Here is a 115,343-nt window from a genome sequence, read left to right as displayed (position 1 = left end):
GCGTCCTTACCCTCAGGTGTTGGAGGAGGTCGCGCAAGTTCTGACCCGCGCGCTCGGCAACGGTATTCCCGTGGTGGCGTTTAATGCAGGGTTTGATCTGGGCCTGATGGAGGCCGAGCTTGCCCGCATGCAACTACCCACGCTAACGCAGCGTTTAGGTGAGATACGCCCGGTCATTGACCCGCTGGTACTCGATCGCGCACTTGTTCCCAGGCGGCGCGGTAAGCGTACCCTGGCAGACCTGATGGAGGCCTACGGCGTTAGTGCCGATGAGTCTTTGCACGACGCGGAGGTGGACACGCGTGCAACTTTAGATCTGCTGAAGCAAATGATTCGCAAGCACCCTCGCCTGGCCATGTACAGCCTGAACAGTCTGCACGAGTACCAAAAGCAGGCGCACGCGGTTTGGGCCGCTGATTTTGAGGCTTTCTTGCATAGCAAAGGCCGGGAAGCCAATATCAACCGCACCTGGTTGGTTTAGCTTCCCGGCCTGCTTCTACGCTAGTTCAGCTTAGCTGCCAAGCGATTCTTTGCCCGCTACCCCTCGTTGATGTGGTAGTTCGGGGCTTCTGACGTGATCTGAATGTCGTGCGGATGCGATTCGCGCAGGCCTGCTGAGGTTACGCGAACAAACCTGCCGTTCTCCTTCAACTTCGCAATGGTAGGCGCGCCAAGGTAGAACATCGACTGGTGTAGGCCGCCAACCATTTGGTAGATCACTGCGGCTAGCGAACCCGAGTAGGGCACCTGGCCCTCTATGCCTTCGGGAACGATCTTGTCATCCGAAGACACGTCCGCCTGGAAGTAGCGGTCCTTCGAGTAGGACTTGCGTCCGCGCGAGCTCATTGCGCCAACGGAACCCATGCCGCGGTAACGCTTGTACTGCTTACCGTTGGTGAATACGAGGTCACCGGGAGATTCCTCGCAGCCGGCAAGCATGGAGCCAATCATCACGGTGTTAGCGCCCGCAACGAGAGCCTTTGCGATGTCGCCCGAATATTGCAGGCCACCATCAGCGATGAGCGGCACACCCGCCGGCTTGCAAGCAAGCGATGCCAAGTAGATCGCGGTTACCTGAGGGACGCCAACGCCTGCGACCACGCGCGTGGTGCAAATGGAGCCGGGGCCTACGCCCACCTTCACCGCGTCCACGCCCGCATCGATCAGCGCCTGCGCGCCTTCGGTGGTGGCAACGTTTCCGCCAATAATGTCGATGCCAGCAAAACGCTCATCGGACTTGATCCGGCGAATCATGTCCAGCGCCAACTGTGCGCCGCCGTTTGCGGTATCAACAACGAGGACGTCTACGCCTGCTTCCGCGAGCGCCACTGCGCGATCCCACGAGTCGCCCCAGTAGCCCACTGCCGCGCCAACTAGAAGGCGACCCTCGCCGTCTTTTGCCGCGTCCGGGTATTGCTCGGTTTTAACGAAGTCTTTAACGGTGATGAGGCCGGCTAGGCGCCCCTGGTCATCAACGATGGGGAGCTTCTCAATGCGATTCTTAGCGAGGAGTGCTTTCGCATCTTCGCGGCCGATCCCAACGGGCGCGGTGATAAGCGGCGTGGGAGTCATGTGCTGTTCTACCGTTGCGGTTGCCCATTCGCTCGGAGGAATGAAACGCAAGTCGCGGTTGGTGATGATGCCGTGAAGCTTGCCGTCCTCGTCCACAACGGGCAGGCCGGAAACTCGGTAGTGGCCGCACAGTTCGTCCAGCTCCTCGATGGTGGCTTCCTTGTGGATTGTCACTGGGTCGCTAACCATGCCGGATTCGGATCGCTTCACCTGGCGCACCTGCTGCGCTTGATCTTCGATAGACAGGTTTCTGTGCAGGATTCCGATGCCGCCCTGGCGAGCCATCGCAATAGCCATGCGCGCCTCGGTAACGGTGTCCATTGCCGCGGACAGCATCGGGATTTTAAGAGTGATGTTTTTTGTTAGCTGCGCGGTCGTGTCAACCTCGGAGGGCACAACGTCTGTGATTTCAGGCAGTAACAAAACGTCGTCATACGTTAGGCCGGTAAGGGAAAAAGGATTATCGATCATTTCGCTCACGCGACCAGTTTAACGCAGGACGCGCGATGGTCTCACCCGCGCCCGCATAGTGACAAAACTTCTTATCGCCCAAAATCCGGACGGCGTAGAGGTTGCCCGCCGGACGCAGTTAACCTCCTCCGCCTCGCAGCGGGCCAGCCTCTTGATGGACTCAGGCCTCAATCGGCGAGATTCACCCTGAGGGTTGCAATCTCAAACGGGTCCAGATTGAACTCGAACGCACCCGAAACTTCACGCACCTGCACACCCAGGTCCGAGTCTCGGTAGCGCAGATCTTGGCCGCGCACGCTCGCCGCTTCGGGCCAGACCAGGCGCGCAAGAGCGCGGCCGCCACTCGCCTCGTATGCGCGGATAATCACGTCACCGGAGCCATCGTCTACCATGCGGACCGACTCCACTACGGCGCCATCGAGGGTGAACAGTGGGCTGATCTGGCCGGGCACCTCGCGCTGGCCAAGGTTCAGCATTTGAGCAAGCGCCACTGCCTGTTCAATGGATGCGGCGGGGACGAGCTGGAAGTTCCACTCGTGCACGCCTTGATCTTGATGCGGGTCGGGGAAGCGTGAAGCGCGGGCCAGCGATGCACTAACTTCGCTCCACGTCCCCCGCTGCCCACTGGAGTGGCGCGCAACGCTCCACCCGTACGTGGCGTCGTTGGTGATAGCCAGGCTGGCGCTCGTATCCGCCAGGCGCAACCAGCGGTGTGCGCTGACCTCAAACTTGTAGGCCTCCCACGAGGTGTTCTCATGAGTTGGTCGCGTAATGTAGCCCATCTGCGTTTCGTACTGCGCGTGATCAGTGTGGATGTCGACCGGCATGGTGAGCTTCAAAATCTTCTCACTCTCATGCCAATCCAGGCGTACGTGCACATCGAGGGAGCGCGATCCGGGTTGCAGAGTCCAGGTGACCTCGGCCTTCGAGTTAGAGAACTCGGCTGTTGTACGCACTCTTGCGGCGCCGTCAGTGCTTTCATAAACAGCGTTCTTTGGCACAATCACCTGCTTGGATCCGCGGTAGAACGGGTCGAGATCCCACGCGTCCCACTCATTGGGGAAGTCTTGGAATAGGTGCAGTTCCCCGCCGCGTTGGCCCGCCGGCACGTACTCGCGCCCCGTTTCTTTCTGTACTAGCGAGGTCAGCAGGCCCACCTCGTCAAACTGGGCACGTAGATATTCATTTTCGAGGAGGTGCCCTCGTACCTGTACCGGTTCTACCTCAGCTGGGGCGGTAGCGGAAAGGGCGGGGACACCGTTTGCGGTAAAGTTCGAAGCATTAGTTAGTGCCGGGGTTTCGTCCTCGACTAGTGCCGCGAGCGAACGAGCGATGATGGCTTCGAGACGCTCTTGCACGCGCTCGTAGATGGCCGCAACTTCGCGGTAAACCCATGCAACGGAGGTGCCGGGCAGGATGTCGTGGAACTGGCACAGCAGCACGTCACGCCACACAGCTTGCAACTGTTTGTGGGGGTATTCCACACCTGCCCGCACGTTTGCCATCGTGGCCCACAGCTCGGCCTCGCGAAGTAGCGATTCGGCGCGGCGATTATTGCGCTTGGTTTCAATCTGAGAAGTGAATGTGCCGCGATGCAACTCAAGGTAGAGCTCGCCCACCCACACGGGCGGATTCTTGTACTCGGCCTGGGCGCGTTCAAAAAACTGCGCGGGTGACTCGATGACGGTACGGGCAGCGCCAGCCAAGTCAGCAAAGCGTTTGATTCGCTCCATCATTTCACGAGTGGGGCCGCCTCCCCCATCGCCGTAGCCAAACAGTAGCGCCGAGCTGTTGGCGCGCCCCTTGTCCTTAAAGTTCGAGGCGGCGTGGGCAAGGTTTTGCCCGGTAACCTCCGAACCGTAGGTGTCTGCGGGCGGGAAGTGCGTGAAAATGCGCGAGCCATCAATCCCCTCCCACATCAGAGTGTGGTGCGGGAACGTATCAACTTGGTTCCACGAGATTTTTTGAGTGAGGAAACGGTCAATCCCAGCTAGCCGCGCAATCTGCGGTAGCGCGCCCGAGTAGCCAAATGAGTCGGGCAACCAGATCTCTTTGCACGTGGCGCCCAGTTCAGATTCGAAGAAGTCCAGACCTTCGGTCAGCTGTCGACACATCGCTTCACCGCCGGGCAAAACCGCGTCCGGCTCCACCCACATGCCGCCAACCGGAACGATAGCTCCGGCCTCCACCTGCTTCTTCACCCGTGCAAACAGATCCGGGTCTTCTTCCTTCAGCCACGCCACGTGTTGCGCGGCAGGAAGGGCGAAAATCAAGCCTGTTCCGTCCTCGATCAATCGCACCACGTTCGCGATAGTGCGCGTGACCTTGCGGCGCGTTTCGCGGATAGGCCAAAGCCAAGCCGAGTCGATGTGCGCGTGCCCCATTGCAGACAGGCGATGTGCATTCGCGTAGGCCGGCGTGGCCAGAATCGCCTTCAAAACTTCAGACGCGGCGCTCGCGGTTCCCGCTACGTCATCAAGATTTATGAGGTCGAGGGCATCGCTCATCGCCAGCAATATTTTCCAACCCCACGGGTCATCTTCTGCGGTAGTTTCGGCCAGTTCTACAAGAACCGATAGGTCCATTGCGAGACTATAAACATCTGCTCGCAGTATCGCTAGGTCTGCACGTGCCAGCCTGTACTGCGACTCATTCCCACTGGTGAGCTTGTCGCCATCCTCGGTCATGGGGAACAGTGGGAGCGGGAGGATAAATGGGTTTGCGGCGGCTTCAACATAGAACACGTGCGAACCCACGTCGGGCACAGGAATCCAGTTATTGCGCGGGTTGAGGGCTTTCACAATCTGACCGCTCTCGCTGCGCACAAGCGCCTCGCACTGAAAACCGGCAAACTTATCCAGCCAGCCGAGGTCAAACACAACCTCCAGGCGATCCTCGCCCTTTAACGCGAGCGGCGCAGCATCAACCTCCAGGCGGAACCACACGGTCTCCCACGGCTTGCCCCACCGGGAGCCAACCTCAATCGGTTTATACGAGGCGATTTTCGCCTGCTCGAATGCGACGGGTTCACCAACTGCGTCGCCGCAAGCCGGAACCACCCAGTGGCTAACCGACACACCAGCTACCGTCTCGTACTGGGCGGGGATAATCCTTTCGCGCAGCGTACGGCGAGCGCGGTTTAACAGAATTTCGCGATTGTCGTGCATGGAACCTCCACAACTCGTCGTTGAGCGGCCTTCACCCTACCACTTATGCGCAGGGCTCCCCCTCTGATTCTTTCGCTCTTCTTGGCCCAGCGGCGGCGTTCTACGCGATCGCTTCCTTGATCGCGCGCGCAAACGTGGGCGCAAGTGGAAGCTCGGGTAGCAGCAGCATTTGCGCCACGTGATAGGCGTCCGGTTTGCCCGGCCAGGTCAAGGTGGATGGCTGATTGTTCTCATCCAGCTCATGCCACCAGCGGCCCGACTGTTCAATCAGGTAGCGCTCGCAGTACTCCCACCAGGCCTCAGCGCGAGCTTTCAGATCTTCTGCCTTCGCGGCGTCGCCGGCCGCAAACCCGTCGTTTCCTTCGAGGGCGCGCGCCAGCGTCACGGCCGCCCCGATCGCTTCACACGCCACCCAGTGCATGCGCTCGCGCGCCACGGGCTTGCCGTTTTGATCAATGGTGTAAACGAATCCGGGGGCGCCGTCCACGTTCCACCCGTCCACTACTGCGCGGTCAAACAGTTCGAGGGCGCCCTCTAGCATCCAGTGCGGCACTTTTTCTCCGCTACGCGCCAGCTGCGCCCCAGCGTGTACGGCAAGGCGAGCCCACTCAAACCCGTGCCCCGGTGTGAAACCGAACGGACGGAACGGATCCTTGGGCCGATCCCGGTTGTAGTCCGGCAGCACGTTCCAGTTCTCGTCGAAATGCTCGGGCACGCGCCATTTGTTCTTTGAGGCTTCTTCAACAACCCAGTTGAGTATCGCCACCGCACGGTTTAGCCACTGCCTCTCATCCGTCGCGTCATATGCGGCCAGATAGGACTCAACGGTGTGCATGTTCGCGTTAACGCCGCGATACTTCTCGCATTCCACGAACTCGCGGTCATAGCTTTCGCGCACCTTCGCCTGGTCGCCCTCCCACCAGAACTCGTCTTGCACGGAAAGCGCTAGGTCCAAAAGGTCCGAGGCCCCCTCGATACCCGCGATTTTTGCCGACGAGGCCGCTAAAACCACAAACGCGTGCGCGTACGCCATTTTTGTGCCATCAACAATCTGCACGTTGTCCGCGTCATGCCCAATGGCTGAGAACCAGCCTGAATACTGCTGGTCGTAGAAATATGTGGCCAGTGCTTTCACGCCGTGGGTGGCAAGCACATTTGCTTCTAGGTCGCCCATCAGGGATGCCAGTGAGAACAAGTGCGTCATGCGGCAGGTAATCCAAAGTTCTACGGGGCGTGAGGAGTCAACGGTGCCGCTCGCGTCCAGGTAGCCAAAGCCGGTTGGCACCTGGGAGCCTTTTGCAAAATCGATTAGGGCATCAAACTGCGCGGCGCGCGTATCCGAATCGAAAGTCATCTGGCATTACTCCAATCAAAGCAGAGGAATAATATTAGTTAACCCCAACGCTTTCAGGGATGGAGCAGTTTCGAGCTGAATCCACGGCTTCCTCTACGCATGCGGTGAGTGTGCGCAAGCGCGTGGCACCCGGGGCAGAATCCAACGGGCAGTGCCGGCCAACCAGAATCAGGTTTGAGCACTCATCGTCCACGCCCTCGACAACTTTTTCATCGGCTGAAAGCAGGCCGATGAGGATGAGGACGTGCGCGCCAAAACTGTCGCGGTATTCTTTGATCGCTTCGCTGACGTCTTGGGGGCAGATGTCGGGGCCTTCCGCAGGCGCGGTAACGGGGACGATGCGGGCGGGCACTCCCTCCCATTCGAGGGCCACGCCAACAATATGGGCACGTAGTTCATGCGCAGCGTCGCAAACAACGAGGACGGGGCACGCGTCCGGGAATCCGGCAGAGTGTTCCGGCGCCTGCTTGGCCACTTGGTAGACGGCATACAGTGTGGCCTGCGTGATTAGCGACCGGGGGGCGATGCCGGGTTTATCCCCTTTGGGTGGATAGTAGGTGCCACGCATAGCGGGGCCGATGTACTCGTGCCAGGTATGGAGTAGGCCGTCTCGGGAGATCAACACGTCAAGATTGCGCTGGAGGGAGTTGAAGTCGCCTCGGCGCGCGGTGTCAAGGATTGACTCAACCGTAATTGCAGCTTCACTATCGGCGAGTACTTCATCGGAAGATTTGATCGCTTGCGCGGCATCCGAGGGGAACACGCCGGAACGGACTAGGCGAACCATTTGTTCAAGCCGCTTGAGTTCAATCTCGTTATACCTTCTGCGTTTGCCCGGTTCGCGTTTTGGCCCTAGCCCGTAGCGGCGCTCCCACGTACGGATCGTAGACGCGGAAACTCCCAGGCGCTGCGCAACCGTTGCGATGGTTAGCGGCGCGGGATTCATGTGCGCGCTTAGATCTGGGCGGGGCATTGTTCATCTCCAGTTTGGACAATTTCCAGAAAAGTTTAAGGTACATCACCTATTAATATTGTTACGCCCGAAGAAGCGAAGCGCCACCGGAGCCTAACTTCTTAAAAGTTTCGAACAATATGCGGAAGGGTCTTGAACAACTTTTGCATAACTAATAATATAGGTTCTGGTCGCAGACAGAGGCGATATGAAAGGAAGCAGAAGGATGACAGATATCTCCAGGCTTCCCGGTCCCGTAGCGGATCGGTGGGATTGGCAATACCTCGGCGCGTGTCGCGACATGGACACAGAACTTTTCTTCCACCCGGAAGGTGAGCGCGGCTCAACTAGGCGCCGCCGCGCGGAGGCAGCCAAAGCAATTTGCGCCTCTTGTCCCGTACTCGAGCAGTGCCGCGAGCACGCCCTGCGCGTACAGGAACCATACGGCGTATGGGGCGGCTTGACCGAAGAAGAACGGCGCGAAATTATTAACCGCAAGAAGCGCTTCCGCGTAGCATAAACGCAGGTAGCTTAAGCATCACAAAAGCATCCCACGCCAATGGCGTGGGATGCTTTGTTAGAAGAGCTAGTTACTTCTCAACGATCGCGAGGACATCGCGAGCCGAGAGAATCAAGTACTCCTCACCGCGGTACTTAACCTCGGTGCCGCCGTACTTGGAGTAGATAACAACGTCACCTTCGGAAACATCCATCGGAACGCGGTTACCGTTGTCATCAACACGGCCCGGACCAACTGCAACAACGGTGCCCTCTTGCGGCTTTTCCTTCGCAGTATCAGGAATAACAAGGCCTGAAGCCGTAGTCTGCTCGGCCTCAACCTGCTGGATCACAATACGATCCTCAAGTGGTTTAATGGAGATCGACATTGGCCAACTCCCTTTCACATTCGTAGTTGAACTGCACGCATTTGCTGCATCCGCCGTCGCGGGTGGTCGGATACGGTAAGCGTTACACATACAAGATTAGATCCTCGATTAGCACTCTTGCAAGCTGAGTGCCAAAAGCTGGATGAAGGAGCCTCGTGAGTGTTTCTCCCGTTGAACTGGTTCTAAGGCCACTCCCCTGGCAGGTTTTGGGTGACCTGCAAGAGATCCCCGAAGCTGAGCGGGAAAGCGCCCTCGCAAATTTTGAGCTTGAAGCGGGAGAACGCGCGGCTGTGCTCACGCAGCTGACCTTGCGCAGCCAAGCCGAAGATAAGTTGGGCGAGTTTGCGCGCGCCATGATTTTCACGCGCGACGGCCTTGAACAGGCAACGAGGTTGCAGGTGGCCGCGATGCACGCCGCCCGGTTCAAGGACGCGGGAATCACCACGGTTGCGGACCTGGGTTGTGGTATTGGCATTGATTCCCTGGCGATGGCCAGCCTGGGCTTGCGCGTGCGTTCGTGGGATATTAATCCAGAGGCCGTTGCCTGCACCAAGGTTAATCTGCGGTTTATGCCCGACTGCGAGGCCAACCTGGGGGATGTAACCACCCTCGATATTGAACATTTGATCAGTGAGGGCGTGCAGGCAATCTTTGCTGATCCGGCCCGGCGCACGGGCGCTGCGGCTGGCGGGCGGCGCATCAGCTCCCCCGAGGAGTGGTCCCCTTCCCTCCCTACCGCGCTGTCTTGGCGCGAGCCGCTTCGCCAGGGCGGCTTTGACGCGCTGGGCCTCAAGGTTGCGCCAGGCTTGGGCTACGAGCACATCCCCTCTGATTTTGAGGCCAACTGGGTTTCCGTGGACGGGCAGCTACTGGAGGCGGGCCTGTGGAGCCCGGCGCTACAAAGCCACGGTCCGGGCCGCTCCGCCACAGTAGTTAGGGGTAGCGAAGCGTTTACTTTCAGGCAGGCTTGCGACCCCTCGGAGCCGGCCAAGCAGTTGGAAAGCGCGGGCCTGGGCACGTATTTGTGGGAGCCTGACCCGGCGGTAATTCGCGCTGGCCTCATCGCTCAATTTGTAGACAACACGGCGCTAGAAGGCCCGATTTCGCCATCTATTGCCTACCTGACTTCAAACGAGATCGTTGCGGGGAAGGAAGCCAACGCGCTTAGTGGATTCGAAGTGCTGGACGTGACGCAACTGCGGCCGAAAGCCATCTCGAAGGCACTGCGCGCCCTCGAGCCAACCAGCGTGGAGGTAAAGAAGCGCGGTGCGGACATTAACCCCGCGGCCCTCCAAACGGCCTTGAAACGCATTTTGGTGCCAAGAACCAACTCTTACGAAAACCCCGTAACCGTCATTGCAACAAGGGTTGACGGGCGTCACCAGGCAGTCATCGCGCGCCGCCTCGACCTTTAAACTAGGCTCGTAACAGAGAGCAAGCGACCAACATAGGATAACCATGCATTTCAACGAGTCCGAGCGCGGCCTGATTGGCGTGGAGTGGGAACTCCAAATGATCGATAAGGACACGGGCGACCTCAGACAAAGTGCCGATGCCGTCATGGACATCGTGGAGTCTTTGGGCGACGTGCCAAACATCCACCGCGAAATGCTCCTAAACACCATTGAGATAACGTCAAAACCGCGCCGCCACGCCTCCGAATGTTTGGACGACCTGCTTGAGAGCATTGCGATCATCCAGCCGGTGACTACGCCTATGCGCATCGACCTGGCAACCGCGGGCACACACCCCTTTGCGACCCCCGCATACCAGCGCGTTACCGACACGGGCCGCTACAACGACCTAGTGGAAAGAACGCAGTACTGGGGCAGGCAAATGCAGCTGTACGGCGTTCACGTGCACATCGGCATTGAGGACGCCGCCAAGGTTCTGCCAATCCTCAACGCCCTACTCACGCGGTTTGCGCACCTGCAGGCGCTGTCTTCTTCCTCGCCATACTGGGCGGGTGAAGACACCGGGTACGCGTCTAACCGCGCCATGTACTTCCAGCAGCTACCCACCGCAGGTATTCCGCGCCAGTTTGAGCAGTGGGACGACCTCGAGCGTTACGTTGAGGACGTGACGCGAACCGGCATTATCAGCGACTTCTCTGAGATTCGCTGGGATATTCGCCCCTCGCCAAAGCTGGGAACCATTGAGATTCGCGTTTTTGACGCAGCCACGAACATTCGCGAGGTGGGCGTGCTCGTTGCCCTCACGGCCACGCTGGTTGAATACTATTCGCGCATGTACGACCGCGGCGAAGAACTACCCCGTATTCCCGATTGGTATGTTGCGGAGAACAAGTGGAGAGCATCGCGCTACGGCATGGAAGCTAACCTGATCGTTGACGAGGCCGGCAACCAGGAAGACGTGATAACCACGATCCGAAACATGCTTCCCGAGCTACTCCCCATTGCAGAGGAGATCGGCTGCCGCGACGAGCTTGAGCATATTCACGAGATTATGCGCAAGGGAGCGGCCTACCAGCGGCTCGCGATCGCGGCTGCGCGACACGAGGACGGCCCGCGAGCGATGGTTGAACTTATGCAGGCCGAGTTCAAGGCCGGCCACTCGATCGACCCGCTTACCTTCCTGGCCAGCAAACCCAACGAGCTCAAGAAAGAAGTGCGCAGGCAGTAGGAGCCGAGGCTATCCGATAGCAACTATTTAGGGTAGGGAAAATAAAAGTAGTTGGGACAAGAACTGGAGGTTCTTGTCCCAACTACTTTGGATTCCAGAGGTAAGTTTCCTTACTCCTTTGTTTTACTGGTGTGCGGTGAACAGCTCAGTCCACTTAGCGACAACCTCATCTCGGTGTTCGGTGAGCCACTCAACATCCCTGTCTACCCACTTGATGGTGTCGGACTTCGGCAGGAATTCAGATTCGTACGGTTCCTTGGTTGTCACGCGAACGGTGCCAACTCCTTCAGCGAAAGCAACCTGACCTTCAGGGCTCATAATGTAGTTGATGACTCGCTTAGCAAGATCTGAGTTCGGACCGCCCTTGATCACCGCTGTTCCGAACGCGGTAGCACTCGTGCCTTCCTCCGGGTAAACCATGCGGATGTTGTCGGTGCCCGACTTCAGCAGCGACGCAATACCATCCTCATAGGTCAGTCCCACAACGTACTCTCCATCTGCTACTGCAGTGAACGGAATAGATGACGAGGATGCGATCACGAGGTCATTGCTCAATAGGTCATCGATGTACTTGTACGCCTCATCACTACCATTGCCGAAGACGGACATGATGTTAGAAATGTTGTTCCAGGCCGACGAAGACGAAGTGGGATCCGCCATGGTGATGCGGCCCTTTAGCTTCGGATCAAGCAAATCGGCGTAGCCCTTGATATTCAGCCCTAGCTCTTTTTCAAGGTCGGTGTTAACCGCAAATGCCACAGTAGAGAGGTGGTCTACGTTGTAGAAACCGTTTGGCGAGTGGTAGGCATCTTCAATGGTGTCTTCATAATCTGACAGCCAGTGCTCGAAAATGTCGGAGTGTGCATCTCCGTTAGAGACGTCCAAACCGCCCCACATCATGTCTCCCTGCGGGTTACCCGCTTCCGACTTGATACGTGCAGTCAGTTCGCCAGCAGAGCCATTCACGATCTCAATATCGATTCCGGGAAACTCTTGCTCTAGAAGATCCGAGAGGACATTGAGGTCATTCTCCGTCATCGAGGAATACAGCACGAGGCGATTATTCTCCCCGTCCGCAGTTTCACCTCCTCCACAAGCTGCTAGGCCAACACTAGCCAATGACAGAGCACCGGCCACGGCGACGGCTTTTCTGAAACGCATTGTTACTCCTTATAGTTTTGCGGATATTTGAAAATCTCTAAAGCCTGACGTCTTCTTCCTTTGTGAACTTCAAGTACACAATGAGAATGACAGCTGTTATAAGCGTCAATACCGCAGAGAATGCGGACGCAAGCCCGTAATTTCCTCTTGTGATTGCCACATATGCAGACATCGTCAGGGTTATCGTCTGGTTGTTGTACAAAATAATTGCGGCTGACATTTCAGTCACGATGGTTACAAAGCTCAAGATCGCACCCGATGCAATCCCGGATCCCATTAGGGGAACGGTGACCTTCCAGAAGGTCTTCAGCTTAGATGCCCCCAAGCTGCGCGATGCCTCTTCCATCGAAATCGGCTGATGCATCAACGAGGCCGTTGCAGAACGGATCGTGTATGGCATACGGCGAATAACCAGAGCAATGATCATAATGGTCATGGTTCCGGTTAGGGCAAGTGGAGCCGAGTTAAACGAGATCACAAGAGCAATACCGATGACCGCGCCAGGCATGATGTAGGGAATCATAGACGTGGTGTCGATGAAGTTATTGATCGCGCTAGGTCGGCGAACCACAAGGTATGCGATGAGAATCGACAACACAATGATGATTACCATCGAGATTGCTGCCAGTACGAGCGTGTTGTAGATCGAGCGCTCAAGCAGACGGTTCGCGGCCTGCCGGTATGAATCCAGGGTGTAGCCCGGCAAGAAACGGGATTGGGAGTTCTTGCGGAATGACAGGTACACAACATAGAACTGCGGGAGCAACGCAAATGCGATCAAACCATACTGGTAAATGTAGATGAGGGCACCGCCGATGCCACGCGGCTTCTTGGGTTGGATCGGGCGACTGGAGCGCAACTGGAAGTTAAACTTTCCAGCAACGTACTTCTGAATCAGGAAAACAATAGTCGTGACGATCACGCCAATGATTCCAATTGCTGCCGCAAAGTTGTGGTTCTGTCCTGTTTCACCTAGGTACTGGTTGTAAATCTCAACCGTAAATGTCCGATAGTTTTGTCCAAGAAGTAGTGGAGTACCAAAGTCGGCGAATGTGCGCATGAACACGAGCAGGGCGGCTGCGAGTAGCGTCGGAATGGTGAGGCGCAACATGACCTGCCAGATCCGTTTTAGCCCCGTGCTTCCCATCAAAGATGCTGCCTCAAGCAAAGATGAATCGATGCTTCTAAAAGCAGCGTTCATGTATAAAGACACAAGAGGAAATAGCTTCAGACTTAAGACAATAACCAGGCCCCAGAATCCATAGATGCTAGGTGGCTCTATGCTAAGGGTTTGCTTAAAGAACTGCGTGATCAGGCCATTTCTGCCGAGTAGCAAGATCCATGCGTACGCGCCGATGAAGGGGGCGGACATGACGGACAGGACCGCGCCAACGAAGAGTACCTTCCGCCCTTTCAAGCTAAAGAAAGAGTAGAAGTAGGAAAACGGCACACCAATTAACAGTGAAACCACGGTGACGGTAATACTCAGCACGAAGCTATTTTTGATGGTCTGAAAATAGTACGAGTTCGCAAAGAAGCGGTAGAAGTACTCTAGGGTGAACTCACCTTCGCCATTAACTATCGATTCGCGCAGAACGTTGAATAGCGGATATACAAGGAAAAGACCAAATAGCAGAAGTAAAGCAAGCGAAACGCCGCTCCACATATCCAGCTTTGGCAACCGCCTACGCTTTTGTTTCACTGCCCCGCCGGCGGAGACCGGGCTTGTAGAAATATTCGCGCTCATTAGTTTTCCTCACCACCGCGCGCGGCCACTGTAAGCAGGTTGGTAGAGCCGTCTGCCGAGAAAAGATTAACCTTGTTGATTTTGATATCGACGTTAACTTTTGCGCCGTCAGCGTAGGAGTCATCTAGATCCGACTCTTGCTCGGCCTCGATAGCAGTACCATCTTCTAGTCTGAGGAAGTACCGGATGGAGGCACCCAAGTACACCGAATGCTCAACTACAGCGGGGACACTCGTAGACGTGGGTTCGGGGGTAATTTCCAAGTGCTCAGGCCGAATGGAAGCAATTACCCCTTCGTCCTTGGCCGCCATCAAACTTTGCGCAAACGGTTGGGGCAGATCAATGGTTTGGTTAGCCAGGTGAAGCTTCAGGTTGTCTCCAACATGCTCCAAAGTTCCAGAAACCTCATTCGTTCTGCCAATGAATCCCGCAACAAAGGTGTTGGCCGGGCGGTGGTACAGTTCGCGCGGGGTTCCAATCTGTTGGATTACGCCTTCTTTCATCACCGCAATGCGGTCAGACACCGCCATTGCTTCTTCTTGATCGTGCGTAACGTAAACGGTGGTAATGCCTACACTTTGTTGGATCTCGCGAATCACTTCACGCATCTCTACACGAAGCTTTGCGTCCAAGTTCGATAGGGGCTCATCCATTAGGAGCACGTCGGGCGAAGTAACCAGCGCGCGGGCAAGCGCAACGCGCTGCTGCTGGCCGCCCGAGAGATTATCGGGCATTTGGTCAGCCCATTTATCTACGTGCACTAGATCAATGTATTTTTGGGCTCTATCGTGAATGTCTTTTCTGGGGAACTTAATATTCTTTAGTCCAAATTCCACGTTCTTACGAACCGAAAGGTGGGGGAAAATGGCATAGTTTTGAAACACCATGCCAATGCTGCGCTTGGCGGGATCTACGTCGTTGATCCTTTGATCATTAAAGTAAATGTCACCATCCTCAATGGAGTTAAAACCGGCGATCATACGCAACAAGGTGGTCTTACCGCACCCGGAAGGTCCTAATAGGGTGAAAAATTCACTTTCTTTGATTTCCGTTGTAAGACCGGGGATAACAGTCACGTCCCCAAAACGTTTCACAACATCATTTATTTTTATAGTTACGCTCACATCTACTCCTGTTGGCCTTCTGTGATTGTGAATGCGGCCGCAAGCAAGTTACTCACTGCTTGAACAATTAGGGAAAGCGGCTTTGCCTTCACGAATAAGTTCCTTGGAATGAACCAAGTTTACCCAATGTTAACCTCGAAGTGATGTCACAGTAACCAATTTGTAACCTTTGCGATACCAAGAGACCTAATAAACTATTCGCAACACCTCTTAACGCCCATTTTCGACAGCTATAAATCATACACTGGCAAACTAACCGAGCTTGAGGATGTCCCCCGGCTGGCATTGGAGGACCTCACAGATTGCGCTGAGCGTAGAGAACCGAATCGCGCGCGCCTTGCCCGTTTTCAGAATCGACAGGTTAGCCATCGTGATTCCCGTGGCCTCTGATAGTGCGGTGAGCGTCATACCTCTTTGCGCAAGCACAGCATCTAACGTCACCTCAACGCGGTGCGGCAATGGTTTAGACGACATAGTCGAGCTCCTCCCGCATGCGCGCCCCCTGCCTAAACGCCGCCCACAGCGCCAGCGCCAACACTCCTGCAAAGAACAGCGCCATGGCAAGCAGCGGCTTCTCCCCCACGACGAGAGTGCCGGACCCCGGGTGCACGGCCTCTTGGAACGCAATCAGGTCCTGCTGCAGGGCAGACCTAGCCGCATCGGAGACAAAACCACAGACAACCCCACCTAGCGCAAGCACTATGCCGGTCACCCCCATAAGCCGCACGGTGCGCCTCTCAAAAGCGCGGCCCTTACTGATTGCCCGGATAACCGCAGTACCAATAATGAGGCCGGCCGCGACAACTACAGCAACAAGCGCGGCCTCAGCAATAGCAAGCTGAATGCTAGTGGCAGAGACGTAGCTTAGCGGAACCTCCGATTCGCCCTGCAAACAGAAATTCGGCAAGTCGCAGGCGCTAATTGGAGCGCCTCCAAATAAGCGTTTCCCACTTGCCAGTTCAATAACCGTCACCGCCTGACCGGCAATCACCAGTAGCGACAGCACCCACACCAGCGCAACCGCGAACCAGAACGGCACTTTTTCAAATCTAGACATCATGGCCCCCTTATTGTTTATCGATATTATTGTTTAACGATAAATCTAGGTGGCGTCAAAGTCAATATCCCAAAAGACCAGTTACTGACATTCACCGTGCGACGCCGCCATCCAAGTTCATGGCACTCCGTCAGCAAAACCGCAGAATGTAGGCGTTTATTCGCGGTTCCAACTATCCTTTCTGTGGCTGACATAGACACAAAGGGGAAGCATGACCGCCGCGCAAGAGCTAACGCCCGCAGAAGAGAAGAAGAAAAGCGGCCTGGCCGCCATCAACGAAGACGAGTTTGACGCCCTCACCGTCATTGGCGGCTGGCGCGTGCTCGTTGAAGCCGTTGTCCCCACGATCATTTTTCTTGTTGGACTGAACATCACGGGAGACTACCTGCTCCCCGCGGGCCTGGCTCTTGGTTTCACGTCGATCGCCGCGCTCATACGCCTGATTCAGCGACTTCCCGTGCGCCCTGCCCTCATCGGAGTGCTCAGCATGACCGCCTCGGTATTTGTGGCGTGGAAAACGGGACAAGCCGTCAACGTGTTTGCCATCTCCATCTTGAAGAACACGTTCTACGGCTCACTCCTGCTGATCTCCATCCTGGTGCGCTGGCCGCTACTCGGCGTCATGCTCGGAGCAGTGCGCGGAGAGAAAACCCGTTGGCGTAAAGGTGAAGAGTGGCAGCTCACCCGCCTGCGCTACTACCAGATCACGTGGATATGGTTCTTCGTGTTCGTTGCCCGCCTCAGCGTTCAAATCCCGCTCTACTTCACCGATAACGTGCAGTGGCTGGCACTCATGAAGCTGTCTTTGGGAATGCCCGCGGACGTCGTAGCCGCATACTTTTCCTGGAGGCTTTTGCGTACGCTACGCCATCGCCATCTCGTCTAGCGACATCTGCGAGTCCGGCGAGAACTGCAAGGTTGAGGGCTCCACACCATTTCGCACCAGTTGCGAACCCATTGCCGCGATCTGCGCCCCATTGTCCGTGCAGAAACGGATCGGCGGAATTCGAACCTCAACGCCAGCCGCATTTGCGCGCTCAGTCAACAGCTCACGCAAACGCGAATTCGCGGAAAACCCGCCTCCAACCACAATCGTCTTCACATCGTGGTCAAGCGCTGCCTGAACAGCCTTAGCCGTCAGCGAATCATTCACGGCCTCACTAAAACCAGCGCAAATATCAGCCTTGCTGATCGACTCACCGCGAAGTTCCTTGGCCTTCACGTAACGCGAAACCGCGGTCTTCAAACCCGAGAAAGAGAAGTCGTAACGGTAGCGTTCCTTGTCGCGCCCACCCGAAAGGCCGCGCGGGAACTTAATCGCTTCCTTATCGCCCTGCTGCGCCAGCCTATCCACGTGCGGGCCACCCGGATACGGCAGTCCCAGCAGACGACCAACCTTGTCGAACGCCTCGCCGGCCGCATCATCGAGCGTGCCACCCAGTTCACGCACATCGGTTGCAATGTTGTTTACGAGCAAGAGGTTAGAGTGCCCGCCCGACACAACCAGCCCAATGAACTTATCTGGAAGCGGCCCGTGCACCAGCTCATCAACAGCCAAATGCCCCAGCACGTGATTCACCCCGTACACTGGCACACCCAAGGAGGTGGCCAGAGCCTTACCAGCGCAAATCCCAACCGTTAGCGACCCCCCCAGCCCGGGCCCTGCCGCAACAGCCACAGCGTCCACGTCTGAAAGCTGAACTTCAGCCTCGTCTAACGCCGCTTCAAGAGTGGGTAAGAAAGACTCCAGGTGCGCGCGCGAGGCTATCTCGGGAATAATGCCACCGTAACGCGCGTACTCGTCCATCGACGTGGCTGTACGATCAGCCAACAGCTGCCCGCCGCGAACCAGGGCCACGCCAGTTTCGTCACACGTCGACTCAATACCTAAGACCAAAGCATCTTTCATTTCCATCACCTCAAGCATTCTAAACCCTGAGCGGCACAATCCCACACCAGAGCCTATTGCCTGCCCGCTCCGTTAGTGTGAGACGATAAAAGTATGAAGAGATTAGTATTCCTCGATCTTGATGGAACCGTTGTTACCCAGCATCAAATCGTCCCCGATTCTGCGCGCGAAGCGCTTCAGAAGGTGCACGATAACGGGCACACCCTGTGGATTTGCACGGGCAGGTCAGCACCCGAGATCTATCCGTGGCTGTGGGATCTAGGCTTTCAAGGATTCATTGGCGCAAACGGCGCTCACGCCCGCCTTGACGGGGAGGACCTTTTTGATCACCGACTTTCTAAAGAGTTCATAGAAGAGGCTGAAGCTTACTTTCGTGAACACGGCATTGTGAGCCTGTGGCAAACCCCTGATGCGCTTCATCCAGCTGAGGGGTTTATGGAAATGTTTTTCCAGTCCACTCCCGAAGCAGTTGAGCGGTGGAGCGCCTACATTGACCAGGTCACCCCGTACGTCAAGAAGGGACTTCCAGTGGGCTCATCTAAAGGGATGATTACCATTCCCCCAGCCTCGGGCCTCACGATCGAAGACGTTAACGAACACCTTGGCCCGCAGATCCTCATCATTCCCGCTTCGGTTGATACCGGCGTGGCAAATACGGGAGAGGTGATGCTATCGGCGTACAACAAGGGCACAGGACTTAAGGAGGTGGCCGAAGTGCTTGGCTTCCCCATTGAGCAAACCGTAGCTGTTGGAGATGAATTGAATGACCTGCAGATGGTCTCAACAGCCGGCATGGGCATCGCCATGGGCAACGCCGTTCCAGAAGTGAAAAAGGTAGCGGATTTTGTCTCTACCCACATCGAAGAGGATGGCCTCGCAAACGCCCTCAAACACGCGGGCCTGTACTAACCGCTGCACTACAGCAACAAAAAGGTGGCTTCGAGATAATTCTCGAAGCCACCTTTTGCTTGGCCAATACGGCTTGGGTTACACGCCCTTCAGGACAGCCTTTCCAAGCTGGCGGTTCAGCGTAGAAATAACATCCAGCGGGATCTGCTTCGGGCAGACAGCCGCGCACTCACCAATGTTCGTGCACGTGCCAAAGCCTTCCGCGTCATGCTGGTTCAGCATGTTCTTCACGCGCATAAGGTTCTCCGGCTGGCCCTGCGGAAGCAGGTTCAGGTGCGTGACCTTAGCCGAGGTGAACAGCATTGCCGAAGCGTTCGGGCAGGCAGCCACGCAAGCACCACAACCGATGCAAGCGGCGGCCTCGAACGCGCGGTCGGCGTTCTGCTTCGGAACCGGCGTAGCGTGAGCGTCCGGAGCCGCACCCGTGTTCACGGAAATGTAGCCACCGGCCTGAATAATGCGGTCCAGAGCCGAGCGGTCAACAACCAGGTCCTGAATAATCGGGAATGCGGTTGCTCGCCACGGCTCGATGGTGATCGTGTCACCATCGTTGAACGAACGCATGTGGAGCTGGCAGGTGGTGGTGACCTCCGGGCCGTGTGCAACGCCGTTGATTACAACGCCACACTGGCCACAGATGCCCTCACGGCAGTCCGAGTCGAATGCGATCGGCTCTTCGCCAGCCTCGAATAGTTCCTCGTTGAGGATGTCCAGCATTTCCAGGAACGACGAGTCTTCCGACACGTTGTGTACCTGGTATTCGTGCATCGCGCCAGCATCTTCGGGATTGGCCTGGCGCCAAATCTTAAGGGTGATGTTCACTTGTAACTCCGCTGCTTAAGCTCGATGTTGTTGTAAATCAGGTCTTCCTTGTGCAGGGTCGGAACGCCGTCGGCGCCAAACTCCCAGGCAGCCACGTAGGTGAACTTGTCGTCATGACGAAGTGCTTCACCTTCAGGCGTCTGGTGCTCTGCACGGAAGTGGCCACCACAGGACTCCTCGCGGTGCAATGCGTCAATACACATCAGTTCACCCAGCTCGAGGAAGTCGGCAACGCGGCCGGCCTTTTCCAAAGACTGGTTCATCTCGCCCTTGGTCTTACCCGGAATGCGCACGTTGTTGTAGAACTCTTCGCGAAGCTCACGAATCATTCCAATAGCCTTCTTAAGGCCTTCCTCGTTACGCTCCATACCGCAGTACTCCCACATGATGTGGCCGAGTTCCTTGTGGAACGAGTCAACGGAACGGTTACCGTCGATCGACATGAGCTTATCGATACGAGCCTGCGTGGAATCCAACGCCTCCTGAACGGCAGCCGAGTTCTCATCAAGCTTCTCAAAGCCGAACGCACCAGCGAGGTAATCGTTAATCGTGTTCGGAAGAACGAAGTAGCCATCGGACAGGCCCTGCATGAGCGCGGAAGCACCCAGGCGGTTAGCACCGTGATCCGAGAAGTTAGCCTCGCCAGCTACGAACAAGCCCGGCAGGTTGGACTGCAGGTCGTAGTCAACCCACAGGCCGCCCATCGTGTAGTGAACAGCCGGGTAGATACGCATTGGAACTTCGTACGGGTTGTCGCCTGTGATGCGCTCGTACATGTCGAACAGGTTGCCGTACTTAGCGGAAACCGCGTCCTTGCCCATACGCTCAATAGCTTCTGCGAAATCCAGGTAAACGCCGCGTGCAACGCCGTTAATCTCCGGGCCTACGCCGCGGCCATCGTCACACATGTTCTTCGCCTGACGCGAAGCAATGTCACGCGGAACGAGGTTACCGAACGACGGGTAGATGCGCTCCAAGTAGTAGTCGCGATCCTCTTCCGGAATATCGCGCGGATCCTTCTTGCAGTCCTCAGCCTTCTTCGGAACCCAAATACGACCGTCGTTACGGAGCGACTCTGACATTAGCGTCAGCTTTGACTGCTGGTCACCGTGCTGCGGGATGCAGGTTGGGTGAATCTGCGTGTAGCAGGGGTTGCCAAAGTAGGCGCCCTTGCGGTGTGCACGCCAAACAGCCGTACCGTTACAGCCCATCGCGTTGGTGGACAGGAAGAATACGTTGCCGTAGCCACCCGTTGCCAAAACAACAGCGTCAGCCGTGTAGGTCTCCAGCTCACCCGTTGCCATGTTGCGAGCAACGATACCGCGAGCGCGGCCGTCCGAAACAATGAGCTCAACCATCTCGTGGCGGCGGTGCTCCACCACCGTGCCGGCCTCAACCTGACGCTCAAGCGCCTGGTATGCGCCAATCAAAAGCTGCTGGCCTGTCTGGCCACGAGCGTAGAACGTACGCGATACCTGTACGCCACCGAACGAGCGGTTATCTAGCAGGCCGCCGTATTCACGAGCGAATGGAACGCCCTGGGCAACACACTGGTCGATGATGTTTGCCGAAACCTCAGCGAGACGGTAAACGTTGGTCTCACGAGCACGGTAGTCGCCGCCCTTAACAGTGTCGTAGAACAGGCGGAATACCGAGTCGTTGTCGTTGCGATAATTCTTCGCAGCGTTAATACCACCCTGCGCAGCAATGGAGTGGGCGCGGCGGGCGGAATCCTGGTAGAAGAATGCGTCAACGTGGTAGCCCATTTCGCCAAGCGAAGCAGCGGCAGCGCCACCTGCAAGACCGGTACCTACGATGATCACCTTGAGCTTGCGTCGGTTAGCCGGGTTCACGAGCTTTGCGTTGAACTTACGGGTTTCCCAACACTGCGCTAGGGGCACATCCAAAGGTGCCTTGGTGTCCGCGATTTTCTCGCCTTCGCGGTAGAGGCCGTGGATAAGCTGATCAGTCATTTCACGTTCCTCAAGAAATAAAGCCGAATGCGATAGCGACCGGCGGCAGCATGAACATCACGAACACGATTGCAGCAACAATGCCACCGATTACAACAGTGATGTGCTGGGTGTTACGACGGAGCCAGCCCATGGACTGTAGAGCCGACCAAATGCCGTGACCGATGTGCATTGCAAGGGTTCCAACAAAAACGGCGTACAGGACAACCAGGGCCGGGTTAGAGAAGGCTCCAACCATCCTCATGTACGGGGACATCTCGCTTGCTTCGAAGCCAGCGGGAATCGTTGCCGTGGTGAAGTGGAGAATATGGAACACAATCATGAACAGCAAGATCACTGCGGATACGCGCATGGTGCGCGCAGCGTAGGAGTCTGCAACGTTCTTCTTAACCGAGTAGCGGTCGGCGCGTGCCTTCTTGGAAACGTACCAGGTGTGGAACGCGGCGAGGATGTGCACGAGCGCGAACAGAATCATCGCCGTGCGGAATACAACGATCAGTCCACCTTCAGGCAGTAGCGGATAGAAGGCGTCCCCCTTCAACCAGTGAGCGTAGTGATCGTACGCCTCCTGGCCGAGGAACATCTTCAAGTTTCCGTACGCGTGGACGATAACGAACATGACGAAGAAGAGGCCGGAAATTGCCATTAGTTGCTTCACGAACACGTTCGTGTTCCAGGCGCGGCGCTTCCTCGTTTCGAGATTTTTATTGGCCATGTATTCAAGGGTACATACGTGAAACGCAGCTCATGTCGTATACGATCGTCACGCTGGTGCAGGACCCTCGCACATATTCCTACTTTTGGGCTATATGGCGCGAAATAGCGGGCTTTGTTCTGTCACCCCGACCGAGAGGTTTGAGGCCACTTTGCGCCTTGTTAACGTCATAAAAATATGTCTATTAGGCAACACTTGGGTTTCATAATGACCGATCGTCGTCAAACCTGTCGCCACCAACTGGTTTTTACGCATTACGAGATTGCAATTGGGGCAGTGTTTACCTGCCCACCTATAGGCCCAGCTCCATCACGACGGCTTCTTCGCTGGGTGCGCGATAGTAGCGCGGAATCCTTGCGATCTGCTTGAAACCGCGCGATCCGTATAACCCGATCGCGCTGGCATTAGATGCGCGGACCTCCAGCATCACGCGACTAACCCGGCGCTGTGAGCGCTCTATGCCCGCCACGGATTCGCTGACATCCTCGCTCGACGTGTCGCCGCTGGCAGGATCTGCCATCGTGCGATCACCCTCCAAAGGCATCAGGTAGTGCACCTGGCTCGGCGTGAAAAACCGGGCGATTCTAAGCACCTGCAACAGGTGATCGAGTAGTGCGCCCGCTATCCCCCGGCCCTGGTATTCTGGTAGCACGCCTATGGTCAGCACATCGGCCACCTCGTTTATGGAAGCCCCCGCGGCGGCAATCAGCACGTCGCGGTCAAACATTCCAAAGTGGATGCGATCTGGGCTAGAGAGCTCCGCGGTCCAGCTGGCGCGGCTCCACTGGTCGGCTTTTGGAAAAACCTGCTGTTCAAAGTGCAGCACCTGTTCTAAGTTCGCCGCGGTTAAAACCACCGGGGCGGGCTCCAGGCTCACTTCTTTTCGCCGTGAATATCCGGGCGGCGCAGATACTGCGGATCTACCGGAAAGTCCTCCACCCCATTTTCAAGGCGAGCGCGCACAATCCGCGCAGCCACAGCCACGTCAAAACCTTGAGCGTCGCGAGTGCTCGGCAAAGCGTCGGAGTAAATCTGGCAGGCCGGGCCCGCGAACTCAACGCCGCTACCTTGGAACTTATTGGCCACAAAATCTGCGGTGTTTACGGCAGGGCCTTCAAGTATCTCAACGTCGTTTGGGCCAGCTGCGCGCACGTGCGCCCAATACACCTCGTGACGGCGAGCATCGGTCACCACCACAATCTCGGCGCCTGCGGGCATGTCATCTAGGTAAGAGCGAGCCAAAACCTCGAGCGAGCCAATCCCGCGCACGGGGATCCCAGCCACGCGGCCAATCACTCGAGCGGTTACGAGGCCCGCGCGAAGCCCCGTGAATGGAGCCGGCCCGGTACCGACGATCACCTGATCCAGGTCCGCCTCTTTTGCTGTCTTGCCAAGCCCCGCCTCACTGATCGAAAGCGAGATGAGTTCGGCAAGGCGCTCAGCGTGAGCGCGAGAGTTGGGCTCCGTATTTACCGTTGTCCCGGCCTCGGTTACAACCGCAACTACCGCACCGCCGGAGGTATCAATGCACAGGTCTTTCATGCGTATGCTCCCTCAACTGCCTCGCGAAGCGTTTCTTCAAGCGCGTCCTCACCGGTCCAACGCGGACCGACCGGGTTGAAAGTGACCTCACGAATGTTGGAATCAGCGTGCTCCAAGTTTTCACTCAACTCGTCCACGGCGGCCGGGTTCTTAAAAGTCACTTCAAGGCGGTTCGGGGAAAGCGACTCGGTTTTACCTTCGCCCCACTCCACCACAAGCACGGACTCCTCCAGCGCGGTGTCAAGATCCAAAGTTTCTAGATCGTCAAGATCCTTAATGCGATACGCGTCCACGTGCACCAAATCCGGATTGCCCTTATGCACGCGCGCAATGATGAACGTGGGGGAAGCAACGCGGCCCTTCACACCCATAGCGCGGCCAAGCCCCTGCGTGAACGTGGTCTTACCCGTCCCCAGATCGCCGGTGAGCATAATCATGTCGCCCCCGCACACAAACCGGGCAAGAGCGGCCCCCAAGCTACGCGTATCATCCGCGCTTCTTGCAGTAATCGTAAACATGGTCTTCCTTTACGTATCAGCGCCGCTCTAAGAGTACGCTCTTGGCACGCGCGCACCCAACCGAGTAATGATCTCGTAGTTGATAGTGCCGCACGCCTGCGCCCAATCATCCGCAAGCGGACACCCGGGCGTGGTTTTTGAGTTGGGATTGCCAAACAGCACCACGGTGTCGCCGGCCCGGGCGGGAGGCTCATTGCCCTCCGCGGGCCCAAGGTCGATCACAAACTGGTCCATGCACACGCGCCCAACTACGTGCGTGTCGATCCTCCCCGCCTGCGTATAGACGCTGACCGGGCCTTTGCCCGCAGCGTGGCGCGGGATACCGTCCCCATATCCAAGAGGAACCAGGCCGAGCCAGCGATCCGTGGGAGCAACCCACTGTCCTCCATATGACACGGTTTGACCCCGCGGGACGCGCTTGACCTGCACCAGGTCAGCCTTCAACGTCATCACCGGTTGCAACCCCAAGTCCAGCGAGGGCGTGTTCTGCGGGTCTGGCGAAAGTCCGTACAACCCAATGCCGTCTCGCACCATGTCGAAATGAGTGTCCTCATGCCAGATCTGGCCCGCCGTTGCCGCAAGGTGGCGCTCAAAACCGGCCAGGCCAGCCTCTACAGCCGCCTGCACTGCCTCGTTAAAAATCTTGATTTGAAGGCCGGTGGCCCGCTTGCCTTCCGCACCGGCTTCGTCCGCGCGCGCCAAATGCGACCACACGCCCACGATCTTCGCGTGTTTTGCCTTGCTTGCCGCGAGCGCGAGGGCAGGGAACTCTGTGGGGATCGCTCCTCCGCGGCCCATCCCCGTGTCCACCTTCAGATGAATACGAGCTGGCAAACCTTGACTCTCTATCAAGTGAAGCTGGTCCAGGTTAGACACGGACAGTTCAATGTCAGCTTCAATCGCTTGGCGAATGGCGGCTTCGTCAGACACTGGCAGGATCCAACTGAAAATACTGACCCCATCAATGCCCTCTTGTTTGAGGAAACTACTGAGATCAAGAGCCTCGGCAAGCTGGGCGATACCCAAAATGTCGTAGCCTGCGCGGGCAAGCGCGCGAGAAACCTCGTGGCTACCGTGCCCGTAGGCGTCAGCTTTCACAATCCCCAGGTGGCGAGCCTTCCGAGCGAAAGTGCGCATGCGCGCGGCATTTGCCACAAGCGCGGCAACATCGACCTCGACAACCGCCGGATAGTGCGCTAACTGTTCACTCACTGTCATTCTCCTCGAGACTATGACACCACTGGGACGCTACTTCTGGGCGGCATCCGTTTTGCTGGCGAACACCACAAAACGCTGCCCCGCATAGTTCAACGCCACAAACAAAATCATACCGAGACCCATGGACAAGTTATCCGCAACCTTCACCGAAAGCTCCGAAGTAAGCGCATAAACCAGGGGCTTAGCCAACCCGTAGGCAAGCAGGTAGCACGCCGCAATATTCACAATGAACAGCCACACTTGACGCAGCGAACGCTCCTTGTTTTGGAACGTGAAGTACTTATTCAGCACGAAGCTCACAATCGAACCAATAATGTAGTTCAACGCTGAGGACACCCAGTAGCCAAAACCCAGCCAGTTATACGCCAAGAACATCACGGTTGTGCCCACAATCGTGTTCACAATGCCCACCAGGATGAACTTCCACGTAGTTGCGTCAATCAGCTTGCGGCGGGCTTGGCCCGGCGCTGAGGGCTTTGCAGGTGCCGAGGGGCCGGATGCAGGTGGCTCGGACGGGGGTGGGGTTTGCGGGTTTTCAGTCACAGAGCCTCCCGGGCAGAATTCTTATGCGAACGCAGGGCCTGCCCAAAAGCGTCAGGCAGATTGCGCGCAATATCAGAAGCCGCTATCGGGCGGCCACCTTCCAAACCATAGCCCGGACGCAGAGCAACCCCGCCGGCCTGCCCATCCACGTCCTCGAATCCAGCTGCACGCCGCGCCGCCACCCCGTGCAACCAAACAGCGGCCGCCACCGCGCGCGTCAGCTCCTCCCAATCGAGGCGGCCCGCTTCCTCCTCGACGTGCGCCTGCACGCCGGCAAGAACACCCGCAATCGCGCCGGCGAGGACGTCGCCTGAGCCGGCCGTGCCCGCCCATGTCGGAGCCTGCGCCTGCACAAACACGTGGCCGCGCGGGCTCACAATCAGCGTGGCAGCACCCTTCAACGCAATTACCGCGCCAGATAGCCCAGCCAGGCGCATAGCGGCCTTGATTGGGGCTTCCTCCACGCGTTCACGCGTCCATTCAGATTCATCCAGGATCGATAGCGCCGCTGCGGCCTCCCCCGCATGGGGTGTCCACACCATCTGTGGCGCTGCCGCGTGACCAGAGTGCACCAGCTGCGCTGCCACCGAAATCGCGCCCGCATCAACTACCAGGGGAACTTCCGCCTCAAAAATCTGTGTAGCGATCCGGCTACGATCCTCCAAGTTCTGCGGGTCCATACCGCACCCAACTGCCACTGCTTGCGCGCGTCCATCCACTGTTACAACCTCGGGAGCGGCAGCCAACACCAGAGTGCGCGTAGCTTCATCAGTGACGAGGCGGATCATGCCGGTACCAACTCCGCGTGCTCCCAAGGTAGCCAAGACCGCCGCGCCCGGATACTTCTGCGATCCCACCACCAGGCGCACCACGCCGCGTGAATACTTGTGATCCGTAGCGGATGGGAGTGCGACAACCTCACGCACGTCAACGCCTTCAAGTACGCGGGCAAAATGAGGCCCCAAATCGAGCCCCAAATCCACTAGGCGAACCTCGCGCTGGTAGTAGCAAGCGGGAGGGAACACCGCCGACGGCTTCAACGCGCCCATCGTCACCACGATGTCAGCGCGCAGCGCATCTGCCGGAACCGTACCGTCCGGTGTTGCTAGTCCCGACGGCACGTCAACCGCCACCACCTTGCGGCCAGGCAACTGGCCCCGCGCCTCTTCTAACGCGGCAACAATTGACGCCAGCGGTTCCTTCAGCGCGCCTTCGGTGCCCGTGCCCACAAGGCCATCGATCCATACAGTTGCGGAGGCAAGCAACGGCAACACGTCAGCGGCGGTCTTAGCAGGCTGGCAGATTTCCACCCCAGCCGCGCGCGCGGCAGTCAAAGCACGTTCGTGTGGATGATCACTCAGCACGACGGCCTTAACGGGAACGCCCTCACCGCACAAGAATGCGGCCGCGTACAGCGCGTCTCCCCCATTGTCACCGCCACCAACAAGCGCAGCTACCTCGCCGGCCTGGTACACATCTTGCACCGCGTCGGCAACGCCTCGCGCCGCTACCTTCATCAACTCATCTAGGCCCGCAGCCTTCACAGCTGCGGCCTCCCTGGCGCGGATCATTGACACGCTAAAAACTCGCTGCATTTGCCCTCCTCAACTACACAACTTTACGTCCTAAAACAGGGCGCCATCATCCGAGGCGAAAAATCGCGAAAAATCAGGCAAAATAGTTGCGTGCATTTCAACCCGCCTGCCCGGCTCTACGCAGAGCAATCACCGTTCCAACGTTTCACGCGCGAAGCCTGGAGCGACCTTGCAGATTCAACGCCACTACCTTTAACCGTGGAGGATGTTGAGCGGATCTCCAGCCTTGGCGACCCAATGGATCTTGCGGAAGTGGATGCCATTTACCGCCCTATTTCCGCGCTTTTGCAAATGTATGTGAACTCGGCGCGCAGGCTGTCACACGACCGACACTACTTTTTGCGCGAACCCCACCGCCCGCCGGTCCCGTTTATTATTGGCGTGGCCGGATCGGTAGCGGTTGGTAAGTCTTCAACCGCACGCCTGTTGCGGGAACTGTTGCGCCGGTGGCCCAACACTCCCCGCGTGCAACTGATTGCAACGGATGGATTTTTGCTACCCAATGCCGTGTTGAAAGAGCGCGGCATAATGGCAAAGAAGGGCTTCCCAGAGTCCTACGACCGCGCGGCTCTGATGAAGTTCATGGCCGACGTGAAGTCTGGCCAGTCTGGCGTGACCGCCCCCGTTTACTCGCACCTCACTTACGATATTGTTCCCGGCGAGCGTGAAGTGGTGAACCAGCCGGACATCCTCATCGTTGAGGGCCTGAACGTTCTCCAGGCTGCAAGAACCGCAAAAGACCAGACGGGCGCTGTAGCGGTTTCGGACTACTTTGATTTTTCGATTTACGTGGACGCAGACCAAGACCACATTGAGTCTTGGTACATCAACCGTTTCTTGAAGCTACGTTCAACTGCGTTTAGTGACAAGAACTCGTATTTCCGCGCCTACGCGAATCTGACGGACGAGGAGGCCGTGGCGCGCGCCCACGAAATTTGGAACACCATTAACTTGCCTAACCTAACGGACAACATCCTGCCCACCCGCGAGCGCGCTACCCTCGTTATTCATAAGGGAGCAGACCACCGGGTTAGGGAACTGCGGTTACGCAAAATCTGAAACTAGGTTTAGAAGAAAACACCTATGGCACACCAGCACTCACATATTTCTCGCACTGCTGAGGCTTCAACAACTTCGCCAAAGGCGCGTTTGGTAATCATTGTTCTACTCGCATTCATTACGGCTCTGACCGCTGTTGGCGCGTACGTGCTACGGCCTGACTGGGAGGGACTTGAGCATGTTCAGGCCCTCACGGGTTATCAAACCGCACCGGGCGTTTCGCGGGAGCAGGCCAAAATTCTTGAAGTGGAGCACCGGTGCGAGAGCGCTGCTCTGGCGGCGAGCGGAGCGCATTCTTGTGTGACGCTTACCGTCCGGCTGACCACGGGTGAGGATGCGGGGAAAGAAGCCGTGATGGAATCGCCTGGCCCTGCCGCCGCCTCGCACCTGTCTGTAGGAGACGTGATTCAGGTAATCAGTTCACCCGGCCCAAACGGCTCTGCGGTTTACAGTTTCACGGGGATTGAGCGCAATCTGCCCATCCTTCTTTTCGCGCTACTGTTCGTTTTGGTTGTGCTGGCCGTGGCGAGGGCGAAGGGAGCTATGGCGCTGGTAGGGCTTGCGTTTGCCGTGCTGGTGCTCATTCGATTCATGTTGCCGTCGCTGGCGTCGGGAAGACCCGGGATTCTCGTGGGCGTGGTTGGTTCAACTGCGATCATGCTGGTTGTGATTCATGTTGCGCACGGTTTTTCGATGCGAACTGCCTCCGCAATGTTGGGCACCTTTGCGGGCCTGTTGTTGGCTGCTTTTCTTGGCACCGTTGCAACGAGGTTCGGGCATCTGTCCGGTTTTGTTGACGAGACTGCGTTTAACTTGTCCTCAAGCCTGCCGGGCCTAGATATGAGCCAGCTTTTGGTTGCGGCCATTATTTTGAGCGGACTGGGCGTGTTGAACGATGTGACGATCACGCAGTCTTCTGCAGTTTGGGAGCTACGCATTGCCTCCCCCACTTACACGAAACGAGAGATCTACTCGAGCGCCATGCGCATTGGGCGCGACCACATTGCCTCCACGATCTACACGATAGTGTTTGCCTACACTGGCGCCGCATTGTCTTCCGTCATGCTGATTGCACTGTTTTATGACCAGTCTTTATCGGACCTGTTCGCGGTGGAGAGCCTAGCGGCCGAGGCCCTGCAAATCTTCGCGTCCGGCAGCGCCCTCATTTTGAGCGTGCCCATCACAACTGCGATCGCAGTCGCAGCCGTACGCGGACCGCAAGTGCCCGCAGACACGCAAACGCCGGGAGCACAACAAGTACTCCCGGCGTAAGGCGGTATTTGCGCAAAGCTTTGCTTTCTATGAGAATCTAGGACGCACTTTCATTCAGCAGATTCGCAGCGCGTTTCAATAGTTCTCTCTTCAAAACCTTCTCAGGCATGACTCCAGGGACGCTCACTGCCGTCAAATAGGTTGCCTGTTTGGCAAGGTCACGGAAAAACAGCCTGTGATTGACGCCCTTAGGAACAGATTCATCTGTAACCTCCAGCAGGAGTTCAACCAGGCGCTTATCGGAACTGAGCAATGGGCGTTCAACCGTTTGCTGGACACTGTCCTGGTCTAATATGTGCTCATACTTCTCTTCTAGTTCCAACGTAAACGCCTCACGCCTAAACCAGAGCCTATGAAGAGCATTCCTTCGAGTAGCTCCGAATCTCGCTTCGCTAATCTTCGGGAACCGTCTGAGAACGTACTCAGGCAATATGAAAGTCGCTAGTGTTGCCCACATCAGACCGTCCTCAGTCTGAGCGGGGTGCACCCTCATTTCTGTGTGGAGAAGGGAGGCAAAGTCAGCATCAGTTGCGAAAGATAGAAATTCCCCTTCTCTAGTCTTGTCTATAAGCGATGCCACCTTATTCTGCAGTTCTTTAAGATGTGCCACAGTAACCTTGGTACCACCAACTTGGTTCAATTCGGGTGAGTAGGCGAAAGATGGATGCTCGAGCCGGGTATACGACCGCATGCCCATCCCCGAGGCATACATAGAGGCAAGGTTTTCGAACTGCTGACTCAGCACATCCGAAGACGCTACTGGATATAAAAACCAGCTACCGTTAACGGACATTCTTCTTCACCGCCTTCTTGATCTTATTCTCGATCTCCACAAAGTTTGACGGATCACGGTAAGCCCGCAATAGGTCGGCGCTAGTCCAGTTGCTGTCCATCATCCTTGCATATCTAGCAACGGCCGCTGCCAGTGATTCCGGATATTCCACAGCGCAGTCATCTACCTCATTCAAGTCATCACTTGCTAACGAGGAAGCTGCTTGAATCGTGGTCCGAATAACGTCACACACCAGCGCCCATTGCAATACCTTGTCGCCTGCATTCAATTCTCGAATGAGCTTCTTTTCATTCGCATTTAGACGGGGATTGATGTGATGCTGATACCGGTCAGTTAGGTCTTGGAAGCTAACGTGAATTTCCCAAGGTGATTCTAATCCCTCGACCTCCCGAGTCGGGATAATTGCAGAGTCTCCTCGGGCAAGTATCTTCGTCGTATTGGTCGCAAGACGAGCAAACGGGACGGCAGGAATACTCTGATCATCAGATACATATCCCGGTCCGCATATGGTGGCTGTAAGTTGGATCTCTCCGATAACCTTGGATGCGTCAACACTGACCGAAGTGACAAGAGTGTCGGCATTTCGCGAACGAAAACCCGATGTTTCGTGGACTAGATAGCGGGTTCCGGGACAGTAAGCCTCAATAACCAGACTGTACAGTTCTCGGTCCTGAACATGTACGTTCTCAAAAAACCGATCGGATACTTTGGCTCCAATCTCGAAGCTAACAGATGGAGAAGGAGGCCATTCATCCATCAATGATTCAAAAGAATCGTCCTCACTGCCGTTTACAGACCATTTACCCCATTTAACGTCCGAGTCTGAAGCCGCAAAAAACGGGAATGCCTGAACTTTTCTCACTGGGCTCTCCTCCCTTCTCGCTTATTCTCAGGTTTCTCAGCATTCAACTTGGTCTCAAGCAAGCAACCTCCCGGAGCTTTGACTTTCACCAAGTACTCAGCACCACCAACTAGGGTTGCCTTTAGACCCGCCGAGTTCTTGCGCGGGTCATTCAGATTAATCCATTGAACTTCCAGTTGCTCATCTCTGAGAACCTCTTTTGCCTCCGCAACAATCGAAACCTCAAGGGACACGTTCAAAGGTTCAGTTTCGTTTTCAGGGGTCTTTATGAGTAGATGTTGAATCTGCTGATTACCGCTAATTCCGCCGAATTTGCACTCGATAATTTCGGGCAACAGTACTTTCTTTCGCCCCTTACTACCACTTCGGCTCTTCGACGAAGTGGTCATTGATTCAGATAGAGCTGGGCGTGGTAACAGAGAGCCCAACATCTTAGAAACCGTGATGTTGATATTCGCTCCTGCGCTAGCCTCGTCATGATTCACAGGATTCATGAACGCTGCTGCCACAGCCCGCACGTCTCGTCTAGCTCGCTCTACTCTGTTCTTGTAAACACGCTTCGCACCGTCTAATTGGCCGGTATTCCATTCGGTGTGAGTTGGGTTTTCGGCAGCTGAGAATGCCTCATCTACCTCCGGATCTCGAGACGCTTTGAACACTCCGCACGTATAAGCGTCTTCATTAGATTCTGTGCCAAAAGGCAGGTACCTGACCACAAGTTCAGGAGCTCGCAACAGGCATAATGTTCCGTTCTTCCCTACCATGGCTCGTTTAAAGGGCGTTTCATCCATCGGGAAAAGATCTCTAACAATCGCAAGTGATCCAAGATCCTTTACGCCTTTGGTCCTTTGTTGATACCCAATCGTCTTCACGACCTTGATGTCGGTTTCCCCTTCGGGGCTCTCCTCAATCTCACCATCTTCGAGGTCACGCACATCATTTAGGACTTCGGCCCATACACTCCATAAGTCCTCATGAATAGATCCCATTGAGAGCTCGACACCATTTGCCAATACTCTTATATCCATCGGCACCACCCCAGACGATGTGGGGGTCATTTTCGGCCAGAGATTCACCAACGCGTAATCTCGTAGTTTCCCACCGAGTTCGTACGTATCAATCTGACGCTCTTCCAGATCTGCGTTTGCTGTTTCCTCTTCATCGATCCCGTTCGTATAAACAGGATCGATCACGAGGATATTTGTGCCCGTTTCTTGACCTTCAAAATGGTGGTCAAATATGGCCTCACCGATTCGTCGGGCTTGCTCTCCAATAACCGGAACAAACTCACCGTCCTGTTCGTCTCCCCACCAATGTCGACCAATATGTTGCTTGCCGTTCTCTTGAAATGGAGAACCAATATGCGAAGCGATCAATCTATATTCGAGTTGCCCTCGATACCAACAGCGAGTCCAATAGATAATTGTCATCGATTTGCTGACCAAAAAAGCAGCGATTTTTCCGAACCCATACGTTCCGCCGCCTAGCTCGGTATCACGTGTTGCACCAAGTGTGAATACGAGGTCTCGAAAATTCGTATCCAAGATTCGCCCCTGAGCGTCCTTTTTTGGTGCAGAAATACGGGCTTCGCCATCAAGACCCGAAGTGCCCCTGTCCAGGATCTCAATGCATTTCATACGGTCTTTGCTACGAATACTCTCCACTAGGCTGGTAGCTAGATTCTTCCGCGAACCAAGAACGACATTCTTTACAAAGCTGTCCTGTGATTCCGAAAGTTCCCGAACATCCACTACAAAGCTTGGAGTCTGACATGACTCAAGCTTGGCATCCCAACTATTTTGAGCACATTCTCGGATCATAATCTCGTAAGGATCCATAGCAAACGTGCCGAGTAGCTTATGCGTTCCATCTGCGGATACCGCATTGGCCCCTGTCTCTGGCGAGTACTGTTTCAGCGGTTTAAGGTTCGACATTCGTCCTCACTGGCTCTAGAAATACGCTCGTCATTTCTTCATTGGATAACCGGTATGCGTATTGCAATTCCACGTCATATTGCAGGTTCGATACGCCTTCCATTACGCGTGGCGCCCCGAAATCCCCAATATGAGGGAAAGTCTCATCGACCTTGTAAAAGCCGATGTCTTTAACTAGAAGAGGGCGAGTGGTGTCATCTTCTAAGATCTGGGCAGATACCATCTGGATCTTGCCAGCCAGATCGATATTACTTATTCCCAGCTCAATGATGTGATCACGAAGTTCGTGTATTGTTCGTCCCCTCGGATGAGTTGTCAAAGCCACTCTCGCTAGATAGAGGGGGATTCCACCTGAGGGGACAAACTGGTTGGGATCGCTTACGTGCAGGCGATTGTAATTTGTCGCTGTAGTGGTCTTAACTTCAATATTCCAAGACGCGCTCTTAAAGTCAGGGCCTTCGTTCTCTGGTCCTGACCACGATTCAACAGCGAGCGTCGGGTCATTTGGAGCCACATACTCGAGGACTACAAGCTCTCCGAATAAGCCAACGAGTGTATTAAAAGAGACCTTTCTGATGTCCTGTTGCAAAAGCTCTTCCCACTTAAGAAATACATCCTCAAACGTCTCAAACGCACTCGTCTCCATCCCATCTAGCATTCGGATGAAATCAACGATGAGCGACTCAAAAGTTGATGTTAACGACGCTCGGGTACATGTGAATGCGACATACCTAGCCTTGCGGCCGGTTTTTCTATCTGTGTGCCAGACAGTTTGTCGGTCGATAAATTTCGTCAGAGCCCCACTCATGACGGCGAGCTCTTCCGAAATTTGTATCAGTAACTGCCTTTGAGCTTCCGGGGAGAAAGTAACCCATACAAGTTCCCCGGTACCTGGGCATTCAAGCCGAAATGCTCTTACCGTTTCATCATCGGGGCTCTCAAAGGGCTTTTCTAGGTAACTACGTAAATCTTCACCAGGCGTATTCACTGTTTTCCTTCACCTAGAGCTTTCGGGTTTCACTGATACATAATCGCCATCGCTCTTTTCAGTTCTTGAGAGGAATGGAGGTATCAAGCCGAACAAAGGAACATCTGCCGGTGCATTAAGCGCACACCGAGTTTTCGAGTCATTATTCGAAGGAGCAGAGTACTTGTCAATCAAATACAACAACAAAAGTCCATTACCGCTTGCGTCCCGCCTGCGCACCTCAATTTGTTGTCTTATTCCTAATCCTGGCTCAACTGCTTCAATATCAGCGCTAACATCATCCGGAGCAATAACTGCCCTGATGTCTGTTGCATCATCATCGCTTGTAATCGTTCGAGTACGTTTTGACAGGGTAATTTCCATCCCGTCGATTAACTCAACCCGCTTGCCAGACTTAGGAGAAACTAGGACTACATTCCAATGTTTACCCATTGCGTGCTGATTTATCCAGGTGACTATCACTTCAGGCTGGAGCGAACTCACCTTTTCGTGCACGTTATACCGGTCTAGAAAAGTCAATATCTCTGCCGAGGGCACATCGAACAGTACCCAGTTGTTTCGAATGCGTTTCGCCTTCGAACAGGCTTGATTAAAAGCCGCGACCGAATCGACGAACGCCTGCCAGTTGTGTGCAATCGGCTCCAGATCATTCTCGAATATTTGCGTCTGTAGTCTTACCCCTTGAAGACTACGGTCTACCTTGTGCGCAAAGTACATTTTGTTGTTCGAGGTTAACTCGAGTACCCCGGGATATGTGCGCATCCGCACTCCAATTTCGCCCGGCGTCTGTTGCCCATCTACGAAGAACTCTGCTTCTTCACGTAATTCGGACTCAATATCGGCTATGTACGTGAACTTATTGCGCACACCTAGACTCATCCACACTCTTACAAGATCTTCATATCCTGGCCTATAGCCGAACCAACGGCCCATCTGCGCCAAGGTATCGGCAGCCTGGGATACACGTGCGAAATACGAACAAACTAATCCTTCAAGCGTTAACCCTCGAGAAAGCGTGTTACCACCAACAACAACGGTTGTAGCCGGGGCATCAGCATCATATTGCAACCGCTCATCTGACTCTGAGTTGTCGACAATGACATTCGCCTTTTGAACTAACTCCAACAAGATAGGTTCTAGTTCTCCCCAAGATTCACCGGGTTCCGCATCAGGTGACAAACGCGCTAAATATTCTACGGAGAATACCTCTTGGAAATGATCTAATAGCTCTGCTTCAGGCAGATCCTGCAATACGTCTAGATAAGCATTGATGAGACTCGCGACGGACTGGTGTGATGAGGTTTTCATTGATGTGTGCACGAGCATCGTCGAATGCCGCTCTCCGTCGCGGAGTCTTCTAATTGCAGTCGCCACAATGAACCAGTCAATGGCCGTGCGCAGACTCGGAACCATCTCAGGTGCAGCATCCACGCCTTTACGCTTTTTCGGTTCGATACGTTTGACTTCGCTGTCGGGTATTTCTCTAACGGCATCTAACGCGGGCTCATAACCAGGTTTGTCCGTTAATCCAGCCTCACGTCGCCCAAAGTATTCCAAAGCACCGTAATAACCATCTGGCTTCTTCATAGCAATAAAGAAATCAGAAGGATATAGTTCGAACTCGTCATTCGGATCCATTAGTAGATTCGCAAACGGCGTGGCGGTGTATGCGACATATGATCCGATTTTCACCGATTCCCAGATCGCACGGATGCGCTTGTTGATAGTGGAAATTGCGTTCTTTTCAGCCTCGGTGTTTGGGGTTGCCTGATCTGACTCATCATCGATTATCAGTACGGGAAACGTTTCCAAATCAGAATCCCGCATGTTCTTTAGAAATCTACTGACGTTTTGCAGAACTACAGTGTTTTTCTTAACTACTGCCAGAAATACTTTCTCACGGTCTTCCACGATGCTCGTCGAACCGATTTTCGCAACTCGTGCGTTCATATCGCCGTCTGCTGATGTAGTGGATTCAAGATCAACACTCGTTAACAAGAACCACTCGTGTTCTTTAGCAGTGCCTTCAGGGATAAAACGTTGCCCAACAGCCAGGTCTCGCTCAAGACGCAACTGTGTTTGCTGGCGAAGCGCAGTGTACATGCCCGAGAGCACGATTATCATCTTGTATCCTGCATCGACTGCCTTTGCTATGACGGCTGCATAGTTAGCAGTTTTACCTGATTGCACATAGCCAAGGACGAGCCCCTTTTTTCTGTCCCCTCGTTTGAAAGGGTTCGCCAACTGGCCTACTACTGTGCTGGATTCCGAATCGATAGTTTTTAGAGCGCTCCTCATACCGGGATCGGCAGAAAGCCGATCACGGTATTGCGCCCAGCAACCGTCGTTTTCTTTTGCTCCGTGATACCAATCTGCAAATCCGTCTTTAGTGGTGACCGAAGTCTTCAAAAAATTGGCCTGCACTTCTTGATGTCGAACTTCGAGTTGGCCATAAACTTCATCGAGGATTTGAGGCAAGCAATTGGCCCTATCAAACTGCGAATATCGCTTTTCTGCTTGTTCCCTCGTGCCCTGCTTCTTCGCGAAAGCATCGACCTTCTTACGTAGCCGCTGCGCCCAGGGTTGATTAATACAGTCCATTATGCCTTCTAGGTCACGCCAGTGTGAGTTCAAGTACAGTATATTTGAGAGCTTCAAAAAGACTGAATGCTCAAGTCTTGACAAGCAATTCCTTATCCAGACAGACTTTTAGACCTTCAAGAGCCCCTACAGATATGAACTACTTCAAACTGGGCTCCTGCCATTCGTATTCGACACCAGCCATCGTCTTAAGAATCGCTTCGAAAATGACCTGCGCCCCCTTGGGCGGGACAGCCATTCCGATTTGGCGACGAACTTTTTCTTTACTCCCACAGAAATCGAAATCATCTGGGAAAGTCTGCAAACGAGCCCGCTCGCGGTTAGTCAGTGCGCGCGGCTCATCCCAGTGATACATATGCGTGCCTCCGCCCCCAGAACCGGTAACCGTGTATGCCGGCTTATCAGGGTCTAAACGCCTGTAGATCTGACTTATCCGAGTCCGAGTATTGATCTGCAAGCGGGCAGGCAAATCCGCCGTGAACGCATTCTGTCCAGGCTTAATATGCTTAAGTCTTTCAACGACTTGAGAGGATTGCCTGGTCTTTTCAGTTCCGGTTAAGCCTCTCATGTTTCCTGCCAACGCCGTAGACACGGAGACATCCACGTGTTTGTAGGGTTCAGCAGACGGCACTTTGAACGTTTTCTTTAAATCTTTATGCATACCGACCACGATTATTCGGTGACGCGCTTGAGGGACGCCGTATTGCTCGAACTTGTATAGGTTCGGAATGATTTCGTAACCGGCACCCCGAAGTTCCTTCATGATGCGTTCGAAGGCTTTGCCCGCATTGTTGGAGCGCAATCCCCCAACATTTTCTGCGATAAACCATTGGGGTTGAAAAATCTCGAGGGCCTTCACCCCATACTTGTAAAGAGGGCCAAATTCTCCAGAGATTCCTTTTCGTTCACCAACGATTGAAAAATCATTGCAGGGGAAACCAAATGCAAGGCCGTCAATGCCACTGATCTCTTTCAGTCGGCTGTAATCTAACTCGCGAATATCCTCGCAGATGACCGACCGATCAGAAGCACCTTCAATGTTCTTGATATAGGTATTACAAGTATCCGCATCATAATCAGTGGCCCACACATGCGTGATCTTGTCACCGTTGCCTATATCCGCATGCTGAGCCCCTAAGCCCAATCCTCCTGGGCCACAGAACAGCTCTCCAAGGCGATAATTTCGCAAGATTTCCCAGCCTACTCCTACGTACGTACTAAGCACATGACACATCACGAAGCGCGATAACTACACGCAGCATATCAAGCAGCATACCAGGCAAACCACTTGAGTGCAGCTCTCATCCAAAACCTCTAAATTGCCGCCTGCTGCACTGCTATACAGGTCAAATGACAACGGAACTGCAGGGACGAATCCCCACAGTTCCGTTACTATCCTGAAAGTCACCTCGCGACAGATGACTACTACAATCTACAGCGACAGGCGTTCCTTCACCACGTCGGCGATTAGGCCGGCCTCGTGATCAGCCTGCTCCTGGGTTGCTGCCTCAACCATGACGCGCACCAAAGGCTCCGTGCCCGACGGACGCAGCACCACACGACCGGTCTCGCCCAGTCGCTCCTCAGCCTCACGCACTGCAGCCACAACTGCCTCGTCATCCGTGCGCTTCTTATCCACGCCACCCACATTGATCAAAATCTGCGGCAAACGCTTCACAAAATCCGTAGCCTCGGCCAGCGAACGATCCGTCTCCTTCAACATGCGTGCGATCAACAACGACGTCAGCACACCATCACCCGTGGTTGCATGGTGAGAGGCGATCACGTGGCCGGACTGCTCGCCACCCAGCGTGTAGCCCTTCGCTCGCATCTCCTCCAACACGTAACGATCACCCACGGCCGTCTGAACCGTCTTAATGCCCTGCTCCTTCATCGCGAGCACCAGGCCCAGATTCGACATCACCGTGATCACCAGCGTGTCATCAAACAACTTTCCACGCCTACGCAGATCCAACGCCAACGCGCCCATGATCTTGTCACCATCGACCAGGTTGCCCTCAGCATCAACTGCCAAACAACGATCCGCATCACCGTCATACGCCACACCAAAATCAGCCTTCGACGCCACGGTGAACGCCTGCAACTGCTCCGGATGAGTAGAACCGCAATCATGGTTGATATTCCTACCATCAGGCGACGCGTTAATCACCACAACGTCAGCCCCGGCCTCGCGAAGCGCCTCCGGACCAAACCAAGATGCCGAACCGTTAGCCGCATCAACCGCGATGCGCATACCCCTGAGCGACGTACCAACCGCACCTACAAGATGCTCGATATACGAAGACGAGGCGCGCGAATCATCAAACTCGATCTCGCCAACCGCTTCGCCCACCGGGCGCTCCCACGGTTCACCAATCAAACGCTCGATCGTGTCCTCAACGCGGTCCTCCAACTTAAAACCGCCGTGGGCAAAAAACTTAATGCCATTATCCGGCATCGGATTATGCGACGCGGAAATCATCGCACCCAGCTCAACGTTCTCCGTAGCCGTCAAATGCGCCACCATCGGAGTAGTAGCCACGCCAATACGCGTCACATCCATACCAGCCGCCGCCAAACCAGCAGCCAGCGCATGATCCAAGAACTCGCCCGACAAGCGCGTATCGCGGCCAATAATTGCGCGAGGACGCGACCCCGAACCATTAGAAGAACGCGCCACATACCTAGCGGCAGCCTCCCCCAGTTCCAACGCCAAATGCGGGGTTATATCCCGATTTGCAAGCCCACGTACACCATCAGTACCAAACATCCGAGGCATAGCATTCCTCCAATCGCGGGCTACATGCGCCCTCTAACAAACAAGAAAAACGATACTCCTAAAAAACTTTTACCCCACAATCATATGAGCAAAACACAAAAAAGAGGCCCGCACCACGTGGTGCGGGCCTCCAAAACGCAATCAGCCAAACATTAACGCTTGGAGTACTGCGGAGCCTTACGTGCCTTCTTAAGACCAGCCTTCTTGCGCTCCGTGACACGAGCGTCACGAGTCAAGAAACCAGCCTTCTTCAAAGCCGGGCGGTTAGCCTCACGGTCAATCTCGTTAAGCGCGCGGGCAATGCCAAGACGCAAAGCGCCAGCCTGGCCAGACGTGCCGCCGCCATTAATGCGAGCAATCACGTCAAAACGACCCTCAAGGTCAAGAAGTACAAAAGGTGAGCGAACCAGCTGCTGGTGCAACTTGTTCGGGAAGTAGTCGTCCAACGAACGACCATTGACCTTCCACTCGCCAGTGCCCGGAACTAGGCGCACACGCGCAACGGAGCGCTTGCGACGGCCCAGGCCAACACCCGGAGCGGTAATCGACTGGCCAGCGCCAGTCTTCTCGGTCTCAGTTTCAGTAGTGTACGAGCTGGGGGCGTTCTCCTCTTCCAGCACGTCGATATCGGTGGTCTCAGCCACAGTTCTCCTCAGTTTTACTTACTGGCGTCCACAGCGCTGGGCGCTTACTGGGCGACCTGGGTGATCTCGTAGGGAATCGGATTTTGAGCCGCATGAGGGTGCTCCGGACCTGCGTAGACACGGAGCTTCTTCATCTGAGCTCGACCGAGCTTGTTATGCGGGATCATACCGCGAATAGCCTTCTCAACAGCACGCTCAGGGTACTTAGCAAGAAGTTCACGGTAAGAAATCTTCTTCAAACCACCCGGGAAACCGGAGTGGCGGTAAGCGAACTTCTGATCCAGCTTGTTACCAGTAACGGCGATCTTGTCAGCGTTAATAATGATGACGAAATCACCCTGATCAAGGTTCGGCGTGAAAGTAGGCTTATGCTTCCCACGAAGTAGCCTGGCAGCCGCAGCTGCCACACGGCCGAGGACGAGGTCAGTGGCGTCGATAACGTACCACTTCTTGACGTCGTCTCCGGGCTTAGGAATATAGGTGCGCACGGGCGTGGCCTTCTTCTTCTAATTCGGGAGCGGCACAATATCCAATGACGAATAATTGCAACCGCTCACATTCAGGTATTGCTCGCGTCATTGCGTCTGGGCGTTAGACCAGTGAGTGGGAAGTTCTGATCCGCGCACACTAGACGCACAACGTCTTACAGCTTAACGACCTAGCGGATCAGCGTCAAAGGAACAGCGCCCATTAGTGGCGTATTACTCATAAAACGCGCTGGCGTCGACCTATTAGCAGTCGAGCGACCTCAACCTGCGCGTTCGTTTCTGCTGGTCCGCCCATTCGTCCTTACCCGGATACTCCACCGCAACCAACGTCAGGCCATGCGCGGGCGCGATCGGCACCGAATGGGACCTGCTGGGCTGTTCCACCAGCTGCTTAACCCACCCGCTCGGACGCCGCCCGCGTCCCACCTCTACAAGTGCCCCCACCACGGACCTCACCATCGAATGACAAAAAGCATCCGCCGACAAGCGCACTTCAATTCCCGTTGAGGAGCGCTCCACCCTCACCTCTTCCAAGGTGCGGATAGTGGTAGCCCCCTCCCGAGGCTTACAAAATGACAAGAAATCGTGCTCCCCCAGCAGGCAGGTTGCTTCTGCCTGCATGGCGTTCACGTCCAACTGCGCACCAGTCCACCACATCGTGGCAGCGGTGAGGGGATCGTTCGTATCCACCCGATCTGAAATGCGGTAGCAATAGTGGCGCTTAAGTGCACTAAACCGGGCGTCAAAATCAGCGGACACCACCCGGACAGACTTCACCACCACATCTGCGCCAGCACCCTCACTGCCGCGCGACAACAAACCGTTCAAGCGTCCCTGGAGGGCCGCCATCCCGGCCTCAAAATCACCCTCACGGTTGAGCTTTGAAATACGGCTTTGCTCCACGTCAAAGTTCGCCACCTGAGCCGCCGCATGAACACCAGCATCAGTACGCCCCGCCACCGTTAGCGTCGCCGGCGTGCGCAGAAGAGTTGCCAAGGCCTCCTCAACCTCACCCTGCACCGTACGCAAACGCGGCTGACGTGCCCAACCGCGAAACGATGTTCCCAAATACGCCAGATCCAAACGGACACGAACCACGGGCTCTGCGGCCTGCTCAACTACGGGTGGCGCGGGTTGTTCTAAACGTTCCAAGCTCGCACCCCGCCACGGATTCCCGCGTCATTAGGCACAATCACCACGTCATCACCCAAATGCTCGCGGTGAGACGGCGTAATCCGCACCCCATTGCCTCCACCGATATACAAGCGGTCCCACATGTACATGGGACGGAGTGCAGCTACCGTGCGGCGAACGCGACGCGACCAGTGCGCGTCCCCTAGCCGCAACCGCTCATGCTCCCCCAGGTAATCGTCATAGGTCAAACCCCAGCGAATCGGCCCCTGAGAGATCTCCGTATGCGGCGCCAGCCTGCCCGCATCAAACACCGCGTTTCCCAAACCGGTCCCCAGCGTAATGATCATCTCTAAGCCCGTGCCCGCAATCGCCCCAGCACCCGCAACCTCCGCATCATTCAGCACGAGCGTAGGAACCTGTAGGCGCTCCTCCAAACTCCTGCGCATGTCAAACCGCGACCACAGCTGCACCAACTCGGGCAAAACCTTAGAGCGAGGGCCATCCTTCGTAATGTAGTGCGGCGTCGCAATCACCACACCGTGGCGAATCATGCCGGGCATACCCACCGTCACGCGATCCGCATGCGGCAGATGCACCGCTAAATCCACAATCGTGTCAACCAGTAGCGCTGGCGGCAAAGGGTAGGGCGTAGCCGTGCGCACAGCCGGGGCAATCATCGTGCCGTTCTCATCCAGCACCGACGCCTTTATTCCACCCCCACCGCAGTCAACAGCCAGGGTCAAAATCTCACTCATGCTCCCCATCCTAGCGGCCCGCAACCTGCGCAAAAACAAAAGGAGGGCGCGGACCAAACGATCCGCACCCTCCTTGAAGCAGTCAGACTTACTTCTCGGTTTCCTCAGCAGCCTCGGCCTCTTCAGCCTCAGCAGCCTCTACAACCTCTTCAGCCTCTTCAGATTCAGGAGCCTGGGCGGTCTCCTGCTCCTTGACCTCGTCCTCAGCCGCCGCAGCCATAGCTGCAGTCTTGTCGGCCTCCGCGATAACAGCCTTCTTCTCAACCTTCTCGGTCACGATAGAAATCTGAACCATCGGAGCGTTGTCGCCACGACGATTGCCGAGCTTCGTGATACGGGTGTAGCCACCCTGACGCTCCGGATCAATCGACGGTGCGATCTCGTCAAACAACGTGTACAAAACGTCCTTATCCGAAATCGTCTTAGCAACCGTGCGACGAGCGTGAATGTCACCGCGGCGAGCCTTGGTGATCATCTTCTCGGCAAGCGGCTGCAAGCGACGAGCCTTAGCGGCCGTCGTCGTGATCTGTCCGTGAATGAACAGTTCCCTGGCGAGGTTCGCCAGAATGATTTTTTCGTGCGCCGGGCTTCCACCCAGACGAGGGCCCTTCGTAGGCTTGGGCATGATTTCTCCTATAAAACTTCTGTGCGATGCTTACTCGTCGCTGAACTGGATAGAACGAGGCTGATCAGTGGAACCACCGGGCATTACTGCGTCTTTAAGCGTCATGCCAAGACCAGCAAGCTTCTCCCTGATCTCCTCAATAGACTTCGTACCAAAGTTACGAATATCCAGAAGGTCAGCCTCCGAGTGAGCAACCAGCTCGCCAACGGTCAAAATACCGCGGCGACGCAAGGCGTTGTAAGAACGGGACTGCAGCCCAAGCTCTTCAATCGGAAGAGCCAGATCCTGCGCAAGCGTCTCATCCGTAGCGGACGGACCAATCTCAATGCCCTCAGCCTCAGTATTCAGCTCGCGAGCTAGACCAAACAGCTCAACAAGCGTCTTACCAGCTGAAGCAAGAGCGTCACGCGGCGAAATGGCCGCCTTAGTCTCGACATCAACGACGAGACGGTCAAAGTCCGTACGCTGCTCAACACGAGTAGCTTCAACCTTGTAGGTAACCCGCAAAACGGGGCTGTAAATCGAATCAACCGGGATGCGAGAAATCTCTGCATCCGCGCTCTTATTCTGAGCAGCCGAAACGTAGCCACGGCCACGCTCCACGGTCAGCTCGATCTCCAGCTTGCCCTTCTCAGAAAGCGTGGCAATGTGAAGATCCGGGTTGTGAACCTCAACCCCGGCAGGAAGCGTAATATCTCCCGCCGTTACCTCACCGGCCTCATCCTTACGAAGGTACATGACAACAGGCTCATCATTCTCAGACGAGAGAACGATCTCCTTGATGTTCAGGATAATCTCGGCGACATCTTCCTTAACGCCCGGCACGGTCGAAAACTCGTGCTGAACGCCATCAATGCGGATAGACGTCACAGCCGCCCCCGGAATGGAGGACAGCAAGGTACGACGCAAGGAGTTACCCAGCGTGTATCCAAACCCCGGCTCTAGGGGCTCCAGTGTAAAACGCGAGCGGTAGTCGCTAACCTTCTCTTCTGTCAGAGTGGGTCGCTGTGCAATGAGCACGTCTGTGATCCTTTCTGCTCAATATCCGCCATATGACATTGAGCGGTGTTACCAGCACTTGCTGGAACAGGTTTGGCGTTGAATAACCGGGAGGCTAATCAACATCGACGTGGAGACTCAAAGGTCTCGATGAAACGCTCAGACGCGGCGACGCTTCGGCGGGCGTGCACCATTGTGCGGCTGCGGGGTGACATCCTGAATGGAGCCAACCTCAATACCCGTTGCCTGAAGCGAACGAATAGCAGTCTCACGGCCGGAACCCGGACCCTTAACGAAAACGTCAACCTTCTTCACACCGTGCTCCTGGGCGCGGCGAGCTGCGGACTCCGCAGCAAGCTGAGCAGCAAACGGGGTGGACTTACGCGAGCCCTTAAAACCGACCTGGCCGGAGGAAGCCCAAGAAAGGACAGCACCGGTTGGGTCTGTGATCGACACGATCGTGTTATTGAACGTCGACTTAATGTACGCGTGGCCGTGGGGCACATTCTGACGAGTCTTGCGCTTGCCCTTACGAGCCACCGATGAACGCTTAGTAGTAGCCATAACTTATTCTCCTGCGAGTAACAGCCAACCCAGCGGGTTAGGCCTTCTTCTTTCCGGCAACAGTGCGCTTCGGGCCCTTGCGGGTACGAGCGTTCGTCTTGGTGCGCTGACCGCGGACCGGCAGGCCACGACGGTGGCGCAGACCCTGGTAGGAACCAATCTCAATCTTGCGGCGGATATCAGCCTGAACCTCACGGCGCAGGTCACCTTCCACCTTGTAGTTGCCCTCGATGTACTCACGGAGCTTTACGAGATCCTCTTCAGTGGCGTCCTTTGTACGCAGATCCGGTGAAACACCGGTCGCGGCCAAGGCTTCCTTAGCGCGCGTGCGGCCAACGCCGTAAATGTAAGTAAGCGCAACTTCCAACCGCTTCTCGCGGGGGAGGTCTACGCCGGCAATACGTGCCATGTTTTCACTCCAATGGTGAAGTAGGAGGTGGTCACTTCATCATCTAGGTTCTAATCCCCAGCCCCGGCCTCCTCAACCGAGGGTCTCGCACCCGGGAAAATACCCCGGAGCGGCCGATGAAATGCTTATTGATTTATAAAACAGCTTTGGGCTTAGCGGCCCTGGCGCTGCTTGTGTCGCGGATTGTCACAGATGACCATAACCTTGCCGTGGCGACGAATCACCTTGCAGTTGTCACAGATCTTCTTGACACTCGGCTGTACCTTCATGGTTCTACCTCCACCGAAAATCGGCTTAGTGTCGGTTTTACTTGTAGCGGTAAACGATGCGTCCGCGCGACAGGTCGTACGGGCTAAGCTCGACGACGACGCGGTCCTCCGGAAGAATACGAATGTAGTGTTGGCGCATCTTTCCGGAAATATGTGCCAGAACTAGATGCCCGTTACCAAGCTCAACTCGAAACATCGCGTTAGGCAGAGCCTCCACGACGGTTCCTTCCATCTCAATGACGCCGTCTTTTTTCGCCATATCCTCCGTCTATCCCCTACAGGTCGTTTGGAAACCCTCAAAACTGAGGGCGAGCCTATGCACACCGAATTTCGGGTACAGATTATGGCCCAACCATCGAGTTTATAGGATATTTGATGGCCTGGAAAGGCCCCGAGCTTGTTAAATCACTCACGCGCTGAGCGGCGTGGGTTTCACCCCGTACGGCGCCAGACCGGCTGCGCCGCCATCTGGAGCAGTCAGCACCCAAACGCCCTGGCTTGTACGCGCGATAGTGTGCTCCCAATGCGAGGCCAAGCTTCCATCCGAAGTCTTAACCGTCCAGTCATCTTCAAGCACAAACGTTTCAATACTTCCATCGGTCAGCATTGGCTCTACCGCCAAAACCATGCCCGGCTTGATGCGTGGGGATAGACCTCGCGGGCGGTAATTCAATACCTCTGGCGCCTGATGCATTGCGGTGCCGATACCGTGCCCCGTGTACTCCTCGATGATTCCGGCTTCCCAGCTGCCGTCGCGGCGCTTCTCCACCACTTCTTCAACCGCGTCGCCAATATCGTAGATTCGCTTCCCCTTCGCAACCGCGGCAAGGGCTGCCCACATCGATTCTTCCGTCACCGAGTTCAAACGACGAGCCTCATCCGAACCGGCCTCATCGCCGCCCACAATCATCGTGAAAGCCGCGTCGCCATGCCACTGCCTGCCTTCGCGCTCCACATAAGCCCCGCAGTCAAAAGAGACCAAGTCGCCGCGCTGTAGCCTCGTCATGTCCGGAATGCCGTGCACCACCGTGTCATTGACCGAAATACAAACCGTTGCCGGAAAGCCTCCGTAGCCAAGGAAGTTTGACTTCGCCCCGTTCTTTGCAATCACGCTTGCCGAAACTTCGTCCAGCTCTAGCAACGTCACGCCCGGCACGGCCGCCTGACGCAGCGCCTTATGAATATCTGCTACAACCAGCCCGGCCTCACGCATCCACAAAATCTGCTTGTCGGACTTCAGCTCAATTCGAGACATATAAACCTCAACACGTACAAAAGCGGTGAACCCGCTGAAATCTCAGCGGGTTCACCATCACCAAACTACTTTTCTAGCAAGCCGTGCTCGATGAGCACCTTGCGGATGCGTTCCCACACCTCATCAACCGTGCCAACACCATCCACTTGCACCAGTTTGTCCTGGTCCGCGTAGTAGGTAACCATCGGTTCCGTCTGATCCTTATACACCTCAAGGCGGCGACGAATTACCGGCTCAGTGTCATCAGCGCGTCCCTCGATCTCAGCCCGCTTCAGCAAACGTTCAACGACCTCATCAAGCTCAACCGCGATTTCAAGAACCAGATCCAAATCTCGCCCCGAGGCGGCAAGCGCGTCACGCAGGTAAAACGCCTGTTCAACCGTGCGCGGATAGCCATCAAGCAAGTACCCGCCTGCAACGTCTGGCGCCGACAAGCGGGCCTCCACCATCGGGTTGGTAACCGAATCGGGAACAAACTCGCCCGCATCCATGTAAGACTGCGCTTTTTGCCCAAGTTCAGTGCGGTCCTTCATGTTCTGGCGGAAAATCGCGCCGGTAGAAATTGCGGGGATCTGCAAAGCCTTGGCAATACGCTTAGCCTGCGTGCCCTTCCCCGCACCCGGTGCACCAAGAATCAAAATCGCGGGGCCTGCATTTGCCCCATCTGGAGTTATCACTGGAGGAACCCTTCGTAGTGGTGCTTTTGCAGCTGCGAGTTAATTTCCTTAACCGTCTGCAAACCAACACCAACGACAATCAGAAGCGTTGTTCCGCCAAACGGTAGCTGGCCAGCCTCAAGCTTCAAAGGAATGATCGCAAGAGTTGGGAGCAACGCGATGATTGCGAGGTAGATAGCGCCCGCCGACGTAATACGACTCATCACGTAACGCAGGTAATCAGCGGTTGGACGGCCCGCGCGAATACCGGGGATAAAGCCGCCGTAGCGCTTCATGTTGTCCGCGGTCTCTTCCGGATTGAACGTGATTGACGTGTAGAAGAACGCGAAGAAAATAATCAAGATCGCGTTCACCAGCATGTACATGGCGCTAGTGGACAAGAAGTTACGCTGAATCCACAGGACCCAATCCGCAGTTGGCTCACCGAAGTTAGCAATCATCGGAGGCAGAGCAAGAATAGACGTGGAGAAGATGACGGGGATAACGCCCGACATATTGATCTTCAACGGAATGTAAGTGGCGGAACCACCCATCAAGCGGCGTCCAACCATGCGCTTCGCGTACTGAACTGGAATACGACGCTGCGCTTGCTCCACATAAACCACTGCCAGGGTGATAGCAAGAATGAGAGCCACGATCCAAAAGACCTTGCCCCATCCGCCACCGCGACCGATAGACATGAGGCGAGCAGGCAAAGTTGCCGTGATCGACGTGAAAATAAGGAGCGACATGCCGTTACCAATACCGCGCTCCGTAATGAGCTCACCGAGCCACATGATGACGCCAGTTCCAGCGGTCATAACAATGACCATCAGAAGGAACGTGACCGGACCTTGATTTGGGATCAATGGCACGGAGCAGCCCGGGAACAGACGGCCCGACATCGCCAGCGAAATGATGGTCGAAGACTGGAGGACACCCAAGAAAATCGTCAGGTAACGCGTGTACTGCGTGAGCTTAGAACGCCCCTGCTGTCCTTCCTTATGAAGATCATCAAAACGGGGAATAACCACGCGAAGAAGCTGAACGATAATCGACGCCGTAATGTAAGGCATGATGCCGAGCGCAAAAACCGACAGCTGTAGGAGCGCGCCACCGGAGAATAGATTCACCAGATCAAGAAGCGAGGTCTGATCTTGCTGTGCCAAACAAACCTGAACATTCGGAGTTGAAACACCCGGCGTAGGAATGAATGAGCCCAGCCTGAACAATGCCATGACCATCAGCGTGAACAGCATTTTGTTCCGAAGATCAGGTGTTCGGAATGCCTGTGCAAATGCGGAGAGCAAGCGTCCTCCTGGGATAAACAAATCAATTCAAGCGTAATCGATCTTAGACTAGCGCATCATTATGCTAGGTCTGAAACCAGATTAAGCAAACGGTAAAAGTGCGGCCCGACCATACTGATCGGGCCGCACCTCATCTCAGACAGCTGACATTAGCGAGCGGAAATGGATCCGCCGGCAGCAGTGATCTTAGCTTCAGCAGATGCCGACCACTTATCAACCGTAATGTTGAACTTCTGGGTGAGCTCGCCCTGGCCCAGAACCTTCACTAGTTCGCCACCGCGAACAGCGCCCTTGGCTACAAGATCCTCAACGGTGACGTCGCCACCCTTGGGGAACAGGGCCTCAATCTTTTCCAGGTTAACAACCTGGTACTCGACGCGGAACGGGTTCTTGAAGCCACGTAGCTTCGGAAGGCGCATGTGCATAGGCATCTGGCCGCCTTCGAAACCAGCGGGAACCTGGTAACGAGCCTTCGTGCCCTTGGTACCACGACCAGCGGTCTTACCCTTCGAACCTTCACCGCGGCCAACGCGCATCTTGCGCTTGTTGGAACCGGGTGCCGGCTTAAGGTCGTGGAGGCGCGTGATCGAGTATTCTTCACTCATGGTCAGTCGACCTCCTCTACCTCGACCATGTGGCGGACGGCGCGAACCATACCGCGGTTGGACTTGTTGTCCGGCAGAACAACCGACTGGTTGATCTTACGCAGACCAAGAGCACGCATCGTGGCGCGCTGACGCTCGGGACGACCAACATCGCCGCGAACGCGAGTAATCTTCAGATTCTTAGCCACTAGTTGCTCACCCCTGCCGCAGCCTTATCGTTCTCGGCCTTCTCAGCAGCAGCGCGACGCTCAGCTTCACCCTCCGCGCGAGCGCGAAGCATGGAAGCTGGAACTACGCGCTCCAGCGGAAGTCCGCGACGCGCAGCAACAGCCTCGGGAACCTCAAGTTCCTTCAGCGCTGCAACCGTAGCGCGAACAATGTTGATTGCGTTCTGCGAGCCAAGCGACTTCGACAGAACGTCGTGGATACCCGCGCACTCAAGCACTGCACGAACCGGGCCACCGGCGATAACACCAGTACCGGGGTTTGCGGGACGTAGCATAACAACGCCCGCAGCGTCCTCGCCCTGAACCTTGTGCGTGATCGTGCGACGGATCATCGGAACGCGGAAGAAGTTCTTCTTAGCCTCTTCAACGCCCTTCGCAATAGCCTGAGGAACTTCCTTAGCCTTGCCGTAGCCAACGCCGACAGTGCCTTCGCCATCTCCAACGACTACAAGAGCCGTGAAGCTGAAACGACGACCACCCTTAACCACCTTAGAGACGCGGTTAATGGTAACTACACGCTCAATGTACTGGTTCTTGTCGTCACGCCGGTTGTTGTCACGGCGCTGATCGCGACCTGAGCGGCGCTCGCGACGCTGCTCGTCGCGTCCCTCAGAGTTTTCCTGATTTTTAGCCATCAGTGTGTTCTCTTCCTTTCGTCGCTTCTTACAGCGTCAGGCCGCCCTCGCGGGCACCCTCTGCTACAGCGGCGACACGGCCGTGGTACTTGTTGCCACCGCGGTCAAAAACCACAGCGGTGATACCGGCATCCTTAGCACGCTGAGCGATCAGTTCGCCAACACGGCGAGCCTTCTCAACCTTCGTGCCCTTGCCATCAAAATCCTTTTCCAAAGTGGAAGCGGATACGAGCGTGTGACCAACCTGGTCGTTCACAACCTGCGCAACCATGTGGCGGTTAGAGCGGGTCACTACCAGACGAGGACGCTCCGCAGTACCGTTAACGTTCTTACGAACACGCTGGTGACGACGCTTGCGGGCAATGAATTTGCCCTTGCCTTTAACCGTGTAAGCCATTACTTACCAGCCTTTCCAACCTTGCGACGTACCTGCTCGCCGGCGTAGCGAACGCCCTTGCCCTTGTAAGGCTCGGGAGCGCGAATCTTGCGGATCTTCGCAGCGGTTTCGCCAACCAGCTGCTTGTCGATACCGGAAACAGAGAACTTGGTCTGGTTCTCAACCTTGAACTCGATCCCTTCCGGAGCCTCAACGACTACCGGGTGGGAGAAGCCAAGCTGGAACTCAAGGCCCTTGCCCTTCGCGGCAACACGGTAACCCGTGCCCACAATCTCAAGTTCCTTGGAGTAACCCTGGGTTACACCAACAACCATGTTCTCAATCAACGAACGCGTAAGACCGTGCATTGCACGAGCTTCACGATCATCATTATCGCGAGAGACCTTAACCTCGTTATCTTCGATAACCGCGGCAACCGGGCCCTTCACGACGTAGCTAAGTTCGCCCTTCGGGCCCTTAACCTTAACTTCGCGATCCGAAATCGTAACGTCAACACCAGCGGGGATCGGGATCGGAGTCTTGCCAATACGTGACATGAATAGTTCTCCTTACCAGATGTAGGCGAGGACTTCCCCACCTACTCCCCTGTTGTATGCCTCGCGGTCAGTGAGCAGGCCGGACGAAGTCGAAAGAATCGCAACGCCAAGACCGCCACGAACACGCGGCAGGTTGGTGGACTTTGCATAAACGCGCAAACCAGGCTTAGAGACGCGCTTTACGCCAGTGATAGCGCGCTCGTGGTTAGCACCATACTTGAGGTCAAGCGTCAGAGTTTTACCAACGCGGGCGTCCTCTACCTTGCTAGCGGCAATGTAGCCTTCCCTAACAAGGATCTCAGCAATAGCTGCTTTGAGCTTAGAATGCGGCATCGACACCGACTCATGCTGTGCCGAGCTCGCATTACGCAGACGCGTGAGCATGTCTGCGATGGGATCAGTCATTGTCATCGGGGTTTCTCCCCTTCCTCAACGCGGTTTCCAAAACTGCTTATCAGGATTGGACCTGCGATGTAGTCGTTACCAGCTGCTCTTAGTCACACCCGGAAGCTCGCCGTTAAGAGCGAGTTCACGCAGGCAGACACGGCACAATCCGAACTTGCGGTACACCGAGTGCGGACGACCGCAACGGTTGCAACGCGTGTAAGCACGAACCGCAAACTTGGGCTTGCGGGCGGCCTTTACTTTCAAAGACGTCTTCGCCATTTGTCAGTTCTCCTTGAGCGGGAAGCCCAGGCCGCGCAGAAGCGCACGACCCTCATCGTCGGTTTTGGCTGACGTGACGATCGTGATGTCCATGCCACGAACGCGATCAATGTTGTCCACATCAATCTCGTGGAATACGGACTGTTCCGTCAGGCCGAACGTGTAGTTGCCGTTACCGTCGAACTGCTTCGGGCTTAGACCACGGAAGTCGCGAATACGCGGAAGCGCAAGAGAGATCAGGCGATCCATGAACTCCCACATGCGGTCACCACGCATCGTGACGTGCGTGCCAATAGGCTGACCCTCACGCAACTTAAACTGCGCGATCGACTTACGAGCCTTGGTAACAGCCGGCTTCTGGCCGGTGATAACGGTCAAGTCGCGAATCGCACCCTCGATAGCCTTCGAGTCACGAGCCGCATCTCCAACACCCATGTTCACGACGACCTTAACCAGGCCACCTACCTCCATGGTGTTAGCGTGCGCGAAGTCCTTCTCCAACTTCGGGCGGACCTCATCAATGTACTTTTGCTTCAAGCGAGGGGTCATGCTCCGATTTCCTTTCCAGGTTCGAGGCCGCGCTTGGTACCACCACGAACCACGCGAATCGGGTTGCGGTTAATACGCTTGCCGTTCTCGTCGCGCTCAACGCGGAAGCCAACACGAACACGCTTCTTCGTATCCGGATCCACAAGAGCCACCTTGGAAATGTGGATCGGAGCCTCAATGTGCTCAATGCCGCCAGTGGTAGCGCCCTGGGCAGACATGCCCTGGCGCGTGTGGCGGGTCTTCACGTTGATGCCCTCAACGAGGACCTTCTGCTCGGCTGGGAACACCTTAATAACGCGTCCCTGCTTGCCCTTATCGCCAGGCGCTAGAGGAGCAAGCCCCTCGGCCTCGCGGCGCTTGTTGCGCTCATCAATCTTCTTCTGATCGCTCGAGCGACCAGAGATGACCTCTACCAGGTCACCCTTCTTAATTTTTGCTGCCATCAGAGCACCTCCGGTGCGAGTGACACGATCTTCATGAACTTCTTGTCACGAAGCTCACGGCCTACGGGGCCAAAGATACGGGTACCACGCGGTTCGCCATCACTCTTAAGGATGACAGCTGCGTTTTCATCGAAGCGGATGTAAGAACCGTCTGGGCGGCGGCGTTCCTTGCGGGTACGCACAACAACTGCCTTGACGATTTCACCCTTCTTCACGTTGCCGCCGGGGATAGCGTCTTTCACGGATGCGACGATGGTATCGCCAACACCCGCATAGCGCCGACCCGAGCCACCGAGGACACGGATGCACAGGATTTCCTTAGCTCCCGTGTTGTCGGCAACCTTTAGTCGCGACTCCTGCTGGATCATTCGTTGTACTCCTGTCGTCGAGCTGGTTCTCATACACGCACAAAATGCGCTTGAGCCTGGCCGAACGTATACGGACTTGTGCGCGAAAACTCGCGCTATGTTACCTCTTCACTTCAGACTCGAGCACACCAGGAAACCATCGGTGCTAGGTCTCTGAAACAAAGCAGGCTGGGTCTTACAACGTGGGCGTGGTGGGTTAAGCCACTCAGTGCTATACGCGCACGTTTGGAAAAATGCGCACACTGCCACTGCTGCAAAGACTGCAACCCCAACAGCTTACGCTACTTCCCCACCCAAACCAAAGAGAGGGCGGAAGAAAAACCCTGTGCCTTTGCTCACCCACATCATAAATAAAGAATGTAGCCACCCATTAGGATGGCTACATTCTGAAAGGTTGCAAGTAGAAACTACTTGGCTCGCTCGATTACCTCGACTACGCGCCAGCGCTTCGTCTTGGAGAGCGGACGAGTCTCCATGATGCGAACCAAGTCGCCAACACGGATCTCATTGGTCTCGTCGTGCGCCTTAACCTTCTTGGTACGGGTAACAACCTTGCCGTACAGAGGGTGCTTGGTGCGATCCTCGAGCTCTACCACGACCGTCCTATCCATCTTGTCGGATACGACGTAACCGCGGCGAACCTTACGGTGGTTACGAACTACAGGCGTTTCGCTCACTTAACTCACTCCTCGCTATTCGGTGCGGTGCGAATACCGAGCTCACGCTCACGCGCCACAGTGTAAATACGGGCGATGTCACGGCGAACAGCCTTGAAGCGGCCGTGATCCTCAACCTGTCCGAGAGCCTTAGAGAAACGCAGGTTAAACAGCTCTGCCTTAGCCTTCTCAAGCTCGCTCGCAAGCTGGGCGTTATCCATCTCGTCGAGCTCAGCCGTCGTTAGACCCTTCTTGTCTGCCATTATGCGTCACCACCCTCACGGACCACGAACTTGGTCTTAATCGGGAGCTTGTGCTGCGCGCGACGCATAGCTTCACGAGCTACGTGCTCGTCAACACCAGCAAGCTCAAACATGACACGACCCGGCTTCACGTTAGCGATCCAGAACTCCGGAGCGCCCTTACCGGAACCCATACGGGTTTCAGCAGGCTTCTTCGTGAGCGCGTGGTCCGGGAAAATGTTGATCCAGACCTTACCGCCACGCTTAATGTAACGGGTCATTGCAATACGAGCGGCCTCAATCTGACGGTTCGTGATGTAGGCGGGCTCAAGAGCCTGAATGCCGTAATCGCCGAACGCAATCTCAGTGCCACCCTTCGCCATACCCTTACGGGTCGGGCGGTGCGGTTTGCGGTACTTAGTCCGCCTTGGGATAAGCACGACTAGGCCTCCGATCCAGATGTCTCAGCCTTCGGAGCAGCTTCCTCAGCTGCCTCCTGCGGCCTCTTATTCCTGGGCTGATCGCCACCACGACGCGCGCCACGACGGCCGCGGCCACCACGACGGGCGCCACCGCGGTTACCAGCCTCCATAAGCTGCTGCTGGTACTCGCGCTCGGTCACGTTGCCCTTGTAAATCCAAACCTTCACACCAATGCGGCCGAACGTCGTACGAGCCTCGTAGAAGCCGTAATCGATGTAGGCACGCAGGGTGTGCAACGGCACACGACCTTCACGGTAGAACTCGGTACGAGACATTTCAGCACCACCAAGGCGGCCCGACACCTGGACACGAATGCCCTCGGCGCCACCGCGCATAGCGGACTGAATGCCCTTGCGCATTGCGCGACGGAACGACACGCGAGCAGCAAGCTGCTCCGCGATGCCCTGCGCAACGAGCTTCGAATCAAGCTCAGGGTTCTTAACTTCAAGAATGTTCAGCTGAACCTGCTTGCCTGTCAGCTTCTCCAGCTGCTGGCGAAGACGGTCAGCCTCTGCACCGCGACGGCCAATAACAATGCCGGGGCGAGCAGTATGTAGGTCAACGCGAACGCGATCGGTAGTGCGCTCAATAACGACCTTCGACACGCCAGCGCGCTCCAAGTGCTCGTTCAGGAAGTCGCGAATCTTCACGTCTTCAATCACGTAGTCGCTGTAACGCTGGCCTTCCGTGGTGGAGTCAGCGAACCAGCGGGAGCGGTGCTCGGTGGTAATACCAAGCCTAAATCCGGTGGGGTTAACCTTCTGACCCATTACCGGCCTTCCTTCCCTTTGTCGTCCTTCGTACCAACCACCAAGGTGATGTGGCTCGTGCGCTTCAAAATCTGAGCTGCACGACCCTGCGCACGCGGGCGGAAACGCTTCATGGTTGGACCCTCGTTTACGTAAGCCTCAACTACGTAAAGATCCTCTTCCTTGAAACGCTCACCAGCGTTTTCAGCCTTCACTTTCGCGTTGGCTATAGCACTCATCAGAATCTTGCGGATATCTTTTGCGACAGCCTGCGGAGCGAACCGCAGAATGTCCGCTGCCTCCAAGGCATTCTTGTTGCGGATTTCATTCACAACGCGACGTGCCTTGAGGGGCGTGACGCGTACGTAGCGCGCCTGCGCCTTGGCTTCCATTAAAACCTGCCTCACTTCTAGCTACAAGACCAGGCTTAGCGCCTGCGTGCCTTGCGATCGTCCTTGTCATGGCTACGGAAGGTGCGGGTCGGAGCAAATTCACCGAACTTGTGACCAACCATTGCTTCCGTAACGAAGACCGGCACGTGCTTACGGCCGTCATGCACTGCAACAGTGTGCCCCAGGAAATCCGGGGTAATGACGGACCTGCGAGACCAGGTCTTAATAACGTTCTTCGTACCCTTATCGTTCTGCTCATCAACCTTCTTCAGGAGATGCTCGTCAACGAAGGGTCCCTTCTTTAGACTGCGTGGCATAATCCAGCTCCTCTATCAGCGCTTCTTGCCGGTCCGGCGACGGCGCACAATGAGCTTGTCGCTGGGCTTATTCGGACGACGGGTACGGACTTCGGGCTTACCCCACGGGCTAACCGGGTGACGGCCACCAGACGTGCGACCCTCACCACCACCATGCGGGTGATCGACCGGGTTCATAGCAACACCACGAACGTGCGGACGGCGTCCCTTCCAACGCATACGTCCAGCCTTGCCCCAGTTGATGTTGGACTGCTCGGCGTTGCCAACAGAACCAACCGTTGCGCGGGCCATGACCTCAACGTTGCGGATTTCGCCAGAAGGCATACGCAGCTGAGCGAAGCGGCCTTCCTTTGCAACCAGCTGAACAGAGGTGCCAGCAGAACGTGCGATCTTTGCGCCACCGCCAGGGTAAAGCTCAACAGCGTGAACCACGGTACCAACCGGGATATTACGCAGCGGCAAGTTGTTGCCCGGCTTAATATCTGCGCTTGGACCAGATTCGACGATGTCGCCCTGATTCAGGTTTGCAGGAGCTAGAATGTAACGCTTTGCACCATCGGCGTAGTGCAGCAGAGCGATACGAGCAGTACGGTTCGGATCGTACTCAATGTGAGCGACCTTAGCCGGAATGCCATCTTTATCGTTGCGGCGGAAATCAATCAGACGGTAGGCGCGCTTGTGGCCGCCACCGCGGTGACGAGCCGTCACGCGACCCTGATTGTTACGACCGCCGGTCTTGGTCAGCGGGCGAACCAGAGACTTCTCCGGAGTGCTCCGGGTAATCTCCACGAAGTCCGCCACGCTCGAGCCACGACGACCAGGAGTCGTGGGCTTGTACTTACGGATTGCCATTATTTGTAACCTTCTTCTTCGATGACTCAGGCGAGATCGCCGAAGATGTCAATGGTGCCTTCGCTTACAGTAACGATGGCTCGCTTCGTGTTGTTTCGACGGCCAATGCCATCGCGAGTGCGGTAGCGCTTGCCCTGTCGGTTCTGCGTAGCAACGTGGCTTACCTTCACATCGAAGATCGCCTCGATTGCCTGGCGGATTTCAGTCTTGTTCGCGCGCGGATCTACAAGGAACGTGTACTTTCCAAGATCCATCAGACCGGAAGACTTCTCGGTGATAACCGGCGCGAAAATAATATCGCGGGGGTTCTTCGACTTTTCGAGACTCACTTGTTGTCCTCCCTCGATGCAATGAAGCTTTCAAGAGCGTCCTTGGTGAACACAACATCTTCCGCGTTGATCACGTCGTACGTGTTGAGTTGATCCGCCCAAAGAACGTGAACGCTAGGAAGGTTACGAACCGAAAGACGGTTCAGGTCGTCCTCACGCGTTACAACCACGAGAGCCTTGCGACCGTCAACGATCTTGTCAAGAGCTACTCGAGCGGTCTTGGTGGACGGGGCATCGCCCTCAAGGAGGCCGAGGATCACGTGCATGCGGCCACCGCGGAAGCGGTCCGAAAGCGCGCTGTAAAGAGCTGCAGCCTTCATCTTCTTGGGGGTACGCTCAGCGTACGAGCGCGGCTGCGGGCCGTGCACAACGCCGCCGCCTACCCACTGCGGAGCGCGGATCGAACCCTGGCGAGCCCGACCGGTGCCCTTCTGACGCCAAGGCTTCTTACCACCGCCGCGGACCTCGCCGCGGGTCTTGACCTTGTGGGTTCCAGCGCGAGCTGCACCCAGCTGAGCCTTAACAACCTGGTGGATTAGCGGAATATTAAGATCTACGTCAAAGTACTTTGCGGGAAGCTCGATCGTGTCGACCTTCTTACCCTCAAAGCCCAAAACGTCAATAGTCAACTTAGCCATTTATAGTTCACGCACCCTTCACAGAGGAGCGAACCAGAACAACCGCGTTCTTCGGGCCAGGAATGGCGCCACGAATAAGCAGCAGACCCTTTTCAGCATCAACTGCAAAAACGGTCTGGTTCTGGATGGTACGACGGACATTGCCCATGCGACCGGCCATACGGGTGCCCTTAAATACGCGACCAGGGGTCGAAGCACCACCGATAGAGCCCGGCTTACGGTGAATCTTGTGTGCACCGTGGCCGCCGGGACCGCCGGCGAAGCCGTGACGCTTCATCGTGCCAGCAAAGCCCTTGCCCTTCGTGTTACCGGAAACATCAACTTTGTCTCCAGCAGCGAAAACGTCCGCAGTGAGCTCCTGGCCGACCTCAAACGAATCAGCTTCAGAAGTGCGGACCTCAACGAGGTGACGGACAGGCTTAACGCCAGCCTTTTCAAAGTGACCAGCCAAAGGCTTGGTGATACGGCGAGCATCGATCTCGCCAAATCCGATCTGTGCGGCAGAGTAGCCGTCAGTCTCTTCAGTGCGCACCTGCGTAACGACGTTGGTGCCCACCTGCACGACCGTCAAGGGAACGACCTTACCGTCGTTATCCCATGCCTGGGTCATGCCGAGCTTGCGGCCAAGTAGCGCCTTTACGGGCGCAACCGCCTGCTTGGTGTTTTTAGTCATGTCTGCAGGTTTCCTCAGAGTTTAATATCGATTTTTACGTCGGCCGGAAGGTCGAGTCGCATAAGCGAGTCAACTGCCTTCGGCGTCGGGTCGATGATGTCAATCAAGCGCTTATGAGTGCGCATTTCAAAGTGTTCGCGGCTGTCCTTGTACTTGTGGGGCGACCGAATAACCGTAAAAACGTTACGCTCGGTCGGCAGCGGCACCGGGCCCACTACCGTCGCACCTGCGCGCTGCACAGTGTCGACGATCTTGCGCGCGGAGCTGTCAATGACCTCGTGGTCATAGGACTTGAGCCGGATGCGGATCTTTTGTCCCGCCATGCCGTCTTACCTCTCTTAAACAGCTTCTCACCGGTCCCCGCGCTCGGGCGTGTCGCTTTTTCAAGCAGCTTCGCGCGGTGGCTCCCCATTGGAGGAACTGGACCGTTTTCTTGTGATCAAGAACATGGAGCATAAAGCCCCTCAGCAGATTGCATATTCATGCTCTCCACTGTTCGCCCTCCCGAGATAACTCTCCCGTTCGGACACAACCACACCAGTTTGACAGATTTAAGCACTGATTCCAAATGATTTGGAATTTAGTGGTGTGATTCTCAAAAGCATCGCTTGCGGCTGGGCCGCAACTCCCCCATAAAGCAGCAACCGCGACGTCCAGCCACGCCATCTTAAACGTGCACGAGGTTGTAACACGGTGCCAGGCAAAAGTGATGGGGAGCAAATAAGTTGTGGCCCAAAGCGCTTGCTTTGGGCCACAACTAAAAGTCAGTCAGACTTAGGAAAGAACCTCAGTCACACGACCGGAGCCAACGGTGCGGCCACCCTCACGGATAGCGAAGCCGAGGCCCGCCTCCATTGCGATCGGCTGAATAAGCTCAACCGTGATCTCGGTGGTGTCACCAGGCATAACCATGTCGGTGCCCTCAGGCAGCTCGATGATGCCGGTAACGTCCGTGGTACGGAAGTAGAACTGCGGGCGGTAGTTGGTGAAGAACGGCTTGTGACGGCCACCCTCCTCCTTCTTCAGGATGTAAACCTGACCCTTGAACTTGGTGTGCGGGGTGATCGAACCTGGAATGGCTACGACCTGGCCACGCTCAACATCCTCACGCTTGGTACCGCGAAGAAGCAGACCACAGTTCTCGCCTGCCCAAGCTTCGTCCATCTGCTTGTGGAACATCTCGATACCGGTAACGGTGGTCTTCTGCGGCTCGCGAATACCGAGGATCTCAACCTCAGCGTTCAGCGGAAGCTTGCCGCGCTCAACACGACCGGTAACAACGGTGCCACGACCGGTAATGGTGAAGACGTCCTCAATCGGCATGAGGAACGGCTTGTCCATGTCGCGCTCCGGGGTCGGGATGTACTCGTCGACGGTCTCCATGAGATCCTCAACCGACTTTACCCAAACCGGGTCGCCCTCAAGAGCCTTAAGAGCGGAAACGCGGTGAATCGGGGTGTTGTCGCCGTCGAAGTCCTGCGAGGAGAGCAGCTCGCGGATTTCTTCCTCAACGAGCTCAAGCATCTCTTCGTCATCAACCATGTCGGACTTGTTCAGTGCAACAACCAGGGTCGGCACGCCAACCTGGCGAGCAAGCAGAACGTGCTCGCGGGTCTGAGCCATCGGGCCGTCCGTTGCAGCAACAACGAGGATAGCGCCATCCATCTGGGCAGCACCGGTAATCATGTTCTTCACGTAGTCAGCGTGACCCGGGGCGTCAACGTGTGCGTAGTGACGCTTGTCGGTCTGGTACTCAACGTGAGAAACGTTAATGGTAATACCACGGTCGCGCTCTTCCGGAGCGTTATCAACCTGGTCGAACGGGGTGAACTCGTTCAGTTCCGGGAACTTGTCAGCCAGTACCTTGGTGATCGCCGCGGTCAGGGTCGTCTTACCGTGGTCAACGTGACCGATGGTACCGATATTTACGTGCGGTTTGGTACGCTCGAACTTGGCCTTCGCCACTTGTGTCCTCCTGGACTCGGGTAGATAAGTTCTTGTCAGCTTAGTGCTACAAAGTAGCCTAACACCTGACTTCGAATACTTCCTACAGGGTTTTCATTAGTGTGGTCTTTATAACGCCACTTTTTGGCTAGATCAGGCTCTTACTGGCCCGAAGCGTTGCCAATGATTTCCTCGGCTACTGCACGAGGAACCTCATCATAGCTATCGAACTGCATCGAGTAGACTGCGCGGCCCTGCGTCTTCGAACGCAAGTCACCCACATACCCAAACATTTCCGACAGCGGAACGAGTGCTCGCACAACCTTCACACCGGAAGCATCATCCATCGACTGGATGGTGCCACGACGGGAGTTCAGGTCGCCGATAACGTCGCCCATGTACTCCTCAGGAGTGCGAACCTCAACAGACATGATCGGCTCAAGAAGCACCGGAGATGCCTTGCGGACACCCTCGCGGTACACCATTGCGCCAGCGATCTTGAACGCCATTTCAGACGAGTCAACATCGTGGTACTGGCCGTCAAGCAACGTAGCCTTCAAGCCAACCATCGGGTAACCAGCCAGGACACCAGTCTGCATGGCCTCCTGGATACCGGCGTCAACCGACGGAATGTACTCACGCGGAACGCGGCCACCAGTGACCTCGTTGCCGAACTCGTACGTCTTCTCGCCATCCAGCGGGAGCGGCTCGAAGCGAACGATCACCTTTGCGAACTGGCCAGAGCCACCAGTTTGCTTCTTGTGCGTGTACTCAACCTTCTCAACGGTCTTGCGGATGGTCTCGCGGTAAGCAACCATCGGCGCACCAACGTTAGCCTCAACCTTGAACTCGCGACGCATACGGTCAACAAGAACATCAAGGTGAAGCTCGCCCATACCGCCAATAACCGTCTGGCCGGTCTCCTCATCGAGGCGAACCGTGAAGGTCGGGTCTTCTTCGGCCAGCTTCTGAATAGCCGTACCGAGCTTCTCCTGATCCGCCTTCGACTTCGGCTCAATAGCCACGTGGATAACCGGATCCGGGAAGGTCATCGACTCAAGAACAACCGGAGCGTCCTGCGCACAAAGCGTGTCGCCCGTGGTGGTGTCCTTCAAACCGATGAAAGCGTAAATGTGACCAGCGTGTGCAACATCTACAGGGTTTTCCTTGTTGGAGTGCATCTGGAACATCTTGCCGATGCGCTCGCGCTTACCCTTGGTCGAGTTCATCACGGTCTCGCCGGATGCAACCTTGCCCGAGTAAACACGAATGTAGGTCAGCTTGCCGTAGAACGGGTGAACAGCAACCTTGAACGCCAGAGCAGAGAACGGCTCGTTCTCATCCGCGTGACGCTCAATAACGGTCTCTTCATCTCCGACCTTCGTGCCCTTAACGGAAGGCACATCCAGCGGCGAAGGCAGGTACGAAACCACGCCGTCAAGCACGACCTGCACACCCTTATTCTTGAAAGCAGAGCCACAGAATACCGGGTAAGCCTGCGAAGAAATGGTGAGTTCACGAACGCCAGCACGAATCTGATCGTTAGTCAGTTCACCCTCTTCAAGGTAAATGTCCATGAGCTCTTCGTTAGCCTCAGCAGCGGCCTCGATAAGAGCCTCGCGGTACTCCTCAGCCTCAGCCTGAAGCTCCGCCGGAATCTCTTCCTCAACCACGCGTGCACCGAAGAGATCGTTGCCATCCTCATCCTTCTCCGGGAAGTAGACGGCCTTCATCTTCATGATGTCAACAACGCCCTGGAAGTCGGCCTCCGCGCCAATCGGGAAAGCCATGACGATCGGGGTTGCACCCAAACGGTCCTTAATGGTCTGAACCGAGTACTTGAAGTTCGCGCCCAGCTTATCCATCTTGTTGATGAAGCAAATACGCGGAACGTCGTACTTGTCAGCCTGACGCCACACGGTCTCAGACTGCGGCTCAACGCCTTCCTTACCGTCGAACACCGCTACCGCGCCGTCAAGCACGCGCAGCGAACGCTCCACCTCAACGGTGAAGTCAACGTGTCCGGGGGTATCAATAATATTGATCTGGTTGTCATTCCAGAAACAGGTGGTAGCAGCGGACGTAATGGTAATGCCGCGCTCCTTCTCCTGCTCCATCCAGTCCATCGTGCCAGCACCGTCGTGGGTCTCACCCAGCTTGTAGTTGATGCCGGTGTAGAAAAGGATGCGTTCTGTAACTGTGGTCTTGCCAGCATCGATGTGAGCCATGATGCCGATATTGCGGACCTTCGTGAGGTCGGTGAACACCTCTTGTGCCACGTGTGTTTCCTTCGCTTGTTAGATCTACGAGCAGAGCTGGGATTACCAGCGGTAGTGAGCGAAAGCCTTGTTGGACTCCGCCATCTTGTGCATGTCTTCACGACGCTTCACAGCGCCGCCAAGGCCGTTGGATGCATCGAGAATCTCGTTCATGAGGCGCTCGGTCATGGTCTTCTCACGACGCTGACGGGAGAAATCAACCAGCCAACGAAGAGCAAGAGTGGTACCACGCGAAGAGCGAACCTCAACCGGAACCTGGTAGGTTGCGCCACCAACACGGCGAGAGCGAACCTCAAGAGCCGGACGAATGTTCTCAAGCGCGCGCTTCAAAACAGCAACCGGATCCTGCTCAGTCTTCTGTGCGACGCCCTCAAGAGCGCCGTAAACAATCTTCTGAGCAACAGAACGCTTGCCGTCAAGCAGAACGCGGTTAACCAGCTGGCTAACAACCTTCGAACCGTAAATCGGATCCTCAACTAGAGGGCGCTTGGGAGCTGGACCTTTACGAGGCATTACTTCTTCTCCTTCTTCGCACCGTAGTGGGAACGAGCCTGCTGACGACCGCGAACACCCTGCGTATCGAGGGCGCCACGAACGATGTGGTAACGAACACCCGGGAGGTCCTTCACACGACCACCGCGAACGAGCACGATCGAGTGCTCCTGCAGGTTGTGACCCTCACCGGGGATGTAAGCCGTGACCTCAATACCCGAGGAAAGGCGAACACGAGCCACCTTACGAAGAGCCGAGTTCGGCTTCTTAGGCGTGGTGGTAAATACGCGAGTGCAGACACCGCGGCGCTGAGGGCTTCCCTTCAGTGCGGGCGTTGCTGCCTTCGCCGGCTTGGTGCTGCGTCCCTTGCGCACCAGTTGCTGGATGGTAGGCACTACTTCTCCGTCTTCCTTAAACAACAAACTTTTAGTATCGCGACGCCGAAACGCTTACGCGCTACCCCGCGTGGACACACTGGTGTCCGCCGGGGCCGGCCCGCCAACAGCCTCACAGTCGCATATCGTGAGGGTTAAGGATGACGTCCGGAGCTCAGACGAACAGTCAAAGAGCCCACTTGTCAGAAAAATCTGAACGGTGGATACCCGGCGACGCGGGCACCGTCGTCAAATATAAGGCTTTTTGCCTGCAATGGTCAATACCGAGGCCTTTTACCCGGGCCCATTGTGCCGGATCTAACAATGCAAACGCCAAGGGATCCCCTCCCCGCCCCACCGCGCCTGATGAATTAGTTTCGCCCCCTCCGCAGAGGGGGCGAAATCTAAATGCGCTTCAAACCGGATTAGCGGAAGTCACTATCCGAGAACGGAGCTCCAAAATCGATTGAGTCGAGCGAAGCGAGGAACGCCTCATCGACCTCACCAACCTGGAAATCAGCCTCAACGTAATCCGCGTTGGCCATCGCTTCTGGCGTGGGCTCCACGTGGATCTTGTTGTAGCGTGCAAGACCCGTACCGGCCGGGATGAGCTTACCGAGAATCACGTTCTCCTTCAGACCAATCAACGGATCCGACTTCGCGCTAATAGCAGCCTCAGTCAAGATCTTCGTGGTCTCCTGGAACGAAGCCGCAGCAAGCCACGAATCAGTAGCCAGCGAAGCCTTCGTGATACCCATCAGCTCCGGACGACCCGCAGCCGGGCGACCGCCCTGAGCCACAGTTGCACGGTTGATGCGCTTAAAATCGACCTCGTCAACAAGCTGACCGGGCAGAAGCTCGGTGTCGCCCGGATCATCCAGAACCGTGACGCGACGCAGCATCTGACGAACAATCACCTCAATGTGCTTGGAGTGAATGTCCACGCCCTGCGAGCGGTACACTTCCTGCACCTCATCAACCAGCTGACGCTGCGTCTCCGACTTGTTGCGGATGCGAAGCATCTTCTTCGGGTCAAGACGACCCGTGGTGAGCTTCGTGCCAACCGCGATGTGCTCGGCCTCCTCCACGAGGAGCTCCTGGCGACGCGAAACCTCAACCACAAGGTCGGCCTCGCCATCATCACGAGTGATCACAATCTTGCGGTTGGTGGGATCCGTATCATCGATGTGGACCTTGCCCGCTGCCTCTGCCATCGTTGCCTCACCCTTCGGGGTGCGAGCCTCGAAGAGTTCCTGCACACGCGGCAGACCCTGCGTAATATCCGCAGCCGATGCAACACCACCGGTGTGGAAGGTACGCATCGTCAGCTGAGTACCGGGCTCACCAATCGACTGTGCCGCGATAATACCCACGGCCTCGCCGATGTCTACGCGCTTGCCCGACGCAAGCGAACGGCCGTAGCAGGCCGCACACGTACCCGTAGCGGACTCACAGTAGAGCACCGAACGCACCTTAATGGTGGTGATGCCCGCATCCACGAGCTTGTCGATCAAGACGTCGCCCACATCCGAACCTGCCTCAGCAACCACGTTTCCGTCCGCGTCCTTCGCGTCAGCCGCGAGCGTACGCGCGTAAGCAGTGGTCTCAACAGTGTCGAGGCGGTGCGCCTTGCCCTCTTCGTCCAGCTCCGCAATATCCATGTTGATACCGCGACGGGTGCCACAGTCTTCCTCGTGCACTACGACATCCTGCGACACGTCAACAAGACGACGCGTCAAGTAGCCGGAGTCAGCGGTACGAAGAGCCGTATCAGCAAGCCCCTTACGAGCACCGTGGGTTGCAATAAAGTACTCCAGAACCGTGAGGCCCTCGCGGTAGTTAGCCTTAATCGGACGCTCAATAAGCTTTTGCTTCGGGTCCGACACGAGGCCACGCATACCGGCCAGCTGGCGCACCTGATCCCAGTTACCACGAGCACCCGAATCAACCATCTGGAACAGGTTGTTGCGCTCAGGGAACGCCTCTTCCATCGCGTCTGCAACCTCACGAGTTGCAGTGGTCCAGATTTCAACCAGCGCGTTGTAACGCTCGTCTTCCGTGATCTTACCGATCTCGTAGTCGCGCTGAATCCGTGCTGCTGCTGCCTCGTGCTGGGCAAGAATCTCACCCTTATTTGGCGGCGTCATGATGTCATCAAACGCAATGGTGAGGCCAGACCAGGTAGACCAGTAGAAGCCCGCAGCCTTCAGCGCGTCAAGCGACTCGGCAACCAGAACCTTGGGGTAAAGCTCCGCAAGGTCGTTGACAACCCTGCCGAGAACCTTCTTGTTCACAACGGCCTCAACGTAGGGGTACTCCACCGGGAGAAGATCGTTGAACAGGGCACGACCAAGCGAGGTTTCCAGCTCGATCGGATCACCCTCGCTCCAACCTTCCGGAGCAACCCAGTTCTTCGGCGGCACAATATCCGTGAAACGAATAATCGCGCGCGCATTCAGGTGCAGGTCACCGCGGTCAAATGCCATGATCGCCTCGGCAACAGAGCTGAAGTGAGGCAGGATCGGCTCGCCCGTCTCCTCATTACGCGGAACCGGGATCGACGAATCCGGGTTCAGCGTGAGGTGGTACAAGCCAATGATCATGTCGTGCGACGGCATGGTCACTGGGCGACCATCAGACGGCTTCAAAATGTTGTTCGAAGACAGCATGAGGACGCGCGCCTCAGCCTGCGCCTCCGCACCAAGCGGAAGGTGCACAGCCATTTGGTCACCATCGAAGTCAGCGTTGAACGCGCCGCAAACCAGCGGGTGTAGCTGAATAGCCTTACCCTCAATAAGCTGCGGCTCAAACGCCTGAATGCCAAGGCGGTGAAGCGTAGGCGCACGGTTCAGCAGCACTGGGTGCTCGCGAATAACCTCATCGAGAACGTCCCACACCTCGGGGCGCGAACGATCAACCTTACGCTGCGCGGCCTTGATGTTCTGGGCATACTTCTTTTCAATCAGACGCTTCATAACGAACGGCTTGAACAGCTCCAACGCCATCTGCTTCGGCAGACCACACTGGTGAAGCTTCAACTGCGGACCAACCACAATAACCGAACGGCCCGAGTAGTCCACGCGCTTACCAAGAAGGTTCTGACGGAAACGACCCTGCTTACCCTTAAGCATGTCGGACAGCGACTTCAGCGGACGGTTACCCGGACCGGAGACCGGGCGGCCGCGGCGGCCATTGTCAAACAGGGCATCCACAGACTCCTGCAGCATGCGCTTTTCGTTATTCACGATGATTTCCGGAGCGTTCAGCTCAAGAAGACGCTTCAAACGGTTGTTGCGGTTAATCACGCGGCGGTACAGATCATTGAGGTCCGAGGTCGCGAAGCGGCCACCATCAAGCTGCACCATCGGACGCAAGTCCGGCGGAATCACCGGGATAGCGTCCAGAACCATTGCCTCTGGAACGTTATCCGTAGTGAGGAACGCGTTCACAACCTTCAAACGCTTAAGCGCACGCGTCTTACGCTGACCGGTACCGGTAGCAATAATCTCGCGCAGAGCCTCAGCTTCAGCCTCAAGATCGAAAGACTGCAGACGCTTCTGAATAGCGGCCGCACCCATCGCGCCCTTGAAGTAAATGCCGTAGCGAACCTGCATGTCGCGGTAAATGAGCTCGTCACCCTCCAGGTCACCGACCTGCAGGTTCATGAACTTATCCCACACCTCTTCAAGGCGGGCAAGCCTCTGCTCGTAGCCACGACGGATCGCGTTCATGTCACGCTCACCAGCACGGCGCTCGCGGTCGCGAGTCTCCTGCTTGTTGCCCTTCTCTTCCATCTCGGCAAGACGGGCCTCAAGAGCCTCCGCGCGGGCATTAATGTCGGCCTCGCGGCGAGCCTCAATGTTCTTGCGCTCAACCTCAAGCTCGTTACGCAGGGTCGGCAGATCCTCGCGGCGAGCCTCCTCATCAACCTCAGTGATCATGTAGGCCGCAAAATAAATGACCTTCTCAAGATCCTTCGGTGCAAGATCAAGCAGGTATCCAAGGCGCGACGGAACGCCCTTGAAGTACCAAATGTGTGTCACGGGAGCGGCAAGCTCAATGTGGCCCATGCGCTCACGACGCACGTCCGCACGCGCTACCTCAACTCCGCATCGCTCACACACGATGCCCTTGTAACGCACGCGCTTGTACTTACCGCACGCACACTCCCAGTCCCGCGTAGGACCGAAAATACGCTCACAGAACAAACCGTCCTTTTCCGGCTTGAGCGTACGGTAGTTGATCGTTTCTGGTTTCTTTACTTCGCCGTGGCTCCACTCGTGGATGTCGTCAAGAGTCGCCAGTCCAATGTGAAGCTTGTCGAAAGCATTGGCGTCGATCAAAGTGTTTCCTTCTGTAGTACACCGGGTCCAGCGTTGGATGGTCCGGCTCCCCTGCCGCCCGCTGGAGCGGCAAAGGCGCCTTCCCGCCACCACCTAAAACCGAGGTGGCGGGTAGGCGGACTAAATGTCGTCAAGCAGCGCGCCCGCATTCGGACGAGTGTCGAGCGTAATGCCGAGCTCCTCCGACGCCGAACGCGCCGAATCGCTTTGGGTAGCAAGATCAATCGCGTTGCCGAAAGCGTCAAGAGCCTCAACGTTCAAGCACAGCGAACGCATCTCATACATGAGGACGCGGAAAGACTCAGGAATACCCGGCTCCGGGATGTCCTCGCCCTTCACGATCGAGTTAACAACCGAAACACGACCCTGCATGTCATCCGATTTGATGGTGAGCAGCTCCTGCAGAGCGTAGGCGGCGCCGTAAGCTTCAAGCGCCCACACCTCCATCTCACCGAAGCGCTGGCCACCGAACTGTGCCTTACCACCAAGCGGCTGCTGCGTGATCATCGAGTACGGGCCCGTTGAACGAGCGTGAATCTTGTCATCCACCAGGTGGTGCAGCTTCAGCATGTACGTGTAGCCAACCGCAATGCGGCCCGGGAACGGCTCACCGGAACGGCCATCGAACAACTGCGCCTTACCGCTTTCGTCAATCAGACGATCACCATCACGGTTAGGCAGAGTGTACGAAAGCAGGCCCTTCAAAGCCTCCGGCTCCAAACCGTCGAACACCGGCGTAGCAACATTCGTACGAGCCGGGGCCTTAATCCCCTCTTCTGGAATGTACTTCGCCCAGTTCTCGCCGTTCTTCACTGCCTCGGAAATGTCCCAACCCATCGCGGCAATCCAGCCGAGGTGGTACTCCAAGACCTGACCCAGGTTCATTCGCGGCGGAACACCCAGCGGGTTCAAAATAATGTCAACCGGCGTGCCATCCTCAAGGAACGGCATGTCTTCAACCGGGAGAACCTTCGACACAACGCCCTTGTTACCGTGACGACCAGCCAGCTTATCGCCGATCGTGATCTTGCGGCGCTGAGCCACGTAGACGCGCACCTTCTGCTGCACGCCCGGCTGCAGGTCATCCTCATCCGCGTTCTGCTCGCGAACACCAATTACGATGCCCGACTCGCCGTGCGGCACGCGCATCGACGTGTCGCGAACCTCACGCGCCTTCTCACCGAAGATTGCGCGAAGCAGGCGCTCTTCCGACGTCAGTTCGGTCTCACCCTTCGGGGTGACCTTACCAACCAGGATGTCGCCAGCCTCAACCTCGGCACCAATACGCACGATGCCACGCTCATCGAGATCCGCGAGCGCATCCTCAGAAACGTTCGGGAGGTCGCGGGTAATCTCTTCGTAACCCAGCTTCGTTTCGCGGGCTGCGATCTCGTATTCCTCAATGTGAATCGACGTGAGGAGGTCATCTTGCACAACGCGACGCGACAAAATGATCGCATCCTCGTAGTTGAGGCCTTCCCACGACATGTACGCAACCAGCAGGTTCTTACCCAGTGCCAGCTCGCCGCCCTGCGTTGCCGGGCCATCTGCAATCAGATCGCCAACCTCAACGCGGTCACCCTCGTTAACTGCCACAATCTGGTTGGTGCAGTTACCCGGGTTTGAACGGCCAAACTTCTCCAGGCGGTAGGAATCCGAGCCGCCCTCATCCGTCATAACGACAACGAGATCAGCAGAAACCTCGGTTACAACACCGGCACGCTTCGCGGTCACCATCTCGCCGGAGTCCATAGCGGCGCGGCGCTCAATACCGGTACCCACCAGCGGAGCTTCCGTGGTAAGTAGCGGCACGGCCTGGCGCTGCATGTTTGCACCCATGAGAGCACGGTTAGCGTCATCGTGCTCCAGGAACGGGATAGCCGCGGTGGCAACCGACACCATCTGGCGTGCCGACACGTCCATAAGGTCGATCTCTTCAACCGGAACCAGTGCCGGGTCCTCGCCCGCAATACGGCAGACCACCGAATCGTCAACGAAACGATTGTTCTCATCGAGCGCCGCCGAAGCCTGTGCGATCGGATGCGCGTTCTCTTCATCAGCCGTCAGGTAGTGGATCTCGTCCGTCACCTGGCCATCACGCACAACGCGGAACGGGGTCTCGATGAAACCAAACGGGTTGATACGCGCGTAGGTTGCAAGCGAACCAATAAGACCAATGTTTGGACCTTCAGGCGTCTCAATCGGGCACATACGGCCGTAGTGAGACGGGTGAACGTCACGAACCTCCATGCCGGCGCGATCACGCGACAGACCACCCGGACCAAGAGCCGAGAGGCGACGCTTGTGCGTTAGGCCAGCAAGCGGGTTGTTCTGATCCATGAACTGCGACAGCTGCGAAGTTCCGAAGAACTCCTTAATAGCAGCTGTGACCGGGCGGATGTTGATCAGCGAGGTCGGGGTGATCGCCTCAATATCCTGCGTGGTCATGCGTTCGCGAATGGTGCGCTCCATGCGCGCCATACCGGTGCGAACCTGCGCCTGAATGAGCTCACCCACAGCGCGGATACGACGGTTACCGAAGTGGTCGATGTCGTCAACCTCAAGCGGGAGCAGAACCGGCTCGCCGCCACGCATGCCCGGGAACTGGATCTGATCGCGCTCACGGCCGCTGGCATTACCGCGCTTATGTAGCGCAAGCAAGTACTTGACCGTAGCAACGATGTCTTCAAGGCGAAGCGTGGACTCGTCAAGATCAGCCTCAAGACCAAGCTTCTTATTGATCTTGTAACGGCCAACCTTAGCCAGATCGTAACGCTTAGGCGTGAAGTAGAAGTTATTCAGCAGATTCTGCGCGGCCTCAGCCGAAACCTGCTCACCCGGACGGATCTTACGGTAAATATCCGTAAGCGCCTCTTCCTGAGTGGTGACCGTGTCCTTCTCAAGGGTCTCCAGCAGAACCGGGTAGTCCTCGAACTCAACGCGAAGTTCCGACTCGGTCATACCCAGCGCCTTCAAGAAGTGCGTCACCGGCTGCTTACGCTTGCGGTCAATACGCACGCCAACGGCGTCACGCTTATCAATCTCAAACTCCAGCCACGCGCCGCGCGAAGGAATAATCTTCGACGAGTAGATGGTGCGGTCCGAAGTCTTATCCGCGGCGGCCTCAAAGTAGACGCCCGGAGAACGGACGAGCTGGGACACAACCACACGCTCGGTACCGTTAATAATGAAGGTGCCACGCTCCGTCATGAGCGGGAAGTCGCCAAGAAACACCGTCTGCGACTTGATCTCACCCGTAGTCTGATTCATGAAGTCCGCTTGAACATACAGCGAAGCCTCATACGTCTTGTCTTTTTCGCGGCACTCCTCAACGGTGTACTTCGGCGGTTCAAAATGGAACTCACGGAAGTCCAGTGCCATCGTGTTGCCGACATCTTCAATCGGAGAAATCTCCGCGAAGATATCCTCCAACCCCGAGGTTGTAGGTAGCTTCTGAGCGCCAGAAGCATTTGCCTTCTCAACCCGCTCACGCCACTCGTCAGTTCCAAGAAGCCACTCGAAGCTCTCCACCTGGAGGCTAAGGAGGTTTGGCGCTTGCATCGGCTCGCGCAACTGCGCGAAAGAAATTCGTTTATTCGTGTGCTTTGCGGCAGATTCGCTCTGTGCAGCCAAAGGGGATCCTTCCCTGCTTTACTAATAATCAGCGCGCACGCCTCGAACCCCTCGTGTGATCTATACCCAACCCACGCTCAGCGCATTCATTAATTGCGTGCAGGCATAGTACACCTCGGATACAGGCGTAATGATCAGAATATCTAAGAGGAGTTACGAAACTCTACCTTTCGGCGCGTGCAGTTCATCACTTTCACCAAAGCGTGTAGCATGCCGCCCACCACCAGAGCAGTTGAAAACGACATCGCGAATCAGACCCACTAATGCGTCGTTGCCAAAATAAAAGGAGCGCGCGGGAAACCCCGCGCGCTCCTTAGTAGCTTGAGTTAGAAACTACTTAACGGTGACGGTGCCACCAGCAGCCTCAATGTCAGCCTTAGCCTTCTCAGCGTCTTCCTTCGAAACACCAGAAAGGATGGTGGTCGGAGCACCCTCAACCTTGTCCTTGGTGTCCTTCAGGCCCTCGCCCGTGATGGCCTTAACAGCCTTGATGACCTGGACCTTCTTGTCGCCAGCAGCTTCAAGAACGACGTCGAACTCGGTCTGAGCCTCAGCAGCCGGAGCGTCGCCACCAGCAGCCGGAGCTGCAGCAACAGCGGCAACCGGAGCGGCAGCCTCAACATCGAACTCTTCCTCGAACTTCTTGATGAAGTCGGACAGTTCAACGAGGGTTAGTTCCTTGAAAGCATCAATGAGCTCTTCAGCGGTGAGCTTTGCCATTTTGGCACTTCCTTCCATTTATTCCTGCTGTAGAAGCAGATGTCAGTTTGATGGACCTCGGCACGGTACCGGGAATCCGGGGTGGCCTTAGGCCGCTTCTTCCTGCTTCTCGCGCAGGGCGTCGATGGTGCGCACAGTCTTGGTAGGCAGTGCGGCGAAAGCGAACGCAGCCTTGGACATTCCAGCCTTGAGGACGCCGGCGGTCTTGGCCAGCAGCACCTCGCGGGACTCAAGGTCAGCGAGCTTCTTAACATCATCAGCGGAGAGCTTCGCGCCCTCCATCACACCGGTCTTCAGAACCAGTGCGGGGTTCTCCTTAGCGAAGTCACGCAAAGCCTTCGCAGCGTCAACGACCTCGCCGTTTACAAACGCGATGGCGGTTGGGCCAACCAGGTCTTCTTCCAGGAAGTCGAAACCAACTTCCTTCGCAGCAATGGTGGCCAGCGTGTTCTTCACCACGGAGTACTGCGCGTTACCAGCCATCGAGCGACGAAGGGTCTTCATCTCCTCAACGGTCAAGCCGCGGTATTCAGTCAGCACAACAGCAGACGAAGAGCGGAAACGCTCCACTAGCTCTGCAACTGCAGCTTCCTTGTCAGGCCTTGCCATGGGCCCTCCTTCCGTGATCATCCGCCGGCCCAGAACAAACCCGGAGCGGGGAATAAAAGATCCCCGGCGCGCAAGGCACACGGGGACAGACAAAAAGTCTCACTCGTTCACCTGCGCAGGTTCCATCTGGATTACACCTCAATGAGGTACCAACGGTCTTTGGCTACCAAGTAGGCTACCCAGCCGCGGCTACAAGTGCAAGCACGAAAACACCAAAAGAAGGCAAATATGAGCGGTTTAACAAGAAAACTGGCCCCGGTAAAACCGGGGCCAGTCACGTGTTTGAAGCTAGATTAAGCAGTCTTAACCACGACATCCAACGGGATACCAGGACCCATGGTTGTCGAAACAGTAGCCTTCTTAATGTAGCGGCCCTTAGAGGAAGCCGGCTTCAGACGAATGATCTCGTCGAACACCGCGCGGTAGTTCTCCGCGAGCTGCTCAGCGGTGAAGTTCGTCTTGCCAACGATGAACGCGAGGTTCGAGTGCTTATCAACACGGAACTCGATACGACCGCCCTTAATTTCCTTAACGGCCTTCGCAACATCCATCGTTACCGTGCCCGTCTTCGGGTTTGGCATAAGACCACGCGGACCAAGCACGCGGCCCAGACGGCCAACCTTGCCCATCATGTCCGGGGTAGCAACAGCGACATCAAAGTCGGTGTAACCGCCCTGAACCTTCTCAATGAGCTCGTCGCCGCCAACCTCATCCGCGCCAGCATCGAGCGCCTCTTGAGCGCGCTCGCCAACGGCAAAGACCAGGACCCTGGAGGTCTTACCGGTGCCATGCGGAAGAGAGACGGTGCCACGCACCATCTGATCAGCCTTACGCGGATCCACACTCAGGCGGAACATAACCTCAACGGTCGCGTCAAACTTGGTGGTCGAAGTTTCTTTAGCTAGCTTCATCGCGTCGAGCGGAGCGTACAACTCACCGGGGTGAATCTTCTCGACCGCTGCGCGGTAAGCCTTTGAACGAGTAGCCATATCTGCGTTTCTCCTTGCAGTTGTGGTGTCTGTGGGCGGCTATTGCCCTGCCACGAAATAGTTAGTGGAATCAGGCCTCAACCGTGATTCCCATGGAACGAGCGGTGCCAGCAATGATCTTCATAGCCGCATCAACGTCATTCGCGTTAAGGTCTTCCTTCTTCAGTTCCGCGATCTCACGAACCTGAGCCTGCGTTAGCGAGCCCACCTTCGTGGTGTGCGGGGTGCCAGAGCCCTTTGCGACGCCAGCAGCCTTCTTAATGAGCTGAGCCGCCGGAGGGGTCTTGGTGATGAAGGTAAACGAACGGTCTTCATACACGGTGATCTCAACCGGAATGATATTTCCGCGCTGAGACTCAGTAGCCGCGTTGTAAGCCTTCGTGAACTCCATGATGTTCACGCCGTGCTGGCCAAGAGCTGGGCCAACCGGCGGAGCCGGGGTTGCAGCGCCAGCCTGAATCTGGAGCTTAATCAGGCCGACAACCTTTTTCTTCGGTGCCATAAAATTGGGTCCTTTTACTTGTCAACTTTCCAAACTGCCATGTCGCAGATTTGGGCAGTGTCCCCTCTCAACCCTCGTGTAACCGATTTTGGGCACACGAATGCTGAAAGGGTGCACGATCGATAATCATAACGCCCACGCCGCCTCTAAAGCCAGACGGCGTGGGACACATCACCCAGATGGTGACTAGTCGATTTTCTCAACCTGATCAAAGTTGAGTTCAATCGGAGTTTCGCGCTCGAAAATCATGATCGAGAGCGTGAGCTTACGCTGCTCCGGGAAGACTCCTGAAACCGTAGCCGGCATGTTCTCGAACGGGCCGTCCTTAACCGTGACAGACTCACCCACCTCGAACGTGATCGCCGGAGCAGTCACTACCTCGGCCGTCTCCTGCTGCTGCGCCTTCGAAACCCACATCGGGGCGAGCATATTAACGACCTCATCGAGGTACAGCGGAACCGGATCGCGAGCATCGCCCACAAATCCCGTAACCGCAGGAGTTTCCTTGACCACGCGCCAAGACTTCTCATTCATCTCCATGCGCACAAGCACATAGCCCGGAATGCGCACGCGATCAACCTGCTTCTTCTTACCGGCCTTCGTCAGTTCCGTTACGGTCTCCATCGGAACCTCAACCTGGTAAATCCAATCCTCAGCATTCTGCGAAACCACGCGCTGCTCAAGATTAGCCTTCACGCGGCGCTCATGCCCCGAGTAAGAATGGATGACATACCAATCACCCGGCAAGTAGGACAACTCCTCGCGCTTAGCTTCAATCGGATCAACAACCTCGGTCTCCTCGCTTGGAGCCGAAGTGGCCTCCGCGGAAGGCGCTTCCCCATCAGTTGCGGCCTCTTCCACAACCTCCTGGGAAACTGACTCCTCTACGGCCTCGGACGCGACTTCTGGAGCCTGCTCGCCTTCAAACTTCTCTTCAGTGCTTTCCTGATCCACCTAGGACCTCCTTGAACACTTCCTAAATAGGCTAAAAAAGTAACACACCCTGGGCGGAGCCTCGGGTGTGTCTATCAACGATATGAGTTTAACGCATAAGCGCGGGATTTACTATCCAAAAATCCAAACGCTCAACTGGCCAAACGCAAAATCAAGCAGACCTGTGTAAATCATGATCGAAACCACGAATACCAGCACGACCAAGAAATAGGTCCACCATTCTTCCTGGCTAGGCCAAATAACCTTCTTCAGCTCGGCAATGACCTGGCGAATGAACAGCAAGATGCGACCAAAAACGTTCAAGTCTTCCTTGACGTTTGGGTTCTGCGAAGACTTCGTCTGGTCTGACATCTTCTTCCTCCTGCATAAACTACAAAGAGCAGGGCAGGCGGGACTCGAACCCACAACCGCCGGTTTTGGAGACCGGTGCGCTACCAATTGCGCCACTGCCCTACGCTCATACCCGGCAAGCGAATATGTGCGACGTCAAGCATAACCCGACACGGCTACCAAGTCCAACTGTCACCCTCCAGTGCCAGCTTTGCGACACAAATAACAGTGGCTCATCACGTGCCGTCCAGTAATCGGGCCCGTCCTACTAATCCCGAGCTTCAGTGTTTAGGCTTAGCACGTGAGCAAAAATCGAGTATCAAAACGCCTGGGTGCCATTGCGCCATCAGCCACCCTCGCAGTATCAAACCGCGCAAAAGAACTTAAAGCCGCAGGCGAACCCGTTATCGGATTCGGCGCGGGCGAACCCGACTTCCCCACCCCCGACTACATCGTGCAGGCCGCCGTTGCCGCCGCGAATGAGCCGGCCATGCACAAATACACGGCCAACAAGGGCCTGCCAGAGTTGCGCCGCGCGATCGCGGAAAAGACTCTGCGAGACTCCGGCGTTGAGGTGGACCCCGAAACGAACATTCTGGTCACCAACGGCGGCAAGCAAGCTGTATTCCAGTCCTTTGCAGCCGTAATCGACCCGGGTGACGAAGTTCTACTTCCCGCCCCATACTGGACTACCTATCCCGAAGCCATCACCCTGGCCGGAGGCATTCCCGTTGAGGTCTTTGCCTCCGCCGAACAGGAATACAAAGTCACCGTCGAGCAACTCGAAGCGGCCCGCACCGAACGCACCAAAGCGCTCCTCTTCTGCTCGCCGTCTAACCCCACCGGTTCCGTCTACACTCCCGAAGAAGCCGAAGCCATCGGCCGTTGGGCGCTAGAAAACGACGTGTGGATCCTCTCCGATGAGATCTACGAACACCTCCTCTATGACGATGCGGAACCCGCGCACCTGCAAAAGCTTGTGCCCGAGCTTTTTGACCGCATCATCGTTATGAACGGTGTTGCCAAGACCTACGCCATGACCGGTTGGCGTGTGGGCTGGATGATTGGCCCGGCAGACGTCATCAAGGCCGCGTCCAACTTCCAATCCCACCTCACCTCCAACGTGTGCAACGTTGCCCAACGAGCTGCCCTCGCAGCCGTGTCCGGGGACCTCGCCGCCGTTGAAGACATGAGGCAAGCATTTGACCGCCGCCGCAAGAAGATGGTGGAACTACTCAGCCAAATCGACGGGTTCAAAGTTCCCACTCCGAAGGGCGCGTTCTACTGCTACCCCTCCGTTGAAGGCGTTATTGGGCGCGAGATTGCAGGTACGAAGATCGAGTCTTCCGCTGACCTTGCCGAAGTGATCCTGAACGAGGCCAAAGTTGCGGTAGTACCGGGAGAAGCGTTTGGCCCATCCGGCTTCATTCGCCTCTCTTACGCTCTAGGCGACGACGACCTTGTAGAAGGCGTAACTCGCATCAAGAAGCTTATAAACGGCGAGAACTAACCGCTTCCTTTCAATGGTGGCCAGACCCGCTTGTGGGACTCTGGCCACCATTCTTCTTGCCACGCACTTGCACTGGCCGAGCGTAAAGCGGGCGAAACTCAGCGCACTTTGACAAACTTGAAAACATGAAAGCTGAACTAAGGAAGCATTACGCGGATGATCCCAAAGCAACTGTTCTGATTCTGCACGGATACGCCGAACATCAAGGACGATACAGCCACCTGATTGACAGCCTGGTTGAAGCCGGTTTCGACGCCGTCACCTATGACCAGTACGGGCACGGCACCGCACCAGGACCTCGCGCCAGAGTTGACGTGGGCCAGCTCATCAAAGACCACCTCGAAGCACGCGAGCAGGTTCGCCAACAGATGCGCACCGAGGACCTGTTCCTATTCGGCCACTCCATGGGAGGCCTCATTACCGCCGCCTCAAACCTCATCAATCCACGAGGCGTCACCGGCGTTGCCCTCTCCGGCCCCGCATTCAGCACAGCCGGCGGCATTGAACGAGACAAAGTGCGTGCCGTTGCCAAAGCCGTACTCAAGTTCCCCGCAGGCATGCCCACCGCCTCGCTAGATGCCGCAGCAGTGAGCTCCGACCCCGACGTGATTGCCGCATACAAAGCCGACCCACTCAACTACCACGGGCGCGTGCCCTCCCGCACCGCCGCAACCATGATCTTGCAAGGTCTTGAAACGCTTGAGCGCGCCGACAAATGGCAAAACCCACTCATCATCTTCCACGGCTCCGACGACACTCTGGCAGACCCTTCTGCCTCTTGGGAGTTCTCGCAAAAAGCGCGCATGGGCGGCGCCCCCGTTGAAATGATCGAAGTTCCCAGTGCTCGCCACGAGGTTTTCAACGAACCACACGTGAACGGAATGCTCATGGAAACCCTCAACATGTGGATGTTTGGCATCCTTCGTGCCAAAGCCATTACAGACCCGCAGAACTAGGATTTAGGAGGCAGACGTGAGCCGCAGGAGCTGGCCCTAGCGGCTCGCCTTAGGCGGGAACGTGACGGTGACCTCAGAATCCATCCAGTCCGAGGTCTGCCCACCACTGTGCTCTCTTGAAGCGTGCTCTTGCTTCGGCCTCGCCAAAACGCAACGAGGTCGAAGCCGCGAGCGATAGCGTCACCGCCGCGCACCGCGCATACAGGTCAGTAGCTGCAACCTCCCTCTCAGCGCCTATTCGCCACGCTTCAAGAACCGTTTCAGACTCGGGGTACGAGCGGCATCGTCTACCCGGCAAAAACTGATCCAAGCGAGTGCGCCACGGCTCGGTTGGGGATGCGGACACCCACGAGCTTGGAGACAGGAACGGCAACACCGACACGTGGGCCAACAAACACGCGTAATCGTCCGCGCGAGTTCCTGGACCCAGCGAATCCAAATCCAACACCGTGGAAATGCGCCCTCCCCTCGTCAACAGATTCGCCTCGAAGAAATCACCGTGCGCCGGCACCAGCTGCGGGTTGGGAGTCAACATCGCATCGATTTGCTCCACCAAACGTGCAGCGGGGGCCTCCAGATCCGGCATCGACTGTCCGATCGCCTTCGCATGGTGGCGCAGCCTATCCGTCCACGACTTCTGGCGCGGCAAATCCGCCACCGCGAGTGGAAGCGCGTCCAAAACCTCTTTTATCTGACCAAACATGCGCGCCGCCTGCAACGGCTTTTGCGAAATCAGATTCGCAAGCGGCGCCCCCTGCCCGTGCGCCTGCACAATCACGCCCTCACTAGGAGTGCCGAGCACGGGTGCAAACGGAAAGTCAGAACCCTCCAAAGTAGAAATTGCCTGCAACAGGGGCTGTTCCAAACCCGGCCGCAACACCTTTGCCCACGCGCGCGGCTGGGCCCCATCGCTCACGCGCACCATCGCCCTGCGGGTCGGGCGGTAAACCACCCTCTTCAAATGTGGATCAGCGATGTCAGTAAACGCGCGCACCTTCGCCGGATCGCTCGCCCAAACCAGGCCCGGTAACTCCGGATCCCGCGGTAGCGTCCACACACTAACCTGCACCGGCGCGAGCTCTGGATCCGCGCCGAGGATTTTCGGGTCCACCCGCAACGACGCAGCAGATCCGTGGCGTACCCGCTCCGTTGAGGCCACCGTCCAAACCACCATCGCCTGCCCAGCACTTGCCAAATGCACCTCGAACACGATGGAGGCACCCGCATTGGGCCGCGCATGGGTTGAAACCACCTGCCACGAAGCTACCTCGTAATCGCTCAAATAGCGCAAACCATGCAAGACCTGCCCAGGTGGCAACGGGGGCGCCGAACGCAAAGCCGCGCCAATCAACTCCCGCGCGCCCTCGCCGGCCATGAACTCCAGCAATCTCCGATGCGAAATCACAATCCAATCCCATCACACAGGTGGTTAATTAGCTGTGTTTCGTGGAAGACTTTAGGCATGAAAGACCTAGCTGCCCTTCCCAAAGCCCACCTGCATCTACACTTCACCGGTGCGATGAGGCCCGCAACTATGGTTCAGCTAGCACAGCAAATGCGGATCCGCCTGCCCCACCACCTCCTCGAAAACGACCCCATGCGCGTGCCCGCAAACTCGCGCGGATGGTTCAGATTCCAACGTTCCTATGACTCCGCCCGAGCACTCGTGCGCACCGAAGAAGTTATGCGCCGCATCATTCACGAAGCCGCCGAGGATGACGCCGCCGAGGGCTCGCGCCGCCTCGAAATTCAGGTGGACCCCACCTCCTATGCCCCGTGGGTTGGCGGCCTCACCCCTGCCCTCGAAATCATCCTGGACGAAGCCAAAATTGCCAGCCGCGACACCGGGGTGGACATCGGCGTAATCGTTGCGGCCTCACGCATCCGCCACCCCCTCGACGCGCGTATCCTTGCACGCCTCGCCGTCCAATACGCCGGCGACCAACCCGGCGAAGTGGTTGCCTTCGGCCTATCCAACGATGAAACCGCGGGAGACACCTCCCAGTTCTCCGCCGCTTTCCGCATCGCGCGCCGCGGCGGTCTCAAAGGTGTGCCTCACGCGGGTGAACTACTAGGCCCGGCGCACGTACGCGACGTAGTCACCCACCTTAAGCCCCAGCGGCTTGGCCACGGCGTGCGCGCCTACGAAGATCCCGAGCTACTCGCCCGCCTCGTCGATGAAAACATTGCGTTCGAAGTGTGCCCCGCCTCCAACGTATCGCTCGGAGTGTTCCAAAACCTTGACGAAGTGCCCCTGCGCACCATGTTTGACGCGGGCGCCACCATTGCCCTTGGAGCCGACGATCCGCTGCTATTTCGCTCTCGACTGCTCGACCAATACGAGTTCGCCCGAGCCGCGGGATTCTCTGATTCTGAACTGGCATCGCTCGCGCGTTCTTCAATCGAGGCATCTTTGGCTTCACCCACCAACAAGGCACGCTGGAAGGGTGAGATCGACCAGTGGCTACACGGGCCAGACGACGCCGCTGCACCAGACGATTGCACGGGCGACGCGTTTCAACGCTGAAGGGAAGCAATGAGCGACTACACCGTCACGAACTCCGTCGTTTCCATTGGCGATGGGATCCTCATGCGAGTACACCGCTTTCGGCGCGACTTCATTGACGAGGGCGCTCCCACGTTCGTCCTCGTTCACGGCATCGGCGTCTCATCCGAATACTTCGTTCCGTTAGCACAGCTACTGGTTGAACATGGCGATGTGATCACGCTTGACCTGCCCGGCTTCGGTGACACCACGCGCCCACCCCACCCACTGTCCATCGCCGGATTTGCCGCCGCCGCACACAAAATCATGCGCTTCGAAGACGTAAAAAATCCCGTCATGCTGGGCCACTCGATGGGCGCGCAAGTAGTTACCGAAATGGCGGCACGCGATCCCGAGTGGATCAACCGCATCCTCCTCATCGGCCCGCCCGTCAACGCCCTAGAGCGCACATTCACCCAAGTGGGACTGCGCTTCATGCAGTCCTCCATCTTCGAACCCCTCGAAGTGAGCCGATTCGCGGTAGGCGCATACCTGCGCTCCGGCCTCCCCTGGTTCATGGAAACCCTGCCGCAAATGGTTGCCTACCCCGTCGGTCTGCGCCTGGCTGACGCCCGCGCTCGCACCTACCTCATGCGCGGCCAGCACGACGCTGTGGCACCGCGCGCTTGGCTTGAAGACCTACGCCTCGCCGCTGTCAGTAGCACCGGTGTAGACGCCCAAATTTTTGAAGTCGAGGACGGCGCGCACTCCGTTATCGTTGCGCACGCCGACGAGGTGGCCCGCGCCCTCATCGCCCTATCTCAAGAGCCGCCTGCAGAAAGCCTGACCAAAGGACAAACTGCGGCCGGGCAGGAGCAGGTCAAACAGCTTACCGAAGCCGCAGCCAGTCCCTCGCGCACGGTTGAAAGTGAAACCGGAGTATGGGAGCAGCTGCGTGAACACTCGGTAGCCTCTCCGCCGCTGTGGGCAGCCGTGCCGATCGCCCTCACCGATTACGCTCGCTCCGGCGTGCAGGCGGTGCGCGCCACCCTGATTCGCAGCCGACTTGCCGGGCAATCCGCCGAAGCTTTGCGACTAGAGGGAGCTCCAGTTTGCATCGGCATTCCCGGCATCATCGAAACCAGCGAGCACCTGCACGTTGCCGGTCACGCCCTGCGCGGCGCCGGATGGGACGTACACTTTGTGCCCGCCCTCGATCACCTAAACGGGCCCATTCCCCTCTTTGCCCGTAGGTTAGAAAAATACCTCGTCGATAAAAACCTGCAGGACGTTGTGCTGTTCGCACACTCCAAGGGCGGGCTCATCGGCAAAACCGTCATGACCGGCCCGCAGGGGTGGCGCATCCGCGCCATGGTCACACTGGGCACGCCCTACGCGGGATCTCCCCTGGCTAACTACGCCCCCAAACTGCTACGGGTTGCTGACATGCGCACCGATGCTCTCAGCCTGCGAACGCAGTACGAAGACATTCGCGTGAATCCGCGCATAACCTCAATCCAAGCCCGATGGGACCAGCAAGTGCCCACCGGCTCGTGGCTACCCGGCGCGCGCGTAGTCACTGCCAACATCTACGGTCACAACAACCTGCTCACGGCGCCCGAAGCCCTGCGAGTGCTCGTAGCTGAAATGGAACGTCACAAGCCACGCGTGTAAGCGCTGTTTAAGCGTTGGCCGCGAGCGGCGGCAAATCCCAACCCACGCGAACAGGTTCGGGAACCAGCTCGATCTGCCACTTCTTCCACACTCCATCGCGCACCGCTTCGGCAAGGTGTGCCACGTCCTCAAGGGAAGCCGACCCCGTATTCGAGATTGCCAGGACATGGTCCGAAGACAAAGCGGCCCCCGAAGCTGGATCCAACTTAAACCCGCGGTCAAAACCCGAATGATTAATCAACCAGGCAGCCGAGACCTTAACCACACCCTCCTCTACACTATCCACGTCAGGCACGCTACCTGCAGCCGCAACCTTGCGGACCGGGAACACAGGAGCGTCCTGCGGCAGTTGTTTAGCCGCGTCCTTCGAAATGATCGGATTTGTGAAGAAAGAGCCCGTGGACCACGTATTACGATTCGCGTCATCAAGCACCATCGACTTGCCCCGACGTAGCTCCAACACCGCCTCACGCACATCCCGCTGATCCGCTCGATCACCAACCTGCACGCCAAGAGCTTGCGCCAACTGGCCATACCCAATCGGCAAAGATAGCGAGGCGTGCGTGAACTGGAACTCCACCCACAACACAATCCAGCGGCCCGTTGGCCCCCACAAACGTCCCTGCGACAGCGACGAATCATACGTTGAACGCTTGAGCACCGACGTACGGTAGCCAAACTCTAAATCAGTTAACATTAGCGTCTTCCGGCGCTTCTCCAGCCGGTCATAAACACGGATCGCCGAGATCGTGTCCGCAACCTCTTTGCCGTAAGCCCCCACATTCTGCACCGGCGATGCACCCACAGTTCCCGGAATGCCAGACAGAGCCTCCAAGCCCGACCAATCATTCTGCACCGCAGCGGCCACGAACTCATCCCACGCCATGCCCGCATCCACACGAACCACAGCGCCGCCACAGCCCGTGTCATGCACCAGCGTGTAGCCCGAGCGGCCATCGCGCACCACAACGCCTGCAAACGGCTCATCCGCCACCAGCAGATTCGAACCACCGCCCAGCATCAGTACCGGCTTGCCTGCCTCATCTGCGGCACGCACCGCCTCAACAATCTCATCCTCACTACGCGCGACAACAAAGCTTTCCGCTTCACCGCCCACGCCCAGCGTGGTCCAATCAGCCAGGCGCTTCGAACCCTCGTCATACTGACGATTCGAGTGCACCGACGTCACCGGACTCGGATTCGGCGTCCGTGGGAAAAAGCTACACGTATCCATATCGACCTCTCTCACGCCCGTTCACTAGGCGATGGCGCAAGCAGAGCCAAACCGGCAGTGCCTACGCCTCCTCATCAATATAACGAGCCAAGTACAAAGACAACAGCACCGGAAGCGCCACGAAGCCCAGCGCGCTGCGGTAGCCCACCCACTGTGCAATATGACCAATCACCGGCGGGCCAACCAAGAACGCGCCATAACCAATGGTGGCCAGCACCGAAATGCGGGCGGCCGTCATCTTCGGATCCGTTGACAGCGCTGAGGCCGCCGTGGGGAACCCCAGCGAAGCACCGATAGCCCAGCCCGCAATACCCGCCATAGCCAGCCACGGCCACGGCGATAGTGCAAACAGGATCAATCCCACTACCGCAATCGCGAGGAACACCTGAAGCATCGGGCGCGGGCTCCACCGCCGTTGCATGCGCGGCGTTAAAAGCCTAGCTGCTGTCAACACCGCCAAGAAAAAGGCAAGCGCTGCAGTACCCATCGCGTGCGAAACATCGAAACCATCAACAACCGCCAGAGGAATCCAGTCGTTTGCCGCGCCCTCTGTCAAGCCCGTTCCGATAACCATCACGCCGATCAAAATCGTGCGCTTCTCACGCCACGCAGCCTTTGTGCGCTTCGCGTTTGACGCACCCGACTCGTCCGTTGATATTGCTGCCACAATCCACTGGGGCACATACATCAGCCCCGTTAAAAACATGAGGACGATGGTTGCAACTATGACGCCCAACAGGTGAGCTCTTACCCCCACATGCAAGTACGTCATCAGCACACCCGATAGTGCAGCAGTTACCGTACCAATCGAGTAGGCAGCGTGATACCACGGCATAACTCTCCTACGCGAGAGCGCCTCAACGTAACCGGCCAAAATATTCATGGTCGTGTTTGCCACGGAAGTGCCGACATTTGCTACGAACAGAGAAATAGCGAGAAGCAAAATATTGCCTTGATCGAGAGTTACGATCACCGCCAACATTCCCACAGACCACAGTAAAAAGCCCGCCCACGCCGTCACTCGCGGGCCGAAACGACCCGCGATTGGTCCCGTAGATGGAAGTGCGATAACCGAACCCAACGAGCCAATCAGGAGGACGTTGCCTAGCATTGCCGGATCCAACGAAAAAGCATCCCGAATAGACGGGATACGCGAAAGAAATGAAGCGAGGGTGAATCCAGAAAAAAAGAACGTTATCGCCGTCGCATACGACGCGCACGTGTACACAACTGAATCCGGCCTAGGAATATCCACTGCATCCCCCTCTTCTAACCTGATAGTACAGGCCCGCAAAGCGCAAACACGAGTTTGCGCAAAACAAAAGAGCCCCCATAACACTGGGGGCTCTCAAACCCGAACTTAGCGAGTTTCGCGGTGCAGCTTAGATGAGCGGCAACGCGGGCAATACTTCATAAGCTCGAGACGATCCGGCGTGTTACGACGGTTCTTCTTCGTAATGTAGTTGCGCTCCTTGCACTCCGAGCAGGCCAGAGTAATCTTAGGGCGAACGTCAGAAGCCTTGCTAGCCATCCCTTTTCCTTTCAATCTGCTCGGCGTTTCCTCATTGAGGATGAGCCGGTAGCGGGGGCGGGGCTCGAACCCGCGACCTCACGATTATGAGTCGTGCGCTCTCACCAACTGAGCTACCCCGCCGCTTGGGGGTTTGTAAACACTGCCTGTGCCCACAAACAGAGCCCCGAAAGGGAATCGAACCCTTGACCTTCTCCTTACCATGGAGATGCTCTGCCGACTGAGCTATCGGGGCAACGCGTGCAACTTTACTCGAATATAAGCCGCGGGGGCAACCCGCAGAACCGAGTTAATCGTCACACAGCCTTTCGGCTTGTGGCGGAGGAGGGATTTGAACCCCCGAAGCATAACGCGGCTGATTTACAGTCAGCTCCCTTTGGCCGCTCGGGCACTCCGCCATCGTCTCAAACATTCACAGCTTGGCGACGCCAATGAAGACTATCAAACCTGAACCACAAAACGCCAATTCATTCAGGCATAAAACCGCGGTTAGTGACGCATGTCCTACACGCGCGCCAACCGTGCCTCGAAAACCTAATATCCAGCCATCCGCTCAAGACGCTCAATGCGCTTTTCCATAGGCGGATGCGTGGAGAACAAACTGCGCATACCCGCTCCCCTGAACGGGTTAGCGATCATCATCGCAGCGGTAGTTTCACGCGACGGAGAAGGCTGTAGCGGCGACATTGTATTGCCACGCTCCAACTTGCGAAGCGCTGAAGCAAGCGCCAACGGATCCCCCGATAACTCAGCACCATCATGGTCAGCGTCAAACTCGCGCGTCCTCGACACCCCCATCTGCAGCATCGTGGCTGCAAACGGAGCCAACAGAATCATCAATAAACCCGCTATCGGATTGCCGCCCTCGTTATTTCGACCGCCGCCGAAGAAAAATGCAAACTGAGCGATCGACGTTATTATTTGCGCCATGCCAGCAGCTATCGTTGACGTCAAAATATCGCGGTTATACACGTGGCTAAGCTCGTGCCCAAGCACGGCCCTAAGCTCCCTATCATCCAATAGCTGCATAATGCCGCTAGTGCAACAAACCGCGGCGTTCTGCGGGTTTCGGCCCGTTGCAAAAGCGTTCGGAGTGCTCGTTGGGGCAATATATAAGCGAGGTTGCGGCTGGCCTGCACGCGCAGACAGCTCCTCTACCATCGCGTACAGCTGCGGAGCCTCCTGCGGTGTCACCGGTTGGGCCCTCATTGACCGTAGCGCCAGCTTGTCCGAATTCCAATACGTGTACAGGTTCATACCAAACCCAAGCACAATCGAAACGAACAACCAGGAACTATTGCCAGTGCCGCGAGAAATAACCCAGCCAATAAGCACCACCAGCGCCCACATAGCCGTCAATAAGCCAGCCGTTTTCAAACCGTTTTTACTCATACTCAACCTCAAAGATGCCAAATCCTAGGACTTACCCTAAATGTGAATACTTAAAGATTGCTAAAAAACCGCCGAATAACCCATTAAATAAGCCCGTGGGATGGCGACTTTAATCACCACCCCACGGGCTTAAACTGGGTTGAAAACTTTATTCGCCCGGCCGACCAATCAGATCCGTGTCCCCAAGATCCTGCCCCTGCGAGATGCGAATCATGGCCTCGCGTGAAACCACCTTCACGCGTTCACGGCCACCGCGGCCACCCACGACCTCACCGAAGTCTGCACCAAGCCTTTGCTCATACTCATCCAAAAGCTCCCAACCGTGCCACTCGGTGTAACGCACACCGCGATCCTTCAGTAGCTCAATCATCGCGTCATGCCCAACGGCTGCCGAAGTCGCATGAAGCTTACCCGCCTCCGCGTCCTCCACCAACATCGCAATCGTCTCTTGTGCGTCCGATTTTGTTGAGCCAATCAGACCCACCGGACCGCGCTTCACCCAGCCGGTGGTGTAAAGACCCGTGACAGGCTCACCCGCCTCGTCAACCACGCGCCCAGAAACGTTAGGAATCACGCCGCGCTTATCATCAAACGGCACACCTTCAATCGGGCTGGAGAAGTAGCCAATCGCGCGGTAAACCGCCTGCACGGGCGTTTCCACAAACTCTCCCGTGCCGCTCACCGAACCGTCACCATTCAGCTTCGTGCGCTCCGTACGGATTGCCGCTACGTTACCTTGTTCATCCGCCACAATCTCACTAGGCGAATGGAACATGTGGATGTGAATGCGACGGCTGGCCGTGTGCTCATCCTCCATCGCGTAGTTCGTCAGCGTCTTCACAACCTGCTTCGTCTGATTGGACGCGCGGATGGCCTCCTGAGAGCCCTCGTCAAAATCAAAGTCTTCCTCGTAAACGATTACATCCACGTCTGGCTGCTTGCCGAGTTCGCGAAGCTCCAGCGGCGTAAACTTCATCTGCGCCGGGCCGCGCCTACCAAACACATGCACGTCCGTCACCGGATTCTTAGCCAGGCCCTCGTACACGTTCTGCGCAATCTCGGTAGTCAACATGTCATCCGCGTGCTTCGCGAGGACACGCGCCACATCCAGCGCCACATTACCTGCGCCAATGACCGCAATCTCCTTGGCCTCCAGCGGCCATTCACGCGGGTAATCCGGATGCGAGTCATACCAGTACACAAAATCCGCCGCGCCATACACCTGGGGCAGATCCGCGCCCGGAATGTTAAACGGCTTATCGCGATCCGAACCCGTTGCGAAGATTACGGCATCATAGTGCTCGTGAAGGTCCTCAACCGTAATGTCCTTGCCCACGTGCACATTACCGAGCAGGCGAATATCGCCGCGCTGCAAAATCTTGTACAGCGCCACAATGATCTGCTTAATGCGCGGGTGATCTGGCGCCACACCGTAACGAACAAGGCCGTAGGGTGCGGGAAGCTGCTCGAACAGATCAATTGCCACATCCAAACCGGACTTAGACAAAATGTCGGCCGCGTATATACCCGCCGGGCCGGCTCCAATAACAGCAACATTTAGTGGACGCGTAGAGCTCACTTACTTCCCTCGATCCTACGGATTAATAATGCAACCTATAGTTTACGAAAATGCGGGGCCTTATTTCTACAGGACTTCTCTCACTCCTGCGCCGCCCTGCGCTTTTGTACCGATCAAAAACGCCCCTTTTGAAAGGGGCGTTTTACAAGTTCAGCTTGATTAAGCCATGCGGTCAACCGCCGCGTTGGCAAACTGAACCAGAGCTTCCTTCACCGGCGAATCCGGGATGGGCTCGAGTGCCTCCAAAGCTAGATCGGCCCATTCGCGGGCTTTTGCCCTCGTCTCGTCCAACACCTCGTGATGCTTCAAACGCTCTACAACAGAGGCAAGGAGGTCATCATCAGTGAGGTCACCACCGTCGATGTCAGCCAAGAGTTTCTTGCCATCTTCATTCAGGAGACCGGCCTCCGCGTGCCTACGCAAAAGGAGCACCGGCATCGTGGCAACACCCTCAACCAAATCAGTTCCGGCGCTCTTCCCCGTCAGTGCTTCATCAGAGGCAAAATCAATCACGTCGTCAGCAATCTGGAACGCCACGCCAACCCGCTCACCGAAGACGCGCACCGCATCCACCAGCGCATCGTCCGCATCTGATAGCCAACCGCCAAACACAGCGGATGCGGCGATCAAAGAACCGGTCTTATCTGCCAATACTTGAATGTAGAAGTCGACCGGATCCGCGTCTCCCGGACCAAACGTCTCGTGAAGCTGGCCCATGCAGAGGCGCTCAAAAGTCTGCGCGTGATACTCAATGATCCTCTGACCCAGCTTCGACACCAAAAGCGAGGCCCGAGAAAACAATACGTCTCCGGCCAAGATAGCGCGGTTGTTGCCCCACTGTAGTTGAGTTGCAGTCACTCCCCTACGCTGTGGTGCCGCGTCCATTACATCGTCATGGTAAAGCGTTGCCAGGTGGGTCAGCTCAACCGCGGTTGCAGCTGCCACGATCTGATCAGAAGCAGGCTGGCCTTCACTACCCAAATGCGCACAAATGAGAGTGAGTGCAGGGCGCAACCGCTTTCCACCAGCTTTAGCAAGGTGCGAAAGGAGCTCGTGGATAAGGTCATCCGACCCCTTCACCGAATCAGTGAGCAACTGCTCAACTCGGGAGAGGTCGGATGACACCTGCTCTTCTAGAGCTTCAAGCGAAAACTTCGAATCCGTCACGGTAGCAATACAACCACATTTGCCAACGCATCAAGAATCGGCTGCGGGAACACGCCCAGCAGGATCGTTGCCACAGCGGCGACAACAACTGCAATGAACGTGTAGCCTTCCGACTTCACAACCACGGTGTTTTCACTAGGTTCGGTGAAGAACATGAGAACCACCAGACGGAAGTAGTAGAACGCCGTGATTGCCGAAGCTACGAGAGCCAGGATTACAAGGCCGGTATAGCCAGCGGAGATACCATCTGCAAACACTACGAACTTGCCGATGAATCCGGACGTTAGCGGGATACCCGCAAACGAGAGTAGGAAGATCAGCATGGCGCCAGCCACAAACGGCGACTTGCGGCCAAGACCAGCCCAGCGGGAGATCTCGGTAGCCTCACCCGTAATGTTCGCGTTCTCATCAGCTTGACGCACCAGTGCAACCACGCCGAACGCACCAACCGTGGCGATGCCGTAACCCAGCAGGTAGAACAGGACCGAACCCGCGCTACGCGAGGTGGCCGCCAGAACTCCAATGAGAACGAAGCCGGCGTGAGCGATCGATGAGTACGCGAGTAGTCGTTTAATGTCGGTCTGAACCAGACCAACGAACGTACCGATCGCGATGGTGAGCGCTGCAACCGCTGCGAGGATCCAAATCAGATCCCATTCGAGGCGGACACCGATGGTCAGGTAAATACGAACCATCGTCGCAAAAGCCGCAACCTTAACGGCTGCCGCCATGAAACCAGTAATCGGCGTTGGAGCACCCTGGTAGACATCTGGCGTCCACGCGTGGAAAGGTGCGGCACCAACCTTAAACAGAAGGCCGACCATAACCATGAACACACCAACGATGAGCATCCAGTCCATGCCCGGGATCATCGGAACCTTGACCGAGATTTCGCTCAGGACCACCGAACCAGAGAAGCCGTACAGGAGCGCGCCACCCATCAGGACAAACGCGGATGCGAATGCGCCGAGAAGGAAGTACTTCAGCGCAGCCTCCTGTGACAGCTGGCGACGACGGCGAGCCGTTGCCACCAGAATGTACAGGGGTAGGGAGAGCACTTCGAGGGCAACAAACAGTGCGATCAGCGTGTTTGCCGCGGGGAACACCATCATGCCGCCAAGAGAGAACAGCACTAGTGGGAAGATTTCAGTACGCTGGTAGCCCTTCGCGATCGAGAGGTCTTCATCCGACGAACCGGGGCGATCCGAAGGCTGGGCAGCAAATGCTCCATCACCGAGCTCAGAACGATCCGCGATTACGAGGAGCGCTAGGAACGCTACAACCAAAAGCAACGCCTGGGTTGCGAGCGTTAGCGTATCTTCGATGTACTCCCCGTGTGCTAGAGGAGTCTGTGCGATCTCGGTCCAGCGCGCCACGATGGCGACGAACGAGACCACTACCGCAATGATCGAAAGCAGAACCTGCGTACCGCGGCGGGCCTTGTGCGGCACAAACGCTTCAACAAGGACGCCGATTACAGCGGCTCCGAGAACGATCAGAATTGGGGCAAATGAGACCCAGGCGATCTGCGGGGCTTGAGTTACAAGATCCATTAGTTGTTGCTCCCTTCCGTGCCATCGAGCAGAGTGGATGCTCCGGCGCTGTTAACGAGCTCAATGCGCGGCTGCAGGTGCTCAATAGCACCGTCAGCAACCGGGTTGAGTGCACTTACCAGAGGAGCAGACCAAATACCGAGAACAACCATTGCCACGATAAGCGGGGCGATTACGCCCTTCTCGCGCATGTTCATGTCGGTGAACTTCTCTGCATTTGTTGGCGGCCCCGTGAAGATCGCCTGGTATGGGATCAACAGGTAGAGAGCCGCTAGAACTACACCCAGCACCGCGAAGATGGCGGCCAGCGGGTTAATCTTCCACGTGCCAAGAAGCACCATGAACTCGGGCACGAAGCCTGACAAGCCCGGAAGCGCAACCGAGGCGAGGCCGGCAACTAGCCAGGTGCCCGCAATGACCGGGGTTACGCGCTGCATGCCACGGTAGGCCGCGATCTCTCGCGTTCCTCCACGCTCGGTGAGGAAGCCGGAGATCAGGAACATCGCCGCGATCGAGACGCCGTGCGCAACCATGTAGAACATGGCGCCCACCAGAGCCACGTGCGAGCCGATGTAAATACCAAGGACCATGAAACCGAAGTGCGACACGGACGTGAACGAAACGAGTCGCATAAGGTCTTTTTGCCCAATGGCTGCCAGGCTGCCGTACAGAATCGAAATGACAGCGAGAACAATGATGACCGGAGCGGCCGTGCTCGAAGCATTAGGGAAGAGCGGTAGGGCCAGGGCGATCATTCCGTAGGTGCCGATCTTGTCGAGGACACCGACCAGCAGAACGGACGTGCCAGGCCGAGCAGCCGCAGCTGTATCGGGTAGCCACGTGTGAACTGGAACCATCGGGGCCTTAATCGCAAATGCGATAAAGAACGAGATGAAGATCCACATCTCTACGTTCGACGCCATCGGCGTTCCGGAAAGATTTTCCATGAGGAACGCGTTTGGACCGTGATCGGAAACCACCCACAGGCCGATAACACCGGCAAGCATGATCAGGCCACCAAACAGCGAGTAGAGCAAGAACTTCAATGCTGCTGCGCGAGCGTTCTTGCCACCGAAACGGCCAATCATGAAGTACAGCGGAATCAGCATCGCCTCGAAAGCAATGTAGAACAGAACCACGTCGCGGGCCGCAAAGATCAGCACCATGAATCCCTCAAGAATGAGGATCAGAGCCATGTACATGCTGGACTGGCGAGCCCCGTCGCGCTTGCCCGCGTCCTCGCGCCAACCGGCGATGAGGACGATAGGTACGAGCGCAACCGCGAGTATGATCATCGCCATCGCGAGCTGGTTAACACCAAGACCCCAACTAACACCGATCGCTGGAATCCAGTTCTTTGTTTCAGCGAGCTGGTAAGCATTAGCAGCAGACCAGTCGAGGGCGGCCGCAGCCGCAACGCCAAGAGCCAGCTCGACGATCGACACCACGAGGGCGATGGGGCGACCGATAACGCGCAACGGCGCCACGGTTACCACCAAGATGCCCGCGATCATTGGTAGGGCGATCATAATGGACAGCCACGGGATTGAAGCTGCCGAGATAACTTGCATTTCCATCAGTTTCCTCCGCTCTTAAATCCGCGTTGCCAAAATGACGACTAGAGCTAGTAGAACGCCACCTGACACGTACGCCGCGTATGAGCGGACATAGCCGGTTTGTGCCTTCGATACGGCCCGTCCGGTGCCAGCCGCAAGTTTTGCGAGGCCACGGACGATGCCGTCTACGAAGGAGTGATCTGCCGCGGTCACGCCACGCATGAGCGCCTGGCCGGGAACCATGAACAGACCTTCGTTGAGTTGATCCTGGTACAGGTCGTTGCGGGCCGCGTGAACGAGGGCTCCAGCTGCGGGCACAGCCTGCGAAACCTCTTCGCGTCCGTACTTCTTCCAGGCGTACAGCGCGCCGATAATCACGACGAGGAGTACGAGAACCTGGATTGCAATAACCGGTAGTACCGGCTCTGCGTGCACTGTTTCTCCAGTGACCGGCTCAAGCCAGGTAACGAACGTCGAGTTGATCGTGAGGAGACCGCCGAGGGACACTGCGCCAACCGCGAGAATAATCATCGGAACCGTCATTAGCGGCGATGACTCGTGCGGCTGGATGGGTTCCCCCGCCATTGTCTTAGTCCAGCGGGCCTTGCCGTGGAACGTCATGAAGAACAGGCGAGACATGTAGAACGCGGTGATTCCTGCGCCAACGAGAGCCACCGTGCCAAAGATCCAGCCGGGCCAGGAAGCCTCAATGTTGCCGAAGTTACTGGCTGCGAAAGCTGCCTCGATAATCGGATCCTTTGACCAGAAGCCGGAGAACGGCGGTACGCCAAGGATTGCGAGCCAACCCATCATGAAGGTGATCCACGTGATCTTCATTGCGCCCTTCAGGGCACCGAAGTTACGCATGTTCACCTGGTTGTCCATCGCGTGCATCACCGAACCGGCGCCAAGGAACATGAGCGCCTTGAAGAAGCCGTGGGTGAACAGGTGGAAGATCGCGAATGCCCAGCCGATTGGGCCCAGGCCTGCACCGAGCATCATGTAGCCGATTTGCGACATCGTGGATGCTGCAAGCACCTTCTTGATGTCATCCTTCGCGGTACCGACGATGGCTCCGAAGAGGAGGGTGATTGCACCCACGATTGCCACGACGGTTGCGGCGATCGGCGCTTGGACGTAGACGGCGCCGGAGCGCACGATCAGGTAGACGCCAGCGGTAACCATCGTTGCCGCGTGGATGAGGGCGGAGACCGGCGTGGGGCCGGCCATGGCGTCGCCCAACCAGGCTTGCAACGGGAACTGTGCGGACTTACCGGTTGCGGCAAGAAGCAGGAACAGGCCGATCAGAGTGGCCGCGCCCTGCGATGCGCCAGTTACCTCCGCCGATACCGTACGGAAGTCCACCGAGCTGAACTGGGCAAACATGACCATCATGGCCGCCAGCAGACCCATGTCGCCAACACGGTTCATGACGAATGCCTTCTTAGCCGCCGTGGCGTATTCGGGAACGTAGTTCCAGAAGCCAATCAGCAGGTAGGAGGCCAGACCAACGCCTTCCCAACCGACGAACAGGATCGCGTAGGAGTTGCCGAGCACGAGGATCAGCATGGCCGCGATAAAGAAGTTCAGGTAGGCAAAGAACCTGCGGCGGTCCTTGTCATGTTCCATGTACGCAATCGAGTACACGTGGATGAGCGAGCCAACGAACGTGACCAGCATGACGAACGTCATTGACAGCGGGTCCATGAGGAGCCCGAAGTTTACCGTGAAGTCGCCAGCTGGGATCCACTCGAACAGGTTCATCTCCATCGAGCGTTCGGAGGGGGCCACGCCGAGCATCTGAATGATGATGGCCAGGCCGATACCGAACGAGGACCAGGATGCGAGGACGGCAAGCCAGTGGCCCCACCGATCAGACACGCGCCCCAGCAGGAGCAGAAGGATAGAAACCGCGAGTGGGATCGCGATCATCAACCAGCCCAGTGATGCTACGCCGGAGACCGCTGCGGCCTCGACGGGTGCCTGGGGAAGAAGCATGGAGTAATTCACCTTTCCTCCCTCAGTGCTTCAGTAGGTTGACCTCATCGACCGAGGTGGTGCGACGAGATCGGAAGATGGACACGATGATTGCGAGGCCAACCACGACCTCGGCGGCGGCAACGATCATGACGAAAAACGCCATCACCTGGCCGGTGAAATCACCGTAAATGCGGGCAAAAGTGATGAGGGTGAGGTTCGCGGAGTTCAGCATCAGCTCAACCCCCATCAGTGAGATCACTGCGGAGCGGCGAACCATTACCACTGCGGCGCCGATCGAGAAGAGGATCATTGCCAAGATGATGTAGTACGAGATGCTCACTGCTCGTCCTCCTTAACTTCGGGCTCGCCGGCTTCGATTTCGGGGCGGGCCTCGTACTGGAGGAGACCGTCCGGGGCTTCCTCGCCGGCCATGCCCCACGTGCGGGCGCGGGCCACGCTCTGGGTGGCGGCGACGCCGTGGTACGGGTGCTCCGGCTGCTTGCCCAGGGCTTGCTCTCCGAGCGAACGCGCGAGTTCCGGATCGAGCGAACCGAGCGAGCGGTCAAGACCGCGCACGCGCACAACGCGCGGGATCGATTCTTCAACCGGCTTGTGGGTCTCACCAGAAATAGCACCCACGTCAAATGCGGTGGATCGAGCGAACACACCGGGCGCAGTGTACTGGCCGATGTGGCGGCCGGTTTCTGCGTAAGCGGACATCTTCGCGTCAACTACCTGCTTTTGCGTGCGCTTCGGGGAGAGGCGGTCGCCATGCGTTAGGAGGACCGCGCCAACGGCTGCGGTGATCAGTAGCGCACCGGCGAGTTCCATCGAGAACCAGTAGTTGGAGAACAGGGCGAGTGCCAGATTCTCAATCGGAGCGTTCGAGTAGGGATCAACTCCAAACTCCTTGACCGCCGGGAGATTTGCCTTCCAAACCACTGCGGAGAGGGCAAACGCCATGGCGCCGGCGCCAATCACGGCGAGGACAATGTTGCCTCGGCTTTGGTTCTGGTAGTTATCCGTTGCCTGCAGGCCGATCATCATGAGGACGAACAGGAACAGCATCATGATCGCGCCCGTGTAAACCACGACCTGAACAACACCCATGAAGGGCGCTCCCTGCGCGAAGTAGAGGACGGAGAGGCCAAGCATGACCAGCACCATCGACAACGCCGCGTAGGCCGCCTTCTTGAAGAAGAGGACACCCAGGGCGCCGAGAACCATGATTGCGGCGGTGATCCAGAAGAGGACTGTCTCACCGGTGCCGATCGTGGTTACTGCATCAATTGGGGTCGGGTTCACTTACTCTCGCCTCCTTCGGTTTCTAAGCTAGCGAGAGCCATTTCGTTCTTTTCTGCGGCCTTCGCAGCGGCCTCCAGCGTCGGATCGTCTGGGCGGTGTTCACGCACCCATTCAACCTGCGCCTTGGTTGGGCCGGTTACGGCGCCGCGGTAGTAGTCACCATCGGAGAGCCCCTCCACCATCGGGTGCGGAGTGGCAAGCATGCCTTCTTCCATCGGCGCGAGGATCTGATCCTTCTCGAAGATCAGGTCGCGGCGGTGGTAGTCGGCAAGTTCGAAATCATTACCCATCGTGAGGGCGCGCGTGGGGCACGCCTCGATGCACAATCCACAGAAAATGCAACGCAGGTAGTTGACCTGGTAGACGCGGCCGAAGCGCTCACCCGGAGCGTACTGGGCGTCGGGAGTGTTATTGGCGGCCTCAACAAGGATCGCGTCCGCTGGGCATGCCCATGCGCAAAGCTCGCAGCCAATGCACTTTTCGAGGCCGTCCGCGTAGCGGTTCAGCTGGTGGCGGCCGTGGAAGCGTGGCTGCACGAAGGGACCCTCAAACGGGTACTGCTCCGTAACTACCGGGCGGAACATCGATGAGATGGTTACGCCAAAACCTGCCACCGGGGCGAACAAGTTGCCCCAGAAGCCCTTCGGATCGTGCTCGTAGAGCATCTCTTCGTTCTTGTCTTTACTCATCGCGCACTTCCTTCTGATCAGTTGCGGCGGTGGCGGCCGGCACCAAACCCGCCCGTGGGGACGGGGGTAGCTGCTGGCCGGGTAGCGGCGGTACAGGGTAGCCGCCCGCGAACGGGTCGAACTCCTCGTCCGCCTTGACTTCAGGCTCGGGGCGATCAAACAGCCACAGGATGATCATGACAACGAGGAACACCGCTACGATTCCGCCCGTGATTGCGAGAAGCGAATCCGTTACCCACATGCGCACGCCCTGCAGCGTTGCAACAAGAACCAGCCAGACAAGGGAGGTTGGGATCAGGATCTTCCAGCCGAGCTTCATGAACTGGTCGTAGCGGAAACGCAGGAGCGTACCGCGGATCCAGACCATGCTGAAGAAGAAGAGCCACATCTTCAGGTTGAACCACAGGAAGCCCCACCAGCCGGAGTTGAAGTCGATAAATGGAACGTAAGACAGCCCAAACGGCGCATGCCAGCCGCCGAGGAACACCGTGGTTGCAACGGCGGACACATTGAACATGTTGATGTATTCGGACAGGTAGTACCAGCCGAACTTCATCGACGAGTATTCGGTCATGTGCCCGGCAACGAGTTCACCTTCTGCTTCCGGAAGGTCAAACGGGAGGCGGTTTACTTCGCCCACCATCGAGATGAAGTAGACGATGAACGCGGGCAAGAGGGCAAATGCCCACCAAACGCTGTGCTGTGCCGCAACGATTTCTGAGGTCGACATGGAGCCGACCACGAGGAACACGGACACAAGCGAGAGGCCCATCGCAAGTTCGTAGGAGATGACCTGCGCGGCAGCGCGGACCGAGCCGAGGAGCGGCAGGGTGGAACGCGTTGACCAACCGCCTAGGACCGTGCCGTAAAGACCGATCGACGCGATCGCGAGGATGTAGAGGATCGCGATTGGGGTGTCAGCCATCTGCAGAGGCGTGGAGCGGCCGAACATGTTCACGTTCGGGCCCATGGGGATGACCGCTAGCACCATGAATGCGGAGAACGCGGAAATAGCGGGGGCAACGAAGTAGATGAACTTCTCTGCCTTATCCGTCCAAATGTCCTCCTTGAACAGGAGCTTCACGGCGTCCGCGAATGCTTGGAACAAGCCCAGCGGGCCTGCAACATTCGGGCCGGGACGCGTTTGCATACGACCAAGACCACGTCGTTCAACCCAGAGCGCCATGATCACTGACATGATCAGGAATAGCACGATGAACAGGGCCTTAAGTAGGCTCAGCCACCAGGTCTCTTCGCTGAAGTCAGCCGGCGCGGTTGTCGGTGGAGCAAACGGCGTAAGAGTTAGCGCAAGAGTACTCACCGGTTCACCTCCGTATTGGCTGCGATGGATACAACGGAACCATTTTTGGCGCCGAGAGTTTCATGAACGTGTGAGCCTGCCGAGCATTCGGGCAGCCACACAACGTCCTCGGGAAGGTCAGTCACAGCAACCGGAAGGGTGATAGTGCCTCGTGACGTCGAAACGTTTACGAGATCGCCTTCGGCTACGCCGATTGCCTGCATAGTTGCCACGTTCATGCGGGCAACGGATCGGCGGGCAGTGCCGGCCAGCTCGGGAGCGAAGTCCTGCATCCGGCCTTCGTCGAGCATGAGCTTGTGGGTAGCGAGGACGGCATTACCAGCGCCGGGCGCCTGCACGGGGGCGGGCGAGATCGCCGGGCTGTCGATGCGCGAGCCATCCCACTCCATGAGCTCGTTGATTTCGGCGTGCGTGTCCTTCAAGGTTTCAACGCCGAGGTTCACGCCCATGAGGCGTGCGAGGCGGTGGAGCACTTCGCGGTCGGTTAGCGCGCGGGTTGCAAGAGCCTGGCCAAAGGGGCGCAGGCGGCCTTCCCAGTTGATGAACGTACCGTTCTTTTCGGTTACCGGTGCAACGGGGAATACAACGTCTGCCATTTCGGTCAGATCCGTGCGGCGAACTTCCAAAGCAACCACGAATCCGGACTTTTCGATAGCGGATTTCAGGTTCTCCGGGTCGGTTACGTCGCGCGAGTCAACGCCGCCGAGGATCATCGCCGAACGAGGATCGGTTGCGGCTTCGGCCAGAATGTCTACCGTGCACTTAGTGGAATCCGACGGAAGTTTGACACCCCATACGGCTTCCATGTCAATGCGAGCATCGGCATCCGCGGCACAGCGGCCAAATGGAAGCAGGTTCGGGTTCAGGCCAACTTCGAGGCCACCTCGTTCGCCGGCGCGACGCGGGATCCACGCGATGCGTGCACCCGTGCGGTCCGCGAGGCGGGCAACAGCGGTGTAAAGGCCGGGAATCTCCACAGCGCGTTCGCCAACAACGATCACACCATTTGCAAGTTCAGTTGCGAGGTCGCCGCTTACTGCGTCGAGCACCTCGGGTTCAGTGCCGGGAGCTGCGCGAAGCAGATCGGCATTCATCTTGCGAGTGGAAGGGGTGGTCATCGGAGCAACCACGGAAACCTTAACGGAGCCGGCCAGTGCGCCCTTGCGCAAACGCAAGAAAACGTTTCCGGCTTCATCTTCGGCCTCGAGGCCAACGATGAGAACGCGGCCAGCCTTCTCAAGATCCTTGTAGGTCACGCCCAGGCCAGTGCCGGCAACACGCGTGCCAAGGAACTTTGTTTCCTCAAGCGAGGTGGCGCGTACGCGGCCATCAACCTGGTTGGTGTTCATGACGACACGCGCAAACTTAGACCACGCGTAGCCATCTTCAACCGTGAGGCGGCCACCTGGCAACAGTACCGTCTTGCCAGCTTCGCGGGCTTCCTTCAAGCCGCGAGCCGCACGGTCAAGCGCATCCGCCCAAGAGGTGGGAACAAGCTTGCCGTCCTCGCGAACCAGCGGAGCGGTCAGGCGATCCTCGCCGGTGCTCCAGGTGAACGCGAAGCGATCCTTGTCGGTGATCCACTCTTCATTGACGTCAGCGTCCTCACCCGCCAGAACGCGAACAACCTCGCCGCGGCGAATGTCGATACGCGTTGCGGCGCCAGAGGCGTCGTGCGCAGAGACGGACGGCGTCGATACGAGGTCGAACGGGCGTCCCCTAAAACGGTACGAGGTGGACGTGAGCGCACCCACCGGGCAGATCTGAATGGTGTTACCCGAGAAGTAGGAGGCGAATGGGCGTCCGGACGTGTCGGCTTCCGCGGCACCAACCGGGCCGGCGTTGAGGCCGGACTCGTAGCCGGGGTTGCCGAACGGGCCAGCAAATCCTTCGTCACTATTGATGTTCGAAGCATCGCTATGGAAGCCGAGAACGGCAGTGTCAAAGCGTCCAACCTGCTCCCCCATGAACTGGTGGTCCTCGGTTGGAGCGGTGCCGCCGCCGCGACCCTGCAGGTCAATGAAAGCATCGCCCGCAATCTGCTTCGAAAAACGCGTGCAGCGCTGACACAGGATGCAACGCTCACGGTCAAGCGCGATCTGAGTGGAGAGCTTGATGGGCTTCACGAACGTGCGCTTGGCGTCATCGAAACGCGAAACTTCGCGCCCCTCGGACATCGCCTGGTTCTGTAGCGGGCATTCGCCGCCCTTGTCACAGATCGGGCAGTCCAGCGGGTGGTTGATCAGGAGGAACTCCATCACACCCTTCTGGGCCTTCTCGGCTACCTCGGACGTGCGCTGCGTCTTTACCACCATGCCGGGCATGACCGTCATCGTGCACGAGGCCTGTGGCTTCGGGAACGGACGCACCTCACCAGAACGGTCCGGCGCCGCTACCTCAACCAGACACTGGCGGCACGCGCCAGCTGGAGCCAAAAGCGGATGATCGCAAAAACGCGGAATGCGGATACCGACCTGCTCGGCAGCGCGGATGATAAGCGTACCCTTCGGGACGGACACCTCAGTGTCGTCGATAGTGAGAGTTACCAACTCCTCACTCATCGGGCACCTCCTTTAGCAAAGTGGGCGGACGCTTCATACGGGAATAGTTCGCGCGCAGGCGTTGTGAGGCCGGCTTCGAACTCTTCGCGGAAATGCGCGATACCAGACTGGACGGGAGCTGCCGAAGCATCACCGAGGGCGCAGAACGAGCGGCCCGCAATATTTCCGGAAATCTCCAAAAGCTTGTCCACGTCACCGGGAAGTCCCCTACCCTCTTCGAGGCGCAGCAGGATCTGTTTCATCCAGTAGGTGCCCTCGCGGCACGGCGTGCACTTACCGCACGATTCGTGCTGGTAGAACTCAGTCCAACGAGTGACGACGCGAACCACTGAAGTGGTTTCGTCAAATACCTGCAGGGCGCGCGTTCCAAGCATTGAACCGGCAGCGCCAACAGACTCGTAGTCGAGCGGTACGTCGAGTTCTTCCTCAGTGAAGATCGGAGTTGAAGAACCACCCGGAGTCCAGAACTTCAGCTTGTGACCGTTGCGCATACCGCCAGCCATCTCAATGAGCTCGCGCATGGTGATGCCAAACGGTGCTTCAAACTGTCCCGGATTGTTAACGTGACCGGACACGGAGAAGAGGCCGTGACCGCTCGACTTCTCAGTACCCATCGAGGTGAACCAACCGGCTTCGTGCTGGAAGATTCCAGAAACCTGCGCGATCGACTCAACGTTGTTAACAACTGTCGGACGGGCGTAAAGACCCGCAACAGCTGGGAACGGAGGCTTCAAACGCGGGTGACCGCGACGACCCTCAAGGGAGTCAAGCAGCGCGGTTTCCTCACCACAGATGTACGCACCCGCACCAGCGTGCGCGGTAATGCGGAGGTTGAAATCCCCTGCGGGTCCGCGTCCCTGGCCGATAATGCCGGCCTCTTCGGCCTCACGCACCGCGGCGAGAAGGCGACGGTAAACGTGCGCGACTTCGCCGCGCAAGTAGATGAATGCGTGCTCACACCTGATCGCGCGGGCCGTGATTGCCATGCCCTCGATCAAGACGTGCGGATTCGCCATAAGGAGCGGGATGTCCTTACAGGTTCCCGGCTCGGACTCATCGGCGTTAACGACCAGGTAGCGCGGCTTGCCATCATCAGGAGGAAGGAACGACCACTTCAAACCAGTCGGGAATCCTGCACCACCACGACCGCGAAGACCAGCGGTTTTCACTGTCTCGGTGATGTCACCCGGCTCCATCGTGAGGGCCTTCTCAAGCCCCTTGTATCCCCCGCGGCTGCGGTAGGACTCCAGGGTCCAGGAACGGTCCTCATCCCAGCCGCGTGAAAGTACCGGCGTTAGGACTCCGGGCTTCGAAAACGTTACGTCGCTCATTCGTCGCCCTCCTTATCTTCCTCTGTAACCGCAGGACGCTCAGCGGACGAGTACAAGCCGCCAACTTCCTGCTGAGGCTGTCCCTCCGCACCCGAGATGCTTGACGGGCTCATCCAGCCCTTCTCCTTCGCGATCTTCAGACCGCGCAAAGACGGTTCACCAGCCGACGGGCCCTCATCCACGAGGCCATCTTCAAAACCGGCTAGGAGCCTAGAGATTTCCTTGAACGTGGGCACCTGCTCCGGACCTCGCGTGGACTTGATCGGGCGCCCGGCCTCAATATCATCCACGAGGGCGATCGTTGATTCCGGCGTCTGGTTGTCGAAGAACTCCCAGTTGACCATCACTACGGGCGCGTAGTCGCAAGCTGCGTTGCATTCAAGGCGCTCCAGCGTGATCTTGCCATCCGCCGTGGTTTCGTCGTGGCCCACCCCGAGATGACCGGAAACGGCCTCCCAGATCTGGTCCCCGCCCATCACAGCGCACAGGGCGTTCGTGCAAACCCCCACGTTGTATTCACCGTTGGGGTGGCGCTTGTACTGCGTGTAGAACGTGGCAACAGCGGAAACCTCCGGGCGAGTAATCCCCAGAGTCTCAGCGCAAAAAGTCACGCCATCAGCAGAAATGTAGCCGTCCACTGACTGCACCAAGTGCAACATGGGCAAAAGTGCCGAACGCTCGTGGCCCTTCGGGTAGCGCGCCATAATCGCAGCGGCATCAGCGCGCAGGCGCTCCAAAACTTCGTCGCTGTACATCAGCGATCAACACCTCCCAGTACCGGGTCAATCGACGCGAGTGACACGACGACGTCAGCAAGCTGACCGCCCTCAGTCATCATCGCAAACGACTGCAAGTTAGAGAACGACGGGTCGCGGAAGTGCGCGCGGTACGGGCGCGTACCGCCGTCCGAAACAACATGAGCGCCAATAACGCCCTTAGCGTGTTCCACCATTCCATACGCCTGGCCGGCCGGAACCTTGAAGCCCTCGGTTACAAGCTTGAAGTGGTGAATGAGAGACTCCATGGACTCACCCATGATCTCGCGAATATGTGCCAGCGAGTTACCCTGACCATCCGAACCAATCGACATTTGCGCCGGCCACTTGATTGCCGGATCCTGCACCATAACCGGGTCGCCCTCGCACTCATCGAGCTTGTCGAGAACCTGGTTAATGATTCGTAGCGACTGGTAGCACTCGTCGAAACGCACCTGCACGCGGTTGTACGCATCAGACTTGTCTCGAACCGGAACGTCAAACTCAAGCTGGTCGTAACCGAAGTACGGCTGCGTCTTACGCAAATCGAGTGGGAGGCCAGCAGCACGCAAGCACGGACCGGTCATGCCAAGCGCCATCATCGAAGCGAGCGACATGTAGCCCACATCGATGTGACGCAGCTTGAAGATCGGGTTTTCCTGCGTGAGGTCCTGCAACTCGCCAATGTCGTTGCGCAAGTTAGGCAGGAGCTCGCGAATGTAATCCGTGGTACCCGACGGCAGATCCTGAGCCACACCGCCCGGACGCATAAACGCGTGGTTCATACGCAGACCCGTGATGCGCTCAAAAATACGGAGCACGTTCTCACGGCCCCTAAACGCGATCGTCATCATCGTGGTTGCGCCCAGCTCGTTACCACCGGAGCCGATTGCGACCAGGTGCGAACCAATACGGTTCAGCTCCATCAACAGAATGCGGATCCAGTTAGCGCGCTGCGGAACCTCGTCGGTAATACCGAGTAGCTTCTCCACGGCCTGCACATAAACAGCCTCGTTAAACAGTGGAGCCACGTAGTCCATACGCGTACAGAACGTTACGCCCTGCGTCCACGTGCGGTACTCCATGTTCTTCTCAATGCCCGTGTGCAGGTAGCCCGTATTCAGACGGGACTCACGCACGGTCTCACCATCGATCTCGAGGATCACGCGCAGCACGCCGTGCGTGGACGGGTGAATCGGACCTAGGTTAACAACGATGCGCTCGTTAGAAAGACGCTCAATTTCAGACAGAACATCTTCCCAGTCGCCGCCGCTTGCCAGAACCTCAGGAATATCGTCGATATCGAGTCCACCGGGCGTTGCGTAAAATACCGGTTTTTCGTTATTCATTAGTTGTACGACCTCCGAGTGTCTGGCGGCGGAACTGTAGCTCCCTTGTATTCGACCGGAATACCACCCAGTGGATAATCCTTGCGCTGCGGGTGGCCTACCCAGTCATCGGGTAGAGCGGTACGAGTAAGGCCGGGGTGACCGGTGAATACGATGCCGAACAAATCCCATGTTTCGCGCTCATGCCAGTCATTACCCGGGTAGATCGAAACGACGGACGGGACCTTCGGATCCGAATCCGGGGCCGTTACCTCTAGGCGGAGCATGCGGTTATGCGTCACCGAGAGGAGGTGGTAGACAGCGTGCAGTTCTCGACCCGCCGCGTGCGGGTAGTGCACACCAGAAACGCCAAGACACAGCTCGAAGCGCAGATCCTGATCATCACGCAACCAACGGCAAACCTGCAGAATGTGCTCGCGAGTCACAAAAATCGTAAGCTCGTCGCGGTCTACAACCACGCGCTCAATGACATCTTTGACCTCAATGCCGGCATCCTTGATGAGTTCTTCAAGAATGTCCACAACAGAGTCAAACCACCCGCCGTAGGGGCGAGCCGATTCACCGGGAAGATCAACCGTGCGCGTGAGGCCACCAAAACCGGTGGTATCGCCAGAACCGCGAACGCCCCACTGGCCGTGACGAACGTCAACGGTCTCCGGAGCCGCTCCGCCGCGAGTTGGGCTGACCTGTTCGGCTACCTCGCCGAACTTCTTCGAGGATGGGGAGTTGTCGCTCATGCAAGCAGTCCCTTCATCAGATGAGTTGGGGTAGCTGCCAGAGCAGCTTCCTCCGCCTTACGCGCAACCTCAATGCGGTGAGCGCCAACCGGTTCCTTACCGATCTGCTCACGCAGCACCATGATCGCGTTGATCAAAGCCTCTGGACGCGGCGGGCATCCCGGCAAATAAACATCAACCGGAACAACGTGGTCACAGCCCTGCACAACCGCGTAGTTGTTGAACATGCCGCCCGTGGAGGCGCAGGCGCCCATCGAAATAACCCACTTGGGTTCTGGCATCGAGTCATAAACGCGGCGAACAATCGGAGCCATCTTGTGCGACAACCGGCCGGACACGATCATGAGGTCAGCGTGGCGCGGCGAGGCGCGGAACACTTCCAAACCAAAACGAGCCATGTCGAAACGCGGCGTGCCCGCAGCCATCATCTCGATGGAGCAGCATGCCAGACCCATCGTTACAGGCCACTGAGAGTGCTTACGGGCAAGATCTAGAACCGCCTCAATGGAGGCTAGGCCAACGCCTGCGGGAAGACTATCTTCGATACCCATTTACTACTCCCTCCTATCAGTCCCAATCCAGGCCGCCGCGGCGCCACTCATAAATGAATGGAACCGTGATCAGCGCGATGAACGTAAACATGACAACGAGGCCGAACAGGCCCAACTTCCCGAAGGTAACAGCCCACGGGTAAAGGAAGACCACCTCGATGTCGAAAATAATGAACGTCATAGCCACCAGGTAGTACTTCACGGGGAAGCGGCCGACATCAGCGTCGTGATGGATCGGGTCCACGCCGCACTCGTAGTTACTGGACTTGACCTTGTTCTTGTTAACGGGTCCCAGGATCGCGGAGGCTCCCAGGCCACCGAGTGCGACCAAGACTGCCATCGCAGCCATGATCAATATCGGGATATACGGATTGCTCACTATGCCTCCAACCTGGCGGTTAACAGATCATTCTTTGTAGATTTTGCTGGGGATACCAAACGCTTAATCATACCTTTGGAACCACCTTCGCAAGAGCCGTTATCAGCTTGTCATCCCACTCTCCGCCCGAACGCTCAAAGCCGTCCGAAAGGAGTTTGTGAACGAGTTTCATGAGCCTGGGACGCGGCAGGCCATACTTTGTGCAGGCGTGCATGATCTTCGGGTTCTCGATCAGCTTCACAAACACGCGGCCCAGCTGGTAGTAGCCGCCCCAGTCTGCCCTCAGCGCCTCCGTGTACGTTTCCATCGCGCGATCAAAACCCGCATCCGACGTACGGCTTAGTGCGGAAACAATAGATTCTGCAGCGTAGCGTCCCGCCCTCATAGCTGGGGCAATTCCCTCGCCATCAAAAGCGGAAACCATACCGCCCGCGTCACCAACGATTACGAGGCCATCGCGGTAGTGGGGCTTGCGGTTGAACGACATCGGCAAAGCAGCGGAACGAAGCTGACCGATCTGATTCTCTTCGGTCATCTCCCACTCTTCGGGCAGGTTCGCAATCCAGGTCTTGAAGATCTCGCGATACGGCAACTTAGTTGCCTTCGACGTGGAAGAAACGGAGCCGAGCCCGACGTTAACAACGCCGTCGCCCAGCGGGAACAGCCAGCCGTAGCCGGGCAAAAGATCAGATTCGCCGCGCTTGCCGCTCCACAGCTCCAGGTGCGAATCCATCCACTCTGCATCGCCCTTTGGAGACTTAAAGTATGCACGAGCTGCCACACCCAGCGGACGGTTCTCTAGCTTTTCAATACCGAGGGACGTGGCGAGGCGGGCAGCTACACCGCCGGCTTCAACAACGACCTTCGCGCGAAACTCGATTTCCCGAGCATCTTTACCCTTGCCGACCTTCGCGGTTACGCCGCACACGCGGCCAGTAGGAGTTTGCAGAGCGCCCGTAACGTTGAAACCTTCGTACAAGCGGACTCCCGCGGACTCGGCGCGGCGCGTTAAATCCTCATCCAACTGCATTCGGGCACGCGCCATACCGAAGTTAGGAGCCGACTTCGTTTCTGGCCACGGCAAATAAATAGAGTGGCCGCCGCCAATTACATTGAGACCCTTGTTGCGCTTCCACCCCGCGGTGTCAACGCCCATGAGCTGGACCTCAGCAACCGCGGCTGGCGTCAAGCCATCACCACAAATCTTGTCGCGCGGGAACGTAGATTTTTCTAAAAGAGCGACATCAAGCCCCGCCCGCGCCAAGTAATAAGACGTTGCAGAACCTGCAGGGCCTGCGCCCACAACGACGACATCAGCACTGAAGTCGGACGCGTCAGCCAGCTCCACGTGTTCCTCCCGCTCGTTGCTACTCATATAACTTTTACCAAATTTGCATTTCTCTAGAGGCGAAATGCCCATATGTCCCTACCCTATCCACCAGGTGGGGTAGGTCCACAAAAGATACAGAAAAAAGGCTATTTGGCACGGGAAACGAACGCCCGGCCGCCGCAAACACAATCGTATTTGATCACAACCATGTTACTTATTTTATTGATCACAGTGAGGCTATCGCGAAAATAGCGCATCAGCACTTCAGGGTTTGACAGCGCGGTGCAACGCGAGGATACCGCCCGTGTAGTTGCGGTACTGCACCCGCCCCCAACCGGCCTGGGCAATCATTTTGCCCAGCGTCTCCTGGTCATACCACTCGCGAATCGACTCAATCAGATAGTCATAGGCCTCATCGTCTGAAGACAGTAGCTTCGCAACTCGCGTCAAAATTTCTTCCAAATAAAACCCGTAAACGGCGTTAAACACCGGCCAAGTTGGACGCGAAAACTCACAGATCAAAAGACGCCCGCCCGGCTTGGTCACGCGCGACATTTCCTGCAACGCCTTCTCGGTGTTTTGCACGTTGCGCAGGCCAAACGAAATAGTTACCGCGTCAAACGAGGCATCCTCAAACGGCAAATCAGTTGCGTCCCCCTGCACAAACTCTAGTTCCGGGTGACGCTGGCGCCCGACCTCGATCATGCCCTCCGACAGGTCACACGCGATCACATGCGCACCGGTTTCCGCGAGCGCCGCCGTGGAACCACCCGTTCCGGCAGCCAGATCAAGGACTCGTTCGCCCGGCTTCAGGTTGAGGGCACGCACCACTCCCCTGCGCCAAATGTGCACCTGACCGAACGTCAACGCCTCGTTAGTTAGGTCGTATCGACTGGCCACTTTGTTGAACATGCCCGCGACCTCGTGGGGACGCTTCTCTAGCGATGCACGATTTACGTCTGAAGCTTTAAGGTCACGTTTTGCCATGAGATCTATCTTGTCACGGTTCTATGCCAGAGGTGAACTTCAACCGGGTGACGCGAAATAATATCCTTCTTCGAGGGGGCATAATGCCTAGGATTTCAAGCAAACTCAATCGTTAGGCTGCCTGGCGCAACGAAAATACTAGGCCAGGTAGTATGGGATACCGTGACCGTATTGAACTCCGCACGACGATTTTGCCTTCGCGATCCGCATGCGTGCCCAAAACTGCGCGTTTCGATCAGCGAGGTTGGTGGCCCCTCCACATTCTCTGAGCTGCTGCACCGCGTTGACGGTGCACGTAATCTCTCGGTTTGGAGCGGGCCTGCGCTCGCCACTGATGCTCAGCCAATCATCGTTGGAGACGGTATAGCACTTGCCATCATTGCGACAGAGGAAGGCAGCTACGGCCTCGCGCATCCCACTTTCAAAATACTTTCACGCGCGCTACTGCCCAACCCGCGGCCAGAGAATCCCGGGATAGTTCAAAACCAGCCGCACATGCAGGTTGCGGGCCAAGACTGGCTGGCGGTAATCGCTGAAGCCAGCGTGAAGGGCGGCCGGGAGTTCTTCGCCCGGACGGGGATACACGCTCCGCTAGGGCTAATGTCATTTGGCTTTGCTCCCGGCACGCCGGGGGCGCTGGTATTGCCGCGCATTGCATGGGTGGCATTGGGCGATGCCACGTGGAAGATCGAGACGGTTATTGAGGCTGGCGGCGAGGACCTCCACGCAATCGAGGACGGCGCTGGTCAGCGCAACACCGAGAGCGAGAACCTGGATGGAGCGCCCAACTGGTATTTAGATCCGGGCACCATGTCACGGTCCGCATGGAAGCACGCGGTTGCCATGGTCGTGGACGAACTGCGCGACGGCCGGGCACAAAAAGCTGTTATGGCTCGCGATATTACGGCTCGATCTGACCATCCGATTAATCTAGTTGCGGTTTTACAAGAGCTCGCTACGGCCTACCCCACTACCTGGACGTTTAGCGTTGCCGGCCTCACCGGCGCATCACCGGAAATGCTTGCGTCTGTGCGCGGCGGACAGTTGAGGTCCCGCGTACTTGCCGGCACTTGTCCTCCGGGGGAAGGCGCCGCCCTGTGGGAATCAGCTAAAGACCGTGAAGAGCACGCCCTCGCCGTTCAATCCGTGGTGGACGCCCTGGCTGGGCTTAGCCGCGATCTCAACGCTCCCCGCCAGCCGTTCCTCTTGGACCTGCCTAACGTCACACACCTTGCTAGCGACGTCACTGCCGACCTCACCGCGATTGAGGTGGGCCATGCGCCCGTTTGCGAAGCGGTTCGAGCCTTACATCCCACGGCCGCGGTTTGTGGCACCCCCACACAGGACGCGTTCGAGCTTTTGTCCAAGCATGAGCTGACCGACCGCGGACGCTATTCCGGGCCCGTCGGCTGGATCGACGGGGCGGGTGAGGGAGCGTGCGCGATTGCTCTGCGCTGCGGCCAGGTTCTTCCCGACGAGCACTCGATCCGCGTATTTGCCGGCGGAGGCATCATGCCCGAATCCATTCCCGAGGTGGAACTAGCCGAGACCGGTGCAAAAATGCTACCCGTACTGCAGGCAATCGGCCTCGAAAACTAATCTTCGAGGCCGATTGGTGAAAGCTTAAAGCTTGCGCATTCGCTTTAACGCGGCGAATAGTCTGGGAGCACCACGTAGATCGCAGGGAACAAAATCACCGCGAAACCAATGGTCAACGCCAGGGGCGAAAAGGCGTTCAAAGCGAATGCGGTGAAAACGCCGCAAACTACCGCCGCTATCGCCGCCACAAGATAAATGCCGCCCGATTTGTAATACTCCGCAGCCAGCACATTTGCCATCACCGAAGCGACACAAACCAACCCGGCCCACACGAGAGCTCCACCGATCAAAAGCAGCCAATCCCCAGCCCCGGCTTCGCCGCGCATGTAACGCGCTTGAAAGGGAACCTGTTCAAACCAAACGAGGAAAGGCAGGGCAAGGCCAGCTAGCATCACCAACACAATCGGAATGGTGTACTGACTATTTCGCTTCACGGGATCCTCCTAGACCGAGCGTTGCAAACCCAATGCTACACGCGCTGCGAGCCGCCCGTGCAGCTCCAAATCCGTGGTGAATGCGAGCTGGCCGAGCTAGCTACTTAGCCTTGAGGGCCACTTGGACCTCGGTGATCTCACCGCCACGAGCGATCCCCAACGTCACTGTGTCACCCGAGTTGTACCTGCGCACAAATCCCGTAAGTGCAGCGGAGGACACCACGTCGTTGCCATCTATCGACACGATCACGTCGCCAACCCGCAGGTTCGCATCCGCAGCCGCGCCCCCTGGCAGTACCGACTCCACCTTCGCACCCAGGCGAGTTTCCTCACCCACCTGGACCGCCGCAGTAGAGATGCTCACGCCAAGCTGGGCGTGCACCGCCTCGCCCTTCTCAATCAACTGCGTCACCACGTTCTTCACCAGGTTCACCGGGATCGCGAATCCGAGGCCGATAGAGCCAGCCGACCCCTCTTTACCCATCGACGCGATTGAGGAGTTAATGCCAATCACACGGCCCTGCGCGTCAAACAACGGACCGCCCGAGTTACCTGGGTTAATCGAAGCATCCACCTGGATAGCGTTTGTTACCACGGTTTCTGACTGCGGCGACTGCTGCAGGAAGTACGGGAACTGGTAGTTGAACTGCTCGCTTTGATCGTTTGGCACAGCCGTCTTCACCGCCACCGGGCGATCCAGCGCCGAAACGATACCGGTGGTCACCGTGTCCGTGAGACCCAGCGGCGAGCCGATCGCCATCACGGCCTCGCCCACCTTTAGCTGGCTGGAATCACCAAAGTTACCGGCAACCAAATCAGCGGGCGGATTTTTCATACGGATAACAGCCAGGTCCGTAGTTGGGTCGATACCCACAATCTCCGCCTCGTAAAGTCTGCTTCCGCTGGCGCGAACCGTGATTTTTGCCTGCTCGTTATTAACTGCGGCAGAAACCACGTGATAGTTAGTCACAATGTTGCCGTTGCTATCCCAAACAACACCCGAACCGGTGTCACCACCATCCCCCGTGCTTACTTGAATGGACACTGTGGCGGGACGAACCGCGTTAGCTACCGCCTGCCAGTCAGTGCCCTCTCCCGAAACCTGAACGGTTGGAGTCTTTTCACCCGACGGCTGCTGAATCTGCTGGCTACTGGCCGCAGGCGCATATGCTCCCGAAAACTTAAGCGTAGCAATCGTGCCACCAACCGCGAGGAACGCAGCAAGCAGCATAGCGACTATGAGGGCGCCCCAACCCGGCCCTTTCTTAGCCGTTTTGCGCGGCGCTGTCTGTACCTGAGAGGCATAGCCAAACGGCTGGCCATACGACTGCTCGGGTTGCGCCTGCTGAAAGCCCTGTTGCTCGTAATTCGCCTGACCGTAAGCATCCCGGTCGTATGCTCTCTGCTGCCCGCTAGCTTGCTGGTCATATTGTTGCTGGCCATACGCCTGCTGCGGGTAGGCGCCTTGCTGCGGATAGTTTTGCGCGGCTACGGGCGCGGAGTAGGCCTGAGGTTGTCCTTGCTCTTCTACCTCTTCTTGCTCACGTGGATCCTGCTGATCTGCGCCTTGCGAATCTGCTGTTCGGTAAACGTAGCGCGGCTGGTCCGGGGTTTTGATGGGCTCACCCTGTGGGGTTTCAGGGGTAACGGAATCTGGTTCGCCCTCGTAATCCCTGGGACGCTCATTCTCCATCGTGGCTCCTAAAAAATATCTGTACTTTTTTCAAAACAATGTACATGGTGGCCGGCTGTTCTGAGCGATTTCTTCAGCGCACCTGGGTTTTTTCTGGAAAAAGTGATTGCACGCCCGCGCGCACTCCGCTGTGGTCTGCCACCACGTGAATGATCCGCCCCCGCGGCCGGTCTGCGAGCGCCCTCGTTAATGTTTCAAAAGCATCTGCTTCAACCGCGTCATTGCCGTTTCCCTCCGCACCGTTTCGGGTGGAGGTGGTGAAGTCCGCGCGCACGTACTCCCAGCCGGTAGCGGCGGCAAGCGCCTCAAAGTCGAGGCTGTGCGCGACCGCAAAGAACCTTTCATAGACGGCACTTGGAGCTAGGCCGTGTTCGAGCGATTGGAAGATGCGTCCTCCCTGATCGTCTATCACCACCACGTCCACATCTGGCACGGACTGCCCCGCGGGGAGCAGGAGAGAGCCAATATCGTGCATGAACGTGAGGTCCCCAACCAATGCGCGCACGGGGCAATCAAGGCCGAGCGCAATGCCTTTTGCCGTTGCGATAGTTCCGTCGATTCCCGCCTGGCCGCGCGCGGCAAACACCCCTTTTGCCCCGCTCCCCACGGGCGAATCCGCCGCCAGATCAATGTATCGAATCGAATTTGAAGCGCCGAGGACCAGGGCGTGACCGCCATCTTCCGGCTCAGCCGCGCGCGAAGCGTTTGCGTACGCGTCCCACACCGCGCGGGCGGCAATAACACCGTGCGGTATTGGGTGGCGGGTGCCTGAGTTGGAATCCGCCTCGCGCATATTGTTGCCGTGGCAGTTGCCTTCATGGAGGGAGGAAGCAGCAAGCTGACTGAGTTCGCGCGCCCGGATCCACTGGCCAACGTTTTGAGCATGCTCGGCCCAGCTTCTTGTCCACGCACCCTGTGGCATCTTCTGCCTGGCAGGGGCAAGTTGTTCCACCACTATGTCGGCGTTACCCGCAACATCTGGGTATTCGTGCGCGATCGAAGCGACAACCACCCGGGCCGGGCCAGCCAGCAGGCGCGAAACCGGGCGAGACAAGCTGGGATGGCCAAGCACCACGACCTGCTCGATTTCACCCGCAAACCGAGTCAGCATCTGCTGCTCGAATCCGCAAAAGGCAGCAGCTCCAAATGCGCCGGAGGAAGGCTCGGCCAGAAGCGGAATCCCGGCCGCCTGAGCCAGCTGCGCCGCCCCCTCGGCCTTGTCTCCCGCAACAATGACCGTGCGCAAATCTTGCACGGCATCCTCCCACGCGGTCACAACCGGCTGACGCCGCGCAAGCCGGGCGGGGATCCCCGCGTCTAAATCCGCTACCGCAGGCGCCCCCTCCGGGGTCAAAGGATCGCGGAATCCGATATTAATATGCGCCGGACCACCCGCCCCGCGCGCGCCCACAACCTGGCCCACCAGGCGGCGAACGCGCGCAACAAAGGCCTTCGCAGCGCCGTCCTCGGACACCGCGCGAGCATCCGGACTAATCCCCACTTCCGCCGGCACATCCAACTGCGCCACCACGTGATTGCCAAACAGCCCAGATTGATCCGTGGTCTGCGACGCGCCCACGCCCCTCATCTCAAAGGGCCGATCCGCCGAAATCACAATGAGCGGCGCGCCCGTGTGGAACGCCTCAATCACCGCTGGTAGCAGGTGTGCGGGGGCGGTGCCGGAAGTTGTCACCACCGCAACTGGAGCCTTCGAAGCCTGCGCCAAACCCAGCGCGAAGAAGCCTGCGCTACGCTCATCGAACGCGGGGTGCGCGCGCACCATCCCGCTACCCTCCGCACTAGCAATCGCATATGCAAGCGGAGCGCTACGCGAACCCGCAGCAACCACAAAATCGCGCACGTACGGAGCCAGCGCCGCAATCAGCCAGCGCGCATCAACAGAAGCAGGCATAACCCTCCCCCGCCACTACAGGCAGTGAACCATTTCTTCAAGCCTAGCGAGCCACCGCGTCAGGTGCTCCGCCTCGTCACGCCTATGCGGCAAGAACGATACGGCGGCCTCGTCAATCTCGATTTCTTGAGGAGCAATAACCCCATCTACCGGTCGAAGCGGAGTCTTAGTGACGTCCGCCGTGAACATTTGCGCGGTAGCGAGTCCGCAGGCAAACGGAAGCTCATCCAGCGCCGCCGCGCACTCCACGCCGCGGGCTAGGCCCACCGACGAATCCAAAGCGGAGGAGACAACCGCGGGCAATCCCGCCCTCTCAACCACGTCGATCAGGCGCTTTGCACCACCCAAAGGTTGCACCTTTACGATCACTAAGTCCGCAGCGCCCGCGCGTGCCACCGCCAGAGGGTCCGAAGCGCGACGCACCGACTCATCCGCCGCGATCCGCACGTCCACCTGCTGGCGAACGCGCGCAAGTTCCTCCACCGTTGCGCACGGTTGCTCCACATACTCCAGGTCCGCGCCACCCCCACTCTGGCATGCCCGGTTCAGTTCGTGAATGGCCTCCAGCGCTTGCGGCACATCCCACGCCGCGTTTGCATCCACGCGGATCTGCCCCGCGGGGCCGAGGGCGTCACGCACCGCCTCGATACGCGCACAATCCTCGCTAATAGTGGAGTTTGGATCCGCCACTTTTACCTTTACCGTGCGAGCGCCACCCGAATTCTTCACGATGTCGAACGCCACCTGCGGATCCACCACCGGCACCGTTGCGTTAACCGGCACGGCCTCGCGCTTACGAGGCAGTGGCTCACTTTGCGCGGCCTCAAGCCCTGCACGCAACCACTGGGCGGATTCGCGAGCGTCATAATCCCAAAATGGTGAAACTTCCGCCCAACCGCCCGGCCCGCGCAAAATCAGGCCGTCACGCACTGTGATACGCCGAAACCTGTTCTTTAGTGGCAACCGAAAATAAAGCAGCCGATCAATTCCTTCAAACACGTTCACAACCGAGGCAGGAAGCGCCTCAATCGCGACCTCGAGAAGTCGGGCAGAATCAGTGGGGAGCGCATCATTCACAACCCCATTTTGCCAAACTTGCGCGTATTTCGTGGCGCCGCCGACCCCCGCTCATGTTCCCCTCAACACTCGATGCGCGGCAACTACAGATCAGCGCGGGTCCACGCCGGCTCGTGTGGGTAAGCTTGGAGCATGACGATCATCGCATTCGTATTGGGCCTGGCTGCCCTAATCGCAACCGTGTGGCTACGCAAAGACACGCCCTCGTCGCGGGCGTGGGAAACCGAAGATGGCATCGTGGATGAACGATTTGCCTTCGTGTTCCTCCCCAGTTTCACCGTCTTACTGTTCGGCCTGGGAGTAATCGGACTATCCGGCCTGTTCAACGAGTTGACCGGAGGCGTGTGGATACTGTTTATCCTCGGTTGTCTACTGTCCGCCGTCGGAGCGGTTGGCACCGTGGTCGGCCTGTTCTCAAATAAATACCCGCTGTGGCTACTGCCGAAGTGGAGGCTAGAAAGCCCGCACCGCAAGTAGGCCATCAAGTTCGCCGAGTCCACCTGCTTCAGCAGAACT

General features: G+C 57.1%; 114 protein-coding genes and 4 tRNA genes (1 of these 118 cut by a window edge). 14 read left to right on the top strand and 104 right to left on the bottom strand.

The features are described from left to right. Window positions 1–481: the 3' portion of an exonuclease domain-containing protein gene (locus tag HMPREF2891_RS03245; protein WP_070663860.1), read on the top strand. It extends 209 nt beyond the left edge of the window; only the last 481 of its 690 coding nucleotides appear in the window; its start codon lies off the left edge, out of view; the stop codon is at window positions 479–481. A gap of 56 nt (window positions 482–537) precedes the next feature. Here the strand turns inward: HMPREF2891_RS03245 and guaB are convergent, their stop codons facing one another. The 4 genes from guaB to HMPREF2891_RS03225 form a co-directional block, all read right to left on the bottom strand. Continuing rightward, entirely contained in the window at window positions 538–2,043 is a 1,506-nt protein-coding gene (guaB, locus tag HMPREF2891_RS03240; RefSeq protein ID WP_148131716.1) for an IMP dehydrogenase, read from the bottom strand. A gap of 167 nt (window positions 2,044–2,210) precedes the next feature. Continuing rightward, window positions 2,211–5,210, bottom strand: coding sequence for an alpha-mannosidase (locus HMPREF2891_RS03235; protein ID WP_070663858.1), 3,000 nt, complete (start codon window positions 5,208–5,210; stop codon window positions 2,211–2,213). 100 nt (window positions 5,211–5,310) lie between these two features. Further along, on the bottom strand, window positions 5,311–6,564 hold the full coding sequence (locus tag HMPREF2891_RS03230) for an AGE family epimerase/isomerase (protein ID WP_070663857.1): 1,254 nt from the start codon (window positions 6,562–6,564) through the stop codon (window positions 5,311–5,313). 34 nt (window positions 6,565–6,598) lie between these two features. Continuing rightward, on the bottom strand, window positions 6,599–7,537 hold the full coding sequence (locus HMPREF2891_RS03225; protein WP_070663856.1) for a MerR family transcriptional regulator: 939 nt from the start codon (window positions 7,535–7,537) through the stop codon (window positions 6,599–6,601). A gap of 205 nt (window positions 7,538–7,742) precedes the next feature. Here HMPREF2891_RS03225 and HMPREF2891_RS03220 point away from each other — a divergent pair, with 205 nt between their 5' ends. Continuing rightward, on the top strand, window positions 7,743–8,036 hold the full coding sequence (locus tag HMPREF2891_RS03220; protein ID WP_034506846.1) for a WhiB family transcriptional regulator: 294 nt from the start codon (window positions 7,743–7,745) through the stop codon (window positions 8,034–8,036). A 70-nt stretch (window positions 8,037–8,106) separates the two neighbouring features. Here HMPREF2891_RS03220 and groES read toward each other — a convergent pair whose 3' ends face one another. Continuing rightward, complete coding sequence (gene groES / locus HMPREF2891_RS03215) at window positions 8,107–8,403, bottom strand: co-chaperone GroES (protein ID WP_016444087.1); 297 nt, start codon at window positions 8,401–8,403, stop codon at window positions 8,107–8,109. 155 nt (window positions 8,404–8,558) lie between these two features. Between groES and HMPREF2891_RS03210 the strand changes: the two genes are divergently transcribed. Beyond that, window positions 8,559–9,818, top strand: coding sequence for a THUMP-like domain-containing protein (locus HMPREF2891_RS03210; protein ID WP_070663855.1), 1,260 nt, complete (start codon window positions 8,559–8,561; stop codon window positions 9,816–9,818). 43 nt (window positions 9,819–9,861) lie between these two features. Then, entirely contained in the window at window positions 9,862–11,046 is a 1,185-nt protein-coding gene (locus HMPREF2891_RS03205) for a glutamate--cysteine ligase (RefSeq protein ID WP_070663854.1), read from the top strand. 123 nt (window positions 11,047–11,169) lie between these two features. On the opposite strand, the gene HMPREF2891_RS03200 is transcribed toward HMPREF2891_RS03205, so the two are convergent. The 5 genes from HMPREF2891_RS03200 to HMPREF2891_RS03180 all read right to left on the bottom strand — a co-directional run bounded on the left by HMPREF2891_RS03200 (window position 11,170) and on the right by HMPREF2891_RS03180 (window position 16,135). Beyond that, window positions 11,170–12,207: an extracellular solute-binding protein gene (locus tag HMPREF2891_RS03200; protein ID WP_070663853.1), complete on the bottom strand. Its 1,038-nt coding sequence runs from the start codon at window positions 12,205–12,207 to the stop codon at window positions 11,170–11,172. A gap of 37 nt (window positions 12,208–12,244) precedes the next feature. Continuing rightward, the gene (locus tag HMPREF2891_RS03195) at window positions 12,245–13,954 is read right to left on the bottom strand and encodes an ABC transporter permease (protein WP_083311225.1); all 1,710 of its coding nucleotides are present in this window, start codon (window positions 13,952–13,954) and stop codon (window positions 12,245–12,247) included. Then, a complete protein-coding gene (locus HMPREF2891_RS03190; protein ID WP_070663852.1) occupies window positions 13,954–15,078 on the bottom strand; it encodes an ABC transporter ATP-binding protein in 1,125 nt (374 codons plus the stop codon). Before HMPREF2891_RS03190 ends, HMPREF2891_RS03195 begins: the two co-directional genes overlap by 1 nt. Window positions 15,079–15,330: 252 nt before the next feature. Next, window positions 15,331–15,552 carry a helix-turn-helix domain-containing protein gene (locus HMPREF2891_RS03185; RefSeq protein WP_070663851.1) on the bottom strand — a complete coding sequence of 74 codons (222 nt, stop codon included), beginning with the start codon at window positions 15,550–15,552 and terminating at the stop codon, window positions 15,331–15,333. Then, on the bottom strand, window positions 15,542–16,135 hold the full coding sequence (locus tag HMPREF2891_RS03180) for a DUF2975 domain-containing protein (RefSeq protein WP_158237788.1): 594 nt from the start codon (window positions 16,133–16,135) through the stop codon (window positions 15,542–15,544). Before HMPREF2891_RS03180 ends, HMPREF2891_RS03185 begins: the two co-directional genes overlap by 11 nt. 211 nt (window positions 16,136–16,346) lie before the next feature. Between HMPREF2891_RS03180 and HMPREF2891_RS03175 the strand changes: the two genes are divergently transcribed. Beyond that, on the top strand, window positions 16,347–17,021 hold the full coding sequence (locus tag HMPREF2891_RS03175; RefSeq protein WP_070663849.1) for a DUF3159 domain-containing protein: 675 nt from the start codon (window positions 16,347–16,349) through the stop codon (window positions 17,019–17,021). Here the strand turns inward: HMPREF2891_RS03175 and tsaD are convergent. Continuing rightward, window positions 16,998–18,044: a tRNA (adenosine(37)-N6)-threonylcarbamoyltransferase complex transferase subunit TsaD gene (tsaD, locus tag HMPREF2891_RS03170; RefSeq protein WP_070664227.1), complete on the bottom strand. Its 1,047-nt coding sequence runs from the start codon at window positions 18,042–18,044 to the stop codon at window positions 16,998–17,000. The genes HMPREF2891_RS03175 and tsaD overlap by 24 nt on opposite strands. A 93-nt stretch (window positions 18,045–18,137) precedes the next feature. On the opposite strand from tsaD, the gene HMPREF2891_RS03165 reads away from it, so the two are divergent. Continuing rightward, window positions 18,138–18,953: an HAD family hydrolase gene (locus tag HMPREF2891_RS03165; protein WP_070663848.1), complete on the top strand. Its 816-nt coding sequence runs from the start codon at window positions 18,138–18,140 to the stop codon at window positions 18,951–18,953. Between the two features lie 78 nt (window positions 18,954–19,031). Here HMPREF2891_RS03165 and HMPREF2891_RS03160 read toward each other — a convergent pair whose 3' ends face one another. The 9 genes from HMPREF2891_RS03160 to HMPREF2891_RS03120 form a co-directional block, all read right to left on the bottom strand. Further along, the gene (locus tag HMPREF2891_RS03160) at window positions 19,032–19,775 is read right to left on the bottom strand and encodes a succinate dehydrogenase/fumarate reductase iron-sulfur subunit (RefSeq protein WP_034506864.1); all 744 of its coding nucleotides are present in this window, start codon (window positions 19,773–19,775) and stop codon (window positions 19,032–19,034) included. After that, window positions 19,772–21,748 carry a fumarate reductase/succinate dehydrogenase flavoprotein subunit gene (locus HMPREF2891_RS03155; protein WP_070663847.1) on the bottom strand — a complete coding sequence of 659 codons (1,977 nt, stop codon included), beginning with the start codon at window positions 21,746–21,748 and terminating at the stop codon, window positions 19,772–19,774. Before HMPREF2891_RS03155 ends, HMPREF2891_RS03160 begins: the two co-directional genes overlap by 4 nt. A gap of 10 nt (window positions 21,749–21,758) precedes the next feature. Further along, entirely contained in the window at window positions 21,759–22,463 is a 705-nt protein-coding gene (locus HMPREF2891_RS03150) for a succinate dehydrogenase cytochrome b subunit (RefSeq protein WP_070663846.1), read from the bottom strand. 292 nt (window positions 22,464–22,755) lie between these two features. Continuing rightward, window positions 22,756–23,340, bottom strand: coding sequence for a GNAT family N-acetyltransferase (locus HMPREF2891_RS03145; RefSeq protein ID WP_083311224.1), 585 nt, complete (start codon window positions 23,338–23,340; stop codon window positions 22,756–22,758). Further along, window positions 23,337–24,005: a tRNA (adenosine(37)-N6)-threonylcarbamoyltransferase complex dimerization subunit type 1 TsaB gene (gene tsaB / locus HMPREF2891_RS03140; protein ID WP_070618079.1), complete on the bottom strand. Its 669-nt coding sequence runs from the start codon at window positions 24,003–24,005 to the stop codon at window positions 23,337–23,339. The genes HMPREF2891_RS03145 and tsaB overlap by 4 nt, the downstream gene beginning before the upstream one ends. After that, a complete protein-coding gene (tsaE, locus tag HMPREF2891_RS03135; RefSeq protein ID WP_070663844.1) occupies window positions 24,002–24,523 on the bottom strand; it encodes a tRNA (adenosine(37)-N6)-threonylcarbamoyltransferase complex ATPase subunit type 1 TsaE in 522 nt (173 codons plus the stop codon). The genes tsaB and tsaE overlap by 4 nt, the downstream gene beginning before the upstream one ends. 27 nt (window positions 24,524–24,550) lie before the next feature. After that, window positions 24,551–25,741: an alanine racemase gene (gene alr / locus HMPREF2891_RS03130; protein ID WP_070663843.1), complete on the bottom strand. Its 1,191-nt coding sequence runs from the start codon at window positions 25,739–25,741 to the stop codon at window positions 24,551–24,553. 30 nt (window positions 25,742–25,771) lie between these two features. Then, window positions 25,772–26,284 (bottom strand): GtrA family protein, encoded by a 513-nt coding sequence (locus HMPREF2891_RS03125; RefSeq protein ID WP_083311222.1) that lies wholly within the window; start codon window positions 26,282–26,284, stop codon window positions 25,772–25,774. Further along, a complete protein-coding gene (locus tag HMPREF2891_RS03120; protein ID WP_070663842.1) occupies window positions 26,281–27,879 on the bottom strand; it encodes an NAD(P)H-hydrate epimerase in 1,599 nt (532 codons plus the stop codon). Before HMPREF2891_RS03120 ends, HMPREF2891_RS03125 begins: the two co-directional genes overlap by 4 nt. Window positions 27,880–27,969: 90 nt before the next feature. On the opposite strand from HMPREF2891_RS03120, the gene coaA reads away from it, so the two are divergent. After that, entirely contained in the window at window positions 27,970–28,938 is a 969-nt protein-coding gene (gene coaA, locus HMPREF2891_RS03115; protein ID WP_034506880.1) for a type I pantothenate kinase, read from the top strand. A gap of 24 nt (window positions 28,939–28,962) precedes the next feature. Then, window positions 28,963–30,210, top strand: a complete 1,248-nt coding sequence (locus HMPREF2891_RS03110; RefSeq protein WP_070663841.1) for a YibE/F family protein — start codon at window positions 28,963–28,965, stop codon at window positions 30,208–30,210. 37 nt (window positions 30,211–30,247) lie between these two features. On the opposite strand, the gene HMPREF2891_RS03105 is transcribed toward HMPREF2891_RS03110, so the two are convergent. From HMPREF2891_RS03105 to HMPREF2891_RS02840, 54 genes are all read right to left on the bottom strand, one after another. Then, window positions 30,248–30,820, bottom strand: a complete 573-nt coding sequence (locus HMPREF2891_RS03105) for a DUF6339 family protein (protein WP_186822280.1) — start codon at window positions 30,818–30,820, stop codon at window positions 30,248–30,250. A gap of 172 nt (window positions 30,821–30,992) precedes the next feature. Beyond that, window positions 30,993–31,865 carry a hypothetical protein gene (locus HMPREF2891_RS03100; protein ID WP_070663839.1) on the bottom strand — a complete coding sequence of 291 codons (873 nt, stop codon included), beginning with the start codon at window positions 31,863–31,865 and terminating at the stop codon, window positions 30,993–30,995. Continuing rightward, complete coding sequence (locus HMPREF2891_RS03095; RefSeq protein ID WP_070663838.1) at window positions 31,862–33,799, bottom strand: hypothetical protein; 1,938 nt, start codon at window positions 33,797–33,799, stop codon at window positions 31,862–31,864. The genes HMPREF2891_RS03100 and HMPREF2891_RS03095 overlap by 4 nt, the downstream gene beginning before the upstream one ends. Continuing rightward, a complete protein-coding gene (locus HMPREF2891_RS03090) occupies window positions 33,786–34,787 on the bottom strand; it encodes a PD-(D/E)XK motif protein (RefSeq protein ID WP_070663837.1) in 1,002 nt (333 codons plus the stop codon). Before HMPREF2891_RS03090 ends, HMPREF2891_RS03095 begins: the two co-directional genes overlap by 14 nt. 9 nt (window positions 34,788–34,796) lie before the next feature. Beyond that, complete coding sequence (locus HMPREF2891_RS03085) at window positions 34,797–37,388, bottom strand: Z1 domain-containing protein (protein WP_070663836.1); 2,592 nt, start codon at window positions 37,386–37,388, stop codon at window positions 34,797–34,799. Between the two features lie 139 nt (window positions 37,389–37,527). After that, on the bottom strand, window positions 37,528–38,622 hold the full coding sequence (locus HMPREF2891_RS03080) for a DNA cytosine methyltransferase (RefSeq protein ID WP_070663835.1): 1,095 nt from the start codon (window positions 38,620–38,622) through the stop codon (window positions 37,528–37,530). Between the two features lie 198 nt (window positions 38,623–38,820). After that, window positions 38,821–40,167 carry a phosphoglucosamine mutase gene (glmM, locus tag HMPREF2891_RS03075; protein ID WP_070618110.1) on the bottom strand — a complete coding sequence of 449 codons (1,347 nt, stop codon included), beginning with the start codon at window positions 40,165–40,167 and terminating at the stop codon, window positions 38,821–38,823. A 152-nt stretch (window positions 40,168–40,319) separates the two neighbouring features. Then, a complete protein-coding gene (gene rpsI / locus HMPREF2891_RS03070) occupies window positions 40,320–40,811 on the bottom strand; it encodes a 30S ribosomal protein S9 (protein ID WP_016444107.1) in 492 nt (163 codons plus the stop codon). Between the two features lie 44 nt (window positions 40,812–40,855). Next, window positions 40,856–41,299: a 50S ribosomal protein L13 gene (gene rplM / locus HMPREF2891_RS03065; RefSeq protein ID WP_070618113.1), complete on the bottom strand. Its 444-nt coding sequence runs from the start codon at window positions 41,297–41,299 to the stop codon at window positions 40,856–40,858. Window positions 41,300–41,542: 243 nt separating this feature from the next. Then, window positions 41,543–42,451, bottom strand: a complete 909-nt coding sequence (gene truA, locus HMPREF2891_RS03060; RefSeq protein ID WP_070663834.1) for a tRNA pseudouridine(38-40) synthase TruA — start codon at window positions 42,449–42,451, stop codon at window positions 41,543–41,545. Then, window positions 42,439–43,188, bottom strand: coding sequence for an ROK family protein (locus HMPREF2891_RS03055; RefSeq protein WP_070618121.1), 750 nt, complete (start codon window positions 43,186–43,188; stop codon window positions 42,439–42,441). The genes truA and HMPREF2891_RS03055 overlap by 13 nt, the downstream gene beginning before the upstream one ends. An 88-nt stretch (window positions 43,189–43,276) precedes the next feature. Next, the gene (rplQ, locus tag HMPREF2891_RS03050) at window positions 43,277–43,813 is read right to left on the bottom strand and encodes a 50S ribosomal protein L17 (protein ID WP_070618124.1); all 537 of its coding nucleotides are present in this window, start codon (window positions 43,811–43,813) and stop codon (window positions 43,277–43,279) included. Window positions 43,814–43,843: 30 nt separating this feature from the next. Then, the gene (locus HMPREF2891_RS03045) at window positions 43,844–44,833 is read right to left on the bottom strand and encodes a DNA-directed RNA polymerase subunit alpha (RefSeq protein ID WP_034506897.1); all 990 of its coding nucleotides are present in this window, start codon (window positions 44,831–44,833) and stop codon (window positions 43,844–43,846) included. A gap of 138 nt (window positions 44,834–44,971) precedes the next feature. Next, on the bottom strand, window positions 44,972–45,376 hold the full coding sequence (rpsK, locus tag HMPREF2891_RS03040; RefSeq protein ID WP_034506900.1) for a 30S ribosomal protein S11: 405 nt from the start codon (window positions 45,374–45,376) through the stop codon (window positions 44,972–44,974). 37 nt (window positions 45,377–45,413) lie between these two features. Further along, window positions 45,414–45,785 carry a 30S ribosomal protein S13 gene (gene rpsM / locus HMPREF2891_RS03035; RefSeq protein WP_016444114.1) on the bottom strand — a complete coding sequence of 124 codons (372 nt, stop codon included), beginning with the start codon at window positions 45,783–45,785 and terminating at the stop codon, window positions 45,414–45,416. Between the two features lie 152 nt (window positions 45,786–45,937). Beyond that, entirely contained in the window at window positions 45,938–46,054 is a 117-nt protein-coding gene (rpmJ, locus tag HMPREF2891_RS03030; protein WP_016444115.1) for a 50S ribosomal protein L36, read from the bottom strand. Between the two features lie 37 nt (window positions 46,055–46,091). Beyond that, window positions 46,092–46,313 (bottom strand): translation initiation factor IF-1, encoded by a 222-nt coding sequence (gene infA, locus HMPREF2891_RS03025; protein ID WP_016444116.1) that lies wholly within the window; start codon window positions 46,311–46,313, stop codon window positions 46,092–46,094. 150 nt (window positions 46,314–46,463) lie between these two features. After that, window positions 46,464–47,309: a type I methionyl aminopeptidase gene (gene map, locus HMPREF2891_RS03020; protein ID WP_070663833.1), complete on the bottom strand. Its 846-nt coding sequence runs from the start codon at window positions 47,307–47,309 to the stop codon at window positions 46,464–46,466. Between the two features lie 65 nt (window positions 47,310–47,374). Continuing rightward, on the bottom strand, window positions 47,375–47,986 hold the full coding sequence (locus tag HMPREF2891_RS03015; RefSeq protein ID WP_070663832.1) for an adenylate kinase: 612 nt from the start codon (window positions 47,984–47,986) through the stop codon (window positions 47,375–47,377). Beyond that, window positions 47,983–49,275, bottom strand: coding sequence for a preprotein translocase subunit SecY (gene secY / locus HMPREF2891_RS03010; protein ID WP_034506906.1), 1,293 nt, complete (start codon window positions 49,273–49,275; stop codon window positions 47,983–47,985). Before secY ends, HMPREF2891_RS03015 begins: the two co-directional genes overlap by 4 nt. A 149-nt stretch (window positions 49,276–49,424) precedes the next feature. Further along, the gene (rplO, locus tag HMPREF2891_RS03005) at window positions 49,425–49,880 is read right to left on the bottom strand and encodes a 50S ribosomal protein L15 (protein ID WP_034506908.1); all 456 of its coding nucleotides are present in this window, start codon (window positions 49,878–49,880) and stop codon (window positions 49,425–49,427) included. 2 nt (window positions 49,881–49,882) lie between these two features. Further along, window positions 49,883–50,068: a 50S ribosomal protein L30 gene (gene rpmD, locus HMPREF2891_RS03000; protein WP_016444121.1), complete on the bottom strand. Its 186-nt coding sequence runs from the start codon at window positions 50,066–50,068 to the stop codon at window positions 49,883–49,885. Beyond that, entirely contained in the window at window positions 50,068–50,742 is a 675-nt protein-coding gene (gene rpsE, locus HMPREF2891_RS02995) for a 30S ribosomal protein S5 (RefSeq protein ID WP_034506910.1), read from the bottom strand. The genes rpmD and rpsE overlap by 1 nt, the downstream gene beginning before the upstream one ends. A 28-nt stretch (window positions 50,743–50,770) precedes the next feature. Continuing rightward, complete coding sequence (gene rplR / locus HMPREF2891_RS02990) at window positions 50,771–51,139, bottom strand: 50S ribosomal protein L18 (RefSeq protein ID WP_034506912.1); 369 nt, start codon at window positions 51,137–51,139, stop codon at window positions 50,771–50,773. Further along, window positions 51,139–51,675 (bottom strand): 50S ribosomal protein L6, encoded by a 537-nt coding sequence (gene rplF, locus HMPREF2891_RS02985; protein ID WP_070663831.1) that lies wholly within the window; start codon window positions 51,673–51,675, stop codon window positions 51,139–51,141. The genes rplR and rplF overlap by 1 nt, the downstream gene beginning before the upstream one ends. A gap of 12 nt (window positions 51,676–51,687) precedes the next feature. Beyond that, on the bottom strand, window positions 51,688–52,086 hold the full coding sequence (gene rpsH, locus HMPREF2891_RS02980; protein WP_034506916.1) for a 30S ribosomal protein S8: 399 nt from the start codon (window positions 52,084–52,086) through the stop codon (window positions 51,688–51,690). A gap of 69 nt (window positions 52,087–52,155) precedes the next feature. Beyond that, window positions 52,156–52,341, bottom strand: a complete 186-nt coding sequence (locus tag HMPREF2891_RS02975) for a type Z 30S ribosomal protein S14 (RefSeq protein ID WP_016444126.1) — start codon at window positions 52,339–52,341, stop codon at window positions 52,156–52,158. Window positions 52,342–52,344: 3 nt separating this feature from the next. Next, window positions 52,345–52,890: a 50S ribosomal protein L5 gene (gene rplE, locus HMPREF2891_RS02970; RefSeq protein ID WP_034506919.1), complete on the bottom strand. Its 546-nt coding sequence runs from the start codon at window positions 52,888–52,890 to the stop codon at window positions 52,345–52,347. Continuing rightward, on the bottom strand, window positions 52,887–53,333 hold the full coding sequence (gene rplX / locus HMPREF2891_RS02965; RefSeq protein ID WP_034500237.1) for a 50S ribosomal protein L24: 447 nt from the start codon (window positions 53,331–53,333) through the stop codon (window positions 52,887–52,889). The genes rplE and rplX overlap by 4 nt, the downstream gene beginning before the upstream one ends. Continuing rightward, complete coding sequence (gene rplN, locus HMPREF2891_RS02960; protein ID WP_016444129.1) at window positions 53,333–53,701, bottom strand: 50S ribosomal protein L14; 369 nt, start codon at window positions 53,699–53,701, stop codon at window positions 53,333–53,335. Before rplN ends, rplX begins: the two co-directional genes overlap by 1 nt. Window positions 53,702–54,108: 407 nt before the next feature. Beyond that, window positions 54,109–54,378, bottom strand: a complete 270-nt coding sequence (gene rpsQ, locus HMPREF2891_RS02955) for a 30S ribosomal protein S17 (RefSeq protein WP_070663830.1) — start codon at window positions 54,376–54,378, stop codon at window positions 54,109–54,111. Window positions 54,379–54,383: 5 nt separating this feature from the next. After that, window positions 54,384–54,620: a 50S ribosomal protein L29 gene (rpmC, locus tag HMPREF2891_RS02950; protein WP_016444131.1), complete on the bottom strand. Its 237-nt coding sequence runs from the start codon at window positions 54,618–54,620 to the stop codon at window positions 54,384–54,386. Further along, window positions 54,620–55,039: a 50S ribosomal protein L16 gene (gene rplP / locus HMPREF2891_RS02945; protein WP_034506926.1), complete on the bottom strand. Its 420-nt coding sequence runs from the start codon at window positions 55,037–55,039 to the stop codon at window positions 54,620–54,622. The genes rpmC and rplP overlap by 1 nt, the downstream gene beginning before the upstream one ends. Before the next feature lie 2 nt (window positions 55,040–55,041). Continuing rightward, the gene (rpsC, locus tag HMPREF2891_RS02940; RefSeq protein ID WP_070618143.1) at window positions 55,042–55,851 is read right to left on the bottom strand and encodes a 30S ribosomal protein S3; all 810 of its coding nucleotides are present in this window, start codon (window positions 55,849–55,851) and stop codon (window positions 55,042–55,044) included. Next, the gene (rplV, locus tag HMPREF2891_RS02935) at window positions 55,851–56,222 is read right to left on the bottom strand and encodes a 50S ribosomal protein L22 (RefSeq protein ID WP_016444134.1); all 372 of its coding nucleotides are present in this window, start codon (window positions 56,220–56,222) and stop codon (window positions 55,851–55,853) included. Before rplV ends, rpsC begins: the two co-directional genes overlap by 1 nt. A gap of 35 nt (window positions 56,223–56,257) precedes the next feature. Continuing rightward, window positions 56,258–56,539, bottom strand: a complete 282-nt coding sequence (rpsS, locus tag HMPREF2891_RS02930) for a 30S ribosomal protein S19 (protein ID WP_034506934.1) — start codon at window positions 56,537–56,539, stop codon at window positions 56,258–56,260. Between the two features lie 15 nt (window positions 56,540–56,554). Then, entirely contained in the window at window positions 56,555–57,391 is an 837-nt protein-coding gene (gene rplB, locus HMPREF2891_RS02925) for a 50S ribosomal protein L2 (protein ID WP_034506936.1), read from the bottom strand. 26 nt (window positions 57,392–57,417) lie between these two features. Further along, a complete protein-coding gene (gene rplW / locus HMPREF2891_RS02920) occupies window positions 57,418–57,720 on the bottom strand; it encodes a 50S ribosomal protein L23 (protein WP_016444137.1) in 303 nt (100 codons plus the stop codon). Beyond that, complete coding sequence (gene rplD, locus HMPREF2891_RS02915; RefSeq protein ID WP_070663829.1) at window positions 57,717–58,358, bottom strand: 50S ribosomal protein L4; 642 nt, start codon at window positions 58,356–58,358, stop codon at window positions 57,717–57,719. The genes rplW and rplD overlap by 4 nt, the downstream gene beginning before the upstream one ends. A gap of 7 nt (window positions 58,359–58,365) precedes the next feature. Further along, window positions 58,366–59,031, bottom strand: coding sequence for a 50S ribosomal protein L3 (gene rplC / locus HMPREF2891_RS02910; RefSeq protein WP_070663828.1), 666 nt, complete (start codon window positions 59,029–59,031; stop codon window positions 58,366–58,368). 14 nt (window positions 59,032–59,045) lie between these two features. Beyond that, complete coding sequence (rpsJ, locus tag HMPREF2891_RS02905; RefSeq protein ID WP_016444140.1) at window positions 59,046–59,354, bottom strand: 30S ribosomal protein S10; 309 nt, start codon at window positions 59,352–59,354, stop codon at window positions 59,046–59,048. Between the two features lie 451 nt (window positions 59,355–59,805). Continuing rightward, entirely contained in the window at window positions 59,806–60,996 is a 1,191-nt protein-coding gene (tuf, locus tag HMPREF2891_RS02900; RefSeq protein WP_016444141.1) for an elongation factor Tu, read from the bottom strand. 140 nt (window positions 60,997–61,136) lie between these two features. Continuing rightward, a complete protein-coding gene (gene fusA, locus HMPREF2891_RS02895; protein ID WP_070663827.1) occupies window positions 61,137–63,254 on the bottom strand; it encodes an elongation factor G in 2,118 nt (705 codons plus the stop codon). Window positions 63,255–63,296: 42 nt separating this feature from the next. Further along, on the bottom strand, window positions 63,297–63,767 hold the full coding sequence (gene rpsG, locus HMPREF2891_RS02890; protein ID WP_034506953.1) for a 30S ribosomal protein S7: 471 nt from the start codon (window positions 63,765–63,767) through the stop codon (window positions 63,297–63,299). Next, a complete protein-coding gene (gene rpsL, locus HMPREF2891_RS02885; protein ID WP_016444144.1) occupies window positions 63,767–64,141 on the bottom strand; it encodes a 30S ribosomal protein S12 in 375 nt (124 codons plus the stop codon). Before rpsL ends, rpsG begins: the two co-directional genes overlap by 1 nt. A gap of 404 nt (window positions 64,142–64,545) precedes the next feature. Continuing rightward, the gene (locus HMPREF2891_RS02880) at window positions 64,546–68,463 is read right to left on the bottom strand and encodes a DNA-directed RNA polymerase subunit beta' (RefSeq protein ID WP_070663826.1); all 3,918 of its coding nucleotides are present in this window, start codon (window positions 68,461–68,463) and stop codon (window positions 64,546–64,548) included. Between the two features lie 120 nt (window positions 68,464–68,583). Then, on the bottom strand, window positions 68,584–72,024 hold the full coding sequence (gene rpoB, locus HMPREF2891_RS02875; protein WP_374048018.1) for a DNA-directed RNA polymerase subunit beta: 3,441 nt from the start codon (window positions 72,022–72,024) through the stop codon (window positions 68,584–68,586). A 405-nt stretch (window positions 72,025–72,429) separates the two neighbouring features. Continuing rightward, window positions 72,430–72,816 (bottom strand): 50S ribosomal protein L7/L12, encoded by a 387-nt coding sequence (rplL, locus tag HMPREF2891_RS02870; RefSeq protein WP_070663825.1) that lies wholly within the window; start codon window positions 72,814–72,816, stop codon window positions 72,430–72,432. An 87-nt stretch (window positions 72,817–72,903) separates the two neighbouring features. After that, window positions 72,904–73,425, bottom strand: a complete 522-nt coding sequence (rplJ, locus tag HMPREF2891_RS02865; protein WP_034507028.1) for a 50S ribosomal protein L10 — start codon at window positions 73,423–73,425, stop codon at window positions 72,904–72,906. A gap of 293 nt (window positions 73,426–73,718) precedes the next feature. Then, a complete protein-coding gene (gene rplA, locus HMPREF2891_RS02860) occupies window positions 73,719–74,414 on the bottom strand; it encodes a 50S ribosomal protein L1 (RefSeq protein ID WP_016444149.1) in 696 nt (231 codons plus the stop codon). A 70-nt stretch (window positions 74,415–74,484) separates the two neighbouring features. Continuing rightward, on the bottom strand, window positions 74,485–74,916 hold the full coding sequence (gene rplK / locus HMPREF2891_RS02855) for a 50S ribosomal protein L11 (RefSeq protein ID WP_016444150.1): 432 nt from the start codon (window positions 74,914–74,916) through the stop codon (window positions 74,485–74,487). Window positions 74,917–75,102: 186 nt separating this feature from the next. Next, on the bottom strand, window positions 75,103–75,870 hold the full coding sequence (gene nusG / locus HMPREF2891_RS02850) for a transcription termination/antitermination protein NusG (RefSeq protein ID WP_034507033.1): 768 nt from the start codon (window positions 75,868–75,870) through the stop codon (window positions 75,103–75,105). Between the two features lie 111 nt (window positions 75,871–75,981). Then, window positions 75,982–76,221 (bottom strand): preprotein translocase subunit SecE, encoded by a 240-nt coding sequence (secE, locus tag HMPREF2891_RS02845; protein ID WP_034500361.1) that lies wholly within the window; start codon window positions 76,219–76,221, stop codon window positions 75,982–75,984. Window positions 76,222–76,250: 29 nt separating this feature from the next. Continuing rightward, a tRNA-Trp gene (locus tag HMPREF2891_RS02840) sits at window positions 76,251–76,323 on the bottom strand. 178 nt (window positions 76,324–76,501) lie between these two features. Between HMPREF2891_RS02840 and HMPREF2891_RS02835 the strand changes: the two genes are divergently transcribed. Together HMPREF2891_RS02835 and HMPREF2891_RS02830 are read left to right on the top strand one after the other, a co-directional pair. Beyond that, window positions 76,502–77,710, top strand: coding sequence for a pyridoxal phosphate-dependent aminotransferase (locus tag HMPREF2891_RS02835; RefSeq protein ID WP_070663824.1), 1,209 nt, complete (start codon window positions 76,502–76,504; stop codon window positions 77,708–77,710). Between the two features lie 125 nt (window positions 77,711–77,835). Then, window positions 77,836–78,666, top strand: coding sequence for an alpha/beta hydrolase (locus HMPREF2891_RS02830; RefSeq protein WP_070663823.1), 831 nt, complete (start codon window positions 77,836–77,838; stop codon window positions 78,664–78,666). A 73-nt stretch (window positions 78,667–78,739) separates the two neighbouring features. Here HMPREF2891_RS02830 and HMPREF2891_RS02825 read toward each other — a convergent pair whose 3' ends face one another. Further along, window positions 78,740–80,071: a phosphotransferase gene (locus tag HMPREF2891_RS02825; protein ID WP_148131698.1), complete on the bottom strand. Its 1,332-nt coding sequence runs from the start codon at window positions 80,069–80,071 to the stop codon at window positions 78,740–78,742. 57 nt (window positions 80,072–80,128) lie between these two features. Here HMPREF2891_RS02825 and HMPREF2891_RS02820 point away from each other — a divergent pair, with 57 nt between their 5' ends. Together HMPREF2891_RS02820 and HMPREF2891_RS02815 are read left to right on the top strand one after the other, a co-directional pair. Then, complete coding sequence (locus tag HMPREF2891_RS02820; protein WP_070663821.1) at window positions 80,129–81,193, top strand: adenosine deaminase; 1,065 nt, start codon at window positions 80,129–80,131, stop codon at window positions 81,191–81,193. A gap of 9 nt (window positions 81,194–81,202) precedes the next feature. After that, a complete protein-coding gene (locus tag HMPREF2891_RS02815) occupies window positions 81,203–82,825 on the top strand; it encodes an alpha/beta hydrolase (protein ID WP_070663820.1) in 1,623 nt (540 codons plus the stop codon). Window positions 82,826–82,832: 7 nt separating this feature from the next. Here the strand turns inward: HMPREF2891_RS02815 and HMPREF2891_RS02810 are convergent, their stop codons facing one another. The 25 genes from HMPREF2891_RS02810 to HMPREF2891_RS02690 all read right to left on the bottom strand — a co-directional run bounded on the left by HMPREF2891_RS02810 (window position 82,833) and on the right by HMPREF2891_RS02690 (window position 108,112). Next, on the bottom strand, window positions 82,833–84,005 hold the full coding sequence (locus HMPREF2891_RS02810; protein WP_233187600.1) for a UDP-N-acetylmuramate dehydrogenase: 1,173 nt from the start codon (window positions 84,003–84,005) through the stop codon (window positions 82,833–82,835). A 115-nt stretch (window positions 84,006–84,120) separates the two neighbouring features. Then, window positions 84,121–85,314, bottom strand: a complete 1,194-nt coding sequence (locus HMPREF2891_RS02805) for an MFS transporter (RefSeq protein ID WP_186822279.1) — start codon at window positions 85,312–85,314, stop codon at window positions 84,121–84,123. A gap of 105 nt (window positions 85,315–85,419) precedes the next feature. After that, window positions 85,420–85,590 (bottom strand): 50S ribosomal protein L33, encoded by a 171-nt coding sequence (gene rpmG, locus HMPREF2891_RS02800; protein WP_016444173.1) that lies wholly within the window; start codon window positions 85,588–85,590, stop codon window positions 85,420–85,422. A gap of 49 nt (window positions 85,591–85,639) precedes the next feature. After that, a tRNA-Met gene (locus tag HMPREF2891_RS02795) sits at window positions 85,640–85,713 on the bottom strand. A 39-nt stretch (window positions 85,714–85,752) separates the two neighbouring features. Next, window positions 85,753–85,825: transfer RNA gene (locus HMPREF2891_RS02790), tRNA-Thr, on the bottom strand. A gap of 81 nt (window positions 85,826–85,906) precedes the next feature. Then, window positions 85,907–85,988 (bottom strand) — tRNA-Tyr (locus HMPREF2891_RS02785). A gap of 136 nt (window positions 85,989–86,124) precedes the next feature. Then, window positions 86,125–86,982 carry a zinc metalloprotease HtpX gene (gene htpX, locus HMPREF2891_RS02780; protein WP_070663818.1) on the bottom strand — a complete coding sequence of 286 codons (858 nt, stop codon included), beginning with the start codon at window positions 86,980–86,982 and terminating at the stop codon, window positions 86,125–86,127. Window positions 86,983–87,130: 148 nt separating this feature from the next. Continuing rightward, a complete protein-coding gene (locus tag HMPREF2891_RS02775) occupies window positions 87,131–88,561 on the bottom strand; it encodes an FAD-dependent oxidoreductase (RefSeq protein ID WP_070663817.1) in 1,431 nt (476 codons plus the stop codon). A 159-nt stretch (window positions 88,562–88,720) separates the two neighbouring features. Further along, entirely contained in the window at window positions 88,721–89,728 is a 1,008-nt protein-coding gene (locus tag HMPREF2891_RS02770) for a polyprenyl synthetase family protein (protein ID WP_070618189.1), read from the bottom strand. Continuing rightward, entirely contained in the window at window positions 89,725–91,281 is a 1,557-nt protein-coding gene (gene nuoN, locus HMPREF2891_RS02765) for an NADH-quinone oxidoreductase subunit NuoN (protein ID WP_034507100.1), read from the bottom strand. The genes HMPREF2891_RS02770 and nuoN overlap by 4 nt, the downstream gene beginning before the upstream one ends. Beyond that, window positions 91,281–92,858, bottom strand: a complete 1,578-nt coding sequence (locus tag HMPREF2891_RS02760; protein WP_070663816.1) for an NADH-quinone oxidoreductase subunit M — start codon at window positions 92,856–92,858, stop codon at window positions 91,281–91,283. Before HMPREF2891_RS02760 ends, nuoN begins: the two co-directional genes overlap by 1 nt. 15 nt (window positions 92,859–92,873) lie before the next feature. Continuing rightward, the gene (gene nuoL / locus HMPREF2891_RS02755) at window positions 92,874–94,835 is read right to left on the bottom strand and encodes an NADH-quinone oxidoreductase subunit L (protein WP_070619471.1); all 1,962 of its coding nucleotides are present in this window, start codon (window positions 94,833–94,835) and stop codon (window positions 92,874–92,876) included. Window positions 94,836–94,857: 22 nt separating this feature from the next. Further along, window positions 94,858–95,157 (bottom strand): NADH-quinone oxidoreductase subunit NuoK, encoded by a 300-nt coding sequence (nuoK, locus tag HMPREF2891_RS02750; RefSeq protein WP_034507104.1) that lies wholly within the window; start codon window positions 95,155–95,157, stop codon window positions 94,858–94,860. Continuing rightward, window positions 95,154–96,122, bottom strand: coding sequence for an NADH-quinone oxidoreductase subunit J (locus HMPREF2891_RS02745; RefSeq protein ID WP_083309316.1), 969 nt, complete (start codon window positions 96,120–96,122; stop codon window positions 95,154–95,156). The genes nuoK and HMPREF2891_RS02745 overlap by 4 nt, the downstream gene beginning before the upstream one ends. Then, window positions 96,119–96,811: an NADH-quinone oxidoreductase subunit NuoI gene (gene nuoI / locus HMPREF2891_RS02740; RefSeq protein ID WP_070618195.1), complete on the bottom strand. Its 693-nt coding sequence runs from the start codon at window positions 96,809–96,811 to the stop codon at window positions 96,119–96,121. The genes HMPREF2891_RS02745 and nuoI overlap by 4 nt, the downstream gene beginning before the upstream one ends. Further along, the gene (nuoH, locus tag HMPREF2891_RS02735; protein WP_034507110.1) at window positions 96,804–98,132 is read right to left on the bottom strand and encodes an NADH-quinone oxidoreductase subunit NuoH; all 1,329 of its coding nucleotides are present in this window, start codon (window positions 98,130–98,132) and stop codon (window positions 96,804–96,806) included. The genes nuoI and nuoH overlap by 8 nt, the downstream gene beginning before the upstream one ends. Further along, a complete protein-coding gene (locus tag HMPREF2891_RS02730; RefSeq protein WP_070663815.1) occupies window positions 98,129–100,693 on the bottom strand; it encodes an NADH-quinone oxidoreductase subunit G in 2,565 nt (854 codons plus the stop codon). The genes nuoH and HMPREF2891_RS02730 overlap by 4 nt, the downstream gene beginning before the upstream one ends. Then, window positions 100,690–102,024, bottom strand: coding sequence for an NADH-quinone oxidoreductase subunit NuoF (gene nuoF / locus HMPREF2891_RS02725; protein WP_070663814.1), 1,335 nt, complete (start codon window positions 102,022–102,024; stop codon window positions 100,690–100,692). The genes HMPREF2891_RS02730 and nuoF overlap by 4 nt, the downstream gene beginning before the upstream one ends. Further along, complete coding sequence (gene nuoE / locus HMPREF2891_RS02720; RefSeq protein ID WP_070663813.1) at window positions 102,021–102,779, bottom strand: NADH-quinone oxidoreductase subunit NuoE; 759 nt, start codon at window positions 102,777–102,779, stop codon at window positions 102,021–102,023. The genes nuoF and nuoE overlap by 4 nt, the downstream gene beginning before the upstream one ends. Continuing rightward, the gene (locus HMPREF2891_RS02715) at window positions 102,779–104,128 is read right to left on the bottom strand and encodes an NADH-quinone oxidoreductase subunit D (RefSeq protein WP_034507120.1); all 1,350 of its coding nucleotides are present in this window, start codon (window positions 104,126–104,128) and stop codon (window positions 102,779–102,781) included. Before HMPREF2891_RS02715 ends, nuoE begins: the two co-directional genes overlap by 1 nt. Continuing rightward, complete coding sequence (locus HMPREF2891_RS02710; RefSeq protein WP_070663812.1) at window positions 104,128–104,865, bottom strand: NADH-quinone oxidoreductase subunit C; 738 nt, start codon at window positions 104,863–104,865, stop codon at window positions 104,128–104,130. Before HMPREF2891_RS02710 ends, HMPREF2891_RS02715 begins: the two co-directional genes overlap by 1 nt. Further along, window positions 104,862–105,416, bottom strand: a complete 555-nt coding sequence (locus HMPREF2891_RS02705) for an NADH-quinone oxidoreductase subunit B (RefSeq protein WP_034507127.1) — start codon at window positions 105,414–105,416, stop codon at window positions 104,862–104,864. The genes HMPREF2891_RS02710 and HMPREF2891_RS02705 overlap by 4 nt, the downstream gene beginning before the upstream one ends. Before the next feature lie 16 nt (window positions 105,417–105,432). Further along, window positions 105,433–105,795 carry an NADH-quinone oxidoreductase subunit A gene (locus HMPREF2891_RS02700; RefSeq protein ID WP_034507130.1) on the bottom strand — a complete coding sequence of 121 codons (363 nt, stop codon included), beginning with the start codon at window positions 105,793–105,795 and terminating at the stop codon, window positions 105,433–105,435. 67 nt (window positions 105,796–105,862) lie between these two features. Beyond that, window positions 105,863–107,170 carry a geranylgeranyl reductase family protein gene (locus HMPREF2891_RS02695; protein ID WP_070663811.1) on the bottom strand — a complete coding sequence of 436 codons (1,308 nt, stop codon included), beginning with the start codon at window positions 107,168–107,170 and terminating at the stop codon, window positions 105,863–105,865. Window positions 107,171–107,389: 219 nt separating this feature from the next. Next, entirely contained in the window at window positions 107,390–108,112 is a 723-nt protein-coding gene (locus HMPREF2891_RS02690) for a demethylmenaquinone methyltransferase (protein WP_070663810.1), read from the bottom strand. A 162-nt stretch (window positions 108,113–108,274) separates the two neighbouring features. Between HMPREF2891_RS02690 and HMPREF2891_RS02685 the strand changes: the two genes are divergently transcribed. After that, window positions 108,275–109,711, top strand: coding sequence for an isochorismate synthase (locus HMPREF2891_RS02685; protein ID WP_070663809.1), 1,437 nt, complete (start codon window positions 108,275–108,277; stop codon window positions 109,709–109,711). Between the two features lie 44 nt (window positions 109,712–109,755). Here HMPREF2891_RS02685 and HMPREF2891_RS02680 read toward each other — a convergent pair whose 3' ends face one another. The 4 genes from HMPREF2891_RS02680 to HMPREF2891_RS02665 all read right to left on the bottom strand — a co-directional run bounded on the left by HMPREF2891_RS02680 (window position 109,756) and on the right by HMPREF2891_RS02665 (window position 114,827). Next, window positions 109,756–110,145: a hypothetical protein gene (locus HMPREF2891_RS02680; RefSeq protein ID WP_070618220.1), complete on the bottom strand. Its 390-nt coding sequence runs from the start codon at window positions 110,143–110,145 to the stop codon at window positions 109,756–109,758. A 100-nt stretch (window positions 110,146–110,245) separates the two neighbouring features. Beyond that, a complete protein-coding gene (locus HMPREF2891_RS02675; protein WP_261666833.1) occupies window positions 110,246–111,838 on the bottom strand; it encodes a S1C family serine protease in 1,593 nt (530 codons plus the stop codon). 73 nt (window positions 111,839–111,911) lie between these two features. After that, complete coding sequence (menD, locus tag HMPREF2891_RS02670; protein WP_070618223.1) at window positions 111,912–113,750, bottom strand: 2-succinyl-5-enolpyruvyl-6-hydroxy-3-cyclohexene-1-carboxylic-acid synthase; 1,839 nt, start codon at window positions 113,748–113,750, stop codon at window positions 111,912–111,914. 15 nt (window positions 113,751–113,765) lie between these two features. Continuing rightward, complete coding sequence (locus HMPREF2891_RS02665) at window positions 113,766–114,827, bottom strand: o-succinylbenzoate synthase (protein WP_070663808.1); 1,062 nt, start codon at window positions 114,825–114,827, stop codon at window positions 113,766–113,768. Between the two features lie 132 nt (window positions 114,828–114,959). Between HMPREF2891_RS02665 and HMPREF2891_RS02660 the strand changes: the two genes are divergently transcribed. Next, a complete protein-coding gene (locus HMPREF2891_RS02660; protein WP_070618229.1) occupies window positions 114,960–115,304 on the top strand; it encodes a hypothetical protein in 345 nt (114 codons plus the stop codon). The last annotated feature ends 39 nt before the right edge of the window (window positions 115,305–115,343 follow it).

Source organism: Actinomyces sp. HMSC065F11 (assembly GCF_001813085.1).
Taxonomy (GTDB): domain Bacteria; phylum Actinomycetota; class Actinomycetes; order Actinomycetales; family Actinomycetaceae; genus Gleimia; species Gleimia europaea.
This window is presented reverse-complemented; position numbering and strand designations above follow the sequence as displayed.

Excerpts from the sequence above, each read along its gene's own strand:
- guaB (WP_148131716.1), bottom strand. The coding sequence starts at position 2,043 with ATGATCGATAATCCTTTTTCCCTTACCGGCCTAACGTATGACGACGTT.
- HMPREF2891_RS03235 (WP_070663858.1), bottom strand. The coding sequence starts at position 5,210 with ATGCACGACAATCGCGAAATTCTGTTAAACCGCGCTCGCCGTACGCTG.
- HMPREF2891_RS03230 (WP_070663857.1), bottom strand. The coding sequence starts at position 6,564 with ATGACTTTCGATTCGGATACGCGCGCCGCGCAGTTTGATGCCCTAATC.
- HMPREF2891_RS03225 (WP_070663856.1), bottom strand. The coding sequence starts at position 7,537 with ATGCCCCGCCCAGATCTAAGCGCGCACATGAATCCCGCGCCGCTAACC.
- HMPREF2891_RS03220 (WP_034506846.1), top strand. The coding sequence starts at position 7,743 with ATGACAGATATCTCCAGGCTTCCCGGTCCCGTAGCGGATCGGTGGGAT.
- groES (WP_016444087.1), bottom strand. The coding sequence starts at position 8,403 with ATGTCGATCTCCATTAAACCACTTGAGGATCGTATTGTGATCCAGCAG.
- HMPREF2891_RS03205 (WP_070663854.1), top strand. The coding sequence starts at position 9,862 with ATGCATTTCAACGAGTCCGAGCGCGGCCTGATTGGCGTGGAGTGGGAA.
- HMPREF2891_RS03200 (WP_070663853.1), bottom strand. The coding sequence starts at position 12,207 with ATGCGTTTCAGAAAAGCCGTCGCCGTGGCCGGTGCTCTGTCATTGGCT.
- HMPREF2891_RS03195 (WP_083311225.1), bottom strand. The coding sequence starts at position 13,954 with ATGAGCGCGAATATTTCTACAAGCCCGGTCTCCGCCGGCGGGGCAGTG.
- HMPREF2891_RS03185 (WP_070663851.1), bottom strand. The coding sequence starts at position 15,552 with ATGTCGTCTAAACCATTGCCGCACCGCGTTGAGGTGACGTTAGATGCT.
- HMPREF2891_RS03180 (WP_158237788.1), bottom strand. The coding sequence starts at position 16,135 with ATGTCTAGATTTGAAAAAGTGCCGTTCTGGTTCGCGGTTGCGCTGGTG.
- HMPREF2891_RS03175 (WP_070663849.1), top strand. The coding sequence starts at position 16,347 with ATGACCGCCGCGCAAGAGCTAACGCCCGCAGAAGAGAAGAAGAAAAGC.
- tsaD (WP_070664227.1), bottom strand. The coding sequence starts at position 18,044 with ATGAAAGATGCTTTGGTCTTAGGTATTGAGTCGACGTGTGACGAAACT.
- HMPREF2891_RS03165 (WP_070663848.1), top strand. The coding sequence starts at position 18,138 with ATGAAGAGATTAGTATTCCTCGATCTTGATGGAACCGTTGTTACCCAG.
- HMPREF2891_RS03155 (WP_070663847.1), bottom strand. The coding sequence starts at position 21,748 with ATGACTGATCAGCTTATCCACGGCCTCTACCGCGAAGGCGAGAAAATC.
- HMPREF2891_RS03150 (WP_070663846.1), bottom strand. The coding sequence starts at position 22,463 with ATGGCCAATAAAAATCTCGAAACGAGGAAGCGCCGCGCCTGGAACACG.
- tsaB (WP_070618079.1), bottom strand. The coding sequence starts at position 24,005 with ATGAAAGACCTGTGCATTGATACCTCCGGCGGTGCGGTAGTTGCGGTT.
- tsaE (WP_070663844.1), bottom strand. The coding sequence starts at position 24,523 with ATGTTTACGATTACTGCAAGAAGCGCGGATGATACGCGTAGCTTGGGG.
- alr (WP_070663843.1), bottom strand. The coding sequence starts at position 25,741 with ATGACAGTGAGTGAACAGTTAGCGCACTATCCGGCGGTTGTCGAGGTC.
- HMPREF2891_RS03120 (WP_070663842.1), bottom strand. The coding sequence starts at position 27,879 with ATGCAGCGAGTTTTTAGCGTGTCAATGATCCGCGCCAGGGAGGCCGCA.
- HMPREF2891_RS03110 (WP_070663841.1), top strand. The coding sequence starts at position 28,963 with ATGGCACACCAGCACTCACATATTTCTCGCACTGCTGAGGCTTCAACA.
- HMPREF2891_RS03095 (WP_070663838.1), bottom strand. The coding sequence starts at position 33,799 with ATGTCGAACCTTAAACCGCTGAAACAGTACTCGCCAGAGACAGGGGCC.
- HMPREF2891_RS03085 (WP_070663836.1), bottom strand. The coding sequence starts at position 37,388 with ATGGACTGTATTAATCAACCCTGGGCGCAGCGGCTACGTAAGAAGGTC.
- HMPREF2891_RS03080 (WP_070663835.1), bottom strand. The coding sequence starts at position 38,622 with ATGTGTCATGTGCTTAGTACGTACGTAGGAGTAGGCTGGGAAATCTTG.
- glmM (WP_070618110.1), bottom strand. The coding sequence starts at position 40,167 with ATGCCTCGGATGTTTGGTACTGATGGTGTACGTGGGCTTGCAAATCGG.
- HMPREF2891_RS03055 (WP_070618121.1), bottom strand. The coding sequence starts at position 43,188 with ATGAGTGAGATTTTGACCCTGGCTGTTGACTGCGGTGGGGGTGGAATA.
- rplQ (WP_070618124.1), bottom strand. The coding sequence starts at position 43,813 with ATGCCCAAGCCTACGAAGGGCCCTCGTCTGGGTGGAAGCCCGGCGCAC.
- rpsK (WP_034506900.1), bottom strand. The coding sequence starts at position 45,376 with ATGGCTACTACTAAGCGTTCATCGGTGGCTCGTAAGGGCAAGCGCAAG.
- rpsM (WP_016444114.1), bottom strand. The coding sequence starts at position 45,785 with ATGGCACGTATTGCCGGCGTAGACCTCCCCCGCGAGAAGCGGTTGGAA.
- rpmJ (WP_016444115.1), bottom strand. The coding sequence starts at position 46,054 with ATGAAGGTACAGCCGAGTGTCAAGAAGATCTGTGACAACTGCAAGGTG.
- infA (WP_016444116.1), bottom strand. The coding sequence starts at position 46,313 with ATGGCGAAAAAAGACGGCGTCATTGAGATGGAAGGAACCGTCGTGGAG.
- map (WP_070663833.1), bottom strand. The coding sequence starts at position 47,309 with ATGTCTCGAATTGAGCTGAAGTCCGACAAGCAGATTTTGTGGATGCGT.
- rplO (WP_034506908.1), bottom strand. The coding sequence starts at position 49,880 with ATGAGTGAAGAATACTCGATCACGCGCCTCCACGACCTTAAGCCGGCA.
- rpsE (WP_034506910.1), bottom strand. The coding sequence starts at position 50,742 with ATGGCTAAAAATCAGGAAAACTCTGAGGGACGCGACGAGCAGCGTCGC.
- rplR (WP_034506912.1), bottom strand. The coding sequence starts at position 51,139 with ATGGCTTACACGGTTAAAGGCAAGGGCAAATTCATTGCCCGCAAGCGT.
- rplF (WP_070663831.1), bottom strand. The coding sequence starts at position 51,675 with ATGTCACGTATTGGCAAGACTCCGATCCCGATCCCCGCTGGTGTTGAC.
- rpsH (WP_034506916.1), bottom strand. The coding sequence starts at position 52,086 with ATGACAATGACTGATCCCATCGCAGACATGCTCACGCGTCTGCGTAAT.
- HMPREF2891_RS02975 (WP_016444126.1), bottom strand. The coding sequence starts at position 52,341 with ATGGCGAAGACGTCTTTGAAAGTAAAGGCCGCCCGCAAGCCCAAGTTT.
- rplE (WP_034506919.1), bottom strand. The coding sequence starts at position 52,890 with ATGACCCCTCGCTTGAAGCAAAAGTACATTGATGAGGTCCGCCCGAAG.
- rplX (WP_034500237.1), bottom strand. The coding sequence starts at position 53,333 with ATGGCAGCAAAAATTAAGAAGGGTGACCTGGTAGAGGTCATCTCTGGT.
- rplN (WP_016444129.1), bottom strand. The coding sequence starts at position 53,701 with ATGATCCAGCAGGAGTCGCGACTAAAGGTTGCCGACAACACGGGAGCT.
- rpmC (WP_016444131.1), bottom strand. The coding sequence starts at position 54,620 with ATGGCAGACAAGAAGGGTCTAACGACGGCTGAGCTCGACGAGATGGAT.
- rpsC (WP_070618143.1), bottom strand. The coding sequence starts at position 55,851 with ATGGGTCAGAAGGTTAACCCCACCGGATTTAGGCTTGGTATTACCACC.
- rplV (WP_016444134.1), bottom strand. The coding sequence starts at position 56,222 with ATGGAAGCCAAGGCGCAGGCGCGCTACGTACGCGTCACGCCCCTCAAG.
- rpsS (WP_034506934.1), bottom strand. The coding sequence starts at position 56,539 with ATGCCACGCAGTCTAAAGAAGGGACCCTTCGTTGACGAGCATCTCCTG.
- rplB (WP_034506936.1), bottom strand. The coding sequence starts at position 57,391 with ATGGCAATCCGTAAGTACAAGCCCACGACTCCTGGTCGTCGTGGCTCG.
- rplD (WP_070663829.1), bottom strand. The coding sequence starts at position 58,358 with ATGGCTAAGTTGACTATTGACGTTTTGGGCTTTGAGGGTAAGAAGGTC.
- rplC (WP_070663828.1), bottom strand. The coding sequence starts at position 59,031 with ATGACTAAAAACACCAAGCAGGCGGTTGCGCCCGTAAAGGCGCTACTT.
- rpsJ (WP_016444140.1), bottom strand. The coding sequence starts at position 59,354 with ATGGCGGGACAAAAGATCCGCATCCGGCTCAAGTCCTATGACCACGAG.
- rpsG (WP_034506953.1), bottom strand. The coding sequence starts at position 63,767 with ATGCCTCGTAAAGGTCCAGCTCCCAAGCGCCCTCTAGTTGAGGATCCG.
- rpoB (WP_374048018.1), bottom strand. The coding sequence starts at position 72,024 with ATGCAAGCGCCAAACCTCCTTAGCCTCCAGGTGGAGAGCTTCGAGTGG.
- rplL (WP_070663825.1), bottom strand. The coding sequence starts at position 72,816 with ATGGCAAAGCTCACCGCTGAAGAGCTCATTGATGCTTTCAAGGAACTA.
- rplJ (WP_034507028.1), bottom strand. The coding sequence starts at position 73,425 with ATGGCAAGGCCTGACAAGGAAGCTGCAGTTGCAGAGCTAGTGGAGCGT.
- rplA (WP_016444149.1), bottom strand. The coding sequence starts at position 74,414 with ATGGCTACTCGTTCAAAGGCTTACCGCGCAGCGGTCGAGAAGATTCAC.
- rplK (WP_016444150.1), bottom strand. The coding sequence starts at position 74,916 with ATGGCACCGAAGAAAAAGGTTGTCGGCCTGATTAAGCTCCAGATTCAG.
- secE (WP_034500361.1), bottom strand. The coding sequence starts at position 76,221 with ATGTCAGACCAGACGAAGTCTTCGCAGAACCCAAACGTCAAGGAAGAC.
- HMPREF2891_RS02830 (WP_070663823.1), top strand. The coding sequence starts at position 77,836 with ATGAAAGCTGAACTAAGGAAGCATTACGCGGATGATCCCAAAGCAACT.
- HMPREF2891_RS02820 (WP_070663821.1), top strand. The coding sequence starts at position 80,129 with ATGAAAGACCTAGCTGCCCTTCCCAAAGCCCACCTGCATCTACACTTC.
- HMPREF2891_RS02815 (WP_070663820.1), top strand. The coding sequence starts at position 81,203 with ATGAGCGACTACACCGTCACGAACTCCGTCGTTTCCATTGGCGATGGG.
- rpmG (WP_016444173.1), bottom strand. The coding sequence starts at position 85,590 with ATGGCTAGCAAGGCTTCTGACGTTCGCCCTAAGATTACTCTGGCCTGC.
- htpX (WP_070663818.1), bottom strand. The coding sequence starts at position 86,982 with ATGAGTAAAAACGGTTTGAAAACGGCTGGCTTATTGACGGCTATGTGG.
- nuoN (WP_034507100.1), bottom strand. The coding sequence starts at position 91,281 with ATGGATCTTGTAACTCAAGCCCCGCAGATCGCCTGGGTCTCATTTGCC.
- HMPREF2891_RS02760 (WP_070663816.1), bottom strand. The coding sequence starts at position 92,858 with ATGGAAATGCAAGTTATCTCGGCAGCTTCAATCCCGTGGCTGTCCATT.
- nuoL (WP_070619471.1), bottom strand. The coding sequence starts at position 94,835 with ATGCTTCTTCCCCAGGCACCCGTCGAGGCCGCAGCGGTCTCCGGCGTA.
- nuoI (WP_070618195.1), bottom strand. The coding sequence starts at position 96,811 with ATGAGTAAAGACAAGAACGAAGAGATGCTCTACGAGCACGATCCGAAG.
- HMPREF2891_RS02730 (WP_070663815.1), bottom strand. The coding sequence starts at position 100,693 with ATGAGTGAGGAGTTGGTAACTCTCACTATCGACGACACTGAGGTGTCC.
- nuoF (WP_070663814.1), bottom strand. The coding sequence starts at position 102,024 with ATGAGCGACGTAACGTTTTCGAAGCCCGGAGTCCTAACGCCGGTACTT.
- nuoE (WP_070663813.1), bottom strand. The coding sequence starts at position 102,779 with ATGTACAGCGACGAAGTTTTGGAGCGCCTGCGCGCTGATGCCGCTGCG.
- HMPREF2891_RS02715 (WP_034507120.1), bottom strand. The coding sequence starts at position 104,128 with ATGAATAACGAAAAACCGGTATTTTACGCAACGCCCGGTGGACTCGAT.
- HMPREF2891_RS02710 (WP_070663812.1), bottom strand. The coding sequence starts at position 104,865 with ATGAGCGACAACTCCCCATCCTCGAAGAAGTTCGGCGAGGTAGCCGAA.
- HMPREF2891_RS02705 (WP_034507127.1), bottom strand. The coding sequence starts at position 105,416 with ATGGGTATCGAAGATAGTCTTCCCGCAGGCGTTGGCCTAGCCTCCATT.
- HMPREF2891_RS02695 (WP_070663811.1), bottom strand. The coding sequence starts at position 107,170 with ATGAGTAGCAACGAGCGGGAGGAACACGTGGAGCTGGCTGACGCGTCC.
- HMPREF2891_RS02690 (WP_070663810.1), bottom strand. The coding sequence starts at position 108,112 with ATGGCAAAACGTGACCTTAAAGCTTCAGACGTAAATCGTGCATCGCTA.
- HMPREF2891_RS02675 (WP_261666833.1), bottom strand. The coding sequence starts at position 111,838 with ATGGAGAATGAGCGTCCCAGGGATTACGAGGGCGAACCAGATTCCGTT.
- menD (WP_070618223.1), bottom strand. The coding sequence starts at position 113,750 with ATGCCTGCTTCTGTTGATGCGCGCTGGCTGATTGCGGCGCTGGCTCCG.
- HMPREF2891_RS02660 (WP_070618229.1), top strand. The coding sequence starts at position 114,960 with ATGACGATCATCGCATTCGTATTGGGCCTGGCTGCCCTAATCGCAACC.